Consider the following 115,343-nt stretch of genomic DNA (forward strand, 5'->3'; position numbering starts at 1 on the left):
ATCTAGCAGTCTTTGGGGACACTTCCCTGTGGAGGGCTCCTTTTTGCGCTGTGAATAGGTCTGCGTTCTCTACAATAGCTCATTTCACCTTGCGCAAAGTAAATGTACTCGCGTTGCTCGCTGTCATTGTACTTTGCACTTAATTCATCAATGAATATCATCGACATTCGTACCTCCTTGTACATCAAAGCCCGATTCGAAAGAGTCGGGCTTTTTTGCGTTTTGGGTAGTTTAAAAAAGCTGTAGATAGAATAGTATCGCCTATTCATCCATGAAGCTGGGTTGGATCGTAAAACTTGTACTGAACAACCTTTGGACACACTTCCTGGTGGAGGGCTCCTTTTGGCGCTGTGAATAGGTCTGCGTTCTCTACAATAGCTCATTTCACCTTGCGCAAAGGCCGCGCTAAAGCACGACTTTGCACGATAGCTGCGAAGCGGTGCTGCGGGTTTTTTGCTTTGTGCGATTTAAAAAAGTTGTATAACTTCCCGATCATAAAGCCCGCACCACCGTCATCCCACACTTGATGCGGGAACTGCCAACAGGCCACACCGTTAGCATGAGACCTGACAAGCATTATCAGACTCCAAACAAGAAAAGCCCAACTCGAAAGAGGTGGGCTTTTTTGTTTTGTTATTAGCTTAGCTCTTTAATTGCTTCACTGAGTCCATCTAAGGTCAATGGAAACATACGGCCAGCCATCAGTTCATCGATAAGGCCAATTGAATGGTAGTAAGGCCAATGAGTCTTTGGTTGTGGGTTAAGCCAGGCGACTTTATCGAAATGCTGAGTGAGCCTTTGTAACCACACTGAGCCGGCTTCCTGGTTCCAGTGTTCGACACTGCCGCCGGGGTAGGTGATCTCATAGGGACCCATAGTAGCATCACCGACGAAGATCAGCCGATAATCCCGGCCAAAGCGGTTGATAAGCTGATGGGTATCGAGCAAAGTACTATCCAGCCGGTCGTTGTCCTGCCAGACATGTTCGTATACACAGTTATGGAAGTAGAAAAACTCAAGGTGTTTAAACTCGCTGTGTGCGGCGCTGAACAGCTGTTCACAGATCTGAATATGATCATCCATAGATCCGCCGATATCAAACAGCATGATGACGTTAACGGCATTGTGCCGCTCAGGCGCCATTTTCACATCCAGCATACCGCCTTGTTTGGCTGTAGCACGGATAGTTTCATTCAGATCAAGTTGATCGCTGGCGCCACTGCGGGCAAATTTGCGTAATTGTTTGAGTGCCAGCTTGATAGTACGATTACTGATGTCACTGTCTGCATCTAAGTTACGATACTGACGTTTATCCCACACCTTAACGGCACGGCGGTGACGATTGCCGTCCTGCCCAATCCGGACACCTTCCGGGTTATAACCGTATGCTCCAAAGGGGGAAGTACCGCCAGTACCTACCCATTTGTTGCCACCGGCATGACGCTTTTGCTGCTCGGCGAGCCTTTGTTTCAGGGTATCCAGCAGCTTGTCGAGTCCACCGAGCGCCTTAAGCTTGGCTTTTTCTTCTTCACTCAGGTGCTTTTCAAACTCTTTGCGCAGCCAGTCTTGTGGCAGGGCGCTTTGCTGTAACTGGCTGAACAGATCCAATGATTCGACGCCCTCAAAATAATCGGCAAAGGCGCGGTCAAACTTATCGAACTGAGTTTCATCTTTGACAAATATGGTTTTGGCCAGATGATAAAACCCGTCGATGTCGGCGAAGCACACACCTTTATCCAGCGCATTGATACAGTCCAGTAGCTCCCGAAGGCTGGCTTTCACACCATAGCGTCTGAGCGTGAATAAGAAGTCGATCAACATGATCAGCGTTTACCTAAAAAAGCCAGTTTCTCAAGCAAAGTGACGTCTTGCTCATTTTTTAGCAACGCGCCAAACATGGGCATCAATCCGCCTTTGTGGCTGCGATCCTGAAGTGTCTCAGGATCTATGTCTTCTGCCAATAATAGCTTGAGCCAGTCGAGCAGTTCACTGGTACTGGGTTTCTTTTTCAATCCAGCGACACTGCGTAATTCAAAAAACACTTCCAGCGCTTGCTTTACTAAGCGCGGCTTAATAGCAGGGAAGTGTACATCAATGATCGCCTGCATCTCATCTTTATCAGGGAAGTCTATATAGTGGAAGAAGCAACGACGTAAAAATGCATCGGGCAGTTCTTTTTCGTTGTTAGACGTGATGATCACTATAGGACGAACCTGAGCTTTGATCTGCTCACCGGTTTCGTACACGTGAAACTCCATGCGATCTAACTCAAGCAGGAGATCGTTGGGGAACTCAATATCGGCTTTATCGATTTCATCGATCAGCAGCACCGGGCGCTTTGCCTGAGTAAAGGCCTGCCACAGTTTGCCCTTAATGATGTAGTTGCCAATATCGTGCACGCGTGCGTCGCCCAGCTGACTGTCGCGCAGGCGCGATACCGCATCGTATTCATACAGGCCTTGCTGCGCCTTAGTAGTCGATTTGATGTGCCACTGAATGAGCTCTGTATCCAGACTTTTGGCCAGCTCCTCAGCCAGCAGGGTTTTTCCTGTGCCGGGCTCCCCTTTGATCAGCAGTGGCTTTTCCAGGATCACTGCCGCGTTTACCGCTTGTTGTAATGCCGTGCTGGCAATATAAGATTCGGTACCTTTAAACATAAACGTGTTAACTCTGGTCTGATGAGTAATAGAGGTTCAGTGTGCCACAGCCAAGATGGGCAGCGCAAATACACCTCACTGTGCCGGCCCCAGGTAGTTAAAGCGTGGGATTTGTTCGCCCTCGATCTCGACGGTTTCGCTGAACATACTAAGTGGTCGCACCCAATGATCATAGTCGCCGTACAGTGTCTGGTAGACCACCATAGCTTCTTCAGTTTCGCTATGGGTGGCGACAAACAGCACTTGATATTTTGGCCCTTTATAATGCTGGTAAATGCCGGGTTTGAGTTCTTTGTTCACGGTTGTTGCTCCAATTAGGTATAATGTCTGGGTTTTAATAAATAGGTATCAGACATGAATTATATTGCGCTCGATGCGTTCAAGAAAGCCTGGGTGTTTCGTCATCAGGACTTGCCCATTGATGAGGCCGATCTGGCACGGATCAAGCCGATGACTGAGCAACGTGCGGCTGTGTTGTGGACCACTATGGTGAGTCGTGAGCAGGATCACCCTGACTTTTTTACGCCTCATGACTGGCCAGGTAAAGAAGAAAACTGGCACGAAAGTTTGGACTGGGAAGGACCGTGGGAAGCCGGTGAAGCCACCCTGCCTGACATCATTTGTGATTTCCTTAACTGGGAAGACAACACCACAGTGTACTTTTGTATGTCGCGTGAGCTGATCATTGAAACCCAGTTTGATGTGTTTAAACGTACCTGGCAGAATTTTATGTTTTTGGCTGATGGCAGTTTATTAATTGGCAAAAAGCGTGATACCGCGGTGATGTTCAGTGAGTCAGGGGAAGCCAGGCTCGGTAAGCGGCCTAAAACCCCTTAATTGTGCTGATTGCCTGTTGTCGGTTGCTTTCATACGAGTGCGCTATATTTAACCGTGTGGTCGTGATATAACCTCTGTGTAAAGGAGGCATTTTGAACAGTCAAGATCACACGAAGCAACAAAGCACAATATGGCAGGACGAGGCAACCCGGTTGGCGTATGCTGAGCTGGCCAATGTCTTTTATGCGCGTGAAATCCCCAGCCTGTCGGCAGAGCCTGACATTGACCGGCTACAAAGGCGTTTGAACAGCTTGCCTTATTACGTAGAGCGTGCTGCAACACACATTGTGCTCGGCGAGGTGCCGCTTGAGCTTGATAGTCATAACGGCTGCTGGTTGGCTAAACAACGCAAATGCCCAGAGTGGCATGCAGAAGAAGCACAAGCTTATTTTACTGCACAGGCCACCATTGGATTGGTTGTACCTGTGCTGGTTGTGGACCTTGGCATTACCAGTCTGTATTTAGATACACTGGATCAAAAGCGCGACGGGCGATGGCATTGCAACCAGTTTGGCTGGTTTGACTGTTCGGGTAAAGCACTCAGCAACAATGAGCAAACAAATTTGCCAACAACCCGATTTTTACTCAAACCCAATAAAGCGTTAATGACTGCCGCCTGTTGTGGTCACCGCTGGCAATATCATAAAATACTGCCACCCAGAACGCTGGGCTTACGCGAAATGTTACTGGCCAGCAGTGTAAACTGGGCAAACGTGAGAAAAAAACAACAACGCAAGTAGTGCACATTGCCAGGTGCAATGCATGATCCTGTAAAGCAATTAAGGTAGCCCGAATGCGATATTTCCAACTTGCATTGTTATGCCTGTGTGCCTATACCCAATATAACTTGTGGTTTGGGCACAATGGTCTTGAAGACTTCAGGCGTATCAAAACGGCGGTAGACAAACATCAGGCTGCCAATGCCGATCTGGCCAAACGCAATAAATTACTCAGAGCGGATATCGAAGATCTTAAGCTTGGACTTGAAGGGGTTGAGGAGCGAGCGCGCCATGAGCTCGGCATGATCAAACCTAACGAAACCTTTATCCGCGTACTGTCAAAGAAGCACGATGAATAAACCAACTACAATCGCAGCGGTTGTTCCTGCTGCTGGCGTGGGTGCCAGAATGGGACTGAACCACCCCAAGCAATATCTGAAAATTGGCGACAAAACGGTGCTTGAGCACACACTTGGTAAATTGGCTCAAGTACCACAGTTGAATAAACTGTATGTGGCTGTGAGTGAAACGGATGGCTACTTTGATGAATTGGACTTGAGTGGCCTTACTGTCAGCCGGGTAACCGGTGGGCAGGAGCGATCCGACTCGGTGCTCAATGCCTTATTAGCCATGCAAAATTCTCCGCCAGATTGGGTGCTTGTGCATGATGCTGCTCGGCCACTGGTGGAAGTCAGCGATATCTCCAACTTGATTGAGCAGTGCCTGACGCATCAGGAAGGTGGCATTTTGGCGAGTAAGGTCAAAGACACCATTAAACGTGGTACCAGCCACAGCGAAGAGACAGTGCCACGAGCAACATTATGGCAGGCGCTGACACCGCAGTTTTTCCCTTATCATCAATTGCTCAATGCGTTGCAACAGGCGCAGCAAAATAACGCACAGATCACCGATGAGGCCTCGGCCATTGAGCTGGCCGGGCAACCTGTTCGGTTAGTTAGTGGTCGCTCAGATAACATTAAAATTACCACACCAGAAGACTATGCACTGGCCAGTTTTCTGATGTCACAACAAAGCAAAGCGAGGTCATTATGATACGCATAGGTCACGGGTTTGATGTTCATAAGTTCGGTGGTGAAGGCCCGCTAACCATTTGTGGTGAGAAGATCCCCTACACGCAAGGGTTTATCGCACACTCCGACGGTGATGTGGCCATTCATGCTGTGTGTGATGCTTTGCTTGGCGCGCTGGCGCTTGGCGACATTGGTAAACACTTTCCCGATACGGCTGCTGAGTTTGAAGACATCGACAGCCGTATTTTGCTGCGCAGAGTGATGGAGCAGGTCAGCGAACTGGGCTATCAGCTTGGTAATCTGGATGTCACTATCGTCGCACAGGCACCAAAAATGCGCCCACACATTGATGCGATGCGCGCTAACCTAGCGGCAGATTGCCAGGCCGATATTGGCCAGATCAATGTGAAAGCCACCACCACGGAAAAACTGGGCTTTGAAGGGCGTAAAGAAGGGATCTCCAGCCATGCCGTTGTATTACTGACTAAGGTGGCTTAGCGTGAAAACCTGTGTATCCGCGCTCAACTACCTGTACGGGGAGCCGTTAGCGCGTGCTGAGTTTAAGTCTCAGCCTGAAGACTTTATAGTGGATGAAATCCTCGATATTGAATTTACCGGAGAAGGGGAGCATGTTTGTCTGCAGGTGGTCAAAAAAGGGGAGAACACAGCCTTTATTGCCCGCAAGCTGGCCGAATTTGCAGGCGTTGCGCCAAGAGATGTTAGCTATGGCGGACTCAAAGACCGTCACGGTGTATGTACTCAGTGGTTCAGTGTCCCTGTGCCAATCAAACACTCTTTGGATTTCAGTGAGCTGAACAGCGACAGCCTGTTTGTGGTGAAACAAGTGCGCCATAATCGAAAATTGCGCACTGGGTGCCATAAGGGTAATCGTTTTACCATCACGTTACGTAATGTCAGTGAACCGTTAGATTTGTTGTCACGGATAAACGCCGTACGCCAGGGGGTGCCGAACTATTTTGGTGAACAGCGTTTTGGTCATGATGGCTACAACCTGGAAATGGCACAAAGGCTATTTGAGGGAGAGCGGATCCGTGATAAAAAATTACGTGGTTTGGTTATCTCTGCCGCGCGCTCACATATTTTTAATCAGCTGGTTTCAAAACGGGTGGCTGAGCATGGCCTGGCAAAGACCTGGCACCGTGAAGTTTTCATGCTCAGTGGCAGTAATGCGTTTTTTGAAGAAGACATCAGTGATGCGCTAATTGTCCGGCTACTTGAAGCCGATATTGTGTTGTCAGCGCCTTTGCTGGGTAAAGGCGAAAAAGGCTTGACTGCACTTGAAATAGAATGGCTCAAACCCTTTGCCGACTGGTGGCAGGGACTGGGCACTTTGGGACTTAAAAATGAGCGCCGTGCGTTAAAGGTAATCCCACAAAACCTGACGGTGAAAACACTCGACACCACGACCATTCAGCTTAGTTTTGATTTACCGAAAGGGTGTTATGCCACCGCAATACTGCGAGAGCTGGTGCATCATGAGGATGTCAGTCATCGCAATTATGATAAAAAAGGAAGCAACCAAGATGAAGATCCTGCTCAGTAATGATGACGGAGTACATGCAAAAGGAATCGAAGTACTGTACCACGCTTTGTGCGAAATTGCCGAGGTGGTGGTCATTGCGCCAGACCGCAACTGCAGCGGTGCGAGTAACTCTTTGACACTGATGAATCCACTGCGGGCAACCACGCTTGAAAATGGCTTTGTGAGTGTCAATGGGACACCCACAGATTGTGTTCATCTGGGGGTTAATCAGTTGCTCGAAGAAGCACCTGATCTGGTGGTTGCTGGTATCAACAATGGGGCGAATTTGGGTGACGATACGCTTTACTCAGGTACGGTTGCTGCCGCGACAGAAGGTCGCCATTTGGGGTTACCTGCGATTGCTGTGTCTTTGTGTTCAAAGCGCGAAGCGCATTATGAAACCGCCGCAGCTGTTACGGTTAAACTCATTAAAGCGCTGAAAAGTCATCCATTGCCGAAAGATCAGATCATCAATATCAATGTGCCGGATATTCCTCTGTCTGAGCTCAAAGGCATGCAAGTGACTCGCCTGGGCGCACGACACAAAGCTGAAACCATGACCCGGCAGTTGGATCCCTGGAACCGTGACGTGTACTGGTATGGTTCACTGGGCCAGGAGCTGGATGCGGGCGAAGGCACCGACTTTTATGCAATTAAGCAGGGATATGCCGCCATTACCCCACTGAAAGTAGACATGACAGCGCATGAGAGTCTGGACCCTTTATCAAGCTGGATCGCTGAGCAGGAGTAAGCACATTGCTCAAAAACTACAAACGCAGCGCCGAGGCGCTGGTTACTACTCTGAGTCGTAATGGGATAAGTGACCCTGAGGTATTGAATTGTCTGGAGATCACGCCTCGCCACTTATTTGTCGATGCCGTATTGCAGCATAAGTCTTATGAAAATACGGCGTTGCCTATCGGTCAGGGCCAGACCATTTCTCAGCCGCTGGTGGTTGCCAGAATGACAGAGCTGTTGCGCCAGGCCGGGGTGCGCAAAAAAGTGTTGGAGGTTGGCACCGGGTCCGGTTATCAAACCGCGGTGCTGGCCCAGTTGTTTGATGAGGTGTACAGCATTGAACGGATCAAGGCACTGCAATGGCAGGCTAAGCGCCGCTTACATATGCTGGATTTATACAATGTTGCTATGAAGCATGGCGATGGCTGGCAGGGCTGGGCGTCGAAAGGCCCCTATGATGGTATCATTGTCACCGCTGCGGCAGCTCAAGTCCCACAGGCGTTGTTGGAGCAGCTTTCGGAAGGCGGTGTGATGGTGATCCCTGTGGGCGAGCAGTACCAGGTGCTCACTGTGTACCAAAGAAAAGGCCAGCAGTTCATCGAAAACAAACTGGCTGAGGTGCGTTTTGTGCCACTGGTGCCAGGTGCGCTTAGCTAGAAGTCACAAAAAAGGCGAGAAAATCCATACGAGTATGCTAAAGTGGATGGTCGAATTAACAAGCGGAAAGTAATCAAGGCATGAATCGGGCGCGCATCAATACTCTATTGCTATTGTGCTATTTTCTGGCCGCATGTACGACGCCACATTCTCCAGCTCCGGTTGTGAATCTCTCTAAAGGTAAGACCAGTTATAAACAAAAAATTCAAATAAAAAATAATCAATATAAGGTTAAAAAAGGTGATACCTTATTTGCTATTGCTTTTAGTGCAAATAAGGATGTTAGAACTGTTGCCAAAATCAATAAAATTAAGCCTCCCTACACCATTTTCCCCGGTCAACTCATCTTATTAGAATATCCGAAAAAGAAGTATAAAGCGCCTAAAAAGCAGCCAGCAAAAACCGTAAAATTAACCGATAAAAAACAAAAAAATAACATTTCACCGAAAAAAGAGCTTGATCGACCTAAGCAACGAGAGTATGTTCAAAAGCAAGCCAGCGAAAAATCCAGTCATACCAAGCAGTTGTCAAATAATAAGGTACGATGGCGCTGGCCCGCAGTTGGTAAGGTGACCCGACGTTTTTCTGTCAAAGAAAACGGCTATAAGGGAATTCAGATTACAAATAAAAAGGGAACATCTGTTAAGGCTGCGGCAAATGGCGTTGTTGTATACGCAGGGAGTGCATTACGGGGATACGGCAATCTGATCATTCTGAAACACACAGATGATTACCTTAGCGCGTACGCCCACAATTCCAAATTGCTAGTAAGAGAGCAGCAGCAAGTTAAAGCCGGGCAAAAAATTGCCGAAATGGGAGATACAGACGCATCATCTGTTGCGTTGCGGTTTGAGATCCGTTACCGGGGACAAGCCGTAAATCCTAGTAGGTACTTGCCTAAATAATAGCCTATCGACGTAATGATGGAAGACTGTCACTTATTCGCTTGGGGGGATGCTTATGGCTCAAACAGCAAAATTGAATAGTAAAGTAAATCCAGAGTTGGACGAGAAGTTTGAAGATGTCTCAGTAGAGGAGCCCAAATCGGAGCTGCTGGAAGATATTGAGAATGATGAAGACCTTTTCGCCAAGGACGACAGCGTTAAGAATTTAGATGCAACTCAGTTGTATCTGGGAGAGATTGGCTTTTCGCCACTGCTCAGTGCAGAAGAGGAAGTTTACTTCGCACGTAAAGCCTTGAAAGGCTGCGAGGCGTCGCGCAAACGCATGATAGAAAGTAACCTGCGCCTGGTGGTTAAAATTGCGCGCCGTTACAATAATCGGGGCCTGGCACTGCTTGACCTGATTGAAGAAGGAAACTTAGGCCTTATCCGGGCTGTTGAGAAGTTCGATCCGGAGCGTGGTTTCCGCTTTTCTACCTACGCCACCTGGTGGATCCGTCAGACCATTGAACGGGCCATCATGAACCAGACTCGCACCATACGTTTACCTATCCACGTAGTCAAAGAGCTCAATGTGTACCTTCGTACAGCACGTGAGCTGACGCAAAAACTGGACCACGAGCCGACCGCTGAGGAAATCGCAGAGTCACTCGACAGACCGGTTGAAGATGTCAGTAAGATGTTGCGTTTGAACGAGAAAATCACCTCTGTGGATACACCCATTGGCGGTGATAATGACAAGGCTTTGCTGGACATTATTGCAGACGAGCGTGGTTACGAGCCTGAAAGTGAAGTGCAGAACAAAGACATCAATCGTCATATTGTCGACTGGTTAGGTGAATTGAACCCGAAACAAAGAGAAGTGTTAGCACGTCGCTTTGGGTTACTGGGTTACGAGCCGTCGACACTGGAAGATGTAGGACGTGAGATTGGTTTAACACGTGAACGCGTACGTCAAATTCAGGTAGAAGCACTGCGTCGCTTAAAAGACATTTTACAACACGAGGGGCTAAGCACCGACAGCTTGTTTGAACAAATGTAAGCACACTCGCAGCGCAGTTTTTATTGCCTTATTCCTGTGGCGCTGTGGAGCACACATCGTAGAGTCATTCCGTTGTTCGAATGACTCACGCATTTCCAAATTCCTTTGCTTTTTTCTACTTTTATTTTAATAACCCATTGATTATTATGGTTAAGAAGGGCTGCGTATTGATGGTTTTTTGATATCTGTAGTCTGTTGCATAAGCGACTAATTCATACTCAAAAATCTTATCTGGCGCCCCTAACTCATGCTGAATACCATAGCTACAGGTTTCAGTAACGGCACCCTACACACCTGTCTGAGCATCGACTTCATGACCTGGACTGTCACCCTTTACTCGGTACGAACGTCATCCCTTACTCGGTACGAACGTCACCCCGTACTTGCTACGAACGTCACCCTGTACTTGATACGAACGTCATCCTGCACTTGATACGAACGTCATTTCGTACTTGATACGAACGTCATCCCGTACTTGATATGAACGTCATCCCTTGCTCGGTACGAACGTCATCCCTTACTCGGTACGAACGTCATCCCTTACTCGGTACGAACGTCATTCCATACTTGCTACGCACGTCATCCTGTACTTGATACGGGACCCACTAACAGGCAATACAGCTGCTGGTCTTGCACGTCAACCTCATCCCCCACACTGTCACTCGGTAGGGCAATCATCAACATACCAGAGTAAACAGCTCAGAATTCTCCAATCACAGGGCATAAAAAAAGGGCTAAACCCTAAGGTTTAGCCCTCATTATAAAGCCTGGGGAATGTTGCTTATTGAGCCTGTGCGTTCAATGTAACGCCAGAGAAGGTTCTGTAAGCGTTAAGACCGAAGTACCAGGTACCCGCTTGTGGGTTAGTGAAAGTACAGGTCTCTGCATTACCACCTTTATAAGGACGGCAGTCATAGCTAGAGCTGGTAGGTGCACTACCTTGCTTAACGAACAGGTCAGCGTCGCCTGTACCACCAGAGATGGTTACAGTTAGGCTGCTCATGCCCGCAGGTACGTCTAGTGACTTCTGAACCCAGCCACCTGTGCTTGCAGACAAGTTAGACTCAGTCAAAGAAACCGGACCAGTAGAGCCACCTGCTGTTTCAGCTTTCAGGCTAACACCGCTGTATGCAGAGTAACCGCGCATCATTACGTGGTAAGTACCAGTAGATGGGTTATCAATTGTACATACTTCGTTGTTACCACCTTCGTATGGACGACAGTCGTAAGTTGTTTGAGTCGGCTTAGCGTTTGCACGTACGTACAAGTCAGCATCACCGGTACCGCCACTCATAGTGAAGGTAACTTTGCTTACACCACTGGTGACGTCAAAAGTGTAGAATGTTTCGCTGCTTGCGCCGCCAGACAGGCCAGTTTTAGCTACGCCGTCTTCCAGCTCGTTGCCACCAGTACCATTGTCGTTGCCAAGTGCTGCATCTACCGCCGCTGACGCATCGATGATACCAGTACCACAGCTAGTACAGGTTGCAGGGAAGCTGCGAGTTGTGCTTTTAAGGATGCTTTCAACTTCATCCGGCGTTGCAGATGGTTTAGCTTGTTTGATAAGCGCCGCTACACCCGCTACGTGAGGTGCCGCCATTGAGGTACCTTGTGAATACGCATAGCTGTCGCTTGAAGGCGTGTTGCTACCTGAGTTGTAAGTAGACAGAACACCTTCTGGATCATTAGCAAAGCTTTGTGCGCCACCTGGTGCTGCAACATCAATGTTTGAACCGTAGTTTGAGTAGTAAGCGCGACCACCGTTACGACCAACAGACGCAACATTGATAACTCCAGAACAGTTACCTGGGTTGTAGTTTGCAGAGTTGTCGTTGTCGTTACCTGCTGCAATAACAATTGTGGTGCCGTTTGCACGCGCTGTATTGATTGCATTTTGAGTGGTAGAGCTACATGAACCGCTGCCACCTAAACTCATGTTAATTACGTCAGCAGGGTTAGCGTTTGCAGGTACGCCAGATACTGAACCACCTGATGCCCAGATGATAGCGTCAGCGATATCTGAAGTCAGACCACCACATTTACCAAGTACACGAACTGGTACGACTTTCGCGTCGTAAGCAACACCGGCAATACCTTCACCATTGTTAGATACCGCAGCCACAGTACCTGCTACGTGTGTTCCGTGCCAGCTTGAATCACGTGCACTGTGCGTATAACCACATTCGTTACGTGTAACCGCATCACCCGGGTCACGTGCATCGCTATCACGACCGCCACCATCGTTAGCAACAGACACATCTGAGATCATGTCATAACCTTGTAGCAGGTTAGCGCTTAGATCCGCGTGCGGACGGTAACCTGTATCCAGTACAGCAACAACTACGCCGCTACCAGTTGCTTTGTCCCAAGCGGCAGGTGCGTTGATACCACCGTTTGCTTCAAAGTAGTGCCACTGATCAGAGTAACGTGGATCGTTAGGCGTTGCGAAAGGCTGTAGCATTTGGTCAATTTCGATGTATTCGATGTTGCCAGTTGCTGCCATTTCCTGCATCAGGCTTTGTGCTTCAGCTGCAGTTAGTTTCTTGTCAACACGCATTACGTGGTGGTTGCTCAATGCCATTTTACGAACGTACTTGGTTTGTAGTGAAGATTTTTTCTTACTTTTGAAGTTCTTCACGAAACTTTGAGCGCGCGAGTTCATCATTGCTGGTGACATATCTGCACCGGCAATAGACATAAGCTGGCTGCTGTTATCTTTATATTTGATGATGAACTGAGTACCGGCTGTGTTCTGGCTTTCCATCTTCTGGCTCAACTGCGCCATGCTAACGCTGTTGTTGAGTGCTTCAAAGTTGTTTGCCATTGCATTAGTCGCGGCAAACATGCCAGTCATTGCCAGCGCAACTGCGCCGATTTTTTGGTTACGTGTTGTCATTCTTAGAATTCCCTAGTTTCTTACTTGTTGTTGTTGTTCTGTTTGCGTGTGCAAGCAGATGGTTATCGAAGGTAAAGAAGTGGTTAAAGTATTTAAAGTGCTGTTTTGTTATTTACACTATTGTTTTTGTTATAAGTGGATGGCTAGATAGTTCGTTTATTGCAATAGTTCATTGTTTTTATTGCATAATTATTCTTTGTTACAGGATGAGGTATGATTTAGTTAGTATTGTAAATGATTGTAAATGGTTAATATTTTATTACTAGTTGTGATAAAATTATGTGCCTTTGTTTGCTAAATAACCGCATTACTCCACCTCTTGGGTATAAGTTGATACAATACCTGCATAACTTTTTCAGGACACAATATACAATGTTGAACTTTGATGTGGTGATCATCGGCGCGGGCGCGGCTGGCCTGATGTGCGCGGCACAAGCTGGGTATCGGGGCCGCAGTGTGGCGGTGGTTGATATGGGCAAAAAAGCCGGTCGAAAAATACTCATTAGCGGCGGTGGTCGTTGCAATTTTACTAATGAGGGTGCCACACCACAGAACTATTTATGCGCCAATCCCCATTTTGTGAAATCCTGCCTGAGCCGCTACACCCAGCATGATTTCATCGAGCTGGTGGACAGACACGGCCTGGCCTATCACCATAAAACGCTCGGTCAGCTTTTTTGTGATAACAGTGCTCAGGACATAGTCGATATTTTGTTAACAGAGTGCGACTGGGCCGGGGTTGAAGTATTCCTGCGCAATGAGGTGATCAAGGTCGAACGCACTGACACGGGTGGATATATTGTAACGACCTCTGAGCAAGCATTTAGCTGTCAGTCTCTGGTGGTCGCTGCTGGCGGTCTGACTATGCCTAAACTTGGTGCCACGCCGATTGGTTACAAAATTGCTGAGCAGTTTGGCCTTAAGGTTCTGCCGACCATGGCGGCACTGGTACCGTTTACTCTGCATGACCATGACAAAGCCCGTTTTGATGGGCTGGCAGGCGTCAGCCTCCCTTGCACTGCGCAAAGTGAAGATGGTACCAGTTTCAAAGAAAACCTACTGTTTACCCATCGAGGCCTGTCCGGCCCGGCGATTTTGCAAATCTCCTCGTTCTGGCGTGCCGGGCAGGGCGTGATTGTAAACCTGCTACCAGAGGTTGATATGCAGGCACAATTGCACGACTGGCGTCAGGAGCAAGGCAGTAAGTCTCTGAAAAACTTACTTAGTACCGTACTGCCTAAGCGTTTTGTCGAGGTCTTGATCAGCGAGCAAACCGTCCCGGATAAAAATGCCAACCAGCTCAGCCACAGCGAAATCGACACATTAGCTCACGCTCTGCACCACTGGCACATCAAACCCAACGGCACAGAAGGCTATCGCACCGCCGAAGTCACCCTAGGCGGCGTCGACACTGATGAGCTCAGCTCTAAAACCTTTGAAGCCAAAAAAGCCCCGGGCCTGTACTTTATCGGCGAAGTCACCGACGTCACCGGCTGGCTCGGCGGCTACAACTTCCAGTACGCCTGGAGCTGCGGCTGGGCGTGTGGGCAGGCTTGTTAGATTGGGTGGAGTTACATGGCCTGGTACTCTTCAAATGCTCCGTTATGTTTACTGGGTTTAGTTAAGTATCGAGGAAGAAAATTAGAATTACTGGCAGACTTTGAGCGATTTGCAACACCACTTGCTATTAACTTCATATTTTTCACCCATAAATAAGCCGCAAATTTGCGGCTTATTAACTATTCCACAGTACTATCAGGCAACCCGGCTGCTACATCTTTAAATGCGGCTAAGGCAGCTTCTAAATGGTCGATGATTTCTTGCTGTAAAACATCAGGCGGTGGCAAGTTATCAAGGTTATCTAAGCTGTCATCTTTTAGCCAGAATATATCCAAGCTCGCTTTGTCTCGATTAATTAGCTCATCATAACTGAAGTATTTGAACCTCTCAGTTTCTTCACGTTCATGACGGTTTTCAGGGTTGTAACACTTAATGAAGTCTTTCAAGTCATTCAGTGTCATTGGTCGTTGTTTTAACGTGAAATGTTTATTGGTTCTTAGATCGTAAAACCAAATACCTTTGGTATGAACTTTTTCATCACGGGCGGCATTATCAAAAAACACAACATTCGCTTTCACACCATTAGCGTAAAAGATACCTGTCGGTAATCTTAAAATGGTATGTACATCGCAGTTATTTAACCATTTTCTACGAATACGCTCACCTGCGCCACCTTCAAACAATACGTTATCAGGTAATACAACAGCGGCTTTACCTGTGTCTTTTAAGCTTGAAACAATATGCTGTAAAAAGTTCAACTGTTTGTTGGTAGTGGTTGCCCAAAAATCTTGGCGCTCATAAGTTAGTGCATCTTTATCTTCACCGCCTTCAGCATTGGTTATGGTTACGCTGCTCTTCTTTCCGAAGGGGGGATTGGCGAGAACATAATCTACCTTATTTTCACCTGTTATTGGTGTTAATAATGCATCTGCTCTTTCAACTTCAGGTTGCCCATCAATGCTACCAATATTGTGTAAAAATAAGTTCATCAAACACATGCGTCTTGTTGAAGGGACAATCTCATTACCTCTAAATGTTTTGTCTCTTAACGATTGTGCTTGTGCCTTATTTAACTTCGACTTTGGAACAATGGTTTCATCATGCTTCGATGGATTCCAGTGATTCATTTCTTTTTGAATCCACTGAGGATCGCCATAGGCAATCCAATCACTAGCACTTAAAAAGAAGCCACCTGTACCACAAGCTGGATCTGCAATGGTTTTCTCTGGTTCAGGCTGAACACACGCTAATATGGCATCAATCAATGGTCTAGGCGTAAAGTATTGACCTGCACCGCTTTTTGTATCTTCCGCATTTTTTTGCAGAAGCCCTTCATATAAGTCACCTTTGGCATCGGCATCTAAGCTTATCCAATTTTCGTTATCAATCATGGTAACAATACGAGATAGCTTTGCAGGGTCAGGGATTTTATTTTCGGCTTTATAGAAGATAGCGCCTAACATGCCGCCAGCTTTTGCGAGGTTTTTTAAAACCTTTCGGTATTGCTCTTCAAGTTTTTCACCTGTTAACCCACTTAGAGATTCCCAGTTATACTCTGTCGGAACCTTAGTATCTCTGTCGTAAGGCGACTGCGCATACTCATGTGCCATTTTTAAAAATAGCAGATAGGTTAACTGCTCTAAGTAGTCGCCATAACCTACACCATCATCACGCAATGTATGACAGTAATTCCAAACTTTTTGTACTAATGCGGGGGCATTCATTTGTTTCTATCCAAACCTGATTGACTGCTCTCAGGATCACTACCGTCTAAAAGGGTAGGATTATACCGATTTTTGGCAGAATTAATTGCATCTTGCAAGCGCTGATGCAATATTTCTCGTTTTGGCAATACCGCTAAGTATTCAGCTACGTGAATGCCTGCTTCATCCATTTCTAGCAATTCTATTTGTTCTTGATTTTTTTGTGCGCATAAAATAATCCCGAGAGGAGCTTGCTCATCCGCTTGGCGCTCATGTTTATCTAACCAGCGAAGGTAAAGCTCCATTTGCCCCTTGTAGTGAGGTTTGAACTTGCCCAGCTTTAAATCAATCGCCACTAAGCGTTTGAGTTGGCGGTTATAAAACAATAAATCGATATAAAAATCATCACCATCAAGCTGAATGCGTTTTTGCCGAGCAATAAACGAAAAGCCAGCACCTAGCTCAAGCAAAAACTGCTCAAGTTCGCGCAAAATGGCATCTTCTAAATCTTTTTCTAGATAATGATCATTTAGTCCTAAAAAATCTAACACGTACGGGTCTTTAAGCAGCAAAGGGGCTGAAACTGATTGCTGTGTTGCTAATTTTTGCAACTCCAACTTTATCAGCTCTTGAGGTTTTTTAGACAATGCCGTGCGTTCAAATAACATACTGTTAATTCGATCATCTAAGGTACGCACACTCCAACCTTCTAGCGCACACATTTGAGCGTAAAACTCACGGTGGAGAGGATCTTTTAAATGAATTAATTGCTTGAAATGTGTCCAGCTTAATTTTGCACGCAGTGCGTGCACAATCTGCTGCTCAGGGAATGTTTCGTAAAACTGCACCATATATTGCAAATTACGCTTGCCCCAGCCTTTGCCTAAATTATGGGTAAGTTGCTCGGATAAATTTGCAATCACCTGCTTACCGTACTCTGCACGCTCACCCTTTAATACTGCTTGATGAATGCGTTGACCAATTTGCCAATACAACATAGTTAATGATGCATTAACAGCAACCGCCGCTTGCTGCTTTGCTTGTGTGATTAAAGAGTGGATATCAGCAAACAGTTCAGGATCAATAGTGAGTTTTGACATTAGGCGCACTCCAGCAAAACTTCTATCCAGTACCTATCTTGATAACCTTTAACCATTTTCTTCGCAAAGACTGAAAAGGGGGCATCGGCTGCAATAACTTTGGCAATGTTACTAACATAGCCTTTAAATGCTTTTTCAATTTTGGGATCTCCCTGATCATTTGGATCATAAATAGCATCAGCACTTTCTACCCAATCGCGAATATCTAAGGCTAATTGTCGTCTAGACTCTACCAAATCAGGATGATCTAAATGGTAGTATTTAATGGAGTCTATCGCTCGCCGATTACGATTTATTTGGTGTGGGAATTTTGCTCTCGGTAAGCCATCCTCAGTAAAATCAAGTAAGCCAACATCAGCAGGTTCACAGGGGTCAATTAATATGTAATCTTCCGTATTACGCTGTGCTCTATTATTCGCTTTACTCCCAGACAATAGGGGAAAATGATCACCTTTACCTTCACTTTCACCTGTTTTAGGGTTTTTTCTAATGCTATTGCAAAAAGTACAAGCGAAGCGAAAGTTCTCATAGTCAAGTGCAAACCAAGGATAGAGACTTTTGGGTCGAAAATGATCGACTGCGTTGTCCGATCTATCCTCTCTAGATTCACAATACCAACATTTATTTTGAGACAAATCCTTTAGTTGAGGCTTCAACTCTGACCACATTGCCGAAGCTGTTTTAGCGTCGATAATGCCATTATCAATGTCAGCTTGTTTGCTTAGTGCGCGAGCACGCCAATCAGGAGAAGGATTCAGTTTACGTAAATCAATTCTTCTCATCTTGACCTCCACCTTCTTGTTTCAGTTTCGCAAGCACTTCTAAGATTAACTTTTTACTCGCCACACGTTTTTTATCTGATGGCAGTTGATCGATTTTTTGCTTGCTGTTAGCACTGGCATCAAATTCATAGCGAGCACGCAGGTACTCTTCAAATACTCTATCGCGGTGTGAGAATCTAAAACCGAGATTATCCAGTTTTGCGTTTATAGCGTGCAGTTCGACCTTTTCATCTGATGATAAAGTGCCATCTTTAGCTGTTATTTGCCTTTTTTTCTCCAGCAAATCCTCTGTGTAGCTATCAAGCGATGTTGCTAATCCAAACATATCACTGGTGATAATACCCGCATAGCCCATGCCTCTGGGGTCAAAGTTAGGTTTATGTGACGCTATGGTGCGGGTCTCATCGTCGCGGTTTAATATTTGTACTTGATCACGGGTTAATTCAGCAATCGCAATTGGGTTATGTGTAGTGAGAACTATATGACTATTATTTTCACCTTCAGAACCAGAGGACACGAATTTATTCAGGTAATCAATGTAGTCAACACTCCACTTAGGGTTTAAGTGAGTGTCTGGTTCATCAAGTAAAAATAAACTTTCTTCTTCAGTAGTAAACCTTAATAGACCTAACACCGTTAGCAATTGTTGCTCGCCTTCACTTAACTCTCTGAACGTAACGCTGCCATCATTCTTTTTAAGCTTAACTCTAATACGAACTTCGCTAATTAACTCTGAAACGTAGGTACTTTCAAGATCACGGAAAAACTCTCTTGGCTCTTGCTCTCCAACCAGTTCATCGAGCTTGTAAATATCTTTGATAAACATATAAAGATATTCCCGCTCTTTTTTATTCCATAACGTTGCTTCATCTTTGCGCTTAATTTTTATAGGTGCAGTAGAAACCTCATGGACACGATCTAAAAAATCACGCACAACACCTTCTGCTCCCCAAAAGATATCGGGTTTTTCTTTGCAAGCGCCATATTTACCTTTTGGATCTTTACTTTTATTTAAGTTCCATGAAGGCTCATTTAGCTCTAGCAGCACAGAATCAATACTTTCCGCATTTTCATCCGTTTCTAGACCTAATTGGGTGTCTAGAAAATGCCTAACTAAGTCATCTTGTCTTAATACAAAGGCAAGTAACACAAATTGGCTATGTACAGGTAACGCATAAAATAAACGCCTTAAACCCGGATCTTCAGATTTTGCATTGCGAAGCTTTTTATCATATTGCTGAAGGTACGGTCTAAAAACTGACTGCATCCTATCGCTATGGCCTGAGTAGTAACCAAAAACATATTTTGGCAAGAAGTCGTCTTGCTGCTTTTTGAACTTACTAAATGCAATTTCAGCTAGCTCTTTCTTTCCTTTCAGCTCGCTCAATAAATCTGCTTGAGATGACTCCTCTGACTTATTTTCACCTAAATCTCTGTAACTGATTTTATAGGCCTCTTTAACACGATCAGGGTCAGCATCTATCTCGATCTCTTTTTCATGGCAAAAATAACGAAGGACGTAAGAAAACGTTGGTTTATCTTTTTCTCCTCTCTCATTTTTACCCATAATAAGGTCACGAAATAAAACAGCTAATGCCTCAAGTACGTTTGACTTACCTGTGCCATTCCAGCCAATGACTAAGGTGATCCACTCTTGTTCTTCAAAGTCGATGGTGACATTTTTAAGGTTTTTAAATCGCTGGCGCTCACCTTCGCGATCTGATCCGATTGTAAATGAGGCTAGGCGCATTAGTCTTCCTTAATGTCTTGCGTAGTTAATTTTAATTGGTCGAAGTCACCTTGGCGCTGAATTTTGATTCTGCCTGTTTTTTCTAGTTTGCGCAGTTCGGTATAAATTTCTTCGATACGATCGGTTGAAGTGCCGTCAACAATGCCACATTTTTGAAAGGCATTTTGGGCATCAATCCAGTCATTTTCAGCGGTTAACACTTCGAGTAAGGTATCCATCAGCTCAACTCTTTTTCTAGGTTTACTCTGTTTTCGAGGTTTTGATATTTTTGCTAAAGCTACACGTTCTTGCTTAATTTTCTCAAGCAATACTGAAGCGGGTTCGTCATCAGGGTTTTGTGACACTAGTTGGCCAGAAAATGCTGACTTTAAGATGTTTTTACGCTGGGCTTCGGATTGGTTTAAACCAAGTTTTATAGATGCTTGCTGCCATTTAATGCTTTCTAGCTCATTATTAAGATTTTCTACAATAGTTAATTGCTCTTTAATAGGGGGAAGTGGAATAACTTCTTTAGAAAGAATTTCTAGGTTTATATTTTTTTGTGCAGTAGCTGGGGCTTCATCATTGAGCTTACTTTTTAAAACCCTAAAGTAGTATTCAACATACTCAACTGGCATCTCAGCTATGACGCAATTAAACCCAACGATACTATCTGGAAAGCATGCTTCTATATCTAATATCGCTGTTTCGCCAATGTTTGCAGCAATAGTTATACACATAGTTCCTTTTGACCAAAGTTTACTTTGGGCTAATCCATCTTCACTGTATGTTTTATCTGTTTCTCGAATATATTGCTCAGCCGCCCTTATTTCGCCAGTTTGAACAAAAGGATATTTTCCGCCATACAAGTGTGCAGCGTTTCTAGGCCTATGTTTTGATCTGCCTCGATCAAGCCAGCCTATTTGCGAAATACTTGCCCAAACCCAACCTTCAGGTAGTTCAGGTAAATCAGTTGTATCCGGCTGGACTGGCTCAGGATATTTGTCTTGCCAGTTTTTAGGTGGATTTTTGCCTTTCTTTTTAAACTCTTCGAGTTTATTCTGTTCCCAGCGTTGCTTCCGTTCAATTAGGATACGATTTAAAAGTTCTTTGCCTGTTTCTTCAATTTTATCTTTATTGTCATCTCGCCATTTTTTGGTAAGCGCACCTTCAATTGCATTTTTGAGTAAGGACTGGCGATAGTGTTTGAGTTTAATTTGCGCTGCTTCAAGCTCTTTAACTCCAGCATCTAACTCAGAAAATAGCTCATCAATTTTATCAGTAATTCTATTTTGCTCATTAAATGGACATAATGTGAAAGGCATTTTTGTTAAAGCTGTTTTTGTTAGCTTGAGGCGAGTGGAGCCCGAGACATGCTCTTGATAGTCAACATAATTCATTTGATGAAGGATAAATTTATTTGAAACATACCCCTGTAATCCACGCAAAATATGTGCATGGTTGTTCACCCAGAACTTACCTTTAACTAAATATGCTTTATTTTTAATGGGATCTAGAAAAGGAGCTGCGTCCTCACCCACTAATACTGACTCTTCATTAGATAAAAAGTCATCAATCCACCCCACTTGTCCAGTAGCACCGTAGTATGGAAATAATTCATTTAATGCTTTATTCTCAATGCGACTATTCCGCTCTGAGTTGTTAATAGGTTTTCTCTCATTGTCGTGAATTTCAACAACTTCACCTAATTCACATTTTATCCAATTTTTAGGTAGTTCAGTATTTTCGCTCACGCAATTAATTCCTGATTCATTTCAGCCATTAGGCTATCTAATTCGTTTTTAGTTTCGGTGTTAAGCAAGCCCCAAGCTTTTTTGTAAGCCACCGCGATCGGAAAGAGGGCTACAGTCAAAGTCATCGCGTTCAATGGAGCAACTTGCTGCAATATGGTCTTTTTTCAACCTTAGCCACGTGGTTTGTTCTTCGGTAAATGCTGTTTTTCTTTGGGCATTATGGCGGAAGATCCATTTTTTAAATTTAGCGTCTAAGCGTCTACTTGCTCAGCAAAAGGCTTATGCTCTGCCTCTAAACCGATAGCATATTTTACTAGCGAGATTGTATCGGCTAGTAAATCGCCCCGAGTTCATCAGAGACTAGTTGGCTTAGGTCAGGCTACTTTACCCGACTCACTTAAATTATCATAGAAGTTAGCTTAATATTGAGCTGGTGAAATATAGCCAATTGAAGAAGGGTGAGAGCATACTTCGTTAACGAGCATTAATCAAAGATAAGCTCTGCCCTGAATTCATCGTCAAAACTGGCCCGAACGCGCTTGCCACGTATCGAATCTTTAAGGCCTGTGTACTGTTTTACCAGATTGCGAACGACCCGTCTGAACAGTGCCATGTTTTCCGCCGAAATCGGCTCACTGATCTGGCAAGCATCTTCCTTAAACACGACATCCAATACCCAATGCTGCTGGTTTTCTATGTGCCAATGATGGCGGATGGAAGTATGTGAATAATGTAGCTGAAGGCTTTGTAGAAGCTCTTGGTGTGTTTCAGTCTTATACGCATTTAAACTGCTATTTTCAGGCTCATTTGTTACTTCCTCTTCTGCTGCCTGTTTTGCTGTATCTGTTTGCTCCGGTTTCCATGTACGTGATCATGTTGCTTGTTTGTGCCTGAGGTGCCTTTGTTTGCATTTGGCATATTCGAAGAGTTGTCTTGTGGTTTGATTTTATTCATCAGTCTTTTCCTGTTAGTTTTATTGGTTCATGGCTATTGTGGTTCAGAACAACCAACGGAAAAGGGACATTTGACTGAAATATGTTTGGAAATGCGATTAACCATGGGCTGCTGTTCAATCACTTGCCCGAATTGATTCTTCATGCATCTAAAGATATTGACTCTTATGAAGATTTATTCGTTAGACTTTCAAGAGTAATAAAAGAAGATCAGAACATCACTTGCGATCACCAGGTTTTTCGGAAGGCGAGAGCAGGCACACTAAATTATGAGGAGTTTGAGAGCTACTTAAATGTTCGTGCCTTTGACATAGACATTAATGAAATCACTCCAGCCGAATTAAGAAATCAGGGCGCTTGGTGCTTTTTGAAAGGTGCAATTGCAGGAAGCAGGGCGCAATTGGAAAAAGAAGAAGACTACAGCTTTCATTCTTACTGGGATTTCCTGAGTGCTCATTGTGATTTGGAGCATGACATTATCAAAAAGCTTCGGGAAACTAAGGAAACAAGAGTGGCCCATCGCTTTATCAGTCAATGGCTATTAATTGACAAACCTAACCTAATAAGTCCAACGCCCGAAGAGTCATCTGTGTACTTGATTAGAATGGTGATGTACTGGGCCGCTTTGTTTGAATTGTATGAAGAGATTGATTATGGCGCACCAGATTTCTCTATATTGGAAAAGGTAATTCCGCAAGCCACAGGGAAGAAATCGAGCGGAGGTCTGAGTCTTTCTAGTGAGTGCATGCTGGAGGCATTTAAAGCCCGCAGGGGCAAAGATAATGTCAAGCGTAAAGTGAAGTGGGTAGATTTATATCGTGATATCGTTCGTAAGCGGCTTAAGGATCCTGATATTGATGGGCCGTCTGTTAAGGCAGGTTCAGCAGTGTTAGTGGACCCTGATACATGTGCAATAAAAAAGCGCTTTGAGCGTTGGCGAAAAGGTAAGCAGCTTTTTTCGATGGAGGATGTCAGGAAGGACCTATTAATTTTACGCTATCGCTATGCTGAAACCGAAAAGCACCCCTTTATCCGCCCATTTTTGTTTGTTAACTTGTTCACCCTTACTCAGGTTGAGCTTAAAAATCATGGTGTAGCGGCAGATACAATCGTTGAAGAATTTAGTCACTACCAGAGTTATAAACAGTTGGTCAAAAAGCGGTTTGCCTATTTTCAACAAACCCATCAGCTCAAATACTGATTGCCTCATTCCGTTATGTATAGCCGGTATTTTCAGGTATGCGATTCAGATTTGAGTAATTACTCTGAAAACTGGGTAAGTTAAACCTAAAAGACACAGTATTACTATTGTGAAATGCTTTACGGCAAGTCTTGGTTTTATTTTTCAACCTCTTACCGCGCCTTCAACTTATGTAAAATAGTGCACTGGTCTACCTGCTCGGCGCTGCAGGAGGCGAGGGTTTGCAGGGACTGTTCAAGCAGTGCCAGTTCGCGCTGGGTGCGTTGTACCTGGGCGAGTTGCTCGGCGATGATTTTATCGACCACGGCGCAGGAGGCGTTGGGATCGGCCTGTACTTCGACCAGGCGTTTGATGTCGTCCAGCGGGATGTTGAGCTCGCGGCAGCGGCGGATAAAGATCAGGGTGTCTACGTCAGCCGTTTGGTAGTGGCGGTAGCCGTTGCTGGCGCGTTGTGGTGCGCTGATTAAACCAACTTGTTCATAATAGCGGATGGTTTTCGCATTTATCTGGGATTTCGTCGCAAGTTCGCTGATTTTCATATTGACCTTCCAGTCGCTGTAACCTTTAGCATCGGCAGTATCATTTATTCCTGTCCTGAGGGTCAAGTAAATAGTTATGTCTGATACGTTTCGTTCTGCCGGTTTGGTTTTGTCATTAAGTTGTTTATCTCTGGGGATGTCGGTGAGTGTGGCGGCACCGCTGAGTCCGCTGGCTACTGCTGTGAGTGCTGCGCTGGTTGCGCCAGGGCCTGAGCACCATGAACATGAGTCCCATGCTGAAGAACAGCATGAAGACGAGGGCCAGGATGCGCACGCTGACGGTGAGCATCACGATGAACACGGCCATGGTCATGAGATGGAAAAAATCGTCATCCAGGCAACGCGCTCTGGCCGGATTGCTGATGAGCAGCCGGTGCGGGTGGAGCTGATCAATCGCGAAGAAATCGAAGAAAAGGCGGCGATGCGCCCGGGTAATATCTCCATGCTGGTGGCAGAAACCGGTGGGGTTCGGATGCAGACTACCTCGCCTGCATTGGGCAGTGCCAATATTCGATTGCAGGGTTTGTATGGTCGTTACACTCAGCTGCTGGCTGATGGTCTGCCGCTGTATGGTAATCAGGCTGCGTCGATTGGCCTGTTACAAATTCCGCCAACAGATCTGGGCCGGGTTGAGATCATCAAAGGCTCGGCGTCGTCCTTATATGGTGGCTCGGCGCTGGGTGGGGTGATCAACCTTATTTCCCGCAAGCCGGGCGACGAGTTCAAGGGCGAGGTGCTGCTGAACCTGACTACACGCGATGGTCAGGATCTGACGTCTTACATCGAAACCCCGCTGACTGATGACCTGAAAGGCTCACTGACACTGGGCGCACACCATCAGAAATCCGAAGACATAGACAACGATGGCTGGTTCGATTTGGCCGGGTATGAGCGCTACACTGCACGGCCGCGTTTGTTCTGGGAAGGCGAGCAGGGTGAAACTCTGTATGTTACGGCCGGAGCCATGACCGAGCAGCGCAATGGTGGTACTAAAGCTGGGTTTACCCTGGCAGATGGCAATCCGTATGTACAAACGCAGGAATCAGAACGTCTGGACGGTGGGTTTGTGTATAGCCAGCCGATGTCCGACACGCTTACGCTACATGCGCGCTCATCGGCCATGGTGCAAAACCATGAGCACGGCTTTGGTCTGGTGCTGGAAGAGGACAAGCACGAAAGCTATTTGTTTGAAACCAGTGTCAGTGGGTACAACGACACCACTGACTGGTTACTGGGTGTGGCTTATCAGTCGGATGTGTTTGAGTCTGAGACGTTTCCAACCCTTGATTACAGCTATGAGGTGCCGGGCCTGTTCGCACAGCTGGATCACACGCTGAGCGATACGCTGACCGCCTCAGTGAGTGCGCGGGTGGATGATCACAATGAATATGGTACTCAGTTCAGTCCGCGAGTGACCTTGTTGTATCGTCCGGGTGAGCTGACGGTACGCGGCTCCTATGCGCAGGGCTATTTTGCGCCAACGCCTTTTGTGGAAGACATTGAAGCGGCGGGGTTATCGCGCTTAGCACCCATCGGTGATTTACAAGCAGAGGAAGCCGAAACGGCCTCACTGGATTTCACTTATACCTTTGATTCGGTTGAAACCAGTCTGACCCTGTTTGGCTCAAATGTGGATAACGTCACTGAGCTGGAGGTCGTGCCGACAACAGATGGCACCCAGCCCACTCGGGTGCGCCTGATCAATGCGCTGGGCGAGAGCCAGATCCGTGGTTCAGAAGTACTGCTGCGTTATTACTGGCGCGACGTAAAACTGACTGCCAGTTATTTATATCTGGATGCAACCCAAAGCGTGGATGGCCAGACGCGCACAGAGATTGCCCTGACGCCTAAACACTCGGCCGGATTTGTTGCCATGTGGGAGCAGCACGGTAACTTCCGCGCCGGGTTTGAAGCCTATTACACCGGGCCGCAGCGCCTCAATGCTAACCCGTATGTCACTGAGTCTGATCCATACTGGCATCTAGGCCTGATGGGGGAGATCACCACCGGGCGTTACAGCTGGTTTATCAACTTCGAGAACCTGCTGGATGTAAAGCAAACCGACGAGCATCCATTGTTGTTGCTGCAGCAGGCGGTGAGTGGCCAATGGACAACGGATATCTGGTCGCGCAATGATGGTTTTATTGTGAATGCGGGTGTACGCATTAAGTTTGGCCATTAACCCTCAGGTGCAGCTGTTCGGGGCGGTGTCTCTCACTGATAAACTAAGTGGGCTTTTTAGTAGATCCCGTGTCAAGCACGGGATGACACAGAAGGGAGCTGTTGCTTTTAGTTAATCAACACCAGCTCCTGATCGATACCGATAAACTGCTCCAGTAGCAGTTGCTTCCCTTGCACATCGCTGATCTTCCAGGCGGTAGGTTTCAGGGAACGCAGCGTATTGAGCAAGTTTCCGTCTAAGTTGTACCGGTTCAGCGTCAGGTTTGTCTGGTCGACGCTGTAGATATGCTCGCCTTTTATGACCATAGCACGCCCGTTCAGGGATGGGAGCGTTATGGCGTCAGCGGGATTTTCACCCGGCATAAAGCGCTTTACCCTGCTCTGAGCATCACTGTAGTACACCTGCTCATCCACCTGCCATGCGCGCTGTACGCCGTTAATCCCCAGTTTAGTCAGCCGGTTACTTGTTAAGTCATAACGATATAAACCACCGGGCATGGGGTCGTTTATCAGCACCAAGAGTTGCTCTTGTTTATGCCAGGCTTGTACAGAATGAATGGGCAATTTTGTGCTCAGGCTGTGCTGCTGGCCAGATAATCCTGAGCGGTACAGTTTTCCGCCCTGCGCCCAGAGCAACTGAGTTGAATCGGGCGACCAGACAAACCCATGGACAGGATGGGGGAAGCTGGCATCGCTGAGTGCAATGACCTGGTCATTCTGCCAAACCCAGAGCTGATCCACTCCGTTGCGATTGGATATGAATGCAATATGCTGACCGTCCGGTGAATACTGCGGCTGCCGCTCCTGGGCCTGGGTGCGTGACAAGCTCGGGTAGGGCAGAGAGCGGGTGTTTAGATCGGGGGCTTGTGTGGTCACAGCCAGATCACCGTGATTGAGCGCCAGCTTTACGATATCAATGTCTTTTCTGCCAATCACCGCCACCAGAGTATGACTGTCCGGGTGCTGATCTGCGGATACCAGATTAGTGGCCGGAGTCGGTAGCAGGTTCAATTCACCGTTTAGTTCCAGGCTATATAACTGACCATGACTGATAACCAACAGGGTATGACCGTCGGCAGAAAAATGGCCGGCGAGCAGGGCATTGGGGTCCATATTGGGAAGCAGGGTTATCGGGCTGTTGTGAAGTATTTGCGCGTTTTTATCCAGGAGCGTCAATCTGTGGTTGCGCTGCTTATCCCGGCTAAACAACGCAAAACGCTGGCTGGGCGCGTGATAATCAAAGTGATACAGGTAGTCATCTGTGGCGGAATATAAGGGGATGACAGCCTTAGTTAAGTCATCGTATTGAACCAGCCGGGTTTGGTCAGGGCTGTGTTGTAAGAAGGCATAAGCATGATTGGGCAGGGCTTTAGGTGTGTGGGGCTGGCCTGAGCTGCACAGGTAACGAGGTTCAATGGCTTGGGGTTTAGCCAGTGCCAGGGCGAAATCTAACGTGGCCAATGCCCAGCATGTGTGCATTTTGTCGGTGACAATGTCTTGATCACAGTCGGCTTTGGCTGCAAACACCAGCTCTCTGCCATCCGGGGTAAAACTGGGTGCGCCAAATTGGCCGGGTGTATTATTGAGCTGAAACTCTTTGCCACTATCGAGGTGTCTTGCCCACAAATGGCTGCTACAGCTGCCCGCATAGCGGTTAAAGATCACATGCTGGCCATCCGGGCTGAATAGGGCATGAGATTCATGAGCATCGGTGTGGGTCACCGGGGTGAGGCGAGTGTATTTGGGCAGTGGCTCAGTGGGCCAGTTGAGGTATACCAAGGTGCCCAGTAAGAGTGTGCTTACTAATGTTATAACTAGCTTCAAATAAGGTTTTCGGGTTTTAGTTTCTGCAGGTTTTGATTTCGCTTCTGGCCAGCGTACCGGGACCAGCAGGCGGTACCCTATCTTTGGGTGGGTAGCGATAATGGTGGGGTTTTTGGCATCGTCTCCCAGTACTTTACGCAAAATGGCAATACAGCGTTGCAGGGCATTGGGCACGACTTCAACGCCCTGCCAGACGTGCGTCATAATCTCCTGATGGGTAACAACTTGCTCGCCGTGTTCGCGCTGGCGCTGTGCCAGCAATAGCAGAACCTGCAACACCTTTGGCTCTACATGGGTGTGCTGCTCATTGAGGATCACGACACTGCGGGAGAGGTCGATTTCATATGCGTTAATAAAGAATCTTGTCTGTGTCATTGTAATCCGCTACTGCCTGAATCCGGCATTGAGTGTACGGCGCAATGTGATGTCTGTCGAGGTGTGCAACAGCGGATGCAGATCTGTTACTTGAGACATTGTTTTGCTGCAGGCAGGGATATGAGGTTTTGTTGCCTGAGTGAAATCACTTTGCTGAATCACTCCCGACCAGCTCTCTCCCTTGTCATCCTGCCCAGCGAGCCGGGAACCATCTAAAAACACAGCTCAGTTGTTGCGGACGGTAACAGTAATGTGAGGGTGTAAGTGTCTGAGTAAAGCCGCCGTGCTGAGTCGCTGGTGAATAGATCCCAGCTCGGAGGCCGGGATGACGGAAAAAAAGAACGGATGATGACGAATATAAGACTTATCTATTTTATTCAGTTGGTTAGCTGTTTTTATTCGAGGTTAAGTCGAACCATTGCAGTCCCTCAGCAATTCATCAGCTTTTCATTAGGGTGGCTTTGTGGTGTTGTGCTGCGCCATGGCATCCAATGGCGCTCAGACAATAATAAAAGAGCGCTAATCCTATGTATTTTGATAATAACAAACGCTTTATCTGTTCTTCCGGGCACGGTTTCAAACATGTTTCTCAGTGGCTAAGTACTCTGTTTACCGGGATGTTGCTGATACTAAGGCGCCCCTCCATGTTGGTGTTGTGTTGTGCGCTGGCCACTCTGGGCGTTTGTCCGCTTTCTCATGCACAAACGAGCGAGGTACAGATCATTGAACGTACGGTTGAGGCTTACGGAGGTGAACGCTTACTGACTATGCCGGGCTTGTCGGTCAATGAATCTTTGTACCATTATTCTCAGTGGCTGAGCGGCCATGCCTTGCAGGGCCCGATGGTGACTTATATGAGCGAATTACAAAGCGAATATCACATTGATTTTGCCTCGCAACGTAAGGTGTTTAAGCAGGCTAACACTCGCAGGGTGGGCAGTCATGGCAGTGATACACCTGAAGTGACTCATCGCTTGTTTAGCGCGGGTAAGGGTACCAGCATTGATCATGCTTTGCAGCGATATCAACCGAGCCCGCGTATCTCCTTTGAGAATGCTACGCTGGGCTTTGACGCCATGCTGGATACCCTGATCGTGCGTAAACTGGCAGGGCTCAAACAAACCAGCCAGTGGCTGGATAAGGCTTATATCGCAGGTATCCCCCATGATGTGATGGCTGTGCCACTGGATGATGATCCGCAGACCACGCATATACTTTATCTGAACCAGGACAGTGGCGCACTGAGCCGGGTGATGACTGAGCTGCAAGGTAAAAAACGGTTTTATGACTTTATAAATCACCGCAAAACACAGGGGATTCTGTGGGCGTCTCAGGTGCTGGTCAGCACCGCAGCCGGTCCGCTTTATCACAGCCGGGCGCGCACGCTTAAAGTTGGGCAGCCCGGCGAAGCGTTATTTCAAATTCCTGCGGCTTATCAGCGCGCGCCAAAGGTAAAGCCTTTTGATGTTGCCGGGCTGACAATACGTGAGCTGGCAGCAGGCGTGTATTTTGTTGGTCAGGATTGGGGTTATACCTTATTTGTTGATGCCGGTGATTATCTGATCTCGGCAGGTACCTGGCAGATAAACGAGCAGGCCGGCGCATGGGCGAAAGCACTGAGCAAATTAAGAGACAGTACCTCACTTGATAAGCCTGTGAAGTATCACATTGTGACACACCATCATACCGATCATCTGAGAGGCTTAGCAGATACTCAGGCTGAGAACACCACCTTGCTCGTCCATCCGGCCGACCAAGCGGCGGTTGAGGCTGAGCTGGGTTCTCGCGTTAACATCGCACCTATCCCTGCCTCCTACACGCTGGCTGCTGGTAAAATCCGTCTGTTGGATGTGCCCAACAGCCATGCTGCACATAACCTGATTGTCTACCTGCCTGACTCACAGATTTTACTGACAGAGGACATGTTTGGCAGCAGTTTCGAACAGGCGCTGCACTCACCAGCTCGCTGGCCAGACTTAGATACTTACCATAGATTGGATACGCTGGTGGGCACGCTCAACAAGCAGGGGATTGACGTTTCGCAGTATGTCTCTTCACATCATGGCAGGGTGCTGACTCAGGCAGATATCGACCGGGCCATGGCGATACCGCGCACTGAGCGCGCAGTGCTGTTACAGCGCTTATTTGGGGGTAAATAAAAAAAGCGGCACACAGCAGTAGGTTTATGTGCCGCCTGGTCGTGGCTAACGGTGGCTGTTATTCATAACGTAGTATCAGCGAAGGACGGGTGCTAGCCGCTTTAAAGGCCAGACAGGCAACGGTCAGCCAGGTGATGACCAGCACACCCAGTGTGGCGGCGGCATACACCCAGGCTGCCTGCTCAATGCGTTCGTTAAAGTTATTCAGCCAGGCACTCATCACCCAGTAGCTCAGGGGTATGGCCAGTAACCCCCCTATGCCGACTATGGTGATGAACTCCTTAGATAAAATGGTCACTATACTGAGCCGTGATGCCCCCAGCACTTTGCGCACAGCCACTTCTTTTTGGCGGCGAATAGTCGCAAACGACGCCAGCCCCAAAATCCCCATGCAGGTCAGCACTATAGACAGAGTACTGAACAGCAGCACCAGTTGCTGCATCCTGAACTCGTTGATGTGGGCACGCTGATAGTCGTCTTCAATCAGGCTGATTTCGACCTCAGGTATCGCCAGCTCATCGCGAATCAGCTGCTCGGCCTGGCGTATCACCTGCGCTTTGTTTGCATCGGGTTGAAGCTTGAGCACCAGAGTACCAATTGCGACATTAATGTCTCCCGCGGTCAGTAACACCGGGAGTTGCTGCTGACGTGCTGAGCCAATTTTAATGTCTTTGATAATGCCAACCACCGTCGCGCGGGCTGTGCCTGCATGTGAGCTGAGGGTTTGGCCCAGCAGCACGCTGGGGTCATCGTAGCCAGCTTGTTTTGCCAGACTCTGTGAGAGCAGCACAGAGAACGATCGGATATTGTCGTCGCTGGTTTGGATCCAGTCGCTGGCAAACTGAGGCAAGAAATCCCGACCTGCTACCAGCTCCAGGCCCAGTGTTTCAACGGCATGGAAGCCGGTGGCGACAGTCGGTTGTGTGCCTTCCAGGCGCTCACCGTTTGGAAACACCAAAAACAATTCTGAGGTCATATCATTGGTCAGCAGGGTATCTGACTGAGTGACTTGGGCGACGCCTTGCAGCGCTTTGAGAGTTCTCAATATGCGAGGCTCGGCTTCCTGATACAACGCTTCTGCGGGCAGGTTTTTGATGATCAGACGATCGTGCTTTGCATAGCCAACCGGCAGGTCGTTGATCAGTGCCATTTGTTTGTAGACCACAGCTGCGGCAACAATCAGTGCCACCGATAGTGCCCCTTGTAGTCCCAGGGTCAGCTTGCGTACCCAGATGGCCGTTTTGCCACGTTGCAGGTCGCCACTGAGCACCCGCTTGGCACTGAATGAGGCGATAAACAGCGCGGGGTAGAGGCCAGAGATCACCCCAATCAGCACCACGACCCCCATCACCGCGACCAAAAATAAGGGCGAGAAGCTCAATGACAGGCTGCGTTCAAGCAGCTGATTGGCATAAGGGATCATCATTTCAACTAGCGCCAGGGCAACCAGCGCGGCCACCATCACAATAAACAAAGATTCCGTTAAAAACTGAGTGATCAGTTGTGGCTTGCTGGCCCCCAGTGCTTTGCGCACACCCACTTCTTTGGCACGTTTTGCGGCACCGGCAATGTTCAGGTTGATGAAGTTCACACTGGCAATCACCAGCAACAAAATGGTTAACGCAATACAGACCTGCATGACCAGACGAGAGCCGCCTTGTTTCATCTCAAACGGGCCACTGCTGTGAAAGTGCAACTCTGACAGACGGCTTAGTTCTATGGCCCTGAGCTTGCGGCGGCCGGTCGACTGCTCGCGCATGGCCTCTGTCATCTGCTTGGCGATAAGCCCAGCATCTGTGCCTTCCGCCAGGCGTATATAGACATAGCCAATGAAGGGCATTTTGGTGGCCTTGGGCAGCGCCGTTAAGGTTTCAAATACAAAATGGGTGTTGTCCGGCAGATCGTCAAATACCGCGGCCACTTCATACTGACCCTGTGTATATGACAGGGTTTTGCCCACGGCATTCACGCTGCCAAACAAACGCAGCGCTTGTGCCCGGCTGATGGCCAGCAAACCCGGGCGGCTCAGGGCACTGTTCAGGTCGCCATGCAGCACCGTCATATTGATAAACTCCGGCAAATTGGCCGAGGCCAAATAGACCTTGCTCAGGCGTACCTGCTCGCCCGCCACAGTGACGTCCAGCGCCATCGGCTCGGCTGAGTAGGCCAGGTTGTCGGTGGACACCAGCATCATGATGTCTTCAACCTGTGCATGGTTTTGCATATTCAGGGCCTGTTGTGAGTCTGAGGCTGCGATCAGTTGCAGGCCCCAAGCACGGTAATCGGTATGCACCCGGTAAACACGCTCAGCATGGGGGTGTTGTTTGTCAAAAGACAGCTCATAAGCCGCAAACAACGCCACCATAATGGCGGCTGCCAGACCAATACTAAAACCGGTCAGGTTAAGGGCAAAGTGGCGGGTGTCTTTTTTAATCGCCCTGAGTGTGGTTTTGAAATAATTCACAATCATAACAGATACGCCCTTTTTAATTCCGGTGCGTTAAGCGGCAGGGGAAACGCTGTTGGCTTTGTCCAGCATGACCTGGCCGTCGAGCAGCCGCACCAGGCGATCGGCATAAGCCCCTTCTTTTTCCGAGTGGGTAACCACAATCACAGTGGTGCCTTCGCGGTTGAGTTCGCGCAGCATGGCCATCACTTCTTCGCCATTTCTGGAATCCAGGTTACCGGTGGGCTCATCCGCCAGGATCAGCTTAGGGTTGATCACGAGCGCTCGGGCAACGGCTACCCGTTGCTGCTGACCGCCCGACAATTGCTGCGGCAGGTGGTCGGCGCGGTGGTCAATGGCCACGCGCTTTAAAATGGCTTCAACTCGCTGTTTGCGCTGTGCTTTGGAAATGTTCTGATATTGCAGGGGCAACTCAACGTTTTCGAATACGGTCAGCTCATCAATCAGATTAAAGCTCTGAAAGACGAAGCCAATGGACGCTTTACGCAGTTCAGCCAGGCGTTTTTCGCTGTATCCGGCAATGTCGGTGCCAGCGAATTCAAACGCGCCTGAGGTGGGCGAGTCGAGCATGCCTAGAATAGACAGCAGGGTTGATTTACCGCAGCCCGAGGGGCCCATAATGGCCAGAAACTCGCCTTCATTAACCTGTAGGTCAATCTCGTTCAGCGCGATGGTTTCGACGTCTTCAGTGCGAAACACCCGGCTTAGGTTGGTCAGTTTAATCATCTTCAATTCCTTCAGGCTGTTGTTATTCTGGTTTTAGTTCAGTTGTAATGTCTGTGCTTTATCAAACTGGCTGTAGCTGGAGGTGATCACCAGATCGCCCGGTGCCAGTCCGTCTAATACTTCAAAGTAGTCACGGTTTTTCTTGCCCAGCACGATGTTTTTACGGATCGCGGTGTCGCCCGCTACCACGTAAACCCAGTTGCCACCGCTGCTGGTATAAAACGCCCCGCGCTTGACCAGCAGGGCATTGTTTTTGCTGTCACCCAGCATCAGGGCCACATCCAGGTTCTGGCCGCGTTTTATGCCGTCCAGCCCGGCTGGCAGCGCTACTTCTACCTGAAATTGCGCATTAGTGACTCGGCTGTCGATTTTGCTGACGTGCGCAGTGACTTGCTCGGTGCCTAATGAGACGTGTACTGCTATGCCGCTGTGTACCTGGTTAAGATAAAACTCATCCAGCCGGACCGTGAGCTTGTATTCATTCGGTATGTCTATTTGACCCAGGCGTGCGCCACGCTCTTTGGACTCGCCAATTTCAACGTCCAGCTCGCTCAGATAGCCAGACACTGGTGCTTTGATCAGCAGGTTATCGAGGTTGTGACGGGCAAATTGCAGGTTCTTTTGCAGCATCTCAGCACTGTCTTCGAGCTGTTCAACCTGGACTTCACGGATGGTGTTTTCCTGTTTTTGGCGATCCAGGGTCAGTTCCTTACGGGCTTTGTAGTAGGCCAAATCATCTTTGATTTCATCCAGCTTGTCCTGGGCCAGCAAGCCTTTTTTAGCCAGTCGCGCCGACTGTGTGTAGCGCCTTTGCAGGTGGTTGATCTGCAGTTCAATCTCCAGCAGGTCGCGGCGCAGGTTCAGGCGGCTGGTTTCCATGTTCATTTGCGTGTTACGCAGAAAGTTAAGTTGCTCGGTGACTTGCGCTTCACGGCTCATGACATCCAGTTGAAGATTCGTATTGCTCAGGCGCACCAGTGGCTGACCTTGTTCAACATACTCACCTTGTTCAACCAGACGCTCTTCAACCCGGCCGCCAGCGACGGTGTCGAGGTAAATGGTGGTTTTTGGCACCACCTGACCACGCAGACTCAGGGCATTAACAAACTGGCCCTGCTTTACGGTACTGATGGTCAGGCTGTTTAGTGGTACATTTTGGCTGCGTCCGGTGCTGCTCGATTGTGTAAAGGCGTAGGCAAGGGCGGTTGCTAGTATTAAGCTAACCGCGACGCCCGTCTTAAGGTGCTTGTTAAGTCCTGAGCGTTCTATCTTTTTATCCATAGTGCAGCTCCTGCTGTCTGATGCGGTTCGGGTGTATGAACTAAAGTAATCAAACCGCGTGCCAACCTTGAAAGTATAATAAATACAAAGGACTACCGTTTTATTTGGCTTGTTGCTCTGGCGCAGGTGTCCGCTAATAGAACAGTCGGTATCACGCAAGTGCCCATAAATGGACACATACTCGTGCAATACGCTAAGCTAGTAAGCCAATAAAAATAAGTTAGGGACAAATCGTGAGCGCAAAACAGCCCGGGGCCATTTTGGTAGTGGACGACAACCCGGATATTCTGATCGCGGCGAGGTTGCTGCTCAAACAACACTATCAGGTGGTCAAAACCACCGACAATCCGTTTGATATTGAACAGCTGGTTAAAGCCCACAACATTGAAGTGATCCTGCTGGATATGAATTTTAATCGTGATGCCATCAGTGGTCAGGAAGGCTTTTACTGGCTGAAGAAAATCATTACGCAGGACCCAAGTATCGTGGTCTTGCTGATGACGGCCTACGGTGACATTCAGCTGGCGGTGGATGCCATTAAGGCCGGCGCGGCAGATTTTATTGCTAAGCCCTGGCAAAACGAGCAGTTACTGGGGGCGGTGGCGGCGGCGTTTGCCCACGCCAAAGACAAGCAGCAGGTGGGTAAGCTGACTCGTCAGACACAAGGACTGAATCAGGCGCTCAGTGAGTCATCAACGGGCCCGGCCTTTGACTTTCTGGGCCAAAGTGCGGTTATGCAACAGGTGTTTGCGACCATAGACAAAGCGGCTCAGTCTGATGCCAATATTCTGATCACCGGTGAAAGCGGCACAGGCAAAGAGCTGGCCGCTCACGCCATTCATCGCGCCAGTCTGCGTGCTGCACAGCCCATGATCAGCCTGGATATGGGCGCCATTTCTGATGCGCTGTTTGAAAGCGAACTGTTTGGCCACAAAAAAGGCGCTTTTACTGATGCCAAAACCGATAAAATAGGCCGGTTTGAGCTGGCCAGTGGCGGGTCGTTGTTCCTTGATGAGCTGGGGAATTTGCCCTTAAATCATCAGGCCACCTTGCTGGCGGCGCTACAGAATCGTTGCATCACCCCAGTGGGTGGCACTAAACCACTTGATGTGAATATCCGCCTGATCTGTGCGACGAACGACAACCTGCAACAGGCGGTCAATGAAGGACGCTTTAGGCAGGATCTTTTGTACCGCATCAATACGGTCGAAATCCGTCTGCCTCCGCTGAGGGAGCGTAGCGAGGATATTCCTTTGCTGGTGAATTACTACCTGACGCACTTTGCACACAGGTACAAACGCGCATTGCAGATCACTGAGCAAGATATGGCCGCGCTGTGCGGATATGGCTGGCCCGGTAACGTTCGCGAGCTTGCCCATGCGATTGAGCGGGCTGTGATTTTATCGGATGGCGATACGCTGGATGTGACGTCTGTGATTGGCGCGACCGCGACCTCATTGGAGGCTGTACAAGACAGTTGTGGGAGTTACGACACGTTCGATCTGGAGGTGCTGGAACAGCGGGCCATCCGTGCTGCACTTAAGCATTATCAGGGTAATGTGAGTCACGCTGCCAAAGCGCTGGGGTTGACGCGCGGTGCTATGTATCGGCGACTGGAAAAATATGGGCTGTAGGGAGTAACCATGTTCTATCTGAAACGTCATCCCCGCTGGTTACTGGGGTTACAGCTGGGCCTTTTGTGTGTGCTGATAAGCTTGGCAACCGGACAATATCTGCACAGTGGGCTCAGTGCCACCTGGCTGCTTGTATTGTTGCTGATCGCGGTGTGCTGTGGTGCGATATTCACCTTGTTTGCCCGGCAGCAAAGACAAAGCACGGCGGTGATCCGGGCGCTGGTAAATGGCGACAGTTCTTTGCGACTCAGTCCCAGTCATCCGCTGCACCAGGAATATGACGAGATCCGTCATACTATGCAGGCAGCGCGGTTCAAAGCTGAGCAACAGGCTCAGTTTTTTCAGGCTTTGTTGCTGCACATTGAGCTGGCAGTGCTGGTGTGTGACAGTGAAGGCAAGGTGATTGAGTCCAACCCGGCGGTGGCACGTCTGCTGGGTAAGTCGGTCAGCAGCGTGACTGAGTTGGATCAGATTGGCGCGTTAATTCAAAGTTGTGATACCCAGTTAAAAACCAGTGCCCCCTGGCAGCGTGGTGAGCAGCAGGATACTTTGTCAGTACAGATCAGCGTCGCACAAATTCAGGGTCAGATCCGTAAGGTGATCACCCTGACCTCTATTCATACTGCCCTGAACAGCAAAGAGCAACAGGCCTATAAGTGTCTGACCCGGGTGTTGACCCATGAAGTGGCGAACTCCATCACGCCTTTGTCCTCGATTGCTCAGTCTTGCCGGGGACTGTTGCCCGATGCACTGTGTTTTGATGATGAAGACGACAAAGACGATTTGATCCTGGCATTGAATACATTGGCTGCGCGTACTGAGCATCTGGGAGCGTTTATTACCCGCTTCAGGGCGATCAGCAGTTTACCACGCCCGAGTCTGAGTCCCACCTCCCTGGCGCCTTTGCTGGAGCGGTTAGTGGCCTTACACAAAAACCAACTCAGTGCGGCAGGGATCCAGTGTGAGCTGAGCGTGTTAACCAAGCTGCTGGTGATGCTGGATCCCGGACAGATCGAACAGGTGTTGATAAACTTGTTCACCAATGCGGTTCAGGCCATTGAGCAGGTGCAGCAAGGGGGCACTCAGCAAATCGACAACCCGGTAATTCAGCTGACGCTGGCCCAAAATGAGGCACAGCAGGTGTATGTGGAGATCCGCGATAACGGGCCGGGCGTTGAAGCCCATGTCGTTGAGATGATGTTTGTGCCTTTCTTCACGACTAAACAGCAGGGATCGGGCATTGGCCTGAGTCTGTCGCGGCAGATCATGGTTAGTCATGGCGGCGATCTGGTCTATTTGCAAAAACCACAGGGGGCCTGCTTTCGCTGTGTATTTGGCTAAAGGAAAAAAGCCAGGCTAGCTGGCTTTTGCTTGAAGGCCATGGCAGGCAACCATGGCCGGGGTCATAATCTCAGGTACCGCAGGGTGCTGAGAAGACACCGTACCGGGCAAGGTACCTCTGATTCATCGTGTCGCAGCATGATGGCTGAGCGCAAGTCAGGCCAAGTATTCACACCCAGAGTAGGCGTATAGGGTGAAAGTCGCAGGACTATGCCACTTGACGATGCGTGCAAACGCTGACCGTTTCAATCATTAGTCACCCGGGCAATTGTTATTGCGGATACACTCTTTATCCATGTCATCAACCCAGACATCCTTAAGGTAACAGCCTGCCGGGTCGTCGACCCAAATCACTTCAGGGTAACTGAGATCAACGATTTTTGAGAGGTAAAGGTAGCCTGCGTAGACCTTGCCGTTCTCATAGTGGTGGTTGATAGGCCTTTGCTGTCTACAGGTCGTGTCTTCGACGATTTCCTGGTAGCTTGTATTAAGATAATCTACATTGTTGCCTGTACTGTACAGCGTACCGCTGTGGGTGCAGTGATACTTGACTTTAGTGGTCGTCACCTTCTTTTTGGGGCAGACCAAAATTTGCGTCCAGTAGGCGCTGGCGGGGGCCGAGTAAGCCATTACACTGGCAAGTACAATGCTGATTGCTTTGAGTGATTTCATGTTGTTTTCCTTTTGCTTATTGCTATTCGAGTAATACCAATTTGCTTAATGAAGTGTTCTGTTAACTCCTTAAAATTGAACAGGTAATAAGTGAAATTGGTATAATATCCACAGCCGATTTTGATTGTGGTTTAGTTCGGCAGCGACAGTGTCATCTTAGCAATGGCGTGTGGTGCAGACGCCTCCCCGACCGGGGGCGGATGATAGATAGAATGGCGGTTGTTGCGGTTTAGAAATTAATATGCAGGCTGAGTTCAATGGTTCTCGGAGCGGCAATGGCTGCCTGCGTCGGGTAAAAAATGTCTGCCCAGGGGACATACACTTCATTGAGCAGGTTGCGCACATTGAGATTCAACCGGGCATGTTCAAATTGATAGGCTGCAAACAAAGTGACCGTCTCATAGCGAGTAAAGGTGACTGAATTTTGGAAGTTACCATAGCGATCGCTGACATGGCGTATACCGGCGCCTATTTCCAGTGGCCATCCGCCAATTTTATCCCAGCTGAACCAGGCATTGGCCACAATCTCAGGCACATTGGGTGGGGTATGACCGCTGGCATTGACACCAAAGTCTGGGTCGACAAAGGACTGGTAGCTGGCGTTGGTGTAGGCGATATTGCCACCCAGGCGAATATGCTTGGCTGGCTGACTGGTGATCGCCAGCTCCAGCCCATGTGCAACATGGGTGCCCGAATTACCGACTGTATCATGTGATGTCAGCAGCAGAATATTACGCCGCGTAATATCGTACCAGGCCAGAGTGAGCTCACTTTGCCAGGTATTGAGTAAGGTTTTGATGCCAACTTCGTATTGGCTAATGTCGGTGAAATCAAAGTTTTCGTTGGCATTGACCAGATAAATATTCGAGCCCACCGGATCATGTCCGGTGCTCCAGTGGGCGTATACACTGAGTGCGTCGCTAAACTGATAGGTTGAGCCTAACTGATAGGCAAGTGGGGTGAAGGTGCGTGCAAAGCTCTCATCGGCAAGAAAGTTGCCTGAGACATCGTAGTTGTCCCGGACCAGCCGAATGTGGTCGCGACGCAGCCCGCCAAACAGACGCCAGTACTCAGTGACTGACAAGGTATTGTTAAGGTACAGGGCCCATTGCCTGATATCGGTCGGACTGCTGTGTTTGTCCAAAACGCCGAACTGACCGGCCATTGGCGTGAGTAACGGCACACTGTCTCCGTCGGGAAATCCTCTTTCGCGGCTAAAGTCGGTGACTTTAAACTCTGCACCAAAGGCCAGCTGATGTGCCATAGTACCAAGCTGGTAGCGGTATACGCCTGCGAATTGATTGCCATAAAAGGTGTGATCGTGAAACACAAAAAAACGGTCCCGCTCAATCAATTCTGTGGCCGGGTTGAAGACATAGCTTTCTGCATTTTGCCAGGCGCGATCGGCCTTAAAGTGAAACAGCGTATTGCTCAGTGACAGTGTATCACTGGGCTGCCAGTCTGTGCGCAGGCGAGACCATAGGTGTTCTGAATCCGAGCGGCTATCTGCGACATTATAGTTGAGGTAACGGGTCCGGTTATCCAGCACCTGGTCATTGGCGGTGGTGACTATGCCCGCAATAGGGTCTAAGGCAGCATGCGCTGGTACCAAAGGCGTGCCCCAGTATGCGGGGAGATCATCTTCGAGGTAATCAAAACTCAGCAGCCAGCTTAGCTTTGGGCTGGCCTGCCACAGTATGGATGAAGTTGCATTCAGAGAATGCGACGGGGTGTTGTCGACCCAGCCGTCTGACTGTGCTTTATTCACATCCAGCCGGGCGGCGCTGTTTGAGCTGACCGGCAGATGAAGGCCGACGCCCCATTCTCGCGTATCAAACCTAGATTGAGAGACAAAAACTTCTGTACTAACAGGGGCATCAAGCTGAGGTTTACGGGTGATCATGTTGATCACACCTGACGCGGTGCCCTGGCCAAATTGCAGTGCGGCAGGCCCTTTGATAACTTCTATTTGTTGCAGGTTAAAGGTGTTGTGTGGCCGCATCGTCATGGACGCCGGGCCCAGTTTAATCCCATCCCGTACCACAGAGACGGAATCGCGAATAAAGCCTCGCATAGCGAAGCTGGAAGGCTCCGCGGGTGACTCGCCCGAGATAACGCCCACCAAATTTTCGACTGCACTGGTAACTGAAGTCAGACCGCGTGCGCGCATGGTTTTGCGCTCAATCACATCTATGCTGAACGGCAGCTCAAGTGCATTCAGGTTAAATGGATTAGCGCTGATGGGGGTAGTTTGCAGGTTCAGATCGCGTACCGCAGAGCCACTGAGCGTCACGTTGAGCAGCTCATCCAGGCTCATTTCAAATAACTCAGTCTCTTCAGCAGCCCGTATGCTGGCAGTGAACAGCCATATGCACAGTAATAAAAGCCTGTGGTAAACCTTCTGTGGATAGGTTGTTCGCATTTAGAATCATAATATTAAACGTGTATTTAGTCAGTTTAGCTCAGGATGTCAGGTTCGCCCGTGAAGCATTAGCAGAAGAGATAATTTGATGGAGGGTGAACACCGCAGATAAGTATGCGACATGGTTAATATTGCATGTCAGTCATTGTAGTTAAACGATAGAAGTTGCAAGCCAGGCTACCGGCTTGCAACTTATCATTGGCACAGAGTGCGAATTAGTTTTGATATCTATCTAGCCATTCACGGATCTTTCTGGCTTTTGTATAAGTTAATGTCATATGTGCTTCGTTATTACTTGGATAAGCAGCGACCTCATCCCAGTAATTTGCACTGCCTGCCAGCGCTGAGCGAGTTGAAACAAATGAATGCTTCTGGCCGATCGTCACATAAGGTGTGATTGGGTGTGACTGGCTGGCGATCAGGTTAGAAAAGACCTGATAGAAATCGGCGTAACCACCTGCAACGTTATCAACACTTGGTTTGGTGTAGACTTTAAAGTACTTGCTTCCACCATTGTACCATTTACGGTGCAATTTAAAGTGTGACGTCATAATAGCAGCAGGTGCACCCTGAGTGCGGCTTTGTGCTCCGTTGGTGATAGCCAGGGTTGGTACTGTTTGTACGTGGCCTAAACTTGCTAGCTTTGACAGTAAAGCACTGCGGTCTGATGACCCTGAAGGGGTGTCCATGATCAGTTCTTTAAAGGTTTTTGTGTTCAGCTTAGCGGTAATAGCTTCCAACTGACGACGTGCTTCACGGCAGTCACCGCTTAAACCACAAAGACTTGAATCGACTTTATCAAGTAGACGATTAGTGTTGTCCAGGATCGAGCGTGGGAAATTAGCGCCCAAGTGTGGTGCATCGAAGGAGATAAATGACGCGACATTATTGAGTGAACCGGTTTTTTCAATTTCACGCAATGCAAAGCGTGTTACAACGCCACCCATCGACAAGCCAACAAAAGAAGTCGAAGACACACCTGACTTGCTGTTGATGACTTCTAGCAAACGTTTAACACCATCGGCGTTATACTCGATACCTTTGTCCTGATATCTGTAACGATAAAGAATGACATCGTAACCTGCACTTCTGAGGCTGCTCATCAGGCCACCACTGTTTACATCATTGTAAAAAGCCTGCTTAGTGTAGCTAGAGCCCGAAATATCTACGTGGTATGGCTGAACAACAACAACAGGTTTATTGAGTCGGTTGTCATTACCCATATATACATCGGCATAGCCATAGGAGTATCTTGGGTATTCAGTCCAAAGACGGCAGGTACGCTGTGGTGTAATCGCAAATTCCTGAGTGTCTGACTCAAGCGAAGCGCCTGCGGTGGGCTCTGGTTCGATACCCAGAGGGAGCTCTCCATCCCACCACTCACAAAATCTGTCCATCTCGGTCGAGTTTATATACCAAGTGCTGCTTGTGCTGCTGGTCGTCGACATGCGCTGGGCGGAAAGGGATTTAAACGGCGTCGTCAGACGTTCTGTCGTGGCGTTTTGAGTTTCTTTGCTGAACATGGAAATGGTATGTGATGAGTCAATTTTCAGACCATATTCATCCACTTCCTGGTTTTGTGCGAGTGCAGAGTTTGCAGAGATGGCTAGGAGTGCCATCGTGATTGTTTTTATTCTCATGTGTATTTCCTGTTTTTTCTAATAGTCCTGTATTAGGAATAGGTAATGTAATTATTTGTTATCACAAGATCAATACTTTGGTTTTTTGTGGTTTATTCATTGTTTTATTTTGTTAAATAGTGTGTTTGTGCATATGCATGGTTTTATAAACAGAGCATGGTTATATCCGATGAGCGCAAACGTTCCGTCACCTGGTCAATCGATGCAGAAGAAAGTTTGCTATTTACTGATAACTGAGTGAATATTTTTAAGTCAATCTGTGATGTGGAAATAAAAAATGATGCACCCGGCAGAAGTGTGCAAATGAGGTTGCTATGTTTTTATTTAACTTTATGTAACCAATGGATTTTAATGAAAGTAAATGATGCAAAAAAGTCATTGAAAAAAATGAGAGTAATTCTTTTTGATGAGTTGAAATGGTGTGTGGACCTTGATGAAACAAGGTCCGGCAGGACGAAAAATTAAAAGCGGTAACCTAAGTGGAGGCCAATTAATGCTTTGGACTCTACTTTTTCGGTGCCAAAGATATCGAGTATGTCAGTTCGATATTCCCGCTCATCGGTGCGGCGAACCCCGACACTGGCACCAAATGTCCAACCCTCCTGAAGCGCGCCCTGTGAATAGTAGTGGTAATTAAGTGCGACAAACCCGTTTTCACTTGTTAAGGCCTCGCTGCCGGCAATGATGCCCAGCGTGTGTTTATTATCTTTGTCCAGGATGTATTCATAGCTTATGGCTGCGCCAATTAAGCCTGCGGAAATCGACAGGAGATGATCGTCATTGACTGCGTTGGTGTACTGAATGCCAGTCAAACCACCATAAGGGTATCCAGCACCAACACTGAGTTTGGCATGTGCAACGTTGATAAAGTTCACGGCTAAGAGTCCCAGTGTTAAATGGATTATTTTTTTCATTTTATTTTTATCCTTAGTTATGTAGTGGAGATGGGTTATGAATACTTGCTCGCTGTTTGTTTAGCGGTCTACCCATATCGAGAGTTTGAATGGTGTAAGCGCATTACGCATGAGAACGTTTGTTTTAATTTGGGCCTGTTGGTGTCTCACGTGACGCCCAATCTGGCAATTAAACACACGCTCGAAGTGTATCAAGAAATAATTAATGTGGTGTATCAAAATGTAGCTATTTTGTTTTGTTTTGAGCGCATATGTCTGGATTGAGCTTCTTTCAGTGTTAAGCTCAAGGTTTCTTAAGATTAATATTTTACGCTCAATATCAGGCGTGTGAGTAATGCTGAACGATTGTCGCTGCTTGTGCTGTTATACCGGAAGTTTCAAAGTAAAACAGGCACCGCCCAGACGCGTTGAATCACTGACCTCGAGCTGGCCCTGGTGCCAATCGGCAATCCGCTGAGCAAGTGCCAGGCCCAGGCCAAATCCACGGTGAGTATGGTCGTCAGCATGCGCCCGGACAAAAGGCTTAAAAATATGTGCCTGCTGTGTACTAGGTACGCCCGAGCCATCATCATGCACTGCCAATGTGCAGAACCCTGGGCTGTGATTAAGTGTGACCACAATCTGGCCGTTTCCGTATTTGCTGGCGTTTTCCAGCAGGTTACTCAACAAGGTAGTCAGGTAAAATGGATCACCGATAACCTGTATGGCGTGTTCAGGTAAAGCCAGCTTGAGCGTTATATCCATGTCGTGCCAGGTGCGTGATACCTGTTTGACCAGTTGGCCAAGATCCAGCGGACGACGCTGTAGCTCTGCGATGCTTTGATCCATCCTTGCGTAGCTTAAGAGCTGATCGATCAGCGCGGACATGGTATCCAGATCGCGGTTGATCCTGGCTTCATAGTGACGCCGTTTGTCAGGGTCGGTGCTTTCCTCCAGGGTATCCATGCCGAGGCGGATCCGCGCCAGCGGTGTACGTAGTTCGTGTGACATGGCACCGCTGAGTAGTTTGACGTCCTGTACCAGGTATTCTATGCGTTCAGCCATGTGGTTAAAGTCCCGTTCCAGATCACGCAAATACATCACAGATCCAACCTGTAAGCGTTGTGACAGGTCGCCGGCACCGAAACGCTGGGCCGCCCGGCGTAGTTTGAGCAGCCGCAGTAGAAAGGGCAGCAGCCAGATCAGGATCAGCGTCATCATCGCGGTATAAAACAGCCCTGTCAGCCACCAGGCCAGATCACTGCGCGACGTGACTTGATCGCTGCGGATGACCAACAAGTCTGTTGAGTTTGGCAAACGTTGCAGAAACAGTCTTTGTTGATCGGTTTCCAGCTGGATCTGTTCATTGGCTTGTAATTTGGTTTGCAGCGCAGCCGGAAGCGGGAACGCTGATGTCGGGACAATTTGAGGTTGCAGGAGCGACTGAGCAGGCCAGTTTGATAGCAAGGCATGAGGTGAATCTGTGGCAGCAACCAACGCATGTATGTCCCGGGCCAGCTGCGCCAGTTGCGTCTGAGGCGTGTGTTGCTGCTGAGCAGGTGTGAACGTCTGATAGAGATGGTCAAACAGCCAGCTAGTGGCGATGGAAATAGCCACAACGGCCAGCAGGAGTGAGAGGGCAAAATGACGCATCACCAGGCTTCCCGAACCAACTGATAGCCCTGTCCCCAGACCGTTTTGATGCGAAAGGGCGCAACCGGGTTATCACCGAGTTTTTTGCGCAACCGCGAGATGCGCAGATCGATGGAGCGATCAAATCCATCGTATTCAAAACCACGCAGAGACTGGGTAAGGAAATCCCGGGTAACCAGCTCGCCGGCTGATTTTGCCAGCAGCCAGAGTAAATCAAACTCTTTGGACGACACATCAATGGCCTCGCCCTGTAAGGTGACGGTGCGTGCGCTTCTGTCCACTAACAGGCCTTGAATCTCGATACGCTCTGTATTGCCAGCGGGATCTTGTGCAACATTGGTTGGACTATGGCGGCGCAGTAATGCACGGATCCGCGCGAGCAATACCCGTGCTCGCACCGGTTTGGTGAGGTAGTCATCTGCGCCCATTTCCAGTCCCAGTACTTCGTCCATATCCTCATCCCGTGCGGTCAGCATCAGGATAGGCCCGGGGTACTGGGGTCTGACTTGTTTACAGACGTCCAGCCCATCCAGCCCGGGCAGCATGCCATCGAGGATCACCAGATCTGGGTTCAAACTCAGGATCTGCTGCGGGGCCTCATCGCCGCGATGGCACAGGCTGACGGAAAAGGATTTTTCCGCCAGGTAGTCACAGATCCAGTGTGCCAGTTCATGGTCATCTTCAATGAGTAACAGGTGTGTATTTGGTATTGTCGTCATCAGAACATTCGCCATCTTACGCGTGTATTTTTACTTTTGTTATAAACCCAGGCATAGGTTAACTGAGCACTGGCCAGTGTTTTTTGCTGCGTATCTTGCAGGAAGAAATGCACATTTTGATTGAATTGAAGGTCCATCGTCATTGTGCCTTTCGCAGTGGTCTGCCAACATTTTAGTGGCTGTTCACGGTTGGAATGTGTCACACAGTAGTTGCCCGGCGAGTTAGCCTGCCAGTGGATGGTCAGCTCGCTATGACAGTATTCACCCTGGTGCAAAGCGACACATTGTTGCGGACTGAGTGTCAGTGTTACGAGAGCGTTGGCAACAGCCTGGTTGTGGAAAAGTGTTATGCCGGTAAGGGCTAAGGTAGAGATAAATTTACGCATGCTCGGCCCCTTAAAACACATAGCTGACAGACAGGCCCAATCCCAGCGCATTGCGGCTGCGATTGTCACCCCGTGCGAGATTGCTCTGTATGAGGGGGCTATCGGCAATGGCACTGGGAGTGTGGTAGTAACGTAAAGAGGCATCAAAAAGCCAGTTTTCGGTGAGTGGGTAGGTGGCGCCGAGGTGCAAGCTGTGGGATAAGCCGCTACTGGCTATGTACTCAGGTAATCCTTCGACCCGGTTATTATTGTTATTCTCTGTGTTGTTGACGCCATAATAGTAGTTCAGCATATCACCCGGCAGATAATTCACCCGATAAGCACTGAACAGGTGCCAGTTTTTTATCGTCCAGTGTTTGCTTATCTGTGAACTCACATAAGCGCCCCGGTCGTCACTCAGCTCAGGGGCGACAATTAACTGAAATCGCAGCCCTGACCAGATCCCACGAAAGCGAACACCCAGATAATTGGTCTGGTTTTTTGTAAAGCGCAGCTCGGAGCCGTCTTGTTGAATGTACTTGGTATCGGCATCTGAGCGTGCAGATGAAGCCAGAAAATCCACATCCCAATGCGTGTTGCGATATAAGTTGTAGCCTACGCTGGTGTTGCCGAGAATATTATTGGGGCCGCCCGGGACTTCTACAAACAGCCCGTTATCCCATTCATAGGCGCCATTCACAAAATATCCCAGGCCCGCACTGGCATCGCCAAATGGACTTTGTCCGGCAAAAGCACCAACACCAAGTGCGAGAAAGCCTTTGCTGTCCGGGTGTTGTTCCTTGGGGGATTCAGCTGCCAGTAGCGTTTGACTGTTCAGCCCGACAAGTAGCAAGCAGCTTGTCAGGGTACGTATCATTACCTTGTTCATTGTTATTATTCCTGAGGTCACATTTGATACCAACAGCTTAACGAGTGGCTGAGGGCTAAGCCGTAACAGTCACCACCAAAATGTATCAAAGTGTAGCGCAGGTTATATAGAATTTAGGGACACACGTCCAGCCCTCTACATTATCATTCTGGATTTTAATGCACACAGCGTGCTGATACTTGCATCTTCAGCCTGAGTGTATCGCTGCCAGACAAACTCTATGCCTGGGCCACCTATTCAGGCATCACCTTGTTAAAATGTCGGGTCTGTAAGGTCAATCTTAACGCGAGCCCCGGCGTCATTTGGTGGGCTGTTATCTGACCTTGTTGTGCTTTGACTAACTGAGCGACCAGGGCCAGACCAATCCCTGTTCCCTGTGTTGTGCGGGTCAGCTCATCTCCACCGCGATAAAACAGCTCAAACAGTTTATCGCATTGCTGTTGCGACACGCCCGGGCCGTAATCACGGATCTCCAGGAGCAGCTTGTCGTGACTTTGCTCTGCGTGTCGAAAGGTAATATCGAGTTGTCTGCGCGCGGGATCACAGATGCCTTCGGCGGTAAAAAACTTGACGGTGTTTTCAACAATGTTTATCACCACCTGGGCAAAGGCATCCTGATCCACTAAAACGTCAACTTCCTCTGATAGCGGCGCTTCAATCACCATATTTAGATGGAAGTCCTGTTTTTCCAGGAGGGTAGAGGTTTTGGAGCGAATAATATCGGCCAGCATGGCAACCGGGGCATAGTCCGGTTTAACCTGAGGCAGGCCATGGTGATCTTCCTGATTCAGCCGTGTAAGCAACAGTATGTTGTCAATCAGGCGGCTCAGGCGCTCGCTCTCACCGTGAATAAAGCCATAATAATCCTGCTGAGCATCTGTGGAAACCACAGCTCCAGTACGCAGCATTTCGGCATACATGCGGATGGCGGTGAGCGGTGTTTTGAGCTCATGACTGACCGAAGACACAAAGTTCATTCTTTGTTCTGCCAGCGCAAGCTGTCTGACACTCAGCCGGTAAAATCCGTAACAGGCGCTCAAAATGATAAGTATGAGTAACAGAGAGAATAGTGCGCTGTAAAACAGGGTCGGACTCATGGGTAAGGCATGGGTGGTAAAGTGCAGTGTATAGTTGTTAAATGGCCAGCGCAGGGCACTGCTATATAAGGGCTGTGCTCGCAGCTCTGCGGGAATGTCGGCCTCTGCCAGCCTGCGTACATTTGACTGGTCATGAGGCAGTAAGAAGTGCAGCTGCTCTGGCTGCGCGGTCATAGCGTTATACAATTTGTTGGAGCTGTTTGACCTATCTGCAACCAGCGTGAGTAGGATTGGGGTATCAAACTGACTTTGGCTCAGATATTCGCCAACAAGACTGAGTAAATAGGGGTCACGCCTGACCAGGTAACCTTGTAACTTACGCTCTGTACCGACTTTAGGCAGTCGATAGAAGATAAAGTAGCCGGGCACATCAAACCAGATCTGATACAAGCCATTTTCCTTGCTCAGCCCTGTCGCCAGCTTAGTTTGTAGCGCTGTTGATTTGGCCAGCGTCTGGTAAATGAACTTTGCCCGGTCGTAGCGTTGTTGTAGCTCGACAGAGCTTTGCTGTTGTTCTGATGTGGGATTCGAGAGGTCTTCGCCTGACAGCGGCTCCGGCCAGATTGGGCTATTGAACTGGCCTTGCGCATTAAACTGAAAATAACCGACCAGTCCCTGAATAGGGCGGGTCGCCGTTGGTCTGGCCGGACCCAGATGTGACAAAACAGAAGGTATTTGCAGCGTTTCTTCGGTGAGTGGGTTATAGACTGGCTGATAATAATCAAATGCCTCGACAGGCAGTGAACTGGACAGTAAGCGGCGTTTAAACATCTGGCGGTCAATTTGGGTTATCAGGCTACGGGCCTGTTCCTGATACTCGCTCAACTGATTCTGTTTAAGTTGTGCAAAGCCGAAGTAGAGCAAAATACTAAGCGGTATTAACAGGCACAATAAGAAGGCACAGGCCTGCCAACGCAGCTGCTGCTTGCGTTGTGCATAGGTCATAAGGTGTTTGTCTTTAAACCACATGGTGATGCCGTTATTGGATATACAGTTGATAACCTTCACCGCGATGGGTGACCAGGTGGCGCGGAGATTTCGGGTCTTGCTCTATTTTTTTTCGCAGTTTGGCGATGTGAATATCCACAGTACGCGTATCTATGTCCCCCACGGTTTTGTAGCCCCAGACCTGGTGTAATAGCTCATCACGGCTGACAGGCTTATTCTGGCGCAGCAGATAACTCAGTAAGCTGACCTCACGACGCGTGTATTTAACGTCCTGTTGGTATGATGTGCCGGTCAGGGATTGTGGGTTGATGCTGACGTCTTTGCTCAGAACCAGCTCTCCGTCATGCTGGTTCCAGCCCGAGCGACGTACCAGTGCGTTTACACGCAATACCAGTTCCGAGGTTGAAAAGGGTTTGGCTACATAATCATCGGCCCCCAGGCTCAGACCATTGATAATGTCCTGCTCGGTGCTTTTTGCGGTGAGCATTATGATGGGCTGAGTCGGTGCGGTTTTTCTGAGTGCTTCACAGACTGCAAAGCCGTTCATTGATGGCAGCATGACGTCTAATAAAATGCAGGCATAATCGCCCTGTTGGGCACGCTTAAGGCCTTGCGCCCCGTCTATTTCACTGTCAACTTCATAGCCATGAAAAACAAACAGGTCGGTCAGGCCACGTAAGATGGCCGGCTCATCTTCTACGATCAGTAGGGTAGGTTTCATCTTGTTATTATTTCCCTGTTTTGTGCTGGCCAGTTTAGCGTAAAGCTAGCGGGCCCGCCGCGAAAGTGCACGTAAACTTTTGTAAAACCTGCGCTGTTTTCTTTTACATAGTCAGCCTGTTTGGACGCCCTCCCGCACTCTAAAGTAGAGCTCATAGCCCTGTTTGAGGAAGCATCATGGACATAGTGAGAACCAATAAAAGCCCCCTGTGGAGTCGCAAAGCCAAAGTTATGAGCGTGATGGGATTGATTGTCGTGAGCAGTCTTACCCTGTTTTTTAACCACCATACTAGCGCGTCCAATCTGGTAGATAAAGCCCCCTTGCTGATCGATACGGTGCGCCGGGGCGAGTTAAAAGTGACGGTGCGTGGCAGTGGCGTACTGGTGCCGGCGCAGATCCGTTGGATCACGACGCCGGTCGATGGTCGAGTCGAGCAAGTGTTTAAAAAAGCCGGCGCTGAAGTAAAACAGGGCGATGTGTTACTGCAGCTGAGCAATCCGGAACTGGAAGAAGCGCTGGCACAGGCACGCTGGGAGCTGCAGGCATTAGAAGCACAAACTCATGCCGAACAGGTTGCACTGGAGTCGACTTTACTGGACCAGGAAATTGCCGTTGTAGACGAAAAACTCAGTCTGGAGCGCGCTCAGCTGACTTTAGCGGCTCAAGAAAAGCTGCTGGCACAGGGGATAGTGGCGGTCTCTAAGATTGATTTTGAAGAGGTCAAGATCAATGTTGCTCAGTACCGCCAGCGTTTTGCGCTGGAACAGCAAAGGCTGCAAAAACGACGTGTAAATCTGGCGGCACAACTGCGCGCCGGTGATGCGAGGCTCAATAGCCTGCGCAAACGGGTCGCGCGGATTGAGCAGCAGGTCACTGGCCTGACTGTGGTTGCGACAATGGACAGCATAGTGCAGGCCATGCCGCTGGAGCCGGGGCAGCAGATTGGGGCGGGCAGTAATCTGGCTATGTTGGCCAGAAATGATCAGTTCTTTGCCGAGTTACGCATTCCTGAAAGCCAGATCAAAGACGTGCAGCTCGGCCAGACGGTGACTCTGGATACCCGTGCCAGTCAGATCACAGGCACGGTGCAGCGTATTGATCCTGTGGTCAGTGACAGTGCGGTGTTGGTGGAGGTATCGCTCAGCGGGGAGCTGCCGAAAGAGGTACGCCCGGCGCTGAGTGTCGACGGGGTGATTGAGATCGCCACGATTGAGGACACCCTGTTTGTGAAGCGGCCGGTTATGGCCAGTGGCTTTAGTCAGGCCAGCCTCTACTTGTTGGAGAGCTCTGGTGAACAGGCCCTTCGTCGACCACTGACATTTGGTCACATGTCCAGTCAGTACATTGAAATTGAACATGGCGCCGCTGAGGGCGAGCGGGTGATCCTCTCTGATACCTCACACTGGCAACACGCCGAAGTACGTTTCAAGCAGTCATTTGCTTCTTTGCAGTAATCACACTTTTAACGGAGTACACAGTATGTCACATCAACAACACAGCAGCGACCGTCTGGTGGAGCTGAGTCAGTTAAACAAAGTATTTGTCAGTGATGATGTCGAAACCTGGGCACTGAACAACATTAATCTTACTATCTCAAAAGGGGAATACCTGGCTATTACTGGTCCATCTGGTTGTGGTAAATCGACCTTACTCGCCCAGCTGGGCCTGTTGGATACGCCGAGCAATGGCACATACTGGCTGGCCGGGCACAATACCGCCCAAATCGATAAATATGAGCGAGCTCGGATCCGTAATAAGGAAATCGGCTTTATTTTTCAGGCGTTTAATTTAATCAGTGAGCTGAGTGTGGCTGACAATGTCGCCCTGCCGCTGAGTTATCGAGCGGATCTCAGTCGCGCAGAGCAGCATGAACGGGTCGCTGCGGCGCTGGAGCAGGTTGAAATGAGCCATCGAGCCAGCCATTACCCTGCTCAGCTGTCTGGGGGACAACAGCAGCGTGTCGCCATTGCCCGCGCTATTGCCGGCCAACCAGCCATTATTCTGGCTGATGAACCCACAGGTAACCTGGACTCTAGCAATGCCCGGATAGTGATGACGCTGCTTGACACGCTCAATCACAATGGCGCAACCATTTGCATGGTGACGCATGATATGTCGTCGGCTTTGCGTACCGGGCGGATCATTGAAATGAAGGATGGTACCATCGTGTCTGACAGTCCGGCTAAAGCGTCCACAGCCATTGCGGTTTGAATTGCACTTGTTGAGAGGAATGCCTTATGTCTGCCTGGATAGATATTCGATATGCAGCCCGGCTGCTGCTTAAAAAGCCTTTATTCACCCTGACCACCACGGCGATTGTGACCGTGGGCCTGGCCCTAACTTTATATACCTTTACCCTGATGCAGCAATTGGTCTTTAAGCCACTGACACTAGACCAGGATATGCCCCTGATTGCCATTGCCGGTGAGTTTAAAGCCGCTCATGGGACGCGTCAGCGGGTTGATCCCTATCATCTTAATCAGGTCCAGGCCGACAGCATGTTGTTACAGAATATGAGTCTGTATGAGTCGGCTGTGCGCACTGTGGGCAGGCAGGGCAACGAAGCCATCTCCCATAAAGTACACCTCACTTATGCGCAATGGGATCTGTTTGAAGTCGCTGGCGTGCAGCCTCTGCTCGGTCGTAGCTTTAGCCCTTCAGATCAGCAAGATGGCGCGCAATCTGTGGTGGTGCTGAGTCATGATATCTGGCAGCGGGTGTTTGACGGTGATGAAACTATCATAGGCCGGATGATCCAGGTAGAAGCAATCCCCAAACAGGTGATCGGGGTGATGCCACCCGGGTTTGCCTTTCCAGCTCGGGCACAGGTGTGGCAAATCATGACGCAGACTCGCCTTGAGCCAGCTAATCCATCAAATCGGGGTGCTTTGCAGGCGGTTGCTCGGTTGAAACCCGGTGTGACTTTGACGCAGTTCCAGCACGAACTGGCCACGCTGTTACAGCGTCAACTACAGGCTTTACCGCAGGAATTTGCCTGGCGTGCGGATGTGGCAGGGGGATATCTGCAGGCGATCCCGTTCAAACTAAGCGTTGATGTGTTGTATCAACATTACGCGATTTTAGTGGCGATGATCCTGGTGGTACTGCTGATCTTAATGCTGACCTGTATCAATGTGGGTAACCTGTTACTGGCCCGGGTGAATGAACAGATCCGGGATGTGGCAATTCGGGTTGCGCTTGGCGTGCCACAGCATCGCCTGGTGTTACAAATGATGTGGGAAAGTACTCTGATTTGCTGTCTGGGTGGGTTGCTGGCGTTGGGGCTGGCACACTGGGGAATTGCCCTGACCAATCTAGCCTTTGAAGAGATATTTGCCATGAGTGGCGCACGGCCTTTCTGGTGGACGCTTAGTATCTCATCCGACGAGGTCTGGATGCTGATACTCGCTGTGGTGATGATGATAGTGATCACCGGGTTGATCCCGGCGTGGCGTGCTTTGCAAGGCGATATTAATGGTATTTTACGTGATGGTACGCGGGGTGCGGTGAGTAAACGAGCCGGGCGGGTCAATCAGGCACTGGTTGTCGCTGAGATTGCTTTATCTTGTCTGGTGTTGGCCATTGCAGCCATGTTATTGGGCAGCAGTCTGGCGGCACAGCAGGCCGATTATGGTGTGCAAACTGAGCAGCGTTTAACGGCATCGGTGCGCCTGGCCTGGGGCAGCTATCGCTGGAACGGTGGTGCACCTGAGGCAAGGAAAAAGCGCAATGATTTTTACTATGGGCTCAAAGCAAAGTTAGAGCAACATCCTCAGATCAACAGCGTGGCGTATTTTAGCAGTCTGCCGGGTACCGGAGGCGGGACCTCTCACTTTGAAATTCAGGGACGGGCGGAACCTGTGTTCAGTGACAATCCAATGTGGAATTTTGAGTTGGTTAGTCGGGATGCCTGGCGTACCGTGGGTATGCAGTTGCTTGAAGGTCGAGATTTTAATCTGAGCGACCTGGCTGTAGATAGCCGCGAGCTGCGTGAACAGGGCTCTGTGGTGATCATTAACGCTGCCATGGCACGCGAGTTGTTTCCTGAGGGGAATGCACTGGGTCAGCGTGTGAGAACACTCAATGGTGAAGGCTGGCACACCGAATGGCGCACCATTGTGGGGGTGGTGTCTGACAGTGTTCACGGTCCGACAACGGATGCAACCAGTGCCCGGCATACCGGCTATGGGCTGATGGAACTAAGGCCCTGGCGAATGAACCTGGTGATGCACTACCGTGGCGAGCAATCACAGGCTATTGCCGCATTGCGTCAGGCCATTATTGATTTAGATGCCGATGCAACGGTACATGATATTCAAAGTTATCAAAGCCTTATTAAGCAGCCGCTATTGCTGATGGCAGCACTCAATCAGATATTTTTGGTTGGCGGGCTGGTGGCGTTGTTTTTAGCGGCTAGTGGTATTTATGCGATGGCAGCCAATAGTATTGCTTTACGCAGTCAGGAGATTGCCACGCGCCGTGCGCTCGGCGTACCGGAAGGGCAAGTCGTGCTTTTGTTTGTCAGGCAGGCACTGTGGCAGTTGGCAGTGGGCTTAACACTGGGGATAGGCGCGGCATTGTGGCTAAGCGCGCAGCTTGCCGGGGCCATGAACATCGACCCGAACAGTTATGTTTGGGCGCTGCTCGGGATACCCGCGTTTATTGTGATGCTGGTGTTACTGGCAACTTTGCTGCCAGTTTCCCGGCAGCTCCAGGCGCCCCCCGCTGAGGCACTCAGGCAGAGTTAGAGAGGCACACAGGTGGACATGCCTGACTGGATACGGCACAGTACAGCTTTACTTTTTTCGTAATAAAAACGTATGCTTGCTAATTACATTCAGCGTGTTCACCATGTCGCGATTATTTGCTCAGATTATGCCGTATCAAAAGCGTTTTATACTGATGTGATAGGGTGTCGGGTCATTGCAGAGAATTATCAACCCGGGCGTGAGAGCTATAAGCTGGATTTGGCACTGCCTGATGGCACCCAGATTGAGCTGTTTCACTTTGCCTCTGCACCAGCACGGCCGAGTTACCCTGAAGCACAAGGGTTGCGCCATCTTGCTTTGTCCGTCACTAACATAGAATCTGCGCGTCATGCTCTCGTCGAGCAAGGGGTGAATTGTGAGCCCATTCGCCTTGACCCGTATACCCAACAACGCTTTTGCTTTTTTGCTGACCCGGATGGGTTACCATTGGAGTTGTATGAGGTGTCGGACGCCGCAGATACCCTTGAGTGATATGTCCTTGTTCTGATTTGTTCCTTTTATTAATCCATGTGATACCATCTGAGTCTCGTCATATCAGGAAGTAATAATATGAAAAAGCAAAGGTTATTCATTGGGTTATGTTTAGTCACATTGGCTGGTTGCCAGGTATCCCAGCCTGCGCCCTATGAGCAAGACAAAGCGCCCGAGGAGCGGCAGGAATACAATGGGGCTGAGGGGGTGGCTCAGGCACAGCGGGATCAGGTTTATCTGATGGATAAAGAGCTCAGAGATAAGTGTAATAACGCTAAGGTCGATCTGGCGGTGGCCAAAGGCGAAAAAAACGGTCCTGAAATTGCCAGACAAACTGACATCATTAAACAAACTTGCCGGCAGTAACAGACATAAAAAGGCCGCAGTTTACTGCGGCCCTTGTCGTTACCAAATCTGGATTTGATTAAGCAAACCAGATTACTGGAAACTCACACTCACTTCGTTTGAGCAGATATCACTTGACTGACAGATTTTGTAAGTGAAGCCGCTGACCGCCGGATCACGACCGAAATCTCGGAACTGACCTGAGTTATTTACTGTGCGTAATAGAGCACCATCGCGGTAGACATCAACCTGCTCAGCGCTACTGCCAGACCAGGAGAGTGATACCCGATAGAAGCCCAGGCGTGACTTATTAGTACGCACGACTTCCAGCGCAATATCATCTGAGCTGACGGTGACTTCCTGCGTGGTACTGTTGCTGTTACCTTCACTGTCAGTGACTGTGAGGGTCGCTGAGTAAGTGCCTGATGCTGTGTAGATATGAGTTGGGTTTGCATCTGCGCTGCTATTGCCATCACCGAAGTCCCACTGCCAGCTGACGATGTCATTGTTGGCATCGGTGCTGCTGTCAGTAAAGGCGACGCTCAGGCCATTTTTCTCAAAGCTGAAACCTGCCACAGGTGGCTGTGCAGACACCTCACCCAGACCGGTCAGTGTCAGCGTCCAGCTGTTCAGTGTGCCGGTATCTACACCGGCGTTATCCGATACATTCAGTGTCCAGTCACCACGTGCAGCTTCACCGTTGAAGGCCGCAGAATTGAAGGTCTCAACCAGGTTATCAGCGCTACCACCGGCACGGTTGTGTAATGTCACTGAAGTACCCGCTGGAGAAGTCAGGGTCACCAGCAGATCGCCGATATAAGTGTGAGTGATATCCACCAGGGTGTTGCTGTCGAAAATGGTGATGTCGTCAGCAACCGTGATGACTGAGCTGATGCCTGTGGCGTCGTTGTCAGGAATATCAACTGCGGTTGTATTGTCATAGCTGAAGTCGCTCAGGCCTTGCGGCAATACAGACAGGTTAACAGATTTGCTGTCTGACAAATCGCCAGAGGTAGCGTTAACGGTGAAGCTGTAGTTGCCCCATTGAGTATCTGCAGTGGTAGGCACTGTTAGTGTCACTGTGTTACCCGGAGTGACAGTGCTTTGTGATAACACGGCGCCAGGTAGCGGGCTATCCAGGGTCAATGCAATGTCGCCCTGCCAGTCGGCCACTGAAGTGAAGCTGAATTCATAGCTGGCAGTTTCACCTGCGGTGATCTCCTGGGCACCTGGCGTGACGCCCATTCTGAAGCCGGGTGCCGGATCTGCATCGATCAGGGCCTGATGTGCGTTCAGACGCGTACCGGCTACTGTTTTGCCATCCAGTGCTGCATTGGCATCACCGCTTTGCATCAGCAGGTTTTTCAGAGAAATTGCATCCAGTGTCGGGTCAATCGATAGAACTAACGCGGCAACGCCGGCAACATGGGGGGTCGCCATTGACGTACCAGAGAAGCTGCTGTAGCCGCCGCCTGGTACAGTTGACAGAATAGCGCTACCAGGTGCACCCATGTCTACAGAAGCCAGGCCCCACTGTGAGAACGATGACATTGTGTCGTTGTCCGTGGTTGAAGCAATTGAGAAAACACTGTCATGCTCATAGCTTGATGGGTAGTGTGGATTGCTGTCGTTGTCAACTGCACCGTTACCAGCTGCTGCGACAAACAGGATATCGGCATTTTCACTGGCGGTAATGGCATCTGCTAATGTCTGACTGAAACCGCCACCACCCCAGCTGTTATTCAGAACGCGGACGTTATGACCTGCTTGCTTCAGTGATACCATGTAATCAATACATTCGATCGCATCTGAGGTTGACCCACTGCCCGAAGAGTTGAGGAACTTACAGCCAACGATTGAGACTTCCTGGTTTACCCCGACGACGCCGGTGGCATCGTTACCTGTTGCGCCTATGGTACCTGACACGTGTGTACCATGGCCCTGATCATCCATTGGATCGCCAGAACCTGTAATGGCATTCACACCGTAAATGTCATCAATATAGCCATTGTTGTCGTTATCGATGCCGTCTCCCGGAATTTCTCCCGGGTTTTGCCACATGTTCGCCACCAGATCCGGGTGCGTATAGTCAACGCCTGTGTCGATAACCCCAACGATCACGTCACGTGAACCAATGCTGATATCCCAGGCTTCAGGGGCATCGATGTCGGCATCTTCAACACCGCCAGTTTGACCTGTGTTATGCAGGCCCCAAAGCTCGTCAAAGCGTGCATCATCCGGAATGCCCAGTGCTTTCACCTGATAATCAGGCTCAACGTATTCTACTGCTGGGTGCTTCGCCAGCTTAGCAATGGCTTCTTTGCTACTGATCCCATCCAGTTTGAAGTTCGCCAGGCGGCCCGCCAAAACGTGCTTGTAACGATCATCGACTTCATCGGCGTTGTTGTCTGAGATACGGGCTTTTACCAGGTTACGGGCTTGTGCTCTTAATGCGCTGGACGCATCCTGTTTGAAGACCACCATCACGCTGTTGTCATTGGTTTTTTCTGTTGCTGTGATTTGTACTGCAGCTTGTGCTGCGCCACTGAAAACTGGCAGTAATGCCATTGTTAAGGCAGAAAGTTTTAATTTCATCATTTGTCCTAGATATTTAGTTGAGTTATTGACCATGAGGCCATGGTGTGTGCTCGACTAAGTGGCATGATGTGTGATCCGCCAAGCCTTCAGGCTGGCGGTCGATAACTCGGTTTGGCAACTCAGGTCACGCTAAAACAGCCTGAATTAGGGATGCAATTTTAAAATGAGTTTACGTCGTTAAAATCCAACTTTTTTATAGGTAGGATGGGTTTTGCTCAGAATTAACCATACTTTTTTGTGATATTCTTGGCCTGTGGTTAACGATTCTGTAACTCATACTATTTTGTGAGATTACCGAGTATTAATATCGGTAAATCAATGTTTTTGTCTTTAACTTTATGAATTTTATAAAGTTATAAGATTCCAAATTATTTCTAATTTCCCTGATCGATACGAGACTCTAGAGTGACTACACGAGTCCGAAAAAATAACGTGCAAAACTGTCCAGACAGAAGCAGGACTGCGGACTCAGGCTTTGATGGCTAAGCGAGTATGAACGTGACCCTGATTGATGACAGCGGCCCCATTGGGCTTTGGTTATAACAAGGGAAGCGGAAGATAACCCGGTTTAAACACAGTACCGCGTCTGCGTATAGGTCAGGAGTTGGCAACCTCCACTAAGGCGATACGCATATATAAAGACAATCACGCGGTGCGAGTTGAAGGAAATCATTGCGAAAACGATTAATAACTCTAAGGAGAACCAGGTGAAATTTTCAAAATCACTGACCTGCTGTGCAATTGCACTGGCTTTATCTGGTGCCAGCGTGGCACAGGCAGCTGACGCAGAAGCAAAAGCGGCTTCAACGTCTGAGTTGTCACAGTTAGTCCAAATTGACAACACGGGAAACACACTTACGGTAACTCAGCGCTCTAATAGCGGCGCGGGTAATGTACTAACCAGTTCACAGCAAGGCGAGTCCAATGTCAGTGACTTGTCAGTTGCCGGAGATAGCAATACCACCACAGTTGCACAGGCGGGCACAGGTAATCTGACCAAAGCAACCGTCGTGGGCGATGGCAATACGCAGGAATATAGTCAGGATGGCGAGAGCAATGGCGCACTGACGGAGCTCAACGGTAATGACAATAACTTAAACATCACTCAGCGCGGTTTAGGTTACCTTGGTATCAACAATGAAGTGACGAATACCATTAATGGTGATGGCAACCACATTCATGTTGAGCAAAGCAGTGGTGGTCATTGGTTCTACAATACTGACATGGAGGGTAACAATAACCAGGTTGTTGCTTCTCAGCTGGGCTCCTGGGGTGAAGTGAATATTGACCGCGTACAGGGCGATCAGAATAGCATTGAGGTCGATCAAAATGGTGTCTATAACGAGCTGAATCTGACTCTGCTTCAGGGTAATGACAATGACCTGGCACTCTCTCAGGAAGGGAACTACAACAAGTTTACTATTGATGTGCTGACAGGCAACGATAACGAGCTGCGAGTTGAGCAAAGCGCGGGCAATAGTAATCGGGTTGATATGGCTGAACTGCAGGGTGAAAGCAATCGGGTTGACCTGGAGCAGGAAGGCAATGATAACCGCATGACGTCCACTCTGTTCAGCGGTGACAGCAACTATGTCACTGTGGCACAGCTGGGAGATAACAATCAGACTACGTTCGACGTAGTTGGCAATGACAACGACTTCGATGCGCAGCAGCGTGGTAACGACAACCAGGCTTATTTGGGTGCCGTGGGTGATGACAATGAGTACAGCACTTTGCAGCTGGGTGATAATAATGAACTACACATTGCGAAATTTAACAGCAATGGGAGTGAAGTCGGCGTTATCCAAAATGGTGATAATAACGAGGTTGTGCTGCAGTCATCGCATCCAGATAACACTCTGAGTAGTAACAATAACATGCTGAATGTTGCGCAAACAGGCGACAGTAACGGTGTATCCGTGACACTGGCCTCTGTGGCGGAAAGTGGGCTGAATCAGCTCGATTTGGTACAAAGTGGTGAGCTGAATGCCATCGACCTGATGCTTGAAGGCAGTGGCAATGACATCGCCATTGAACAAACCGGTGGTGCGAACTTCGTTGCTGGTGTTGGCTCAGGGGCGTTCGTGGTTAATGGCAGTGACAACAACATCCAGATTAATCAGGACGGCTTTGGCAACCTGGTTGAGGGCGGTGTGAGTGGTAATGGCCAGACTGTGAATATTACTCAGGTCGGTGACTATAACGTCGCGACTGTGACTCAGCAGTAATCAAAGTGGCCGCAAAGCCAGGTGGTTTTGTGGCCAACGTTGTCGTTATGAAACATACACTATTTATTTTCGGTATTTTGCTTTTGAGCGTGATACCACATAGTCAAGGCGCCGATGAGGAGGTCGAGCTGGGAGGACTGGTTATTGACCAGAGTATCAGCCGTTTTGGCTATCAGTTTTATTTTGATTTTTCGCAGTTGTGGCGTGACGTACCCGCAACAGCAGGTGTAAATATCACCATTAAAGAAACCGTATTGCCGCGCGCAGGTACGCGGTTACAGGTATTTATGAACAACCAGCTGGTCTATGCCACAGCGATGGGACGTCGCGGCGGGCCGTTAAAAGAGCGCGTCGAGGCAGCGTTATTTGCCATTATGGATGCCATGGCCAGCGCACAGCACCAACAACACTCTCCAGATTTAGCAACAAGCGGGTGGTAACAATGAAAACAACAATACTAGGTTGCTTGGGGGCACTATGCAGTTTGTCGCTGCATGCGACTGAATTGGTTTATAAGCCCATTAATCCGTCGTTTGGCGGCAACCCTCTCAATGCCAACATGCTATTAAATAAGGCACAGGCACAAAATAAACACCGTGCGCCAGTGATTGAAAAGTCTTACGGCGACCGGTTTCAGGAGTCGCTGGAGCGAACTTACCTGAATCGCATGGTCAGGGAAATTACTTCCACGGCTTTTGGTGATGAAGTTGAAGACAGTATTTTCGATAAAGACTCAACGTTTATGAGTGGGGATTATGAAATTCAGGTGATCACCAGTACACCGGATTCCATCACAGTACAGATCACCAACACACTGACGGGTGACATTACAACACTGGAAGTGCCGAGGTTTGGTTGATGAAGTACCTGAGTATTACCTGTTTTGTGCTACTGCTGAGTGCCTGTAGCAGTATCCCTGTATTGCCACCGCCTATGGCGAAAGCACAGCCGCTGGCTGCCACCGAGGTCTTCAGCGAGTTAAAAGCATTGCCAACGCCACGCGGCCCAATCCCGGTTTCTGTGTATTCATTTAGAGACCAGACCGGACAATATAAACCCCAGGAAAACGTCAGCTCATTTTCGACAGCAGTGACCCAGGGGGCCAACTCAATTCTGATGCAGGCGCTGCACGAAACGGATTGGTTCATTCCCATTGAACGTGAGGGACTGCAAAACCTGCTGACCGAGCGTAAGATCACCCGGGCGGCAATGCAGGACCAGGAAAATGCAAACAGCCTGCCACCACTGACGCATGCCAAGCTGATCTTTGAGGGGGGGATTATTAGTTATGATGCCAATATCAAAACCGGCGGCATGGGGATGGAGTACTTTGGGATTGGCGCATCTGAGCTATATCGCGAAGACACCATTAGCATTTACCTGCGCGCGGTGGATGTGCGTACGGGCCAGGTTTTGTTGTCGGTTGCGACCAGCAAAAAAGTGCTGTCAAAGGAAATGCGAGCAGGATTCTTTCGTTATGTCAGCTATAAACGTCTGGCCGAAGCGGAAGCTGGATACAGTGAAAATGAGCCCATGCATATTTGTGTGACTCAGGCGATTGAAAAAGCCCTGACGTTGTTAGTGCATCAGGGCCTCGAAAAAGGTGTGTGGGCTGCTAAACCTGAGCAGCAGGCGGGTTAATTGGCCAGTCCACCGAAGGGGATGTGCTGCTGTGCCCAGTTGGCCAGCTCAATCCTATTGCGCGAGTTGGTCTTTTTAAACGCGCTGTAAATATGGGTTTTGACGGTATGACTACTGATATTCAGAGAATCAGCAATATCGTCGTTTTTGGCCCCATCAGCGAGTAATCTGATCACCGACTTTTCGCGTTTAGTGAGTGAGGCCAGCGTGATGTCTCTTTGCTCGTCTGATAGCCCCGGCAGTGCCTGCGGCAGGCGTTGCATCAGCGCGCTGAAGGCCAGCGAAATGGCCCCTCTGCCAAACCATAACTCGCCGCCCAGTACACGCTGAATGCCTTTGAACTGGCTTTCCGGCGAAGCGCCCTGATAGAGCACACCTTTGACATTGGCAAGCAGTGCGGTTTGTTCATCCAGGGTATCCGGGCAGGCATTAAATAATAAGACGCTGTGATGTTGTGCTAAAGCCCTGAGCTGCGCGCTGAGTAAATCGCGGCATTCGCGATTGCTGACATCGACCAGAAACAGCTGGTAGTGCGCTCTGTGCTCAGTGATTGGCAGGCGGGTATCGACCTTGATATTGTTACCGCAAGCCTCAAGCATTTTGACAAACATGAGGAAATCCTGACTTAGCGTGTTGGTCTTTTGGTCTGTCAGGACGAACAGAGCACCACGCGTTTGATTGTCTGAATACATCATTATATCGATTGTCCTTTTGTTGTTCCGTTAACCTAAATATACATATTTTTTACAAGATGTTTAGTACTTATTTTCAATTTTTGGAACTGACCGGATCTGTATGTCGTATTGGAACATTCCATTTGTCACAGTCACAGCAACGAGTGTGTGAGCGACTCTTATCTAAAGATGAAAGAAGCCATATTGAGTGTGTATTTGGTCGGGATGGCATGATGGGCAGGTGATCAGGCGACTATCCTGACCACCTTTCGAGGCGCAGGTTTATCGGTAGAGTGCACGCCAGGCACAGGTACGATAGCCATTACGCTCAAAGTAAAAACGGTTGCAATTGTCGTCGTAATTGTAGTTGCCAACATCGACCCGATAACCACTGATATAGGCGTTATGCAAAGAAATGAAGCGCCCGTTATATAACAGGGAAAAGTGTAAATGGGGTCCGCTGGACTGACCGCCCTGACACAGTGCTGTGTTGTAGTCATTGGCATATCGACCTAGCCAGGCTCCGGCATTGATCACATCACCGGTTTGATACTGAAGCGCATCCATGTGGTAATACTGTGTGGCATAGCCACTGGGGTGCGTAATCCGGATGTTACAGCGTGAATAACGTGTCACAGTACCCCCATGCGCTGCCTGAACCCAGGGAGTATTTGACCCCCAGCCACCAGAGTCATTGTTGAAATCCAGCGATGAGTAGGGGTAGCCCGAGCCGGTATTGGAATGAGCACCGCCACTGTACCAGGCATAGCCTGATGGCCAGGGGAAATTAAGGTAAAAATTATTACTGATGGTGGCGGATGCAACATCCGGCGTTGCTAAGCGAGCTGCGGGATTGAGTAACGCATCGCCAAAGTAGGATTGGTACCGTCCGGCCACCTGAGCAAGGGCTTTAGCATCATCCAGCACCGCACTCAATGCAAAGGTGGCGGGTGTGACTGTGAGCGCCTGACTGTGGACTTGGTCAGACACTGTATGCTGCACTCGATTGCGTTGCTGACCTTGCCACTGTTCGTAAGCATAGAAGTGCTGTGACAGTGTATGGGTGAGTGCTTCCAGTTGTGCTGAAAATCCGGATTGCGTCACCAACATACCGAAGGGTCTTTCAAATGCTTCAGGTGTCGGTGCGGAGAGCAGCTGACTGTGCTGTTCCATCAACGCGAGCAATAGCTTGGGGTTGATACTGGCATGACCCGCCCAGTGCAACAGGGTTTCCAGTTGGTCCTGTAAATGTGGTGCATGGGTTGCCAGCGTGCTTTCCCAGTCTGTTTGCTGGAGTGTATTGCTGAACAGGAATTGCTGCGTGTCTATGTTGAGCAGGGGCGTGAGCGCATGTTTCATCAGTGGGTTTCCGCTGATCTGAAAGGCTGTTTCGTCATGATGCTGACCTTGCGCATGCACAGATATGTGGGCCAGTCCGACCGCTAGTACCGCGTATTGTAGTGTTTTCATGTTGTATCCTTATTAAGGTGAGTGCACAGTCAGGTATATCCTTTTGTTTAATAAATGTACAATTTGAGTTTTTGCTCTGTAATTCGCTTTTGTTTCTTATTGTTTACATTTTTATTTCATTTATAGGGAGGTGGACTGGTTGCTGATAAGTATCATTGTCGTTGTGGTAATAGAACACCAGATGTTGACCCACTACATGAGTGGTTATTAGCTTTGTAGCAGAGTTCAGGCAGGCAAGTGTTGAGCAAGTAAAAAATAGCAACCGAGGCTTGGCGTGATAAATGGTTTTATCCGCCCAATTTAATAAACTCAGCACCCTTGTTTAATACCGTGACATAGGTCTCCTGAGGCTGTGTGGCCAACAGAAGTGTATGTCAGTTTGATCACCTTGTGCTAAAACGATCTCCATTATTCCTCTGGCTGTTTAAGTGTTATCAATAAATGTGTACCGCCCTGTGCGTTGTCGATACACGTAATTTGCCCGTTGTGCAGATTGATTATCTTTTTACACAGAGACAGACTAACCCCGCTGCCATTAAGGCTGTCGCCATTATGACTGTTGCCGTTGAGGCTGTGGTTGGAAGTAAAGGTTTGTTGACTGAGCTGCTGCGGTATGCCGATGCCATTGTCCTGATAGTGTAGGATGATAGATTCACCTTCGTGCTCAGCACTGATCCGCACGCTGGGGGTGTGATTGTCATCACAAAACTGAATGCTGTTGGCAATTAAATTTTGCCAGACCTGAATAAACAAAGTGTCATCGACTTGCAGCTCGCAATCCGGTGTGTCACACATGATTTGTGCGTGACTTGCCGCAATATTATTACTCAGCTGGTCGCAGGCTTTTGCGATCAGGCTGTTGAGGGAAACCCGAGTAAGTGTTAACTGATGTTCATGCAGTCGGGATAGTGTGAGTAATTCCGGTATCACGGTACGCATGCGCTCGGTTGTATCTAGGATCTGGCCTACTTCTAAAGCGGCCTTGTCGTTTGTTTTCAGAGTCTGTGCCAAATGCTGGGATAAACTGTCACAAAGCACAGCAATTTTACTCAGTGGTTCGTGCACATCGCGCGAAACAATAGATGCAAAATATGCCAGGTCAGCTTGAGACTCTTGTAATTCACTCTGTAAATTGGTTTGCTCCGTGATATCTACAAAAGTACCCAGCATGAGCTCAGGTTCACCCTGTTCATCGCGGGTGACTATGGTGTCTAGTGAATAGCACCAAACCCAGTGACCTTGTTTGTGCTTAAAGCGATAGGTGAGCGGGATTAAGTCTCCATTCTGGCTGGCGCTGACTTCTTTCATGTGCGCATCTAGCAGCGCATGTTCTTGCGGATGAAACAGGTTCATGAAGTGACAATTTTCCAGCTCCTGCAAGGTATAGCCAAGCAGATGTGTGTATCTGCGATTAATTTTCACATTGGCCTGCTGCTTCAAATCATACAAGTATAAACCGCATACGGCGGAGTCTATGATGCGCTGCAAAAATTGCTGGCTTTCCTGCAGCTCGGTTTCGGCGTATTTGCGTGCTGTGATGTCAATGGCGGTGCCAACCAGCTTAGTTACTTTTCCCTCGCTGTTGAGCAGCGGGTAAAGTGTTGTCTGATACCAGAGTTCCTGGTCATGGGTAGGTAACATCTCAATATATTCCAATGGCTTTTTGAGCTCGCAACAGGTCTGATAGTTATCCTGAATGTGATCAAGGATCTGATCGTCAAACATTTTACCGCGCAGTTCTGACAGACGCTTGAACTGAATGTCTTCAAGCAAAATGGAAGCTCGCTGACAGGCGGTCGGGTTAAACTCTAAAAAGGTAAAGTCGCCATCCGATTCGACCTGTAACAGCCAAATGGCCTGGCTGGCACCATTATAAATGGCGTTTAAAATGTTGGTTTTTTCACTGATCTGGCGTTCCAGTATTTTGCTGGACTCGATGTTGCGTAGTGCACCAGACATCAACAGGGGTTTGCCTTGCTCATCAAACTGGCTGTTGCCCACGGCCAAAAACCAGCTATATTCACCATGTTCGTTGCGGCCCTGATATTCCACCTGATATTGTTCTTTGCTTTGGAAATGCTGTTCAATGGCCTGCTCCACACGCACACGGTACTCCGGGTGAATATGCTCAAACCAGTCTTCATAGCTTGGGTGTTCGATATCTGCTTTGCCTATCATCGCCATCAGTCGGGGCGAATAACTGACCTCGCCAGTCACCACATTCCATTCCCAGATACCATCGGCGGTGGCATTGACGGCCCGGCGCATTTTTTTGTCCGATTCTTTTAGTGCCCGTTCGGTATTTTTCAGGGTACTCAGGTTATTAAACAGCGCCAGCACCACACTTTGTTTTTCAAACTGTGCTTTCACGAGTTTCATTTCCATCGGAATAGCGGGTTTGTTTTCCACTTTGATGTGGCATAAAGTCGCCAGCTCAGCCGTGTCAGCATTGTTTAATTTATGGGTCAGTGTATCTATGGTGGTAAAAGGGTCGCTGAACTCGATTAACTCACTCAGAGACTGCCCGTTTGGCTGATTGTCTTTGAGGCCTAAGGTCTTGAGAAAGTGAGGATTACACTGAGTGATCCTAAATGTGTCATCGAGTACCACGATACTTGCGGGCAGGGTATTGAGAATAAAGTGGGTCAACTCGTGCTCAGCCAGCTTGGAGTCCAGCTGATATTTTTCCTGAGTGACCTTATCGAGCTTACGGGACACGCCCTGAAATTGATTCGGGGTCGGAATGGCTATTGCACTGGGGATCAGTCGAAACATGTACACTGCGGTGGTGATAGAGACCAGCGCAGTGGCCATTTTGGCGAGGGCATGCATGCCATATGCGCCTTGCCAGACGGTATAAATGCCTATCAGGTGGGTCAGTCCACACAGCAGGATAAAGCTTGAAAACAACACAAACAGCCAGTGCCCGCCAACATCCGGCCGCTTTTTGGCAAAAATCATGATTGCGATGGGGATAGAGAAGTAAGCGGTGGCAATCAGTAAATCTGAGATGACATTACCCCATAACAAATGAGGTTGCCATAAGTAGCAATGCCCGTGTGGCATGTAGGCATCATGAAAAAAAGATTCAAAGCTGTTGGTTTCCATGTGAGTAATCCTTACCTGGAGCGTATTACGGCGATGTGGGAAAGCTCGGTTGGGGCAAAGTGGCAATCACTGGCTTGGCAAATAAATAACCTTGCATCAGGTAAACGCCTAAATCGCACAGGCACCTATAATCGTCTTCGGTTTCAACGCCTTCTACCACTAAATCGATATTCAACCGGCGCGCCATCAGGCACACACCGTCTACAATGGCCTGCTTAACCGGGTCCTGTGCTATCCCATTGATCAGCGCAATATCGAGTTTGATGATATCGGGTTGAAAACGATGCAGTACTTCAATGCCGGCGTAACCGGCACCAAAATCGTCCAGCGCAACTTTAAAGCCGTTTTTGTTGTAGGTGTTGGCAATGTCGATGAGTTTGTCAGGATCGGTAAGATGCTCCTGCTCCGAGACTTCGAAAATAATGCGTTCTTTTGCCAGATTGAATTGGTCGGCGGCTTCAAGCGTTTTACGCAAGCAGGTTTGGGGGTCGTAAATGGCGTTGGGTAAAAAGTTGATAGACAGTTTAGCGGTGTCGCTGAGTTTGGCCATCATTTCAATGGCGGTTGTGCGACACAATTGATCGAAATAATATTTGCTATCCTCTGTTACCTGGGACAACACTTGCCCGGCTGATTGCCCCTGTGTCCCTCTGACCAGAGCTTCATAGGCATAAACTTGTCGGTTGCGCAGGTCCACAATTGGTTGCATCGCCATGGTAATGTCCATGCGATAATCGGTATGGCAACGACATGTTTTGCAGCCAGCCATAAAAGCTCCCTGTTTAAGAGTCAGATATCTAAGCAAGTCTGGCACAGCCCTTTGGTTTTGCAATCAAACTGTACTCGATTAATCACACTGTAATACGGTGGACATTGCTGTATGAGTTTACTTTCTGCGACTAATAACTGGGGATTGGTAAAAGAAAAAGCGCCGTCAGGCGCTTTTCTGGGATCAACTCTGGCCGGTCAGTTTGAGGTACTTTTCGGCCAGGGTGTCGAGGTTTTCGCGATGTGCAGGGTCGGGCTTAATACAATCTATCGGGCAGACACTCACACAGGTTGGCTGGTCGTAGTGTCCGACACATTCGGTACATTTTTCCGGGTCTATCTGGTAGATTTTTTCACCCATATAAATGGCCTGGTTAGGACATTCCGGGTCACACATATCGCAGTTAATACATTTACTGTTGATCAGTAACGCCATTGTTCACACTCCGTTTTGGCTAGCTTAGGCTTTTTTAAACGGGTTACGGGTGTCTTCCTGAGCACCCAGGTTACGCATCAAAATGGCATGATTAAGGTCAATGTCTTCAGGCAGCGGAATTTTAACTATGTGGCCAGAACCTTTGGCATCGCTGATCAGCTCACCTTTTTTGTTTTCCATGTGCTCCAGAGTAAAGCTGATATTGCCCTGGGGTGTCATCAGCTCCAGGCTGTGACCGGTACAGAACTTGTTTTTGACGTCAATTTCCACCAGACCGTTGTCGTGACGGCCCAAAATCTCACCAACAAACTGCTGTTGATCCGACACGGAGTGGCCATAGTCGTAGTTTTGGTATTCCTGGTGCGCATGGCGTTTCAGGAAGCCTTCGGTATAACCCCGGTGTGCCAGATTTTCCAGCGTACGCATTAGTGAAGGATCGAAAGGTTTGCCAGCGACGGCATCGTCAATGGCACGACGATACACCTGCGCGGTTCTGGCAACATAGTAAAAAGATTTAGTACGGCCCTCTATTTTCAGACTGTGCACCCCCATCTTGGTCAGCTGGTCAACATATTGTACGGCACGTAGATCCTTGGAGTTCATGATATAAGTGCCATGCTCATCTTCAAATGCTGGCATATATTCTCCCGGACGACCTTGCTCTTCGAGCATAAACACCTGATCAGTGGGCTGTCCGTCTCCCAGGGTTGGGATCACCTGATGAGGGTCAATTTTATGCACTACATCGCCCGTTGCCGTTTCTTGTCCAGGCTTAACATCGTAACTCCAGCGACAGGCATTGGTACAGGTGCCCTGGTTTGGGTCGCGTTTATTGATGTAGCCTGACAGCAGACAGCGCCCGGAGTAAGCCATGCACAGTGCACCATGTACGAACACTTCTAATTCGGTATTCGGGCACAAAGTGCGGATTTCGGCAATTTCTTCCAGTGACAGTTCCCGTGACAGGATCACGCGCTCGATCCCTTGTTTTGCCCAGAATTGTACGGCGGCATAGTTAACAGCGTTGGCCTGAACGGACAAATGGATGGGCATGTCAGGCCATTTTTCACGTACCAGCATAATGAGTCCCGGATCTGACATGATCAGTGCATCCGGTTGCATGGCAATGACGGGCTCAATATCACGCAGGTAGGTTTTCACCTTGCCGTTATGCGGGGCAATGTTAGACACCACATACAGCTTTTTATTTTGCTGGTGAGCTTCGTTGATGCCAATTTCGAGATTAGCCAGATCGAATTCATTGTTACGCACGCGCAGGCTATAGCGTGGCTGGCCGGCATAAACGGCATCGGCACCATACGCAAAAGCGTAACGCATATTCTTTAAACTACCTGCGGGTGAAAGGAGCTCAGGTACAAACATCTCAAACCTCATACATTGAACTGATTACGGGTCAGCTGTTGGGGTAAATCAATCGCCAGTTTTGCCTGTACTTCAAGTAGTACAAGTACTTGGACAATTGGGTTAAATCAAAAAGCGGCGCAGTATAGGGCAAGGTTTGTCAGAATGATTTGACCTGGATCAGGTTTTCCCGGATCTGCGGGATAGCTGAATCAGATGCTGTAATGGCAGGTTGCGTTTCACACAAAATCAAAGCGGGACGGAAATAGTAGGTTTTTACATCTAAAACGCGTATAATTCGCGCCCGTATAAATTCATTAATTTCATTTTGGAGCAAAAAAGATGGCTTTAGAGCGTACTTTTTCAATCGTTAAGCCTGATGCGGTAGCTAAAAACCACATCGGTGCAATCTACAACCGTTTCGAGTCTGCTGGTCTGAAGATCGTTGCAGCTAAAATGATCCACCTTTCTCAAGAGAAAGCGGAAGGTTTCTACGCTGAGCACAAAGAGCGTCCTTTCTTCGGTGCTTTGGTTGAGTTCATGACATCTGGTCCTGTAATGGTTCAGGTACTTGAAGGTGAAGATGCAATCCGTAAAAACCGCGAAATCATGGGTGCTACTAACCCAGCTGAAGCGCTAGCGGGTACGCTACGTGCTGATTACGCTGACAGCATCGACGAAAATGCGGTACACGGTTCAGACGCTCCAGAGTCTGCTGCACGTGAAATCGCTTACTTCTTCACTGAAGAAGAGCTGTGCGCACGTACTCGTTAATTCGGGCACTGTGACATGAAAGAAGGGCCTTAGCGCCCTTTTTTCGTCCCTGATGTATTTTACTAAGCCTGAATGCAACATGCAGCGGGCTTAGCAAAGTATTCAGATTTGAAAGCGTTGGTTGAATTTTGTACAATTTGGCGCTTTATTAAATTTGCACTGGCCGTCATCTGATCTGGGGTTGTTTCATGACTACGACTGAGAAAAAAATTAACTTACTTGATTTAAATCGCGAGGGGATGCGCGAATTGTTTGCATCATACGGTGAAAAACCGTTTCGCGCCGATCAGGTCATGAAATGGATTTACCACTTCGGCATCGATAACTTCGATGACATGAGCAACATTAACAAAAAGCTGCGCGCCAAATTGCAGGCAGAATGTGAGATCCGTGCACCTGAGATCTCGGTACGCCAGCAAGCCAGCGATGGCACCATTAAGTACGCGCTTGTACTGGATGGCGGACAGGAAGTGGAGACTGTGTGGATCCCGGAAAAAGACCGTGCCACTTTGTGTGTGTCGTCTCAGGTTGGCTGTGCATTAGAGTGTACCTTCTGCTCAACGGCACAGCAGGGTTTTAACCGTAACCTCAAGGTCAGTGAGATCATTGGTCAGGTGTGGCGGGTGGCCAAAGACATCGGTTTGCACGATGGCGACAGTACTAAGCGTCCGATCACCAATGTAGTGATGATGGGCATGGGTGAACCGTTGCTCAACATCAACAACGTAGTGCCTGCCATGGAACTGATGATGGATGACTGGGCATTTGGTTTGTCTAAGCGTCGTGTCACTTTGAGTACATCGGGTGTGGTACCAGCGCTGGATATTCTGAAAGAAAAAATTGATGTGGCGTTGGCGATTTCTCTGCATGCGCCAAATAACCCGCTGCGCGATGAGTTGGTGCCGATCAATAAAAAGTACCCAATTGAAGAGTTTCTGGCGGCCTGTCGTCGTTACATTGATGGTTCGAAAGCCAATAAAGACGTTACCATTGAGTACGTTATGTTGCAGGGCGTGAACGACAGCACAGATCATGCCCATGAATTAGTTCAGGTGTTAAAAGGCACTCCATCTAAAATTAACCTGATCCCATTCAATCCGTTCCCGGGCAATGAGTATGGGCGTTCTAGTAACAGCCGAATCGACCGTTTCTCTAAGGTACTTCAGGCAGCCGGCTTAACCTGTATTGTCCGCCGCACCCGTGGTGATGATATCGATGCCGCTTGTGGTCAGCTGGTTGGTGATGTGGTCGACAGAACCAAGCGTCTTGCGAAGAAAAAGCAGCTGGAAGACAACGCCATAGCTGTGAAGGTTGGCTAAAAAAAGGGTGAAACTCGAACGCATTCGGGTAATATATGGGCATAGATCAACAGCGCTCTGGTGAGCTATGCCTGCGGCCTTGCGCCAATTGTGACTTGTCAATGCGCGCTTTTAACTAAAGTGTTTAGTTCAGCTATGTTTTCATTGGTAAAAAGCTTCTCCTTTGAGGTCTCAAAGCGTGCTCAGATTGCCCGTACCGGGTTGCTGTTGATACTGGGCATGACACTCAGTGGTTGTGTGACCGAAACGCGTTATGCCAACAGCGATAAGCCGGTTGTGCAGAGTAAGGCGAGCCGTGAAGATGCTGCTAAAACGCGTATCTCACTGGCGCTACAATATCTGGCGAATGGCAATAATACCCAGGCTAAGTTTAATCTCGAACGGGCGCTGACATTGGCACCGCAATTGCCCGAAGCACACTACTCACTGGCCTATTATTACGAGCAGGTAGGGGAGAATGCGCGCGCCGAGCAAGCCTATCAGAAAGCCCTGATACTTGCCCCCAAAGACCCAAACACGCTCAATAATTACGGTACTTTCCTGTGTCGTATCGGCAAATATGATGCAGCGACTGAGCAGCTGCTCAAAGCCATTGACATACCGAGCTATATCCGTGTTGCGCAAAGTTACGAAAACCTCGCGATGTGTGCATTGCGTCAGGATAATTTCGAGCTGGCACTGGAGTATCTGAGCAGTGCTGAAAAACACAATGGGCAGCGTCCGTCGACTTTGCTATTGATGGCCGGCTTACACTATGCGAAAAGTGAGCTGCATCGCGCAGAGGAAATACTGAAAGTGTATGGCGATCGTGGGTTTGTCTCTGCGCGTGGGTTATTGCTGTCTCACTTACTGGAAGTTCGCAAAGGCCATTTGCAACAAGCAGAAGAAACCGCCACCTTGCTGTTACAAACTTATCCGGATTCTCCTCAGGCAGCACTGGTGCTCCAGCAACGCCTTAAAGACAGCGAGTTTGAGCGCCTGAAAGAGCAATATCGTCAGGCTCAGTTGACAAAAATTACCCATAAGTCGCCAACGCATTTGGTGGCTGAATCCAAAATCAAGGTGCGTCGTAAAGTAGAACCGGCCAGCCCTCGGCCTCAGCAACTTGCGCTTGCGTCAGTTGTCCCTGAACCGACTCAGCAACTGGCTCCGACACCAGCCCGTTCGTTGCGTACACAGCAGTTCACTCAGAATTCACCCGCGCGGGATACAGTAACGGCTCAGAGGGTACCTGATAAGGCTGCAGACACAGTTAATTTAGTGGCATCAGATACAAGAGGGCAGGTGGTATTTTATGAGCCTGATCCGACTGATATTGCCTTTTCAGCGCCTTCTGCACGCTCCAGGGACTCGGCCGTATTAAACGATAAGCCCGCAGATAGCTGGCTTGCGCAACTTCCCGCAGAGCCTGTGACAGAGAATCTACAAGGCCGTGCTGTTGGTGGTCTGCTGAATACTGATCTGATGCTCCCTAGCATTCCTCAGCACATCATCAGATTGGGGGAGAATCTCTTTAGTGTCTCAGTGAAGTATAACCTGAAGTTAGAAAAGCTGATGGCGTGGAATAATTTACGTGAGTCGGACCAGCTGTCGATTGGTCAGGTGGTGTATTTGAACGATCCGAAGATCGTACACACCATAGGCCAGGGGCAGTCATTGTTCGACATTGCAATAGAATATAATCTCCAGATTGACGACCTGATGCGGTGGAATAAATTGACCCCGGATATTGTCTTACAACCAGGACGGCATCTCTTAATCGTGGATCCAGACAACTATACCTTATGAACGAAGCAGAATTAGATACAGAAAATAGCAGCGATTTACTGTCGCTTGGACAAACGTTGGCCAAAGCCAGACATGACAGGGGTGTCAGCTATGAAGAGATCACCACACGGCTGAAGCTCAGTGAAACTCAGATCAACAAATTAGAGCAGGATGACTATCAGAATTTGGGCCCGGAAACTTTTGTACGGGGCTACATCAAAAGTTACTGTCATTTACTGGGCCTGGATGCGCAGGAAACACTGAAGTTGTACCAGTCTCCCGTTGTACCTGAGCAAAAAGGCAAAATGAAGAGCTTCTCTCGCCGCACGGAGAAAGAAGCGCATGACAACCGTCTGATGTGGTTCAGTTATGCGGTCTTAATTCTGGTCGTGGGCAGCTCAGCGATTTGGTTCTGGCAAAACAGCAGTTCACAGAGCGAAATCACACCGGGCGATGCGCGTGACATACCTCAGGCCAATGTTGTTTCAGGTGATGGGCAAAATAACGAGCAAAGTGCAGGGCAAACCGTGGCAGATGAGCCTGACACAGTGGGCCCTGATAACCAGCTCGAAATAACCATTGAGGCCGAAAAACCGACCCAGGATATGACCTCTGAACCTGCGTCAGAGTCACCTGAGATGGCTACGCAATCAGAGTCAGAAGCGAGCCCAATTGCACAAAACAATGAAGTTGCTGAGGTGCAAGCTGCGCCCGCAACCAATCCTCAGCCAGAGCTTGCTCAGAACACCATTGTGATGGTGTTTAAAGAAGACAGCTGGGTAGAGATCTTCGATGCCAGTCAGGAGCGAGTTGCCTTTGGTGTTAAGAAAGCCGGGTATACCATGACCGTCAGTGGACAGGCCCCGTTTTCCGTCGTTCTGGGCAAACACCAGGCCGTGAGCATCACGCTTGATGGCGCTGCGGTGGATATTTCCGGCCTGCCGCGTAATCGTTTAGCCAAATTTAATTTACCGTTAGCAGAGTAATCGTCATGTTTTCAGAATCACCGATCAAACGTAGAAAATCTACGCGTATTAATGTGGGAAATGTGCCCATCGGGGACGGCGCACCTATCGCCGTACAGTCGATGACCAACACCAATACCCTGGACGTGGATGCCACTGTGGCTCAGATCCGGGCGATTGCTGATGCCGGCGCGGACATCGTGCGGGTGTCTGTTCCAACCATGGAAGCCGCAGAAGCGTTTAAGAGCATCAAAGAACAGTCCGAGATACCGCTGGTAGCCGACATTCATTTTGATTATCGTATCGCCCTGAAAGTGGCTGAATATGGTGTAGATTGCTTGCGTATCAACCCAGGCAACATCGGCAATGAAGAGCGTATTCGTGCGGTAGTCGATGCTGCACGTGAAAAGAACATCCCGATCCGTATCGGAGTGAATGGGGGCTCGCTGGAGCGTGATCTGCAGGAGAAATATGGCGAACCTACGCCAGAAGCCCTGCTTGAGTCAGCGATGCGTCATGTTGAGATCTTACAGAGACTCGATTTTGATCAGTTTAAAGTCTCGGTGAAAGCGTCGGACGTTTTCTTAGCGGTTGGGGCATATCGCCTGTTAGCCAAAGAAATTGATCAACCACTGCACCTGGGGATCACCGAAGCCGGAGGGATGCGTGCCGGTTCGGTTAAATCAGCCGTTGGCTTGGGTATGCTACTGGCAGAGGGCATTGGTGATACGCTGCGGGTATCCCTGGCTGCCGATCCTGTTCAGGAAGTCAAAGTGGGCTTTGATATTCTTAAGTCGCTGCGTATTCGTTCGCGCGGGATTAACTTTATCGCCTGTCCAAGCTGCTCTCGTCAGGAATTTGATGTGGTCAACACAATGAATCAACTGGAAGAGCGCCTGGAAGACATCACAACCCCAATTTCGGTTTCTGTGATTGGTTGTGTGGTAAATGGTCCAGGTGAAGCTTTGGTGAGCGATCTGGGTCTGGCTGGGGCAAACCGCCGTTCGGGCTTATACATCAATGGTGAGCGTCAAAAATTGCGTATCGACAACGATCACATCGTTGAACAGCTGGAAGAGCAGGTACGCAGCTATGTTGAAAAACAACAAAGTGAACCCAAAATCGACGTCAAGATAGTCGAGTAAGCGTGGCAGACCCGGTAAACTAAGCGTTTACGTTTTAGCCGAGCTGGGTATAATAGCGGGTTTATCAGATCTGGCTAAGTCATTGGGCTTGGCCAGCCGTTTCGTGTAAAAAATTAGATTACTAGGATTTTCAGTGGCAAAACAAATTCAGGCAATTCGAGGTATGAACGATTGTCTGCCGGGTGATACGCAAGTCTGGCAGAAGGTAGAATCTATCTTACGTGACACAGTGGCATCTTTTGGATACCAGGAGATCCGCTTTCCTATCGTGGAATCCACCGAGTTATTCAAGCGCTCAATTGGTGAAGTCACCGACATCGTTGAAAAAGAAATGTATACCTTCGAAGATCGTAATGGCGATCTCCTGACCTTGCGTCCTGAAGGCACCGCGGTTTGTGTGCGGGCCGGTAACCAGAATGGCTTACTGTATAACCAGGAGCAGCGTTTGTGGTACATGGGACCTATGTTTCGTCACGAGCGTCCGCAAAAGGGCCGTTACCGCCAGTTCCATCAGTTTGGGGTAGAAACCTTTGGTGTGGCAAGTGCCGACATGGACGCCGAAGTGATCCTGATGACTGCGCGCCTGTGGCAGCAGTTTGGTATCAGTGAATTTGTTCGCCTGGAACTCAACTCTCTGGGCTCAAATGAAGCACGCGCAACCTATCGTGATGCCTTGATTGCGTTTCTTGAACAGCACGAAGCGGATCTGGATGAAGATTCAAAGCGCCGCATGCATAGCAATCCGTTACGTGTGTTGGACAGCAAAAACCCAGACGTGCAGGCCATTTTGGTTAACGCGCCAAAACTGTCTGAATATCTGGACGAAGAGTCGCGTGAACATTTTGCAAATTTATGTGAACGTTTAGACGCTGCTGGCGTCGAATACCAGGTTAATGAAAAACTGGTACGCGGCCTGGATTATTATAACCGCACCGTATTCGAATGGGTAACGGACAGCTTAGGCGCTCAAGGTACTGTGTGTGCCGGTGGGCGTTATGATGGGTTGGTAGAGCAGGTTGGTGGTAAAGCGACGCCGGCTGTAGGCTTTGCTATGGGCATGGAGCGTCTTGTACTGATGTTACAAGAGCTCGAGCGTATTGGCACATTACGCCGTAATGCCGATGTGTTTGTTGCAGCGATGGGCGAACAAGCTGGCATTCAGGCGCCGGTCATTGCGCAACAACTACGCAGTGAAATCCCGGGCTTGCGCGTACTGGTCAATGCCGGTGGCGGCAACTTCAAAAAACAACTGAAACGTGCGGATAAGAGCGATGCACAAGTTGCCCTGATTTTTGGCGAAGATGAATTGGCCGAAGGTAAGGTGACAGTTAAGTATCTCCGTGAACACAAAGAACAAGTTACCCTGACACTGGCAGAGGCAAAAAGCCTGTTGTCGGCGTTAGTGGATTAAGCGCCCTAGCGCAGTAAAGTCAGGCCAGTTATCTGAAAAGGGGCTGGCTTTACGCTATTAATAAAGAGGTCAGAATGGAAATTTATTCAACAGAAGAACAACAAGCCGAAGCAATAAAACGATTTTTCCGTGAAAATGGAACATCTTTGATCATTGGCGCAGTGCTGGGCCTGGGTGGTCTGTATGGTTGGAAAGCATATAACCAGCATCAAATTGACACCGCAGAAGCAGGTTCTGAAGCCTATAACCAGTTGGTTGATAGTGGTGACGTTCTGACCAAAAGCGATGACTTTTTAGCAACGAATGGTGAGTCGAGCTATGCGGTACTGGCTGCGTTTGTGGCGGCAAAAGAAGCCGTTGAACAAGGCAAACTGGAGGTTGCACAAGAGAAGCTGAGCTTCGCTGCAAACACAGTTAAATCACCAGAATTAAAAGCGACCGCTTATCTGCGTCTGGCTCGAGTACAGGCTGCTCGTGAAGATTATAGTGCGGCGCTGGCAACGCTTGGCAACCCGATGCCAGAGAGCTTTGCTGCTCAGGTAGCCGAGGTGAAAGGTGATGTACTGCTAGCGCAAGGTAAGAAAGAGGCTGCGCGTGATGAGTATCAAAAAGCAGTGACTGCCGGTGGCAGTGATAATAACCCACTGCTACAAATCAAACTGGACGATCTGGCTAGCACAGCAGCACTGTAAGGAGTCGCCATGAAGAAGTTGACTATGGCCTCATTGGCGCTATGTATGGCGTCATTGCTGGGATGCTCCTCAAGTGATGATGAAGAGGAACTGGTGTTACCTGAAATTGTAAACCAGTTTGAAACCGACGTTGTCTGGCAGGAATCTATTGGCGATGGCGTTGAGCATTATTTCTCGCGTCTGACACCCACCTTTTATCAAAGTACGGTTTACGTAGCAGAACGAAATGGTCTGGTTGCAGCGCTAGATAGCAGCAGCGGCGATACGCTGTGGGAAGTTGATACGCGTGAAAACCCGGCTTTTTGGCCGTGGGAAGACGATGACACAGCTAAGCTTTCAGGTGGTATTTTGCAGGCCTACGGTAAGCTGTATATTGGCTCTGAGCATGGTGAAGTGATTGCTTTGGACCGTGAAACCGGTGAAGTCGTTTGGCGTAAGGCGGTGCCGGGAGAGGCGCTTTCTACCCCAGCTGCCGGAGATGGTTTGGTTTACGTTAACCTTGGCTCAGGAAAACTTCTGGCGTTACACCCGGACACTGGTGAGGAGCGCTGGCAGTTTGAACAAGAAGTGCCGGCTCTGACATTACGTGGTCTGAGTTCACCTACGTCAGCAAATGGTGGCGTGTTGGTTGGTGAAGAAAGCGGCAAGTTATCGGTGCTGATTGCTGAGAATGGCTTCATGGCCTGGAGTACGGACATTGCTCTGGCAAAAGGTGCTTCTGAGTTTGAGCGCCTGGTTGACGTGGACACTAAGCCTGTGGTCGTTGGTAGTACCGTGTATACCATCGCCTACAATGGTAAACTGGCCGCATTGGACGTGCGTAACGGCAATGTGCTTTGGGATCGTGAGTACAGCAGTTACCGTGACCTCAGTATTGAGCTGAATACCATTTATTTGGTAGATAGCGAAGGCGTACTCTATGCTCTAGATAGAGAGTCGGGCATTGAGCGTTGGAGCCAGTCAGCGTTACGTGGTTGGTATCTGACGACGCCAGCAGTGGCTGGTAATTATCTGGTGGTGGGTGATCAGGAAGGTAATCTGCATTGGCTGGATAAACAAACAGGTCAACTGGTTTCTCGTGAAGAGTTTGATAGTTCAGGTTTTTTTGTCGAGCCTATTGTGGTAGATGATACCTTGATCTTGTACACCCGCGATGGTGAAGTCAGTGCGGTAAAAATTCCGTAACCACCATATGCTGAATGAATAGAAGTAAGGCTTCGCGGTGCGAAGCCTTTTGTTGTTTTTAAAAGAGGTAGTCTATGCTTCCTGTGATCGCTCTCGTCGGGCGACCCAATGTGGGGAAATCCACTTTATTTAACCGTCTGACCCGCACGCGTGATGCGTTAGTGGCGGACTTTCCGGGCCTGACACGTGACCGTAAATATGGCCAGGCAAATTATGATGGCTATGAGTTTATCGTGGTCGATACCGGCGGTATTGATGGCAGTGAAGAAGGCATCGAAACGGAAATGGCAGAGCAGTCTTTGCTGGCTATTGAAGAGGCTGATGTGGTGCTGTTTCTGGTCGACGCCCGTGCAGGTATGACTGCTGCGGACCAGGCCATCGCACAACATTTGCGTAAGCAACAGAAGAAAAGCTTTGTCGTGGCCAATAAAACAGACGGCATCGACGCAGACTCTAACTGTGCTGAGTTTTACCAGTTAGCGCTGGGTGAGGTGTATCACATTGCTGCTGCACACGGCCGTGGTGTTACACAGCTACTCGAAGCGACTTTGGGTCCGGTGATTGCAGAGCTGGCCTCAGAGGAAGATGAAATTGAGCAGGACGATGAGCTGCTGACTGAGCTTTACCTGGAAGGGGAAGAAGCGCCGGAAGAGGGTAAAACGGGTTTTGAAGACAAACCCATAAAACTGGCGATCATCGGCCGCCCCAATGTGGGTAAGTCAACACTAACTAATCGTATCCTCGGTGAGGAGCGTGTAATTGTGTACGATATGCCGGGCACGACGCGTGACTCAATCTATATCCCGATGACCCGCAATGAGCGTGACTATGTGCTGATAGATACCGCAGGTGTCCGTAAGCGCAAGAAAGTGAGCGATGTGGTCGAAAAGTTTTCAGTGATTAAAACGCTAAAAGCCATTGAAGATGCCAATGTCATTCTGTTAGTGATCGACGCACGAGATGGTATCTCAGATCAGGACCTCAGTCTGCTGGGCTTTGCCCTGAATGCGGGTCGTTCTTTGGTGATCGCAGTGAATAAATGGGATGGTCTGGATGACTACGTGAAAGAGCGTATTAAGTCTGAACTGGATCGTCGCCTTGGCTTTATTGATTTTGCCCGTCTGCACTTCATTTCGGCGCTGCATGGCACCGGGGTTGGCCACCTGTTTGAATCTGTTGAAGAAGCCTATGAATCGGCAACCAAGCGTGTTAGTACAGCTATGCTGAGACGTATCATGGATATGGCGCAGGCCGATCACCAGCCTCCTTTGGTACGCGGTCGCCGGGTTAAGCTGAAATATGCCCATGCCGGTGGTTATAACCCGCCGCGTATTGTGATCCATGGTAACCAGGTGCATGACTTACCTGACAGTTATAAGCGCTATCTGATGAATTACTATCGTAAGGCGCTAAATATCATGGGAACGCCGATTAAAATCGAGTTCCGTGAAGGGGATAACCCGTACTCTGGCCGCACCAACAAAATGACCCTGTCGCAGAAGCGAAAACTCAGGGCATTTACGAAAGAACAAAAGAATAAGCAGTAATTGCTTGATAAGAGGGCGCCTACGGCGCCTTTTTTATTGCTCGTCTCAACTCTGCCCGGATCCTAAATCGGTTTACGCTGAACGAAAAATATGCTTTATTTATATTTATTTAGCTTGAAATTTAGCCATGCAGTTTCTGAAAACCGTGATCTACGTCGACAGTGTTGAAGAGGTACTGGACTTTTACTATCAGGCCTTTGGGCTCAGTGCCTGTGGTCTCAGCGAGGACGGAGACTATGGAGAACTGGACACCGGACAGGTGTTACTTGCTTTTGCTACGCACCCGGTTGCACAGGCGCAATTTAAACAAAGCTACATTCGTAGCCAACCTAAGCAGCCTGCGCTGGGCTTTGAGTTAACTTTGGGGTGTGAGAATGTTGCAAAGAGCTATGACAAAGCCGTGGCAGCGGGCGCAGAGCCGTTGTCGCCGCCGACTTTAAAGGGGGAGCACACACAGGCGTATGTGCGCTCAATTGAAGGCACCTTAGTGGCGCTGATCAGCGTAGCATAAAGTGCTTATTCTGACAGAGCACGGGCCAGACCAACCGGCTCGATCTCTGTACACACGTTGTCATCATTCCAGTTAAGACCCAGCAGGGCGTTATCGTCGCGTAAATCTTCAATCCATTCGTCAAGCAACTCATCCAGCGCGATGGCAATGGGTTTAAAGTCTGCCCACTCGTCACGGCACTGTGCCTGAGCGTTCTCTTCATTATCCCATAGTAGCAATACGTCCGACTCTTCAAACTGATTTGAGTCAACCACAACCAGGCCGCCGTCATCTGAGCCTAGTGCCCAAACTTGCTCTTGCTCTTTCGCTGTCACGACAAAATTGACTACTTCCGATTCTAATTCGATGTCACTCATGGTGTATTTCCATAGTTATCGAGCTTATACCAATTTCACTTAATATCTGTTCAATTTAAAGGAGCAAATACGACGCTAACGGCGTTAAAAATTTCTCATTAGAACCTTGACCTAAGGTACGAGTTCGCAAATTTTTGCCTTGTTATCGACCCTATTTTCTCGCTTCAAAATAGAACCCTTAATTAAGCAAATTGGTATTATGCTCTGGGATCTGTAAGACGTGCCTCATCTTGAGGCTGCCATTGGTCATAAAACTGCTCCAGAGCGGTGTACGGCGTTAAGTCGAACAAGTTTCTGAAGCGGATCCAATCCAGCAGGCAGTATAAACTGATCTGAAGATACTCGCAGTTTAAAAATACAGTTTCATGACAGCTTTGATCCAGTACGCGCAAGGTTTCAGCTATTCGCCCGCGCTGCAGGTTAAAAAACAGCTTGTCATCCTGAATATCAAATTCTGAACGCTGGCAAAGCAATAGCTCTACCAGTGAATCGTTACAGGCATTGATGATAGTGAGCAGGTTTTCCTGTGCCCAATTGAGATGAGGCAAAGAAAACTTTTGTTGCAGGTAACGGGCAATGACGTTGGAATCCAGGACCGCCTGATCATCAGCAAGCAGAAACGGCAGTTTACGTGCCGGATTGTGCTGGTGAAGGATAGCCCTACCTTCCTCACTAAAGATGTCCAGTTTGCGATAGTCCAGGGTAATGTCGTGGCGAAGACAATAAATGCGGATGCGCCTGACATACGGAGATGTATCCGAGCCATATAAGATCATCACTCAATCCTTATGTTGTGGTTAGATGCGCAATGACTATAGCATTACTTAAAGCAATCCACATTAATACATAACCACTTGGAGAGATTATACCAATTTCACTTAATACCTGGTCTATTTGAAGGAGCAAATAGGACGCTAACAGCGTTAAAAATTTCTCATTTAGAACCTTATACCTAAGACATAGGTTCACAAATTTTTGCCTCGCCTACATGGATGTAGGTGCCTCAGCGATAGCAGGACGCGAGAGCGGTGTTATCGACCCTATTTTCTCGCCTCAAAATAGATCACTTAATTAAGCAAATTGGTATTAAATCTGCTGATAACAGTGTTAAATATTCCTCATTTAGAACAATTAAATAGCGAAATTTTTACCTCGTTATCGCCGAGATTTACTCGTCTCAAGAATGATGTGGATTGGTATTAAAAATAGGTAGGAACGGGGCTGGATAGATCCGAGAGGGCATAGGCAAAGCTACCGACAGAGACATACTGCCAGTAGCAAACGTGGTTTAATCGACCCGGCTGGTGACTTCAAGCAGGTGATAACCAAACTGCGTCTGAACCGGTCCCTGCACCTCATTGAGTGGTGCCGAAAATACCACTTTGTCGAACTCAGGTACCATCATGCCAGGTCCGAACTCACCCAGCTCACCCCCATCCTGTCCAGACGGGCAACTGGAATATTGTTTTGCGATCTCGGCAAAGTCTTCACCTGCTGCAATACGTTGCTTAAGTTCAAGGCATTGAGCTTCGTTATCGACTAATATGTGTCTTGCGCTGGCTAGTGTCATTATCTCTCCATGGATGGGTTAATTATTGCTCATACATTATTCTAATATACTTAGATTTAAAGCGCATTATTTAAGATCAAGTTCTTTTTCGATGGCCGCTATCATAGGCTCTGACATCGGTTTGGTGCGGCTATTGAACTGCTGGATTGTTTTGCGATCAGCCGAGATTAGATATTTGTAGAAATTCCACATGGGCGCACCGCTTTGTTCGCCTAAGTGTTGAAACACCGGGTTGGCATCGTCGCCGCGCACGGCACCTGTTGCCATCATAGTAAAGGTGACGCCGTAGTTGATAAAGCAAACCTCAGCCGTATCTTTTTCGTCGTTTTCTTCCTGAAAGAAGTCGTCAGACGGAAACCCAAGTACCACCAGACCTTTGTCGGCATAAGCTTTGTGCAGTTTTTCCAGGCCATCGAACTGACCTGTAAACCCACAGTTACTGGCGGTATTGACGACTAATAATGGTTTCCCCGCAAAAGCGCATAAGTCGACGGTGTCTTTTGATCTGAGTTTTCTGAATTCATAGCCGGTAAAATCATCACAGGCCTTACTTTTGGTGAAATCTGGTGTCTCGCTGGCATACGCGCCGTTGCTGGCAAGCAGTGCCATGGATATCAGTAGTGGTTTTATCATCGGGGGCTCCCTGAAACGGTTTTAAACTCAATGCCTGAGTATACGTGGCACGAACGTGGTCAGTTCACAGTGTAACCGCTGCGCGTTGCGATTCAACCTGCGTGCATTTCGGATTAGCGATTTTTGACTAAACTGAATGCTAGCGGTTACAACAAGTAACGCCGTAAATTGGTTTACCACAGCAGGATTTAGTTATGGAAAACAACAAGGTATTAATTATCGATAGCAGCAGTGTGCTGGCTATGAGACTGAAGGTATTATTTGAATTATTGGGCTGTGAGGTGGTGCATTTACATTTTCAGATGCTGCACAAAGTTCAGGATTTCTTTGCGTATCATGTTGTCGCCATTGCCCATGGACTGCCGGATAGCACCTTTGATGCTTTGTCTGCGTTAAAAGATCACGACCGTCTAATCTTGCTCGCGCCCAAGCCAGAAAACTCTGAGCATGTTGATGCATTCAGCCGCTTAAATCGAATGCTGTGCAATGCCATCGTGATCTACCCATTTTTTGGCAATAAAGAAATCACGGGTTTGCTTGAACGGGTGCTTGAAACGGGTGATCATGACCGACTTGAACTGCCGAAAATCCTACTGGTGGATCATCGAGAAGACCGTCTGAGGCGTTTGACGGCCAGCCTGCGTGGCGCGCAACTGACAGTCGTAACTGCACACTGCATTACTGAGGCAATGCAACAGGCAACCACCCATGATATTGACTTATTGATTTGTGATTTCAACCTGGCGCAGGGGAGTGGTCTGGATGTCTTCAAGAAGGTACGACAGATCCACCGTGATGCACGCTGCTTGTTGATGACCTCGCGGCAAAATCAGGTGGATATGATGGAAGCCATCCGTCAGGGCGTTGAAGATGTATTAACTAAACCCATTGATGAGGGGGCGTTGTTGCAGTCGCTGCACAAACTCTGGCAAAGCGAGTTGTTACGTCGCCATAACCAAGAGTTGGTTGAACGGTTGCAGGATACGGTCGACGCCCTCATTGAGCGAGATAGTTTATTACGGGTGATTTATAAGCACACACCCGATCCCATCATGTTGTTTAATCTCGATGGTTTTGTGATTGAGGCCAATGATGGTTGCACTTCTTTACTGCGACTACCGGGAGATCAGCTTCAACAACATTCCATTTTTGACCTGTTTGAACCTGCCTCTGTCACCGCATTAAAAGAAGCCATCAATAATGGTGGTGTATTGCGGCATTTTAATTGTGAGCTGGTGTTACCGCAAAAAGATGGGCCAAGTATTCCCTTGATGGGGACATTTATTGAGATTGACCATCACGGTGAAATTGCCTTGGCCGCGATTTTTAAGAACGTTGCCCAATTGAAACGCAAACAGCAACTACTTGAGGAGGCCAAAGAAGTACTGGAGGTAGAGGTTCAGGCGCGCACGGCACAACTCCAGGCGGCTAAAGAAGCCGCGGAAGCGGCGAATATCAGCAAATCTGAGTTTCTTGCTAATATGTCTCACGAACTCCGAACCCCCATGCACTCCATTTTGAGTTTCGCGCGCTTTGGGATTGATAAGTTGGCATGTGGTGAGGTACCGGTGAACAAGTTGGAGAAATACCTGTCACGGATCGAGACCAGTGGCGAACGCCTGTTGTTACTGCTGAACAATCTGCTCGACTTGTCTAAATTGGATGCTGGTCGTTTTCCCTTTAACCCTGCACCGCACAATCTGCTCACTTTAATACACACCGCAAAAGAAGATGTGTCGGGTCTGGCGATGGCGCGGCATATTCACATCGAGCTTCAAGTACAAGAAGATAACATTGTGCTGTGTTGTGATGCTGAGCAGCTGACCCAGGTGATGAGAAACTTGTTGGGTAACGCGTTGAAGTTCAGTCCTGAGCATAGCGAAGTGACCGTCACGGTTACGCTTAACGCGGGATATGTCCATATTTTGGTGCGGGACAAGGGCGTTGGCATACCTGAAGATGAACTGGAGCATATATTCGATAAGTTTGCCCAAAGCAGTAAAACTAACAGTGGGGCTGGCGGAACCGGGTTGGGGTTGGCCATTTGCAAAGAATTTGTATTGCTGCATAAAGGCTGTATTTATGCCGAAAACAACCCGGAACAGGGCGCTTGTATTCATATTGAGCTGCCAATTTAGCGGGATCACTAGCGCCATGGGTGATCCCTGTCTATAACTAAATTAAAGCTGTCATTGCGGGGACATTTCTCACGTTTGAAGGTGTGTTTGCAGATGATGGTGCTTTGGCAACGGAAAAGGAACTGAGAAATGGCATTGCAACGAATCCTGGCGGTGGATGACGAACCTTTCAACCTCGAAATCATCGAAGAAATACTTGAAGACCTCGACTTTGAATTACTGACTGTAACCAGTGGGCAGGAATGCCTGGATGTTATTGAGGATTTTGCGCCTCAGGTTGTATTGCTGGATGTCAGCATGCCGCAGATGAATGGGTATGAGGTATGTAAGAAGATCAAAGCCAATCTGGAAACGCAGAACATCATTGTGATGTTTGTGTCGGCACGAGGATCGGTTGAAGAGCGCATGGAAGGCTACGCAGTTGGTGCGGAGGATTACATCGTTAAGCCGTTTGGCCACAGTGAATTAAAAGCCAAGTTGCTTAATTTAGGGCAGATGTTGCTGGAGCGTGATATCCTGGAGCAGCAGGTCGAAGACGCAACTTCCACGGCGTTCAATGCCATGGCGACCAGCAGTGAAATGGGATTTATCGTCAGTTACATTGAACAGATCGGTGTCATTGATGACATTCAGGCGTTAGCAAAGGCTCTGATCCAGTGTCTCAGTAATTTAGGGTTAAGCTGCAATATTGAGTTTCGGGTCGATGAGCAGCGTCATCATTTTGCCACTGCGGGACTGTGTTCCCCAATTGTGCTGGAGTTGTTTGAAATATTGCGTTCGAAGGGCCGTTTGCATGAGTTTACCAGCCGGATCCTGGTGAACTACAATCTGGTGAGTGTGCTGATCCTGAACATGCCCTCAGAAGACGCGGACAAACACGGTCGGCTCAGAGATCATATTTGTTTTATCGCCAGTGTGACTGAGCAGCAGTTGCTGGCGATTCTGACCCGTAAACAGTTGCTGTCTCAGCAAGCTGAGCTCAATGATGCTATTTCTATGATCCACAGTAAGTTCACCGGATTGTTGGCTTTGCTCAACAACAACCGCTCTCAGAATGAATCCATCTTTCGCCGTCTTCAGGAGGTGTTTGAGCAGCGGATCCCAACCATGGGGTTGGATGAGGATCAGGAAGTATTCATTTATCAGCATGTCGACGAAGCCATTCAGGGTTCAATTGCCAGGGAAGAAGCGATTATGCAGGTGCGCGAAGCGTTTACTGAAATTGAAAGCGATTTGTCATTACTCAGCTCTGCAGGAAAGCATGCTGAATAGCTGAATAGCTGAATAGCTGAATAGCTGAATAGCTGAATACGTGTTGTCACCGCAATCTTTGAGGTGTAATCGCGGTTAAAAACACAGCAGGAGGCCAATGTTGATTCACATGATTAAGCGTCCCGAGGCAGGCCTTTTTCGATGATCCGGATCAGCCGGGCGTTTTTACGCTGTTGCTCGGTGCGTTTGGTGCGCTGTTGTGCCAGGGCCCAAGTTATATGCTCTTTGACAAGATCTGAGGCCGACTCCAGGCGTGCTTCAAGTACCTGGATTATCTGTTCGTCAGGCTCTGCATTGCCTAATCCAACGGCTAAGTTCCGTAGCCAGCGTTCATGGCCAATACGGCGAATGGGGCTGCCTTCAGTGTTTTTTAGAAAAGTTGCTTCGTCCCACTGAAAAAGTGTCAGCAGCTCCTGATCTTTGAGTTGCTGACGGGGATGAAAATCCTGCTCATCGGTAAGCTGGCCGTAGCGGTTCCACGGACACACCAGCTGACAGTCGTCACAGCCGTATACCCGGTTGCCCAACAGTGGGCGGTATTGTTCGGGGATCGGACCCAGTAATTCTATTGTCAGGTAAGAAATACATTTGCGGGCATCTACTACATAAGGTTCTACAATGGCTCCGGTCGGGCAAAGTGTGATACAGGCGTTGCACTTGCCACAGCCTTCTTCCTGAGGATTGTTATCAACTGGCAGGGGCAAATCCACAAACAGCTCACCAAGAAAAAACCACGAGCCGGCTTGTTTGTGGATCAGCAAGCTGTTTTTGCCACGCCAGCCGAGTCCGGCTTTTTCTGCCAACTGTCGCTCCAGCACTGGCGCTGAATCGACAAAGGGACGAAAGCCAAACTGACCGACGTCCTGTTCAATGCGCTGGCCGAGTTTCTTTAATCGGTTGCGGATCACTTTGTGATAGTCCCGGCCCAGTGCATAACGACTGATGTAGGCGGTTTGTTTATTGTTGAGCGCGCGGGCGAAACTGGCATCGGGTGGCAGGTAGTTCATTTTCACCGAGATCACTCTTTGAGTGCCTGGCACAAGCTCTGCAGGGCGGGCACGCTTCATACCATGTGCTGCCATGTATTCCATCTCGCCATGATAGCCATTATCAAGCCAACGCTGTAGCTGCGCTTCATGCTCGCTGAGGTCTATGTCGGTAATGCCGACTTCAGCAAAGCCAAGTTCTTTGCCCCAAAGCTTAATTTTTTGCGCAAGTTCAGTATAGTTAATATCAACAGAAGAATGAGTAGTGGTTGTCACGGAATGTCTATATCACAAGCAAAATACCTGACTAATTTACCACAAGTTGCCTATACGGCCCAAGCGGTACAAATGAATGAAGCCGAAGCCGCGCGTCTTGCGGGCACCACATTAAGTGCCTTGATGCAGCGCGCGGGGGCTGCCTTATTTGATTACGTCAGTAGCCTGGCACCGAGTGGCCCAATATTAGTTCTCACGGGCAAGGGCAATAACGGGGGCGATGGTTATGTTCTTGCGCGTTTGTGTCATCAGGCCGGTATGAGGGTTGAAGTACTGGCCTTGTTCGATCCGCAGCAACTTCAGGGGGATGCGCATGAGGCGTACCGGGATTATCTGAGCAGTGGCGGTGTCGTGCTGGATAGCATGCAACCAGACAGTGCGCCGGGTTTAATCGTCGATGCTGTCTTTGGCAGTGGCTTTCGTGGCCAGTTGCCCGAGAACGTTGCTGCGGTATTTCGACGCTTTGCTCAGAGCTCGGTACACCGGCTTGCCGTTGATATCCCCAGCGGTGTCAATGGCTCAACCAGCGAAGTTGCCTGTGATGCCTTTATTGCTGATGCCACGATGACTTTCATTGCGCTAAAGCAAGGGCTATTAAGTGGTTCAGCCAAGCGCCATACCGGCAGTGTGTATCTGGCACCGTTAGGGGTCGGTCAAGAGTTTGCTCAATTGGTATGTCCCTCAAGCCATTACTTTAGTGCAGAAACGTTACTGGCAAAGCGCCCTGTGCGGCCCATTGATACGTATAAAAACCGCTGTGGTCACGTTTTATTGATTGGCGGCGGTCCGGGGATGGCTGGCGCGATACGTTTGGCTGCCGAAGCCTGTTTACGCGCTGGCGCAGGCCTGGTGAGTGTGGCAACACACCCGGACAATCAGGCCATGGTCCTGCAAGGCCGTTATGAACTTATGGTGCATGGTGTTGCAAACGCCCAAGAGTTGACGCCTTTACTGGACAAGGCCGATACGCTGGTGATTGGCCCAGGGTTAGGCCAGTCAGAATGGGCACAGGCGCTATTCGAGGCTGTACGCTCGTGTGAGCAACATGTTGTTGTCGACGCTGATGGGCTGAATTTACTGGCGAGCCAGCCTATGCAGTGGCAAAATGCGATTTTGACCCCGCATTGGGGAGAGGCGATGAGACTCAGCTCTGCCGTTACAACAGACGCTAAAACCCTTGGTCGCTTCGATATGAGTAATGCACTTGCTCAGCATTATCTTGCCTGTGTGGTACTCAAAGGGCCTGGGACTTTGGTTCAGCAGGCAAAGCGAATAAATATCAATCGCTCGGGATGTGCAGCCATGGCCAGTGCTGGGATGGGCGATGTATTATCTGGTATAATTGCGGCTTTGTTAGCGCAGGGCCTGAGTAAATTTGATGCGGCTATGTTAGCGGTGTATATTCATGGTCTTGCGGCTGAAAAAGCGGCACATGACGGCGCGCATGGGTTGCTGGCAAGCGATTTATTTGTCCATATTAGAGGTATTATCGGATGAGTGTCGATATGACATTAGAAATTGATCTGGCTGATGAAGCCGCAACCATTGCCCTGGGAAGCCAGCTGGCCACATTGATTGATTCGGGGGCGGTATTCTATTTGCATGGTGATTTGGGCGCCGGCAAAACAACACTGACACGTGGTATTGTGCAGGGGTTGGGCCATCAGGGAAATGTAAAAAGCCCGACCTATACCTTAGTTGAACCGTATGAGTTGGGTGAGATCAGTATTTATCACTTTGACTTGTATCGTTTGGGGGACCCTGAAGAGCTTGAGTTTATGGGGATCCGGGATTATTTTGCACCGCACGCTGTGTGCATTGTCGAGTGGCCTGAAAAAGGCGCAGGCGTGATCCCAACAGCAGATATGGACATTGATTTGGCCTATCATGGTGCAGGGCGCCGTGCGGTATTAAGGCCACATACAGAACGAGGAAAGCAGCTTGCTGAAGCTATAAGTCGATATGCGTAGTGCGATAATAAGAATTAGCTTTACCCTGTTTGCGCTGAGCGTGTTATTACTCGCCAGTGCTGCGCAGGCAAAAAACAAAATCAACGGTGTGCGTGTCTGGCCTTCACCCGAAAGCACGCGCGTTGTGTTTGATTTGTCTGAAAAACCAGAATACAGCTACTTTATGCTGAAAAACCCGCTACGACTGGTGATCGATCTGGAAAATACCAGTAAGCTCAAGCAACTGCCTACCTTGCCTAAAGAACACAAGATTGTTCAAAAACTTCGCTACAGTCAGGCAAAGAGTCGCAACAGTACCCGAGTGGTGATGGAGTTAAGCCGGGCTGCCAAACCCGTCATTTTTGCGCTTGCGCCTACCGGACCGTATAAAGATCGTCTGGTGGTGGACCTGTATGGTCAGCAAAAGAGCCTTTATGCCAGTAAATCCACGCAAAGTAAGAAGCGTGAGCTGGCGAAAGACAGAGATATCATTATAGCCATTGATGCCGGGCATGGTGGGGAAGACCCCGGTTCCATTGGGCCTGCTGGCACCTATGAAAAAAACGTTACATTGCCAATCGCCAAACGACTTGCTCGCCTGATCGATAAGGAGCCGGGCATGCAGGCGCGTCTGACCCGCACGGGTGATTATTATATTAAGCTGAACACACGTACTGCACGGGCCAGAGAGCGTCAGGCAGACTTTTTTGTGTCTATTCACGCCGATGCGTTTTCACGTCCAGAGCCGAGAGGTGCGTCGGTATGGATCCTATCGTTACGCCGCGCCAATTCTGAAGTGGGTAAATGGCTGGAAGACAAAGAAAAGCACTCTCAGTTGTTAGGGGGAGCGGCGGATGTGATTAAAGACACTGCCAACGAAAAGTACCTGGCGAAAGCACTGCTAGATATGTCGATGGATCATTCGATGAAAACCGGTTTTAAGGTGGCCGAGGAGGTCGTTGGTGAGCTGAAGAAGGTTACTAAGTTACATAAAAAACGCCCTCAGGCGGCAAATTTTGGGGTGCTGAAGTCACCGGATATACCCTCAATTTTGGTCGAAACCGGATTTATTTCCAACCCACAGGAAGAAAAGCAGCTCAAAACCAGCTATCACCAGCAACGCCTTGCAAACGCGATATTTAAGTCAATTAAGCGTTACTATCAGCAAAATCCGCCGGACAACACCTTGTTTGCGAGCCTGAAAAACAATAAGCCGCTGCGCCATAAGGTACAACGGGGAGAATCACTGAGTGTGCTGGCCGCGCGTTATGGCACAACGGTGTCAGCGCTTAAAAAGGCAAATCGCTTGACTAAGAATACCTTGTATATAGGTCAGGTACTGACCATTCCGAAGGCGTAAACTGTGAGCATTGAAATTTTACCAGCCAGGCTGGCCAACCAGATAGCTGCAGGTGAGGTGGTTGAGCGTCCCGCGTCAGTGGTCAAAGAGCTGGTTGAAAACAGCATTGATGCCGGTGCGACACGCATTCAGATAGACATAGAGCGTGGCGGCCATAAACTGATCCGGATCCGGGATAATGGTGCTGGAATCGTCAAAGATGAATTGACTTTGGCGTTGTCCCGTCACGCAACCAGTAAGCTGAAAACTCTGGACGACCTGGAGTGTATTGCTTCACTGGGGTTTCGTGGTGAAGCCCTGGCTTCAATCAGCTCGGTATCGCGGCTAACTCTGAGCTCCAAGCCAGCAGAGCAGGAAACGGCTTGGCAGGCATTTGCCGAGGGTCGTGATATGACGGTTCAGATCCAACCAACAGCACACCCCAATGGCACCACTATTGAAGTGAAGGATCTGTTCTTTAATACGCCGGCGAGGCGTAAGTTTTTGCGTACTGAAAAAACTGAATTCAGCCATATTGATGAGCTGATCAAACGCATTGCATTGAGTCGCTTTGACCTGGCTTTGACGCTCACTCATAACCAGAAAGTGATCAGACAGTTTCGTGCCCGGCCTGATCCATACAGCGTAGAGCGAGTTGCTCAGGTTGCCGGTAAAATCTTTGCACAACAAGCAAGTTTTGTTGAGTCTGGCCATGATGGCCTGAAGTTGTATGGCTGGGTCCTGCCAGTGGGCAGCAGTAATCAAACTCAGTACACTTACGTGAATGGCCGCATGATGCGAGATAAGCTCATTTTGCATGCTATTCGACAAGCGTTTGAAGAAACCGCTGGGGCCGTTGATACACCCGGGTTTGTGATTTATCTGGAGTTGGATCCCACTCAGGTTGATGTCAATGTACATCCGGCTAAGCATGAAGTGCGCTTTCATCAGGCCCGGCTGATCCATGACTTTATCGTACAGGCTGTGAAACAGGTGGTGCTCAGTGAGTCCCCGGAATTACCTTTACCGGTGGCCGAGCCTCAGCTGGCGACCAACGTTATAAATGACGCTCAAGAACCCCTCAGCCCGCCGGTGTCTGAACAGTTTACTTTACAGGATACACGTCAACACCAGGCATATCGCTCGCCGTTACAGAGTGACTATGGATCGGTGCAAGATAGCGCTCTGGCTCCTGTTTCAGGAGCTGGCTCCGCAACGTTTACGGCCAACCCTGGTTATCGTAGTGGTGCGAAAAGCAGCAACAGTTCAGGCTCTGCTAAGTCCCGGCAAGTTAATGTAAACGAGCTATATCAGGGGATGGCTACGGTTGCTGATATGCCGCAGCTGGCACCTGTGGTAGACGAGCAGATAAAACCACAGCGCACAGAAGTAACCCGTTTTCTTGTCTTGGCTGAAGGAGCCGTGCTTTTTACTCAGGAAGGTGAGCTCAGGCTGGGGCACTGTCGAGATGGTCTGATTGAGGCCTGGCAGGCGCAAATTGAGCAAGATGGTACCTTACAGGGCAAAGCCTTGTTGTTGCCGGTGCGCGTTAACCTCAGTGCGGAGGAAATTGCGAGCGTGGTAGCGCAGGAATCCTGGCTGACATTATTGGGCTTTGCTATTCAGGCACATGAGCGTTATGTGATGATTAAAAAGCTGCCGCTAAGTTTATACAGCCTGGACGTGCCACAGTGCCTTGAAAAGGTACTGAGTGTTTGCGCAATGAAGGAGCAGACACTGGATGCCTGGTTAAACTGGCTACAAGTAACCACCCCCGCAGGATATTTTTATTCGCAACACTTTGCGGCAGTGGCAGAAAAAATCATAAAAAATGGCAGAAGCTGTGCTCAAATTGAGGCAAAAGCGGTTACAATAGATCAAAGCAAGTTATCAAGCTTGTCCCAACAAGAACAGTGAGTTCTTGTCCTGTCTGCAACCGCTGAACGGTTGCAGCACCAACAGCAGTAGAGAAACAGCGTGCAAGCAAAACCCGTTATTACCTTGATGGGGCCAACCGCCGCCGGTAAAACCGCGTTGGCCATTGAGCTCTGTCAACAATTAAACAGTGAGATTATCAGTGTGGACTCTGCACTGGTCTATAAAGGTATGGACATAGGTACTGCGAAGCCTGATGCTGCTGAGCAGGCCATGGCGCCGCATCACCTGATCGATATACTGGATCCGGCTGAGAGTTATTCTGTTGCAGATTTTCGACGTGATGCCATTGCCTGTATCGATCGTCTGCACCAGCAAGGTAAAGTGCCTGTGTTGGTTGGTGGTACTATGATGTACTTTAAAGGGCTGATCGAGGGGTTGTCACCCTTACCGGAAGCCTGTCCAAAAGTGCGCGAAACACTGGAACAAGAGGCAAACGCACAGGGCTGGCCTGCTTTACATGCGCAGCTGACGGAGATAGACCCACAAGCGGCGAGCAAAATCAGTGAAAACGACTCACAGCGGATTAATAGAGCGCTGGAAGTCTATCGTCTGACAGGCAAAACGATGACGGAATTGCAAAAAGCCAAACAAGCGCCTTTGCCTTATCAGTTTCACCAGTTTGCAATTGCTCCGAAGGATCGTAAGATACTGCACGAAAGGATAGAAAAAAGATTTAAAATAATGCTGGATCAGGGCTTTAAAAACGAAGTTTTGGCCTTATATCAGCGAGATGATTTGCATCCAGATTTGCCTTCCATTCGTTGTGTGGGGTATCGGCAGATGTGGGAGCATTTGGCTGGTGAGTGCGATTATGAAGAAATGCTCTTCAAAGGGATCGCAGCAACCAGGCAGTTAGCGAAGCGCCAATTAACTTGGTTACGTAGTTGGCCAGATGTCACCTGGCTTGAAACCGACGGGCAAGAAAACTTGCAACGTGTATTAAGTTCGCTAAGCTAATAGAGGTTGGGGCAATCTTTTTATTCAGATTACTTCAACTATCTCAACATAATAACACCTAGAACGAAGGATAAGAACATGGCAAAAGGCCAATCGTTACAAGACCCATTTTTGAATGTCTTACGTCGTGAGCGCATTCCCGTTTCCATCTTTTTAGTTAACGGTATCAAATTACAAGGCAAGATCCAGTCCTTTGATCAGTTCGTCATCTTGCTTGAAAACACTGTAAATCAAATGGTTTACAAACATGCCATTTCCACTGTGGTGCCTGCTCGTGCTGTAAATTTCCAGAACACTCAAGGTAATGACAGTGCAGATCATGGCGAAGATGGTAACTTTTAATCGTTTTTAGTCGATAGTAGGAGCGTAATGCTTGTTTGACCGTTATGAAGCCGGCGAACAGGCAGTCTTAGTACATATAGAGTTTCCGAATGAAGGAGATCGAGAAGATCTTCGCGAGTTGGAAATGCTAGTGTCTTCTGCTGGTGTTAGTTGTTTGACGGTTGTGCAAGGCAGCCGTCAGGCGCCTCACCCGAAATTATTTGTCGGGACGGGGAAAGCAGAAGAAATCGCTGAGATTGTCAGAACTCACAATGCAGATGTCATCATCTTTAATCATCAACTCAGTCCCTCTCAAGAGCGCAACTTAGAGCGTGTCTGCCGTTGTCGTGTATTAGATAGAACGACCTTAATTTTAGATATTTTTGCTCAACGTGCACGTACCCACGAAGGTAAATTGCAGGTTGAATTGGCGCAGCTACGGCATATTTCAACTCGCCTGATCCGCGGCTGGACTCACCTTGAAAGACAAAAAGGCGGGATAGGCTTGCGTGGGCCGGGTGAAACTCAGCTGGAAACTGACCGACGGTTACTCAGAGAGCGGATTAAAAGTATCCGTAAACGACTCGAAAAGGTAGCAACAGTGCGCGAGCAAGGGCGCCGTGCCCGCAGTCGTAATGAAATTCCGACGGTGTCGCTGGTTGGCTATACCAACGCGGGAAAGTCGACCTTATTTAACCATGTGACACATGCAGATGTGTATGCGGCTGATCAGCTCTTTGCGACTTTGGATCCAACACTAAGAAAGCTAGAGATAGCGGATGTTGGGCCGGTGATCTTTGCCGATACAGTTGGATTTATACGTCATTTACCTCACGACCTGGTTGCCGCATTTAAAGCTACTCTGACAGAAACACGAGAAGCAGATTTGCAGCTGCATGTCGTGGATGTGGCAGATCAGAGAAGAAAAGAAAATATAGAAGAGGTACAATCGGTCCTCAAAGAAATTGACGCCGATGAAATTCCTCAGCTGTTGGTTTACAACAAAATTGATCTGGTTGACGAGATCAACCCTAAAATAGACAGAGATGAGCAAGGTGTTCCGGTGCGCGTTTGGTTATCGGCTCACACTGGTGAAGGCAGTGAGTTGCTTGAACAGGCAATTTCAGAGTTGTTGGCGAAGAAGATTTTTGCTCATAAGCTCATTGTACCGCCGGCATTTGGCAAGTTACGTGGCGCTTTGTTCAACCTCAATGCGGTCAATGGCGAGTCTTATGATGAGGCCGGAAATTGGCTGTTGGATATCAGACTGCCGCAGGCTGACTGGGAAAGATTAAAGAAAGAGCAGGGGCAAGAAATAGAGCAATTTGTGGTTGGGGATTGAAAAAGCCGCATATCGCACGCATTTCTCTATTAGATCTCTGTGTTTTTTGTTAGATTTAGATTAATTCATTTTATAACAATGGAGTATAGCTATGGCCTGGAACGAACCGGGTAATAATGGCAATGATAACGACCCGTGGAAGAACCGCGGCGGTCGTGATCAGGGGCCACCTGACTTAGACGAGGTATTCCGCAAATTCAACAACAAGTTTGGCGGTATGTTTGGCGGTAAGCCAGGCAAAGGCGGTGGTATCGGCGGTGCCGGTACGGTATTTGTGCTGCTGATTGCTTTTGTTGTTTGGGCACTGAGCGGTATTTACACAGTGAAAGAAGCCGAACGTGGCATCGTGCTGCAATTCGGTGAATTTAACCGTATCGCCGAGCCGGGCCTGCGCTGGAAAATGACTTTCGTTGAGCGTGTTATCCCCATTGATATTGAAGCGGTTCGCTCACTGTCAGCATCCGGCTTTATGCTGACCGAAGACGAAAACGTGGTAAGTGTCGAGTTTGAAGTACAGTATCGAGTGGTTGATCCGACTTTGTATCGCTTCAGCGTAACCGATGCTGATCACAGCTTGCAGCAAGCACTTGATAGTGCATTGCGTTATGTTGTCGGTCACTCTCGCATGGACCAGGTCTTAACCACAGGTCGTGAGTTAGTGCGTCAGCGCACCTGGGATGAGCTAACCAAAATCATCGAACCTTATAATCTGGGCATTATCGTTACCGATGTGAACTTTAAAGACTCACGTCCACCTGCAGAAGTTAAAGATGCGTTCGATGACGCCATCGCAGCACAGGAAGATGAAGAACGTTTCATTCGTGAAGCAGAAGCCTATGCAAGAGAAATTGAGCCTCGTGCTCGTGGTCAGGTAACGCGTATGACTCAGGAGGCTGAAGGTTACAAAGAGCGTATCACACTGGAAGCACAGGGTGAGGTTGAGCGCTTTGAAAAACTGCTGCCGGAGTATCAGGCTGCCAAGCAGGTTACGCGTGAGCGTCTGTACATCGAAACCATGGAACAAGTGCTGGGTAACAGCTCTAAAGTACTGGTTGATGTAAAAGGCGGTAATAACATGATGTATCTGCCGTTAGATAAAATTATGCAGCAAGGTAAGCCGGGCTCTCAGGTCACCTTACCGAGCCAGAATGACATCAATCAGCTACGTCAGTCACTAGGTCAGTCACGCAACAGCACAGTTAACAGCAGTGATGATCGTTTTTCACGTGACCGTTTTAACAATGGTGGGAGGTAACTGATATGAAAAACATGACTGTCGTAGGATTGATCATTGCCGCATTTTTGGCTTTCTCATCGGTGTTTGTTGTCACAGAAGGGCAGCGCGCCATTGTTTTACTGTTCAGTAAAGTACAAAAAGACAGCCAGGATAACGCTGTGGTTTATGAGCCGGGTCTGCACCTGAAGGTGCCATTCTTCAGTCAGGTACGTCGTATTGATGCACGTATTCAGACGCTCGATGGTGCACCAGACCGGTTCGTGACCAGCGAGAAAAAAGACCTGATCGTTGATTCATTCGTGAAGTGGCGTGTGAACGATTTCTCCGCTTACTATCTGCGTGCCAGAGGTGATAAACAGTACGCTGAAACTCTGTTGAAGCAGAAAGTGAACAATGGTCTGAGAACCAACTTCGGTTCGCGTACCATTAAGGAAATCGTTTCGGGTGAGCGTAGTGAGCTGATGGAAGAAGCACTGGTACAGGCATCTGAAAGTGCCCAGGAACTGGGTATTGAAGTACTGGACGTGCGCGTGAAGCAAATTAACCTGCCGAATGAAGTTAGTAACTCTATTTTCCAGCGGATGCGTGCTGAACGTACAGCTGTTGCCAAAGAGCACCGCTCAGAAGGTCAGGAAAAGGCTGAAATCATTCGTGCTGAAGTTGACCGCCGAGTAACGGTTATGCTGGCAGATGCGGAACGTAATGCACGTGCCGTACGTGGTCAGGGTGATGCGCAGGCTGCGAAAATTTATGCTGACGCCTACAACAAAGACCCGGAGTTCTTCGGCTTTGTTCGCTCGCTGGAAGCATATAAAAATACCTTCACCAGCAAAGGTGATGTCATGGTATTGTCACCAGACAGTGAGTTCTTTGATTACATGAAGAACAAAAAAGGTGAATAAGCCCATCTTCGGTTGACATCACTAACCTGGTGTCAGTTGGTATAAAAAACCTCGCAGTAGCGGGGTTTTTTACATTTTAGTGATTTCTATTTCCCGTTGCTGGTGACATCACTCTGATCAGATGAGATAAAGAAAACCGTCTAAATTCATCAGGATCCCGGCGAGTGCGGAAAAAATAGCCGTAATGGGGTGTTTTGAACGGGCTTTTCTGATAAAATCTGCGCCTAATTTTTTCTAAGTGATTTTGCAATGGGTAAAAACGTCGTTGTATTGGGCACCCAGTGGGGTGACGAAGGTAAAGGTAAGGTTGTAGACCTGCTGACAGATAAGGCTTCTTTGGTTGTTCGCTATCAGGGCGGACATAATGCGGGCCACACACTGGTGATCAACGGTGAAAAAACCGTTCTGCACCTTATCCCGTCAGGCATTTTGCGTGATAACGTAAAATGTATTATCGGTAACGGTGTGGTATTGGCACCAGACGCGCTAATGAAAGAAGTACGCATGCTGGAAGAGCGTGGCGTACCAGTTCGTGAACGTTTGTTGATCAGTGAAGCTTGTCCGTTGATCTTGCCTTACCATGTTGCTTTGGATCAGGCGCGTGAATTGGCACGTGGTAACAAAGCAATCGGTACAACTGGACGTGGTATCGGCCCTGCTTATGAAGACAAAGTAGCGCGTCGTGGCCTGCGTGTTGGCGATTTGTTCAACCCTGAACAGTTTGCAGCTAAGCTCAAAGAAGTGCTTGAGTACCATAACTTCAGCCTGGTTAACTACTACAAAGTAGATCCAGTTGACTTCCAGAAGACCTATGATGAAGCAATGGAAATTGCTCAAATCCTGAAGTCTATGGTTGTCGACGTAACCGAGCTGTTGGATCAAACGCGTCTGAAGGGCGACAACATCCTGTTTGAAGGCGCTCAAGGCACCCTGCTTGATATCGACCATGGTACATACCCTTATGTCACCTCGTCTAATACCACAGCCGGTGGTGTTGCGACTGGTGCTGGTTTTGGTCCTTTGCACCTGGACTATGTACTGGGTATCGTAAAAGCTTACACCACGCGTGTTGGTTCAGGCCCGTTCCCGACAGAGCTTTACGACGGTCAGGACAAGCAAGATCCAGTTGGTAAACACCTTGGTGAGAAAGGCCATGAGTTTGGTGCTACCACAGGTCGTTTGCGTCGTACTGGTTGGTTTGATGCCGTGGCAATGCGTCGTGCAATCCAAATCAACAGCATTTCAGGTTTCTGTCTGACTAAACTGGATGTACTGGATGGTCTTGAGACTATCAAGATCTGTACTGGTTACCAGTTGGAAGATGGCACGGTAACGAACGTGACACCTCTGGCTGCTGAAGGCTACGAGAAAGTCACGCCAGTCTACGAAGAGATGCCTGGCTGGTCAGAAAACACCTTTGGTGCAACGACGGTTGAAGCGCTGCCAGAAGCCGCTGTTAACTACATCAAGCGTCTTGAAGAACTGACTGGTGTGCCAATCGACATCATTTCAACCGGCCCGGACCGCGTTGAAACTATGATTGTTCGCAACCCATTCGGCGAATAAGCATTGAAAATAAAAAAAGCTGCTACGGCAGCTTTTTTTATGTCTGCAACACCGCGTCATATCTTCCAAGCCTGCGCTGTGGCACATTTATTGTATAATTAATCTCAGTGTGTCATTGGTACGTATCGAATATGAACAAGCATCTAAGTATGATATCTGCGCTAATTGTAAGTACTTGCTTACTTTTTAGCCCTTGCTCTCAAAGTGAAGAGGCGATAGAGGCTGTCCCCTTATACAGTCAGGCAGAGTTACTGGAATTGATCAGCCGTAATGCGCATCTGAAGCGCGTGAAAGACGACGAATGTCAGCTGGTTCAGGATATTGAAGCCCGCGCCGAAATAATGGCGCTGCCCTCCTATCAGTTTCTGTATGGCGATATGCTGGCCTACGCGGTATGCGTAGAGCGCAATGTGGAACTTGGCTTATATTATATGCGTAAGGCTGCTGAGCAGGGGTTAGCGCCGGCGCTGGAACAACTTGGTCGCTATTATGACCTGGGTAAACTGGTGCAGATGGATAAGCGTATGGCGATCACTTATTTGCGTGAGGCTTCCGTGTTGGGTAATTTAAAAGCTCAATTACGTCTGGTCGACCTGTTTAATAAAGGCTATGGCAGCCCCCGGGATTATGAGGATGCCTATCGTTGGCTATTCCATGCGGCCGTTGCTGATAAAAAGTTGCATAAGCGCATCGAAACCGCGCTCGCATTGCTGGCGCAGAAAATGCCGGACAGCGTCGTAAAGCGTGCCCGGCTACCTATGTAAAGCTAAAGCGCTTTAGTCGCCGAGCTTTTCTCCTATAGGCGCTTCTTTTTGCGCCGGATCTCTGAGTACCGACAGCTTGGGAGGTTGCAGTGCCAGTACGCGCTCCCCACTGCTTGGCGCATTTTTCATATCCGGCGTAAATGGGCGCACGGGCAAACCATCATCGTTTTTACCGGCTTCTCCAATGATAAACAGTGGAATGGCTTCTTTATTTACTTCCTGATATTGCGACCAGGTGAATTCCTCTGACAGCCTGGTTGCGCTAACTTTGCCACCCTTGGCCATCATGCTGCTTAGTTTGGCATAGTTACCTTCATCGCCAAACAGCAACTGACGAGATAAGAAAGTGGCACTGTCTTTATTTGCTTTGGCATGGTTGGTTGAGGATTTGAGAGAAAAGACATTCTGTTCGCCCAGCAGATGCGAAAAGTACTGCACACCAAGCGCATTATGATGACGGTTGGGAGACAGTGCCATGACTGATTTCAGGCTGGTCAGGGGCAGGTAACGCTCCGCGTGCTCGGATTGCGGGTTACCATAGTAACAGGGCAGTCCGTCCATCCGTGCCATTTTACAGTTTTCCCACGCTGGATCAGACAGATAAACATCGACATTTTGTTCTGTAAGTCCTTTGGCGATGGCGCGTGATACATGGTTCGCCCCTATGAGTAATAAGGTGTTGGGCGCGGGCTGGCGAACTTTGAGCAGGCGTGCCAGGGGGGTTGCTGTCAGGCTTTGTAAGATGACGGTGACGATGATTACCATAAAGATCAGCGGCACCATTTTGTTGGCGTCGGGATAACCTGATTGCATCATACTCAATGCGAATACGGAGCCGACTGCCGCTGCCACTATGCCGCGCGGCGCGATCCAGGCAAGTATCAGCCGGGAGCGCAGTGGTAGATCACTACCAAAAGTGGATACTGCGATACTCAGGGGCCGGGCCACAAACAACACAATGGCCAGAAAGATGAACACGTCGCTATCCAGTAGCATGAGGTCTTCCAGTTGCAGTCGTGCAGCGAGCAGAATGAACAGACTGGAGATCAGGATCATAGATAAATCTTCTTTGAACTCAAGTACCGAATCAATTTCCAGGTCGTCCTGATTGGCAAGCCAGATGCCAAAAATGGTTACGGCCAGCAGGCCAGATTCGTGGCTCAGATGGTTCGCCAGAGTAAAGCTGAACAGCACCAATGCCAGGATACCAAACTTATGCAGCTCATAGGGGAGCCACTCGCGCCGAATGATAGTCGTCGTGAGCCAGCCTGCGACAATGCCCACTGAGGTGCCTACACCCAACGTTGAAAACAATGCAAGCATGGTATGACTAAATACGGCGGCCTCACCCACCTGATTGACGGCTTCAAATACCAGGACGGCAAAGAGTGCACCTATGGGGTCAATGACAATCCCTTCCCAGCGCAGGATCCGATCAATGTCTTTTTGTGGCCGCATGGCATTGAGCATGGGGGCTATCACAGTGGGGCCTGTAACCACCAGTACTGCGCCCAATACCGCTGCCACTCGCCAGTCCAGTTCTAACAGCCAAATAGCGCTGGCGGTGAGAATAGTAAATGTGGTGAGCATACCTATGGAGCATAAGTTTCTGACGACTTTCCCTATCCCTTTAAGCTCATGAAAGTGTAACGTCAACGCCCCCTCAAATAAGATAATGGCAACAGACAGGGAGACGACAGGAAACAGCAGATCGCCAAGCAGTTGATCCGGTTGTAGTTGACCAGAAATAGGGCCAAGCAACAGACCCGTAAGCAGTAAAAACAAAATAGCCGGTACCCGGCAAACCCAGGCAAGCCATTGGGCTAAAACAGAAAATAATGCAATCCCGGCAATATAAATAGCTGACATAGCTGCTCCCACAAGTTGGGGTAAATGTAATTATAGTGTTTGCTTGGTTATAGCACAGTCAAACAACAAATAAAGTGTTAGTTCTGCTCGAAATAGCAACAAGCATGACTTTTTTTACAGTGTGTCCATCCAATAAGTGACGCTGATTTTTGGTCATAATATGGTGATATTTATAGACTATCAATTACACTTATGGCGACCATAAAGCACCTATATCTGCAAGGGTTGCAATGCCCCTGTCATCTGCGTTAAGGTAATAAGCGTTTATTCGAGCGGGCTACGCGCCCATCATCAATCTACTCATGTGCGCAATTATTCATTGCGATCAGGCCTTTTTTGCCACACCAAACCATGGTGAGCCTGCAAAAAACGGCTCGACCAGCAGAGCAAGGCTCTTTGGTCACAATCAATCTTTCTTAGTTTTCGCAGCCACAGTTGCTTGCCAGTTCTGAATTATTCAGTACATGCTTGTTAGGGGTCTGGTTGTATGTCGTTTCGAAATACGTGTTGTATTCGTGTGAGCGGGTATTTCGAAGCCGTTGTTATCTTATCTTTTGTGGTCGCGTAAGCTGACTAAGGCGTGTTGTAGTATCAACCAAGGTGCTGCGCGCATGAGGATAAAAGGTAAAACGGAAAAAACATGTCAATCGAAACATCTCAACGCATCGTGATAAAAATCGGCAGTGCGTTAATTGCGCCAGAGCAGGATGGCTGTCGCTCTCGCTACCTGCTGAACATTGCTCAGTTCATTGTACAGTGCCGTGCCAAAGGCAAAGAGGTGCTACTGGTGTCATCCGGCGCCGTGGCGGCAGGGTCGCACTTGTTTAAGAACAAAGATAAAAGTTCGGTAGCGGTAAAAAAGGCCATGGCAGCGGCAGGGCAGACCGAAATGATCTCGACCTGGGAGCGTTTTTTTGACTTTCCTTCAGCTCAGTTATTGCTAACCCATGGTGATTTACGAGACCGCGATCGATATAACAGTATTCGTGAAACATTGTTCACTTTACTGGAGCAAGGGATCCTGCCTATTATCAACGAGAATGATGCGGTGACAACGGATGAGCTAAAGGTTGGTGATAACGACAACTTGTCAGCGATGGTTGCGGCAGCAGCGGACGCAGATTGCCTGATCATCTGTTCAGATGTGAATGGCTTGTATGACAAAGACCCGAATAAAAACGCGGATGCCAGGCTGTTAGATACGGTGGGTGAACTCACCCCAGAGATTTATGCAATGACGGGCGGCCCGACCAGCAGTGTTGGCACCGGAGGCATGAAAACTAAGTTACAAGCGGCGGAAAAAGCCACCTCTCATGGTATTGTGACTTATATCGTAAACGGGTTTAACGAAGATACCTTCACTGAATTGCTTAACGGTGCTAACCCAGGAACACGTTTTCTGCCTTATGACACACCTATGCATGAAGCGCTGCACTGGATGACACACACCGCGTCAGAGCAGGGGGAGTTGATTGTTGAAGCTGGCCAGTTTGACGCATTAAGCTGTGATGACATCGTTGCCGTCAATGGTGATTTTTCAGCAGGTGAAACCGTACTGGTCAGGAGCGAAGATGGACAGAAACTGGCAAAAGCAAACTGTAATTATAGTAGCTGTTTGCTTAATTTTATTGCCCAGCAGGATAAAGATATAGTGACCGAACAGGTTCAAAATAGTATCGGGCCTGTTATCTCACAAAATGATATTGCCGTATTTGAGGAAAGAAATTCATGAGCTTAATTACAGACATTGCACATAATGCCGCACAGGCGGCAAAAACTCTGGCGCTTTTATCCAGCACCCAAAAAGACGCGGTATTGCGTGGTATGGCAGGCGCGCTCAGAGCCAATATGGATGCAATCATTGATGCTAACCAACAGGATCTGGCGGCGGCACGTGATAATCAGTTGCCCGCTGCGATGGTTGATCGCCTGACACTCACGCCAGAGCGCATTGAAGATATGGCACAGGGAATTGAAACCATTATCGAATTACCCGATCCGGTTGGTACAGTGCGTGATCTAGGCTCACGACCCAATGGCATTGAGATCCGAAAAATGCGGGTGCCTCTGGGGGTCGTCTGTATGATTTATGAAGCTCGCCCAAATGTGACAGCAGATGCCGGTGCTTTGTGTTTTAAATCGGGCAATGGGGTGATCCTGCGCGGCGGTAAAGAGGCACTGCAAAGCTCGCTTGCCATTGCTTCTGTGCTACATACCGTGCTGGAAGCCCATGATCTGCCTAAGGCTTTGATTAGCGTGATCCCCGATCCGGACCGTAGCCTGATGATGGAGCTAATGCAGCAAAAAGACTACATTGATCTGATCATCCCACGCGGTGGTGAAGGCCTGATCCAGTTTGTGACCCAAAATAGTACCGTGCCGGTGATCCAGCATTTTAAAGGGGTATGTCATCTGTATGTCGATAAGGATGCGGATCTTGATAAGGCGCTGCAGTTGCTACTTAACGGTAAAACCCAACGCACAGGCGTATGTAACGCACTTGAAGGGCTGATTGTCCATCAGGACATTGCTGAGCAGTTTTTACCACAAGCCGCAGAGGCTTTGCAGCAGCGCGGTGTTAAGATCAATGCCGATCAGGCGAGTGCCGGCTACTTCGACAATGCTACAGTGTTAGCGGATGATGAGTTTGGTGAAGAGTACCTGAGCCTGGAGATTGCCATTAAACAAGTGGCTGATTTCAGGGCGGCTGTGGCACACATTGATCGTTTTGGCAGTCATCACACCGAAGTGATCTGTACGCAGGATATGCAGACTGCGGACTTGTTTCAGCGCAGCGTTGATGCTTCGGTAGTCATGGTGAATGCTTCATCACGGTTCAGTGATGGTGGTCAGCTTGGGTTGGGCGCAGAAATTGGTATCGCAACAACCAAGTTGCATGCTTACGGTCCGATGGGGCTGGAATCTTTGACGACTGAAAAATACCTGGTGAATGGCGACGGCCAGATCAGAAGTTGATTTTTATGGGGGCAAGGATGATCCACCACATAGTTTAATGCGCTGATAACAACCAGATTAAGGATAAAGAGATATAAAAGAAAGGCGGAAAGTGGTGGAGCTAAGCAGGATCGAACTGCTGACCTCCTGCGTGCAAGGCAGGCGCTCTCCCAGCTGAGCTATAGCCCCACTTCCGGTGTCGATTTGACGGTGAGAATTTAAAACATTTCGCTACTCAGCGTCAAGTCTTGGTCATAAAAAACTTGCCAAATAACTGCGTTGCTTTGATACACTGGGCAAAAAATACAGAGAAATTTATGATACGTGCGAGTCTACTGCTTGGTGCCGTATTGCTGCTCAGTGCTTGTAGCAGTAAACCGGAGGTGCCACTTCTGGAAGTCGAAAGTCAACAACTACATCAACGCGTTAATGCGAAAGGGCAGGACGAGTTTGCGTTTGTCGTCACGGTTAAAGCCACTCCACAAATGAATTTGGATACCAGTAAGCCGGTATCCCGGCGCGACTTAAAACGCTTTGCGGATCAGCAAAGGGTCGAAGACTCGTCTGAGATGAAACTCAAATTGGAAGACGAAGCCGTTGTCAGGCTTAAAAAAGCACTCAGTGATGCCCATTACTGTGAGTCCGGCTACAAGATAGAGCAGGTGTTTTGGCGCGACCGCAGCGTGCAGTTACGTGGTATTTGTCAATGAGTACGCTGACAGTCTCTCAATTGGCGGCGTTGCTTCATAAGTTGGACATCATTTATCAGGCTTATCAGCATCCCCCTTTGGCAACCTGTCAGGATGCTGACAAGTTGGCACTTGAACGCACCGGCACACGCCTTAAAAACCTCTTTTTACGCGACAATTATGGCCGACAACATATTTTGTTGATCACCACAGCAGATAAACAAATTGACCTCAAGGCTTTGTCCAAACAACAAGATTTATCCCGGCTTGGCTTTGCTTCTGATAGTCGGCTGCAGCAGTATTTAGGGATAAAACCAGGCTGTGTCTCTGCGCTGGCGGTTGCCAATGACCCAGAGCAACACGTCCAGTTATGGCTGGATGAGGCACTGAGCGACGCGGTACTGTGGCAATGCCACCCTTTCGAAAATGACAAGACCTGGGTGCTGTCTTTAGTAGATCTAACGCGCTTCTGGCAGCATACTGGTCATCAACCTGTGTGGCTGACCGTACCAGAACGGGTCGTGACAGTGTGACCCTGGCTACGACGATTTGTGTGCCAGGCCCACTTTATTCGGCTGTGTTCGGCTATAATTCCGCCACACCAGCAGCAAACCACCGCTACACACAAACAGCAGCGTTAGCAGGAAATAAACCAGCCCCCAGCGCTGATAAATGATGCCTGGCAGATAAGAGCCCAGCGCGCCGCCACAATAGTAAAAAGACACGTAGGCGCCATTGGTTACAGTGGCTTCGGCTTTACTGAGTTGATTGGCCAGGGGGGCTGCACTGGCATGGATCATAAACATGCAGGCGCAAAACACAGTAAACAGCACTAGAAATAGCCAAAAGTGATGCCAGAGCATGCCCAAAATGGTCAGGCAGTATAAAGCAAACAGGCCACTGAGGATCTGCCACATACAGGTCGATAACTTACTCAGTAGTGGGGTCGACAGAGACAAACACGCGCCGATCAGATATCCCGTATAAACCCACCCAATCAGGCGAGGGTCGTTTACCTGATAGTCATTGCTGAGAATGAAAGGCAGGTAGTTGAGCAGCGCCGCAAAGCAAAAAAACATGCAAAATACCGCGCCATAGAGGCTCAACAGATTTGCCTGCTTTAAGGGCTTGAGATAAGCCAGTGGATGATTTGCCTGACTACTGACCGCATGAGCACGCGCCGGTTTTATCCACCATGCCAACAACACAAGCGTCACAGCATTAAGCAGATAAAAACTTTGCCAATTGAACCATACGGCAAAGTTGGCAGCCAGTGTACGACCCAGATAGCCGCCAACTATGGTGCTGCCAATGTACCAGCTCATCGTGCGTTTGAGTTGGGTGTGCTGATAGGTGCGCCCCAGGTATCCCGTCATGGCGGTCAGCGCTGCCGGGAGTAGCAACCCTTCAACAAAGCGTATTGCAAGCATCCACTGAAAGTGCCCGCTGAGCGCAAACCCGACGCAGCACAGTGCCAGCAGTAGCATCACCACTTTAATGATCTTCAGTGGATTACGTTTCGTAAATAATAATCCGTAGCAGATGGGGGCAATCGCCAGTGGCAGCATAGTTACTGACATGAGCATGCCAGATTTTGCTGGTGTTATCTGATACTGGTGTGCAAACACCGACAACAACGGTTGGGGTGCGTATAAAACGCAAAAAATGGCGATGGAGCACAACAATAAGTGCGGCAGAGACATATCGCATCCACAATGACCAAATAGCGCTCAAATTATGCCTGTCAGACAATGGAATTGCGAAGCCAATTAGAGAAAACTTGCGGTAAATCATATTTTTTAGTTCAGACTCTGCTAGATTTTTGGCTAATAAAATTTTTCTTCCGTATCGGCCAGCAGCAGTGGTCAAATTCGTCTACTGCGTTAAAATAGCGTCAGTCTAGATTTATGGAGTGGCATTATGGGATCTCTACAAGATCAACTTTTGAAAGCGGGCCTGACCACCGAGCACAAAGCGAAAATTGCGAAGAGTGAAAAGCGCAAATCTCAGAAGAAAAAGAAAAAGAAAGGTGCAACCAGCGACGTCAGTGATCTGCAAAAACACATTGAGCAAACCAAACAGGCACAACAGCAAAAAGCCGAAGAGCTGAATAAGGCTAAACAGGCTGAGCTAAAAGAGCGTGAACAGGTAGCCCGGGTTAAGCAAATTTTGGAACACCATAACCAGGAAGAGATTCGCGGCAATGTGACTTTCAACTTTACTTACGAAAGCAAAGTGAAAGAGCTGGACGTGAATGCTCAGACGCAGCAAGCCTTGGCGAAAGGCCGACTGGCGATTTGCGTACTTGAAGGCCAGTTTTACGTGCTACAGGATGAACCTGCTCGTAAGATTGCGGAAGTCGATGAAAAGTACATTGTCTTCCACGTGGAAGATGATCAGAGTGATAAGGACGAAGACGATCCTTATGCAGACTTCGAAGTGCCTGATGATCTGATTTGGTAGGTACCCTGGCTGCACCCATATGCTCACCGTCATTGGCGTATGGATAACAGTGCGGCATAGACTACACTTGAATTGATCCGTTATATTAGAAGAGAAAAGATATGAGCAAGATGAAACAATTAATGTTAGCCAGTGGTCTGGCCGTTGCTGCCCTTTCTGCCGGTACAGCCAGTGCTGCCGATGGTAAGGCTTTATACACGGCGAAGATGTGTCAGACGTGTCATGGCGCAGAAGGTAAAGCACCTATCATGCCTTTATATCCTAAACTGGCTGGCCAGAATAAAGAATATTTGCTGGCTCAGATGAAAGACATCAAATCTGGCGCGCGCAGCAATGGCATGTCAGCAGCCATGAAAGCCATGACTGCAAACGTGTCTGACGCAGAGCTGGAAGCCATTGCCGATTACCTGTCTAAACTATAGTAGGCTGGCAACATTAAAAAAAACCACCGCTTGCCGGTGGTTTTTTGATCCACATCGACGATTATGCTTTCTCCCGGATTGAATCATTGCATCCCGGAGATGAGTGTTTTAGACTTCTATACATCCAAATTATATTGGGCTTTATAACAAAAGGAACAGCCATGTTTGAATTGCCGAAACTCAATCTTAAAGACAAAGTCAGTGAGCAAGAGTGGCGACTGCGTGTTGATTTGGCGGCGTGCTATCGTCTTGTTGAGCATTTTCGCTGGGGCGACCTGATCTATACACACATGTCTGCCCGTTTACCAGGCACAGATCACTATCTGGTGAATGCATTTGGACTGAGTTTTGATGAGGTTACCGCTTCTAACTTGGTGAAAGTCGACCTGCAAGGCAACATTCTGGACGACACGCCTTTTGAAATAAACCCGGCCGGTTTTACCATTCACAGTGCCATTCATGAAGTACGAGAAGATGCCCATTGTGTGATCCATCTGCATACCAAAGAAACCATTGCCGTTGCGAGCCTGGAAGGGGGCCTGTTGCCGCTTAGTCAGCACAGCATGTTTTCGCTGCCTTCGTTGTCTTATCACGAATATGAAGGCCTGGCCGTGAATGAGGCTGAAAAAGCGCGCTTACAGAATGATCTGGGTACTACCAACCACATGCTCTTGGTTAACCATGGGGGTTTAACGGTGGGGCCGACGGTCGGCGATGCCTTTATGCGTTTCTATGATCTGCAACGTGCCTGTGAGATCCAGGTTGCGATCCAGGCGACCGGTCGTTCGGCGATTGAAGTGCCGCAGCCCATTCAGGACAATATTTATAATCAGGCAAAAGTGGTGCACAGTGGTAGCACCGGTGGCCAATTAGCCTGGCCCGCCATGTTGAGAAAGGCATACCGCCTGGATCCTGGCTTTGCCGAATAGGAGTCAAAATGAAAGTTAATCGCGTCGAAGTGTTTGATATTCACTGTCCGGACAGACCTGCCTGGACCCCGGTTTTTGTTCGCATCCACACCGATGAAGGTATTTCAGGTGTGGGTGAAGCGGGCCTGGCCTACGACCTGGGACACAGTGCCGCTGCAGCCATGATCAAAGAAATGGCAGAAGCGTTTTTAATTGGCCATGACCCATTTCAGACCGAAATGTTGTGGGCTCGCATGTTACGTGAGAGCTTCTGGGGCTTAGGTGGTGGACCTGTAGTATATGCTGCCATGAGTGCCATTGATACTGCCTTGTGGGACATCAAAGGTAAGGCATTGAACCTACCGGTATATCAGTTGCTGGGCGGTAAAGTGAATGATGAGCTGCGTACTTACGCATCGCAATTGCAGTTTGACTGGGACAGTGAATTCAAAGCGTTGGTACAGCCTCACGAATATGCTGAGGCAGCACACAAAGCGCTGGCAGAAGGGTATGATGCAGTCAAAGTCGACCCTATCATGTACGACAAAGACGGCAATACATACTACGACCGCACTAAATTGATCTCGCGCGGCGAAATGAAGCTGTATCGGGCACGTATGCAGGCGATCCGCGAGGCCGTGGGCGATGAAGTGGATATCATTTTCGAATGCCACAGTTTGCCAGGTGCCACGTCTGCAATTCAAATTGCAGAAATTGCAGAAGAATTTGACTGTATGTATTACGAAGAGCCGGTCAATTATCTGAACCACTCACTGCATGCTAAAGTCGCCAACAAAACCGCGGTGCCGATAGCCGGTGGTGAGCGTTTGTATAATCGCTGGGATGTTCGTCCTTATTTTGAAGATCAGAGTATTGATGTATTACAGCCGGATATTGGTTTATGTGGTGGCTTTACCGAGACCAAAAAGGTCTGTGATTACGCCGATATTTTTGATATTCGCATTCAGGCGCACGTGTGTGGCGGACCTGTTGCAACGGCTGCCTCACTGCATCTGGAAACGGCCATTCCTAACTTCCTTATCCATGAGCACCATACTTATGCGATTAAGAAGTGGAACCGTGAGTTGTGTCTTCAGGATCCTCAGCCAGAAAAAGGCGTGTTTAAGGTGTCTGAAGCGCCAGGGATCGGCATTGAGCTGAATGATGAAGTGGTGATGCGCTCAGCCCGCGTTGAAATTAAGTAACTCAGGTTTAATGTCAGATATAAAAAAACCCAAACACTGTTTGGGTTTTTTAATACCAATTTGCTTAATTAAGTGTTCTATTTTGAGGCGAGAAAATATGTTCGATAACTAGGCAAAAATTTTGCTATTTAGTTGTTCTAAATGAGAAATTTTTAACACAGTTAGCGTCATATTTGCTCCGTCAAATTGAACAGGTATTAAGTGAAATTAGTTTAGGGGCACCACACACAATGTTACCACTGTTGTTGTAGTTGGCACCGCCAGCGAAGTCCATCAGCATGCCACCGGCTTCTTTAATCAGTAGTTCACCCGCTGCTGTATCCCAAGGCTTAAGACCGATCTCGTAGAAACCGTCGATACGACCCGCAGCAACATAGGCCATGTCCAACGCCGCAGAACCGGCGCGACGGATATCAGTGGTTTGAATAAACAGCGCTTTAAAGGTTTCAGTGTAAGCGTCCAGGTGATGCTTTTGTTTGAACGGAAAGCCTGTTGCCAGGACAGAACCTGCTAGTTCAGTACTCTTAGTAACGCGAATACGTTTGCTGTTCAATTGTGCACCCTGACCGCGAGACGCTGTAAACAGCTCATCACGGATTGGATCGTATACAACAGCTTGTTCGACGCGGCCTTTTACTTTCAGCGCGATAGAAATAGCAAAGTGTGGAATGCCCTTGATGAAGTTAGTGGTGCCATCAAGCGGGTCAATAACCCAAAGGTAATCGGCTTGCTTGCCATCTGTGTGGCCAAGCTCTTCACCGACAATTGCATGCTCCGGGTAGGCTTTCAAAATTGTGTCGCGGATAACCAGTTCCGCTTCTTTATCTACGTTTGTTACGAAGTCGTTTGAACCTTTTTGTGAAGTCTCAACCTGAGACATGTTTTCACAAGCACGTAGAATCACCTTACCCGCGTTACGCGCAGCGCGTACCGCAATGTTTAACATTGGATGCATAGCATTACCTTTGAATTGTAAAAGAACTAAAAATTTCGAGCCGGCGTATTCTAGCGATTTTTGCTGCAAAGTAAATAACCCTTAGTCAAAAAAGATGTGCTTTTTTTAACCAAATTGAGAAAGTGATTTAAATTCAGCCAGTTTATGTGAGGTAGGTGGTGTGCCGAGGTTTTCACTTGAGCTGGCTCTTTACTATTCAGGTGCGTCTGGTCCGGATTTTACTATCTGGCGAATTCGCGTTTGTGCTAAACTCCGCCATTATTTTTTCCTGAGGCATAAGACATGGCATTAGAAGACATTCGCATTGTATTGGTAAATACCTCCCATTCAGGCAATATCGGCTCGGTTGCACGCGCAATGAAAACCATGGGGTTATCGAAACTCTATTTGGTGGATCCTGCGTGCGAGGTAGACAGCCATGCCAGCGCGCTGGCGGCCGGTGCAACTGATGTGCTGGGCAATGCGGTTCAGGTAGAGAAACTCGAAGACGCCATTGCTGACTGTGCCTTAACCATAGGCACCAGTGCGCGTTCTCGTACTTTATCCTGGCCTATGGTTGGTCCGCGTGAGTGTGCTCAAAAGCTGGTAGATGGTGCTGAGCAAACCCCGGTTGCATTGGTGTTTGGTCGTGAAAACAGCGGTCTTACCAACGAAGAGTTGCAACTGTGTAATTACCACGTGTGTATTCCAGCAAATCCAGAGTACAGCTCACTGAATCTGGCTATGGCGGTGCAAACACTGGCTTATGAAACCCGCATGACTTATCTGGATCGCCAGGAGCAACCTGTTGAGCTGGACGACGTACAGTATCCCACTTCTCAGCAAATGGAACTGTTCTATGAGCATTTAGAGTCTACTCTGAACGACACCGGTTTTATCATTAAGCAGCACCCAGGCATGGTCATGACCAAGCTAAAACGCCTGTTTAACCGCGCTCGTCCCGAAGATCAGGAGCTCAACATCCTACGCGGTATTTTAAGCTCAATAAATAAATCAATAAAATGATGGGGTTAGCGTTTTGGTATGAGATATACCAAAGCGCTGCAATAATCTCATGCGTAAATACTTGACTAAAATACTCAGGTAATTACAATGTCCATAATACCTGAGGAAATTAGTCAGGTATTATGATAAGCGCAGATTGAACACACTAGGTAAGTACCTACCTACGTGTTATCCGCATAGCACAGGGCGATTGGTTGTTGGTTAATACTTGACTATCTTAGTCAGGTAATTACAATTTGCGCCTTGATAACTTTTCTGGGGGCACGCATGAAACTGACTTCAAAAGGCAGATATGCAGTGACAGCGATGCTGGACGTCGCACTACACGCAAATATTGGGCCCGTGCCTCTGGCGGATATTTCCGAACGTCAGGAAATATCTCTGTCATACCTGGAACAATTATTTGCCCGTTTGCGTAAACATGGCTTAGTGAGCTCTGTTCGCGGACCGGGTGGCGGCTATTTGCTGGGCCGCGACGCGCATACTATTTCTGTTGGCGATGTGATCGCCGCGGTCGATGAATCCGTAGATGCGACTCGATGTCATGGAGAAGGTGGCGGCTGCCAGAGCGGCATGCGCTGCCTTACTCATACATTGTGGTCAGACTTAAGTATGCGTATTGAAGAGTTTTTAAACAGTATTTCCCTCGCCGAGTTAGTCGCTAATTCCGACGTGCAGTCTGTTGCAACGCGTCAGGATAATGGGGTTAACAGTGCAATGAAGCAATTAGAGAATATTCAAGTGAGTTGCCAGCTGTAAACTGGCGTCTAGCGGAGAAAGAAATGAAATTACCGATATATTTAGATTATGCAGCGACCACTCCGGTTGATCAGCGTGTTGCAGACGAGATGATGCAGTGCCTGACTATGGATGGTAATTTTGGTAATCCAGCCTCACGTTCGCACCGTTTTGGGTGGCAGGCAGAAGAGCTGATTGACCAGGCGCGTAACGATATCGCTGATTTAATCAACGCTGATCCGCGTGAAATTGTTTTCACTTCAGGGGCCACCGAATCAAACAACCTGGCAATTAAAGGTGCGGCTAACTTCTATCAAAAGAAAGGTAAGCACGTAATTACCGTGAAAACCGAGCACAAAGCAGTGCTGGACACTTGTCGTGAATTAGAGCGTCAGGGCTTCGAAGTCACGTATATGGAAGTCGAAGAAAATGGTTTACTGGATCTGAAAAAGCTGGAAGCCGCAATTCGCGAAGACACCATTCTGATCAGCATTATGCATGTTAACAACGAGCTGGGTGTGATTCAGGATATCGCCACCATCGGTGAGATGTGCCGCGAGCGCAAAATTATGTTCCATGTTGATGCCGCGCAAAGTGCCGGTAAAGTACAGATCGACCTGCAACAGCTGAAAGTCGACTTTATGTCTTTCTCTGGCCACAAAGTGTATGGCCCTAAAGGGATTGGCGCACTGTATGTACGTCGTAAACCGCGTGCACGTTTAGAAGCGCAAATGCACGGTGGTGGTCATGAGCGTGGTATGCGCTCAGGTACACTGGCAACCCACCAAATCGTGGGCATGGGCTCGGCTTTCCGTGTTGCCAAAGAAGATTTCGAAAAAGATCATGCCCACATCAGTACGCTGCGTAAGCGTTTGCTGGACGGCGTGATGGATATGGAAGAAGTGTATTTCAATGGTGCTATTGACCAATCAGTGCCAGGTATTGTCAACCTGAGCTTCAACTTTGTTGAAGGTGAGTCATTGCTGATGGCGGTTAAAGACATTGCTGTATCATCGGGTTCTGCATGTACATCAGCGAGCCTCGAGCCGTCT

Annotated in this window: 101 protein-coding genes, 1 tRNA gene and 1 pseudogene (1 of these 103 running past the window's edge); 59 read left to right on the forward strand and 44 right to left on the reverse strand. The window is 48.7% G+C overall.

What is annotated here, in order from left to right:
- Nucleotides 1–2: 2 nt before the first annotated feature.
- The 5 genes from MHN31_RS16010 to MHN31_RS16030 form a co-directional block, all read right to left on the reverse strand.
- Nucleotides 3–167, reverse strand: a complete 165-nt coding sequence (locus tag MHN31_RS16010; RefSeq protein ID WP_194868977.1) for a hypothetical protein — start codon at nt 165–167, stop codon at nt 3–5.
- Nucleotides 168–379: 212 nt separating this feature from the next.
- Complete coding sequence (locus MHN31_RS16015) at nt 380–577, reverse strand: hypothetical protein (protein WP_239444756.1); 198 nt, start codon at nt 575–577, stop codon at nt 380–382.
- Between the two features lie 59 nt (nt 578–636).
- Nucleotides 637–1,821, reverse strand: a complete 1,185-nt coding sequence (locus tag MHN31_RS16020) for a VWA domain-containing protein (RefSeq protein WP_194867604.1) — start codon at nt 1,819–1,821, stop codon at nt 637–639.
- A 2-nt stretch (nt 1,822–1,823) separates the two neighbouring features.
- Complete coding sequence (locus MHN31_RS16025) at nt 1,824–2,657, reverse strand: MoxR family ATPase (protein WP_239444757.1); 834 nt, start codon at nt 2,655–2,657, stop codon at nt 1,824–1,826.
- 75 nt (nt 2,658–2,732) lie between these two features.
- Complete coding sequence (locus MHN31_RS16030) at nt 2,733–2,957, reverse strand: DUF1653 domain-containing protein (RefSeq protein WP_138538683.1); 225 nt, start codon at nt 2,955–2,957, stop codon at nt 2,733–2,735.
- Nucleotides 2,958–3,011: 54 nt separating this feature from the next.
- Between MHN31_RS16030 and MHN31_RS16035 the strand changes: the two genes are divergently transcribed.
- The 10 genes from MHN31_RS16035 to rpoS all read left to right on the forward strand — a co-directional run bounded on the left by MHN31_RS16035 (nt 3,012) and on the right by rpoS (nt 10,126).
- Nucleotides 3,012–3,494, forward strand: coding sequence for a DUF2947 domain-containing protein (locus MHN31_RS16035; RefSeq protein ID WP_239444758.1), 483 nt, complete (start codon nt 3,012–3,014; stop codon nt 3,492–3,494).
- A 92-nt stretch (nt 3,495–3,586) separates the two neighbouring features.
- A complete protein-coding gene (locus MHN31_RS16040) occupies nt 3,587–4,234 on the forward strand; it encodes a hypothetical protein (protein WP_239444759.1) in 648 nt (215 codons plus the stop codon).
- Nucleotides 4,235–4,287: 53 nt separating this feature from the next.
- Nucleotides 4,288–4,572 carry a cell division protein FtsB gene (gene ftsB / locus MHN31_RS16045; protein ID WP_010383879.1) on the forward strand — a complete coding sequence of 95 codons (285 nt, stop codon included), beginning with the start codon at nt 4,288–4,290 and terminating at the stop codon, nt 4,570–4,572.
- On the forward strand, nt 4,565–5,266 hold the full coding sequence (ispD, locus tag MHN31_RS16050; protein ID WP_125560894.1) for a 2-C-methyl-D-erythritol 4-phosphate cytidylyltransferase: 702 nt from the start codon (nt 4,565–4,567) through the stop codon (nt 5,264–5,266). Before ftsB ends, ispD begins: the two co-directional genes overlap by 8 nt.
- Nucleotides 5,263–5,742, forward strand: a complete 480-nt coding sequence (gene ispF, locus MHN31_RS16055) for a 2-C-methyl-D-erythritol 2,4-cyclodiphosphate synthase (protein WP_125560892.1) — start codon at nt 5,263–5,265, stop codon at nt 5,740–5,742. The genes ispD and ispF overlap by 4 nt, the downstream gene beginning before the upstream one ends.
- 1 nt (nt 5,743) lies before the next feature.
- Nucleotides 5,744–6,808 (forward strand): tRNA pseudouridine(13) synthase TruD, encoded by a 1,065-nt coding sequence (locus tag MHN31_RS16060; protein WP_125560890.1) that lies wholly within the window; start codon nt 5,744–5,746, stop codon nt 6,806–6,808.
- Nucleotides 6,789–7,538 (forward strand): 5'/3'-nucleotidase SurE, encoded by a 750-nt coding sequence (gene surE, locus MHN31_RS16065; RefSeq protein WP_125560888.1) that lies wholly within the window; start codon nt 6,789–6,791, stop codon nt 7,536–7,538. Before MHN31_RS16060 ends, surE begins: the two co-directional genes overlap by 20 nt.
- 5 nt (nt 7,539–7,543) lie before the next feature.
- Nucleotides 7,544–8,182, forward strand: a complete 639-nt coding sequence (locus MHN31_RS16070; RefSeq protein ID WP_239444760.1) for a protein-L-isoaspartate(D-aspartate) O-methyltransferase — start codon at nt 7,544–7,546, stop codon at nt 8,180–8,182.
- A gap of 80 nt (nt 8,183–8,262) precedes the next feature.
- The gene (locus tag MHN31_RS16075; RefSeq protein WP_239444761.1) at nt 8,263–9,087 is read left to right on the forward strand and encodes a peptidoglycan DD-metalloendopeptidase family protein; all 825 of its coding nucleotides are present in this window, start codon (nt 8,263–8,265) and stop codon (nt 9,085–9,087) included.
- A 55-nt stretch (nt 9,088–9,142) separates the two neighbouring features.
- Nucleotides 9,143–10,126, forward strand: coding sequence for an RNA polymerase sigma factor RpoS (gene rpoS / locus MHN31_RS16080; protein ID WP_058797954.1), 984 nt, complete (start codon nt 9,143–9,145; stop codon nt 10,124–10,126).
- A gap of 781 nt (nt 10,127–10,907) precedes the next feature.
- Here rpoS and MHN31_RS16085 read toward each other — a convergent pair.
- Complete coding sequence (locus tag MHN31_RS16085; RefSeq protein WP_239444762.1) at nt 10,908–13,022, reverse strand: S8 family peptidase; 2,115 nt, start codon at nt 13,020–13,022, stop codon at nt 10,908–10,910.
- 372 nt (nt 13,023–13,394) lie between these two features.
- Between MHN31_RS16085 and MHN31_RS16090 the strand changes: the two genes are divergently transcribed.
- Entirely contained in the window at nt 13,395–14,582 is a 1,188-nt protein-coding gene (locus tag MHN31_RS16090; RefSeq protein ID WP_239444763.1) for an NAD(P)/FAD-dependent oxidoreductase, read from the forward strand.
- Nucleotides 14,583–14,761: 179 nt separating this feature from the next.
- Here the strand turns inward: MHN31_RS16090 and MHN31_RS16095 are convergent, their stop codons facing one another.
- The 7 genes and pseudogenes from MHN31_RS16095 to MHN31_RS16125 all read right to left on the reverse strand — a co-directional run.
- Entirely contained in the window at nt 14,762–16,306 is a 1,545-nt protein-coding gene (locus tag MHN31_RS16095) for an N-6 DNA methylase (protein ID WP_239444764.1), read from the reverse strand.
- A complete protein-coding gene (locus MHN31_RS16100; protein WP_239444765.1) occupies nt 16,303–17,385 on the reverse strand; it encodes a PDDEXK nuclease domain-containing protein in 1,083 nt (360 codons plus the stop codon). Before MHN31_RS16100 ends, MHN31_RS16095 begins: the two co-directional genes overlap by 4 nt.
- The gene (locus MHN31_RS16105; RefSeq protein WP_239444766.1) at nt 17,385–18,167 is read right to left on the reverse strand and encodes an HNH endonuclease; all 783 of its coding nucleotides are present in this window, start codon (nt 18,165–18,167) and stop codon (nt 17,385–17,387) included. The genes MHN31_RS16100 and MHN31_RS16105 overlap by 1 nt, the downstream gene beginning before the upstream one ends.
- Nucleotides 18,154–19,917, reverse strand: coding sequence for an AAA family ATPase (locus tag MHN31_RS16110; protein WP_239444767.1), 1,764 nt, complete (start codon nt 19,915–19,917; stop codon nt 18,154–18,156). The genes MHN31_RS16105 and MHN31_RS16110 overlap by 14 nt, the downstream gene beginning before the upstream one ends.
- Nucleotides 19,917–21,650, reverse strand: coding sequence for a restriction endonuclease subunit S (locus MHN31_RS16115; RefSeq protein ID WP_239444768.1), 1,734 nt, complete (start codon nt 21,648–21,650; stop codon nt 19,917–19,919). The genes MHN31_RS16110 and MHN31_RS16115 overlap by 1 nt, the downstream gene beginning before the upstream one ends.
- 60 nt (nt 21,651–21,710) lie before the next feature.
- The gene (locus MHN31_RS16120) at nt 21,711–21,881 is read right to left on the reverse strand and encodes a type I restriction-modification enzyme R subunit C-terminal domain-containing protein (protein ID WP_239444831.1); all 171 of its coding nucleotides are present in this window, start codon (nt 21,879–21,881) and stop codon (nt 21,711–21,713) included.
- Between the two features lie 253 nt (nt 21,882–22,134).
- Nucleotides 22,135–22,368, reverse strand: a pseudogene (locus MHN31_RS16125) (ISAs1 family transposase); the annotation flags it as partial.
- 317 nt (nt 22,369–22,685) lie between these two features.
- Here MHN31_RS16125 and MHN31_RS16130 point away from each other — a divergent pair.
- Entirely contained in the window at nt 22,686–23,804 is a 1,119-nt protein-coding gene (locus MHN31_RS16130; protein WP_239444769.1) for a hypothetical protein, read from the forward strand.
- 152 nt (nt 23,805–23,956) lie between these two features.
- On the opposite strand, the gene MHN31_RS16135 is transcribed toward MHN31_RS16130, so the two are convergent.
- Complete coding sequence (locus MHN31_RS16135; RefSeq protein WP_239444770.1) at nt 23,957–24,343, reverse strand: MerR family transcriptional regulator; 387 nt, start codon at nt 24,341–24,343, stop codon at nt 23,957–23,959.
- A 76-nt stretch (nt 24,344–24,419) separates the two neighbouring features.
- Here MHN31_RS16135 and MHN31_RS16140 point away from each other — a divergent pair, with 76 nt between their 5' ends.
- Entirely contained in the window at nt 24,420–26,525 is a 2,106-nt protein-coding gene (locus tag MHN31_RS16140; RefSeq protein ID WP_239444771.1) for a TonB-dependent receptor, read from the forward strand.
- 107 nt (nt 26,526–26,632) lie between these two features.
- On the opposite strand, the gene MHN31_RS16145 is transcribed toward MHN31_RS16140, so the two are convergent.
- Nucleotides 26,633–28,723 carry a winged helix-turn-helix domain-containing protein gene (locus tag MHN31_RS16145; RefSeq protein WP_239444772.1) on the reverse strand — a complete coding sequence of 697 codons (2,091 nt, stop codon included), beginning with the start codon at nt 28,721–28,723 and terminating at the stop codon, nt 26,633–26,635.
- 527 nt (nt 28,724–29,250) lie between these two features.
- Between MHN31_RS16145 and MHN31_RS16150 the strand changes: the two genes are divergently transcribed.
- The gene (locus tag MHN31_RS16150; RefSeq protein ID WP_239444773.1) at nt 29,251–30,882 is read left to right on the forward strand and encodes a hypothetical protein; all 1,632 of its coding nucleotides are present in this window, start codon (nt 29,251–29,253) and stop codon (nt 30,880–30,882) included.
- A gap of 58 nt (nt 30,883–30,940) precedes the next feature.
- On the opposite strand, the gene MHN31_RS16155 is transcribed toward MHN31_RS16150, so the two are convergent.
- Genes MHN31_RS16155 through MHN31_RS16165 form a run of 3 tightly spaced genes read right to left on the reverse strand, consistent with a single transcriptional unit; the run spans nt 30,941 to nt 35,356 of the window.
- Complete coding sequence (locus tag MHN31_RS16155; protein WP_239444774.1) at nt 30,941–33,352, reverse strand: ABC transporter permease; 2,412 nt, start codon at nt 33,350–33,352, stop codon at nt 30,941–30,943.
- 30 nt (nt 33,353–33,382) lie between these two features.
- Complete coding sequence (locus MHN31_RS16160) at nt 33,383–34,075, reverse strand: ABC transporter ATP-binding protein (protein WP_010383901.1); 693 nt, start codon at nt 34,073–34,075, stop codon at nt 33,383–33,385.
- Nucleotides 34,076–34,108: 33 nt separating this feature from the next.
- Nucleotides 34,109–35,356: an HlyD family efflux transporter periplasmic adaptor subunit gene (locus MHN31_RS16165; RefSeq protein ID WP_239444775.1), complete on the reverse strand. Its 1,248-nt coding sequence runs from the start codon at nt 35,354–35,356 to the stop codon at nt 34,109–34,111.
- A gap of 233 nt (nt 35,357–35,589) precedes the next feature.
- Between MHN31_RS16165 and MHN31_RS16170 the strand changes: the two genes are divergently transcribed.
- Together MHN31_RS16170 and MHN31_RS16175 are read left to right on the forward strand one after the other, a co-directional pair.
- A complete protein-coding gene (locus tag MHN31_RS16170) occupies nt 35,590–36,990 on the forward strand; it encodes a sigma-54 dependent transcriptional regulator (RefSeq protein ID WP_239444776.1) in 1,401 nt (466 codons plus the stop codon).
- Nucleotides 36,991–36,999: 9 nt separating this feature from the next.
- Nucleotides 37,000–38,331: an ATP-binding protein gene (locus MHN31_RS16175; protein WP_239444777.1), complete on the forward strand. Its 1,332-nt coding sequence runs from the start codon at nt 37,000–37,002 to the stop codon at nt 38,329–38,331.
- Between the two features lie 252 nt (nt 38,332–38,583).
- Here MHN31_RS16175 and MHN31_RS16180 read toward each other — a convergent pair whose 3' ends face one another.
- The 10 genes from MHN31_RS16180 to MHN31_RS16225 all read right to left on the reverse strand — a co-directional run bounded on the left by MHN31_RS16180 (nt 38,584) and on the right by MHN31_RS16225 (nt 50,350).
- A complete protein-coding gene (locus MHN31_RS16180) occupies nt 38,584–39,003 on the reverse strand; it encodes a hypothetical protein (RefSeq protein ID WP_194867583.1) in 420 nt (139 codons plus the stop codon).
- A 229-nt stretch (nt 39,004–39,232) separates the two neighbouring features.
- Nucleotides 39,233–41,425, reverse strand: coding sequence for a TonB-dependent receptor (locus MHN31_RS16185; protein ID WP_239444778.1), 2,193 nt, complete (start codon nt 41,423–41,425; stop codon nt 39,233–39,235).
- 215 nt (nt 41,426–41,640) lie between these two features.
- Nucleotides 41,641–43,065 (reverse strand): hypothetical protein, encoded by a 1,425-nt coding sequence (locus MHN31_RS16190; protein ID WP_138538702.1) that lies wholly within the window; start codon nt 43,063–43,065, stop codon nt 41,641–41,643.
- Between the two features lie 461 nt (nt 43,066–43,526).
- Nucleotides 43,527–43,979, reverse strand: a complete 453-nt coding sequence (locus tag MHN31_RS16195) for a hypothetical protein (protein ID WP_239444779.1) — start codon at nt 43,977–43,979, stop codon at nt 43,527–43,529.
- Nucleotides 43,980–44,342: 363 nt separating this feature from the next.
- Nucleotides 44,343–45,611, reverse strand: coding sequence for an ATP-binding protein (locus MHN31_RS16200; protein ID WP_239444780.1), 1,269 nt, complete (start codon nt 45,609–45,611; stop codon nt 44,343–44,345).
- Nucleotides 45,611–46,330, reverse strand: coding sequence for a winged helix-turn-helix domain-containing protein (locus MHN31_RS16205; protein WP_239444781.1), 720 nt, complete (start codon nt 46,328–46,330; stop codon nt 45,611–45,613). The genes MHN31_RS16200 and MHN31_RS16205 overlap by 1 nt, the downstream gene beginning before the upstream one ends.
- Entirely contained in the window at nt 46,330–46,716 is a 387-nt protein-coding gene (locus MHN31_RS16210; RefSeq protein ID WP_239444782.1) for a DUF3019 domain-containing protein, read from the reverse strand. The genes MHN31_RS16205 and MHN31_RS16210 overlap by 1 nt, the downstream gene beginning before the upstream one ends.
- 10 nt (nt 46,717–46,726) lie before the next feature.
- Nucleotides 46,727–47,584, reverse strand: a complete 858-nt coding sequence (locus MHN31_RS16215) for a MipA/OmpV family protein (RefSeq protein WP_239444783.1) — start codon at nt 47,582–47,584, stop codon at nt 46,727–46,729.
- Nucleotides 47,585–47,817: 233 nt separating this feature from the next.
- Entirely contained in the window at nt 47,818–49,650 is a 1,833-nt protein-coding gene (locus MHN31_RS16220; protein ID WP_239444784.1) for a HAMP domain-containing sensor histidine kinase, read from the reverse strand.
- A 10-nt stretch (nt 49,651–49,660) separates the two neighbouring features.
- Nucleotides 49,661–50,350: a response regulator transcription factor gene (locus MHN31_RS16225; protein ID WP_125560828.1), complete on the reverse strand. Its 690-nt coding sequence runs from the start codon at nt 50,348–50,350 to the stop codon at nt 49,661–49,663.
- A gap of 176 nt (nt 50,351–50,526) precedes the next feature.
- Here MHN31_RS16225 and MHN31_RS16230 point away from each other — a divergent pair, with 176 nt between their 5' ends.
- The 5 genes from MHN31_RS16230 (at nt 50,527) to MHN31_RS16250 (ending at nt 55,956) form a co-directional block, all read left to right on the forward strand.
- Complete coding sequence (locus tag MHN31_RS16230; protein ID WP_239444785.1) at nt 50,527–51,804, forward strand: HlyD family efflux transporter periplasmic adaptor subunit; 1,278 nt, start codon at nt 50,527–50,529, stop codon at nt 51,802–51,804.
- Nucleotides 51,805–51,829: 25 nt separating this feature from the next.
- Nucleotides 51,830–52,561: an ABC transporter ATP-binding protein gene (locus MHN31_RS16235; RefSeq protein WP_239444786.1), complete on the forward strand. Its 732-nt coding sequence runs from the start codon at nt 51,830–51,832 to the stop codon at nt 52,559–52,561.
- A gap of 26 nt (nt 52,562–52,587) precedes the next feature.
- Complete coding sequence (locus MHN31_RS16240) at nt 52,588–55,098, forward strand: ABC transporter permease (RefSeq protein WP_239444787.1); 2,511 nt, start codon at nt 52,588–52,590, stop codon at nt 55,096–55,098.
- A 72-nt stretch (nt 55,099–55,170) separates the two neighbouring features.
- On the forward strand, nt 55,171–55,590 hold the full coding sequence (locus MHN31_RS16245; protein WP_239444788.1) for a VOC family protein: 420 nt from the start codon (nt 55,171–55,173) through the stop codon (nt 55,588–55,590).
- Nucleotides 55,591–55,668: 78 nt separating this feature from the next.
- Nucleotides 55,669–55,956 (forward strand): hypothetical protein, encoded by a 288-nt coding sequence (locus MHN31_RS16250; RefSeq protein ID WP_239444789.1) that lies wholly within the window; start codon nt 55,669–55,671, stop codon nt 55,954–55,956.
- 72 nt (nt 55,957–56,028) lie between these two features.
- Here the strand turns inward: MHN31_RS16250 and MHN31_RS16255 are convergent, their stop codons facing one another.
- Nucleotides 56,029–58,530: a S8 family serine peptidase gene (locus tag MHN31_RS16255; RefSeq protein ID WP_125560816.1), complete on the reverse strand. Its 2,502-nt coding sequence runs from the start codon at nt 58,528–58,530 to the stop codon at nt 56,029–56,031.
- Nucleotides 58,531–59,240: 710 nt separating this feature from the next.
- On the opposite strand from MHN31_RS16255, the gene MHN31_RS16260 reads away from it, so the two are divergent.
- The 4 genes from MHN31_RS16260 to MHN31_RS16275 are packed head-to-tail and all read left to right on the forward strand — an operon-like array spanning nt 59,241 to nt 62,402.
- Complete coding sequence (locus MHN31_RS16260) at nt 59,241–60,761, forward strand: curlin (RefSeq protein ID WP_239444790.1); 1,521 nt, start codon at nt 59,241–59,243, stop codon at nt 60,759–60,761.
- A 47-nt stretch (nt 60,762–60,808) separates the two neighbouring features.
- Nucleotides 60,809–61,201, forward strand: coding sequence for a curli production assembly/transport protein CsgE (locus tag MHN31_RS16265; RefSeq protein ID WP_228553281.1), 393 nt, complete (start codon nt 60,809–60,811; stop codon nt 61,199–61,201).
- Between the two features lie 2 nt (nt 61,202–61,203).
- Complete coding sequence (locus tag MHN31_RS16270) at nt 61,204–61,620, forward strand: curli assembly protein CsgF (RefSeq protein ID WP_010383926.1); 417 nt, start codon at nt 61,204–61,206, stop codon at nt 61,618–61,620.
- Nucleotides 61,620–62,402 carry a CsgG/HfaB family protein gene (locus tag MHN31_RS16275; RefSeq protein WP_125560812.1) on the forward strand — a complete coding sequence of 261 codons (783 nt, stop codon included), beginning with the start codon at nt 61,620–61,622 and terminating at the stop codon, nt 62,400–62,402. Before MHN31_RS16270 ends, MHN31_RS16275 begins: the two co-directional genes overlap by 1 nt.
- Here the strand turns inward: MHN31_RS16275 and MHN31_RS16280 are convergent.
- From MHN31_RS16280 to yegQ, 6 genes are all read right to left on the reverse strand, one after another.
- A complete protein-coding gene (locus MHN31_RS16280; protein ID WP_239444791.1) occupies nt 62,399–63,097 on the reverse strand; it encodes a response regulator transcription factor in 699 nt (232 codons plus the stop codon). The genes MHN31_RS16275 and MHN31_RS16280 overlap by 4 nt on opposite strands.
- Before the next feature lie 261 nt (nt 63,098–63,358).
- Complete coding sequence (locus MHN31_RS16285; RefSeq protein ID WP_239444792.1) at nt 63,359–64,546, reverse strand: M23 family metallopeptidase; 1,188 nt, start codon at nt 64,544–64,546, stop codon at nt 63,359–63,361.
- A 408-nt stretch (nt 64,547–64,954) separates the two neighbouring features.
- Nucleotides 64,955–67,654 (reverse strand): PAS domain-containing protein, encoded by a 2,700-nt coding sequence (locus tag MHN31_RS16290; protein WP_239444793.1) that lies wholly within the window; start codon nt 67,652–67,654, stop codon nt 64,955–64,957.
- A gap of 25 nt (nt 67,655–67,679) precedes the next feature.
- On the reverse strand, nt 67,680–68,423 hold the full coding sequence (locus tag MHN31_RS16295) for an EAL domain-containing protein (protein ID WP_239444794.1): 744 nt from the start codon (nt 68,421–68,423) through the stop codon (nt 67,680–67,682).
- A 183-nt stretch (nt 68,424–68,606) separates the two neighbouring features.
- Nucleotides 68,607–68,858, reverse strand: coding sequence for a YfhL family 4Fe-4S dicluster ferredoxin (locus tag MHN31_RS16300; RefSeq protein WP_239444795.1), 252 nt, complete (start codon nt 68,856–68,858; stop codon nt 68,607–68,609).
- 24 nt (nt 68,859–68,882) lie between these two features.
- Nucleotides 68,883–70,241, reverse strand: a complete 1,359-nt coding sequence (gene yegQ, locus MHN31_RS16305; protein ID WP_194867569.1) for a tRNA 5-hydroxyuridine modification protein YegQ — start codon at nt 70,239–70,241, stop codon at nt 68,883–68,885.
- 321 nt (nt 70,242–70,562) lie between these two features.
- Here yegQ and ndk point away from each other — a divergent pair, with 321 nt between their 5' ends.
- The 10 genes from ndk (at nt 70,563) to MHN31_RS16355 (ending at nt 81,536) form a co-directional block, all read left to right on the forward strand.
- Nucleotides 70,563–70,994 (forward strand): nucleoside-diphosphate kinase, encoded by a 432-nt coding sequence (ndk, locus tag MHN31_RS16310; RefSeq protein ID WP_010383936.1) that lies wholly within the window; start codon nt 70,563–70,565, stop codon nt 70,992–70,994.
- A gap of 188 nt (nt 70,995–71,182) precedes the next feature.
- On the forward strand, nt 71,183–72,313 hold the full coding sequence (locus MHN31_RS16315) for a bifunctional tRNA (adenosine(37)-C2)-methyltransferase TrmG/ribosomal RNA large subunit methyltransferase RlmN (RefSeq protein WP_010383939.1): 1,131 nt from the start codon (nt 71,183–71,185) through the stop codon (nt 72,311–72,313).
- Nucleotides 72,314–72,448: 135 nt separating this feature from the next.
- A complete protein-coding gene (pilW, locus tag MHN31_RS16320; protein ID WP_239444796.1) occupies nt 72,449–74,101 on the forward strand; it encodes a type IV pilus biogenesis/stability protein PilW in 1,653 nt (550 codons plus the stop codon).
- The gene (locus tag MHN31_RS16325) at nt 74,098–75,066 is read left to right on the forward strand and encodes a RodZ domain-containing protein (RefSeq protein WP_239444797.1); all 969 of its coding nucleotides are present in this window, start codon (nt 74,098–74,100) and stop codon (nt 75,064–75,066) included. The genes pilW and MHN31_RS16325 overlap by 4 nt, the downstream gene beginning before the upstream one ends.
- A 5-nt stretch (nt 75,067–75,071) precedes the next feature.
- Complete coding sequence (ispG, locus tag MHN31_RS16330; RefSeq protein WP_125560794.1) at nt 75,072–76,190, forward strand: flavodoxin-dependent (E)-4-hydroxy-3-methylbut-2-enyl-diphosphate synthase; 1,119 nt, start codon at nt 75,072–75,074, stop codon at nt 76,188–76,190.
- Nucleotides 76,191–76,323: 133 nt separating this feature from the next.
- Nucleotides 76,324–77,601 (forward strand): histidine--tRNA ligase, encoded by a 1,278-nt coding sequence (gene hisS, locus MHN31_RS16335; RefSeq protein WP_125560792.1) that lies wholly within the window; start codon nt 76,324–76,326, stop codon nt 77,599–77,601.
- A gap of 74 nt (nt 77,602–77,675) precedes the next feature.
- The gene (locus tag MHN31_RS16340; RefSeq protein ID WP_125560790.1) at nt 77,676–78,293 is read left to right on the forward strand and encodes a tetratricopeptide repeat protein; all 618 of its coding nucleotides are present in this window, start codon (nt 77,676–77,678) and stop codon (nt 78,291–78,293) included.
- 9 nt (nt 78,294–78,302) lie between these two features.
- On the forward strand, nt 78,303–79,478 hold the full coding sequence (gene bamB / locus MHN31_RS16345; RefSeq protein ID WP_125560788.1) for an outer membrane protein assembly factor BamB: 1,176 nt from the start codon (nt 78,303–78,305) through the stop codon (nt 79,476–79,478).
- Between the two features lie 74 nt (nt 79,479–79,552).
- Nucleotides 79,553–81,025 carry a ribosome biogenesis GTPase Der gene (gene der, locus MHN31_RS16350; RefSeq protein ID WP_010383954.1) on the forward strand — a complete coding sequence of 491 codons (1,473 nt, stop codon included), beginning with the start codon at nt 79,553–79,555 and terminating at the stop codon, nt 81,023–81,025.
- A 127-nt stretch (nt 81,026–81,152) separates the two neighbouring features.
- Complete coding sequence (locus tag MHN31_RS16355) at nt 81,153–81,536, forward strand: VOC family protein (protein ID WP_125560784.1); 384 nt, start codon at nt 81,153–81,155, stop codon at nt 81,534–81,536.
- Between the two features lie 5 nt (nt 81,537–81,541).
- Here the strand turns inward: MHN31_RS16355 and MHN31_RS16360 are convergent, their stop codons facing one another.
- The 4 genes from MHN31_RS16360 to MHN31_RS16375 all read right to left on the reverse strand — a co-directional run bounded on the left by MHN31_RS16360 (nt 81,542) and on the right by MHN31_RS16375 (nt 84,095).
- A complete protein-coding gene (locus MHN31_RS16360) occupies nt 81,542–81,892 on the reverse strand; it encodes a DUF2750 domain-containing protein (protein WP_010383956.1) in 351 nt (116 codons plus the stop codon).
- 197 nt (nt 81,893–82,089) lie between these two features.
- Nucleotides 82,090–82,668, reverse strand: coding sequence for a glutathione S-transferase family protein (locus MHN31_RS16365; protein ID WP_239444798.1), 579 nt, complete (start codon nt 82,666–82,668; stop codon nt 82,090–82,092).
- A 512-nt stretch (nt 82,669–83,180) separates the two neighbouring features.
- Nucleotides 83,181–83,462, reverse strand: a complete 282-nt coding sequence (locus MHN31_RS16370; RefSeq protein ID WP_125560779.1) for a peptidylprolyl isomerase — start codon at nt 83,460–83,462, stop codon at nt 83,181–83,183.
- A gap of 66 nt (nt 83,463–83,528) precedes the next feature.
- Nucleotides 83,529–84,095 carry a glutathione peroxidase gene (locus MHN31_RS16375; RefSeq protein ID WP_239444799.1) on the reverse strand — a complete coding sequence of 189 codons (567 nt, stop codon included), beginning with the start codon at nt 84,093–84,095 and terminating at the stop codon, nt 83,529–83,531.
- A 194-nt stretch (nt 84,096–84,289) separates the two neighbouring features.
- Between MHN31_RS16375 and MHN31_RS16380 the strand changes: the two genes are divergently transcribed.
- Nucleotides 84,290–86,233 carry an ATP-binding protein gene (locus MHN31_RS16380; protein WP_138538722.1) on the forward strand — a complete coding sequence of 648 codons (1,944 nt, stop codon included), beginning with the start codon at nt 84,290–84,292 and terminating at the stop codon, nt 86,231–86,233.
- Between the two features lie 129 nt (nt 86,234–86,362).
- Nucleotides 86,363–87,505 carry a response regulator gene (locus tag MHN31_RS16385; protein WP_125560775.1) on the forward strand — a complete coding sequence of 381 codons (1,143 nt, stop codon included), beginning with the start codon at nt 86,363–86,365 and terminating at the stop codon, nt 87,503–87,505.
- A 113-nt stretch (nt 87,506–87,618) separates the two neighbouring features.
- On the opposite strand, the gene queG is transcribed toward MHN31_RS16385, so the two are convergent.
- On the reverse strand, nt 87,619–88,767 hold the full coding sequence (queG, locus tag MHN31_RS16390) for a tRNA epoxyqueuosine(34) reductase QueG (protein ID WP_239444800.1): 1,149 nt from the start codon (nt 88,765–88,767) through the stop codon (nt 87,619–87,621).
- Nucleotides 88,768–88,770: 3 nt separating this feature from the next.
- On the opposite strand from queG, the gene MHN31_RS16395 reads away from it, so the two are divergent.
- The 11 genes from MHN31_RS16395 to MHN31_RS16445 all read left to right on the forward strand — a co-directional run bounded on the left by MHN31_RS16395 (nt 88,771) and on the right by MHN31_RS16445 (nt 101,082).
- Entirely contained in the window at nt 88,771–90,264 is a 1,494-nt protein-coding gene (locus MHN31_RS16395) for an NAD(P)H-hydrate dehydratase (RefSeq protein WP_239444801.1), read from the forward strand.
- A gap of 8 nt (nt 90,265–90,272) precedes the next feature.
- Nucleotides 90,273–90,737 carry a tRNA (adenosine(37)-N6)-threonylcarbamoyltransferase complex ATPase subunit type 1 TsaE gene (gene tsaE / locus MHN31_RS16400; RefSeq protein WP_125560769.1) on the forward strand — a complete coding sequence of 155 codons (465 nt, stop codon included), beginning with the start codon at nt 90,273–90,275 and terminating at the stop codon, nt 90,735–90,737.
- On the forward strand, nt 90,730–92,076 hold the full coding sequence (locus tag MHN31_RS16405) for an N-acetylmuramoyl-L-alanine amidase (protein WP_125560767.1): 1,347 nt from the start codon (nt 90,730–90,732) through the stop codon (nt 92,074–92,076). Before tsaE ends, MHN31_RS16405 begins: the two co-directional genes overlap by 8 nt.
- Before the next feature lie 3 nt (nt 92,077–92,079).
- Nucleotides 92,080–93,972: a DNA mismatch repair endonuclease MutL gene (gene mutL / locus MHN31_RS16410; RefSeq protein ID WP_239444802.1), complete on the forward strand. Its 1,893-nt coding sequence runs from the start codon at nt 92,080–92,082 to the stop codon at nt 93,970–93,972.
- Between the two features lie 60 nt (nt 93,973–94,032).
- Complete coding sequence (miaA, locus tag MHN31_RS16415; RefSeq protein ID WP_125560763.1) at nt 94,033–94,950, forward strand: tRNA (adenosine(37)-N6)-dimethylallyltransferase MiaA; 918 nt, start codon at nt 94,033–94,035, stop codon at nt 94,948–94,950.
- Between the two features lie 78 nt (nt 94,951–95,028).
- The gene (gene hfq / locus MHN31_RS16420) at nt 95,029–95,292 is read left to right on the forward strand and encodes an RNA chaperone Hfq (RefSeq protein WP_125560761.1); all 264 of its coding nucleotides are present in this window, start codon (nt 95,029–95,031) and stop codon (nt 95,290–95,292) included.
- A 31-nt stretch (nt 95,293–95,323) separates the two neighbouring features.
- Nucleotides 95,324–96,613, forward strand: coding sequence for a ribosome rescue GTPase HflX (gene hflX / locus MHN31_RS16425; protein ID WP_125560759.1), 1,290 nt, complete (start codon nt 95,324–95,326; stop codon nt 96,611–96,613).
- A 91-nt stretch (nt 96,614–96,704) separates the two neighbouring features.
- Nucleotides 96,705–97,868 carry an FtsH protease activity modulator HflK gene (gene hflK / locus MHN31_RS16430; RefSeq protein WP_239444803.1) on the forward strand — a complete coding sequence of 388 codons (1,164 nt, stop codon included), beginning with the start codon at nt 96,705–96,707 and terminating at the stop codon, nt 97,866–97,868.
- 5 nt (nt 97,869–97,873) lie between these two features.
- Nucleotides 97,874–98,752, forward strand: coding sequence for a protease modulator HflC (gene hflC / locus MHN31_RS16435; protein WP_010383983.1), 879 nt, complete (start codon nt 97,874–97,876; stop codon nt 98,750–98,752).
- Between the two features lie 249 nt (nt 98,753–99,001).
- Complete coding sequence (locus tag MHN31_RS16440; RefSeq protein ID WP_010383986.1) at nt 99,002–100,318, forward strand: adenylosuccinate synthase; 1,317 nt, start codon at nt 99,002–99,004, stop codon at nt 100,316–100,318.
- Between the two features lie 149 nt (nt 100,319–100,467).
- Complete coding sequence (locus MHN31_RS16445; RefSeq protein WP_194867560.1) at nt 100,468–101,082, forward strand: tetratricopeptide repeat protein; 615 nt, start codon at nt 100,468–100,470, stop codon at nt 101,080–101,082.
- A gap of 12 nt (nt 101,083–101,094) precedes the next feature.
- On the opposite strand, the gene MHN31_RS16450 is transcribed toward MHN31_RS16445, so the two are convergent.
- Entirely contained in the window at nt 101,095–102,951 is a 1,857-nt protein-coding gene (locus MHN31_RS16450) for a sodium:proton antiporter (RefSeq protein ID WP_125560753.1), read from the reverse strand.
- Nucleotides 102,952–103,591: 640 nt separating this feature from the next.
- Here MHN31_RS16450 and proB point away from each other — a divergent pair.
- Nucleotides 103,592–104,683, forward strand: coding sequence for a glutamate 5-kinase (gene proB, locus MHN31_RS16455; RefSeq protein ID WP_125560751.1), 1,092 nt, complete (start codon nt 103,592–103,594; stop codon nt 104,681–104,683).
- The gene (locus tag MHN31_RS16460) at nt 104,680–105,927 is read left to right on the forward strand and encodes a glutamate-5-semialdehyde dehydrogenase (RefSeq protein WP_239444804.1); all 1,248 of its coding nucleotides are present in this window, start codon (nt 104,680–104,682) and stop codon (nt 105,925–105,927) included. Before proB ends, MHN31_RS16460 begins: the two co-directional genes overlap by 4 nt.
- Before the next feature lie 92 nt (nt 105,928–106,019).
- Here the strand turns inward: MHN31_RS16460 and MHN31_RS16465 are convergent.
- Nucleotides 106,020–106,095 (reverse strand) — tRNA-Ala (locus MHN31_RS16465).
- A 128-nt stretch (nt 106,096–106,223) separates the two neighbouring features.
- On the opposite strand from MHN31_RS16465, the gene MHN31_RS16470 reads away from it, so the two are divergent.
- On the forward strand, nt 106,224–106,616 hold the full coding sequence (locus MHN31_RS16470; protein WP_125560747.1) for a hypothetical protein: 393 nt from the start codon (nt 106,224–106,226) through the stop codon (nt 106,614–106,616).
- Entirely contained in the window at nt 106,613–107,128 is a 516-nt protein-coding gene (locus tag MHN31_RS16475) for a prolyl-tRNA synthetase associated domain-containing protein (protein WP_239444805.1), read from the forward strand. The genes MHN31_RS16470 and MHN31_RS16475 overlap by 4 nt, the downstream gene beginning before the upstream one ends.
- A 6-nt stretch (nt 107,129–107,134) precedes the next feature.
- Here the strand turns inward: MHN31_RS16475 and MHN31_RS16480 are convergent, their stop codons facing one another.
- Nucleotides 107,135–108,298, reverse strand: a complete 1,164-nt coding sequence (locus MHN31_RS16480) for an MFS transporter (protein ID WP_239444806.1) — start codon at nt 108,296–108,298, stop codon at nt 107,135–107,137.
- A gap of 217 nt (nt 108,299–108,515) precedes the next feature.
- Here MHN31_RS16480 and MHN31_RS16485 point away from each other — a divergent pair, with 217 nt between their 5' ends.
- The 4 genes from MHN31_RS16485 to MHN31_RS16500 all read left to right on the forward strand — a co-directional run bounded on the left by MHN31_RS16485 (nt 108,516) and on the right by MHN31_RS16500 (nt 111,593).
- On the forward strand, nt 108,516–109,058 hold the full coding sequence (locus tag MHN31_RS16485) for a DUF2058 domain-containing protein (protein WP_125560743.1): 543 nt from the start codon (nt 108,516–108,518) through the stop codon (nt 109,056–109,058).
- A 101-nt stretch (nt 109,059–109,159) separates the two neighbouring features.
- Entirely contained in the window at nt 109,160–109,480 is a 321-nt protein-coding gene (locus MHN31_RS16490) for a c-type cytochrome (protein ID WP_010384005.1), read from the forward strand.
- A gap of 161 nt (nt 109,481–109,641) precedes the next feature.
- Entirely contained in the window at nt 109,642–110,409 is a 768-nt protein-coding gene (locus tag MHN31_RS16495; RefSeq protein WP_125560739.1) for a class II aldolase/adducin family protein, read from the forward strand.
- A gap of 8 nt (nt 110,410–110,417) precedes the next feature.
- A complete protein-coding gene (locus MHN31_RS16500) occupies nt 110,418–111,593 on the forward strand; it encodes a mandelate racemase/muconate lactonizing enzyme family protein (protein ID WP_010384009.1) in 1,176 nt (391 codons plus the stop codon).
- A 181-nt stretch (nt 111,594–111,774) separates the two neighbouring features.
- On the opposite strand, the gene suhB is transcribed toward MHN31_RS16500, so the two are convergent.
- Entirely contained in the window at nt 111,775–112,548 is a 774-nt protein-coding gene (gene suhB, locus MHN31_RS16505; RefSeq protein WP_239444807.1) for an inositol-1-monophosphatase, read from the reverse strand.
- A gap of 282 nt (nt 112,549–112,830) precedes the next feature.
- Between suhB and trmJ the strand changes: the two genes are divergently transcribed.
- The 3 genes from trmJ to MHN31_RS16520 all read left to right on the forward strand — a co-directional run.
- Nucleotides 112,831–113,553 carry a tRNA (cytosine(32)/uridine(32)-2'-O)-methyltransferase TrmJ gene (gene trmJ / locus MHN31_RS16510; RefSeq protein WP_058796290.1) on the forward strand — a complete coding sequence of 241 codons (723 nt, stop codon included), beginning with the start codon at nt 112,831–112,833 and terminating at the stop codon, nt 113,551–113,553.
- A 267-nt stretch (nt 113,554–113,820) separates the two neighbouring features.
- The gene (gene iscR, locus MHN31_RS16515) at nt 113,821–114,312 is read left to right on the forward strand and encodes a Fe-S cluster assembly transcriptional regulator IscR (protein WP_010384014.1); all 492 of its coding nucleotides are present in this window, start codon (nt 113,821–113,823) and stop codon (nt 114,310–114,312) included.
- A 23-nt stretch (nt 114,313–114,335) separates the two neighbouring features.
- A protein-coding gene (locus tag MHN31_RS16520; protein WP_010384016.1) for an IscS subfamily cysteine desulfurase crosses the window boundary here: on the forward strand, nt 114,336–115,343 show its 5' portion. Its footprint extends 207 nt past the window's final position; the window shows 1,008 of its 1,215 coding nt (coding positions 1–1,008); it begins with the start codon at nt 114,336–114,338; the stop codon falls past the right edge of the window.

This window comes from Pseudoalteromonas sp. McH1-42 (assembly GCF_022347845.1).
Taxonomy (GTDB): Bacteria; Pseudomonadota; Gammaproteobacteria; order Enterobacterales; family Alteromonadaceae; genus Pseudoalteromonas; species Pseudoalteromonas rubra_D.

What these genes read in the sequence shown, in the direction of transcription:
- MHN31_RS16010 (WP_194868977.1), bottom strand. Translation starts at nt 167, where the DNA reads ATGTCGATGATATTCATTGATGAATTAAGTGCAAAGTACAATGACAGC.
- hflC (WP_010383983.1), top strand. Translation starts at nt 97,874, where the DNA reads ATGAAAAACATGACTGTCGTAGGATTGATCATTGCCGCATTTTTGGCT.
- ispF (WP_125560892.1), top strand. Translation starts at nt 5,263, where the DNA reads ATGATACGCATAGGTCACGGGTTTGATGTTCATAAGTTCGGTGGTGAA.
- MHN31_RS16075 (WP_239444761.1), top strand. Translation starts at nt 8,263, where the DNA reads ATGAATCGGGCGCGCATCAATACTCTATTGCTATTGTGCTATTTTCTG.
- MHN31_RS16105 (WP_239444766.1), bottom strand. Translation starts at nt 18,167, where the DNA reads ATGAGAAGAATTGATTTACGTAAACTGAATCCTTCTCCTGATTGGCGT.
- MHN31_RS16230 (WP_239444785.1), top strand. Translation starts at nt 50,527, where the DNA reads ATGGACATAGTGAGAACCAATAAAAGCCCCCTGTGGAGTCGCAAAGCC.
- MHN31_RS16460 (WP_239444804.1), top strand. Translation starts at nt 104,680, where the DNA reads ATGAGCTTAATTACAGACATTGCACATAATGCCGCACAGGCGGCAAAA.
- MHN31_RS16100 (WP_239444765.1), bottom strand. Translation starts at nt 17,385, where the DNA reads ATGTCAAAACTCACTATTGATCCTGAACTGTTTGCTGATATCCACTCT.
- MHN31_RS16145 (WP_239444772.1), bottom strand. Translation starts at nt 28,723, where the DNA reads ATGACACAGACAAGATTCTTTATTAACGCATATGAAATCGACCTCTCC.
- hflK (WP_239444803.1), top strand. Translation starts at nt 96,705, where the DNA reads ATGGCCTGGAACGAACCGGGTAATAATGGCAATGATAACGACCCGTGG.
- MHN31_RS16090 (WP_239444763.1), top strand. Translation starts at nt 13,395, where the DNA reads ATGTTGAACTTTGATGTGGTGATCATCGGCGCGGGCGCGGCTGGCCTG.
- MHN31_RS16495 (WP_125560739.1), top strand. Translation starts at nt 109,642, where the DNA reads ATGTTTGAATTGCCGAAACTCAATCTTAAAGACAAAGTCAGTGAGCAA.
- MHN31_RS16215 (WP_239444783.1), bottom strand. Translation starts at nt 47,584, where the DNA reads ATGAACAAGGTAATGATACGTACCCTGACAAGCTGCTTGCTACTTGTC.
- bamB (WP_125560788.1), top strand. Translation starts at nt 78,303, where the DNA reads ATGAAGAAGTTGACTATGGCCTCATTGGCGCTATGTATGGCGTCATTG.
- MHN31_RS16300 (WP_239444795.1), bottom strand. Translation starts at nt 68,858, where the DNA reads ATGGCGTTACTGATCAACAGTAAATGTATTAACTGCGATATGTGTGAC.
- ispG (WP_125560794.1), top strand. Translation starts at nt 75,072, where the DNA reads ATGTTTTCAGAATCACCGATCAAACGTAGAAAATCTACGCGTATTAAT.
- MHN31_RS16240 (WP_239444787.1), top strand. Translation starts at nt 52,588, where the DNA reads ATGTCTGCCTGGATAGATATTCGATATGCAGCCCGGCTGCTGCTTAAA.
- MHN31_RS16210 (WP_239444782.1), bottom strand. Translation starts at nt 46,716, where the DNA reads ATGCGTAAATTTATCTCTACCTTAGCCCTTACCGGCATAACACTTTTC.
- MHN31_RS16280 (WP_239444791.1), bottom strand. Translation starts at nt 63,097, where the DNA reads ATGATGTATTCAGACAATCAAACGCGTGGTGCTCTGTTCGTCCTGACA.
- MHN31_RS16355 (WP_125560784.1), top strand. Translation starts at nt 81,153, where the DNA reads ATGCAGTTTCTGAAAACCGTGATCTACGTCGACAGTGTTGAAGAGGTA.
- MHN31_RS16475 (WP_239444805.1), top strand. Translation starts at nt 106,613, where the DNA reads ATGAGTACGCTGACAGTCTCTCAATTGGCGGCGTTGCTTCATAAGTTG.
- MHN31_RS16150 (WP_239444773.1), top strand. Translation starts at nt 29,251, where the DNA reads ATGTATTTTGATAATAACAAACGCTTTATCTGTTCTTCCGGGCACGGT.
- MHN31_RS16175 (WP_239444777.1), top strand. Translation starts at nt 37,000, where the DNA reads ATGTTCTATCTGAAACGTCATCCCCGCTGGTTACTGGGGTTACAGCTG.
- MHN31_RS16500 (WP_010384009.1), top strand. Translation starts at nt 110,418, where the DNA reads ATGAAAGTTAATCGCGTCGAAGTGTTTGATATTCACTGTCCGGACAGA.
- pilW (WP_239444796.1), top strand. Translation starts at nt 72,449, where the DNA reads ATGTTTTCATTGGTAAAAAGCTTCTCCTTTGAGGTCTCAAAGCGTGCT.
- iscR (WP_010384014.1), top strand. Translation starts at nt 113,821, where the DNA reads ATGAAACTGACTTCAAAAGGCAGATATGCAGTGACAGCGATGCTGGAC.
- MHN31_RS16440 (WP_010383986.1), top strand. Translation starts at nt 99,002, where the DNA reads ATGGGTAAAAACGTCGTTGTATTGGGCACCCAGTGGGGTGACGAAGGT.
- MHN31_RS16155 (WP_239444774.1), bottom strand. Translation starts at nt 33,352, where the DNA reads ATGATTGTGAATTATTTCAAAACCACACTCAGGGCGATTAAAAAAGAC.
- MHN31_RS16035 (WP_239444758.1), top strand. Translation starts at nt 3,012, where the DNA reads ATGAATTATATTGCGCTCGATGCGTTCAAGAAAGCCTGGGTGTTTCGT.
- MHN31_RS16485 (WP_125560743.1), top strand. Translation starts at nt 108,516, where the DNA reads ATGGGATCTCTACAAGATCAACTTTTGAAAGCGGGCCTGACCACCGAG.
- MHN31_RS16445 (WP_194867560.1), top strand. Translation starts at nt 100,468, where the DNA reads ATGATATCTGCGCTAATTGTAAGTACTTGCTTACTTTTTAGCCCTTGC.
- ispD (WP_125560894.1), top strand. Translation starts at nt 4,565, where the DNA reads ATGAATAAACCAACTACAATCGCAGCGGTTGTTCCTGCTGCTGGCGTG.
- MHN31_RS16135 (WP_239444770.1), bottom strand. Translation starts at nt 24,343, where the DNA reads ATGAAAATCAGCGAACTTGCGACGAAATCCCAGATAAATGCGAAAACC.
- MHN31_RS16370 (WP_125560779.1), bottom strand. Translation starts at nt 83,462, where the DNA reads ATGACACTAGCCAGCGCAAGACACATATTAGTCGATAACGAAGCTCAA.
- MHN31_RS16395 (WP_239444801.1), top strand. Translation starts at nt 88,771, where the DNA reads ATGTCTATATCACAAGCAAAATACCTGACTAATTTACCACAAGTTGCC.
- trmJ (WP_058796290.1), top strand. Translation starts at nt 112,831, where the DNA reads ATGGCATTAGAAGACATTCGCATTGTATTGGTAAATACCTCCCATTCA.
- MHN31_RS16480 (WP_239444806.1), bottom strand. Translation starts at nt 108,298, where the DNA reads ATGTCTCTGCCGCACTTATTGTTGTGCTCCATCGCCATTTTTTGCGTT.
- MHN31_RS16290 (WP_239444793.1), bottom strand. Translation starts at nt 67,654, where the DNA reads ATGGAAACCAACAGCTTTGAATCTTTTTTTCATGATGCCTACATGCCA.
- tsaE (WP_125560769.1), top strand. Translation starts at nt 90,273, where the DNA reads ATGACATTAGAAATTGATCTGGCTGATGAAGCCGCAACCATTGCCCTG.
- MHN31_RS16195 (WP_239444779.1), bottom strand. Translation starts at nt 43,979, where the DNA reads ATGAAAAAAATAATCCATTTAACACTGGGACTCTTAGCCGTGAACTTT.
- MHN31_RS16245 (WP_239444788.1), top strand. Translation starts at nt 55,171, where the DNA reads ATGCTTGCTAATTACATTCAGCGTGTTCACCATGTCGCGATTATTTGC.
- MHN31_RS16270 (WP_010383926.1), top strand. Translation starts at nt 61,204, where the DNA reads ATGAAAACAACAATACTAGGTTGCTTGGGGGCACTATGCAGTTTGTCG.
- MHN31_RS16200 (WP_239444780.1), bottom strand. Translation starts at nt 45,611, where the DNA reads ATGCGTCATTTTGCCCTCTCACTCCTGCTGGCCGTTGTGGCTATTTCC.
- suhB (WP_239444807.1), bottom strand. Translation starts at nt 112,548, where the DNA reads ATGCATCCAATGTTAAACATTGCGGTACGCGCTGCGCGTAACGCGGGT.
- MHN31_RS16405 (WP_125560767.1), top strand. Translation starts at nt 90,730, where the DNA reads ATGCGTAGTGCGATAATAAGAATTAGCTTTACCCTGTTTGCGCTGAGC.
- MHN31_RS16205 (WP_239444781.1), bottom strand. Translation starts at nt 46,330, where the DNA reads ATGACGACAATACCAAATACACACCTGTTACTCATTGAAGATGACCAT.
- MHN31_RS16220 (WP_239444784.1), bottom strand. Translation starts at nt 49,650, where the DNA reads ATGTGGTTTAAAGACAAACACCTTATGACCTATGCACAACGCAAGCAG.
- MHN31_RS16225 (WP_125560828.1), bottom strand. Translation starts at nt 50,350, where the DNA reads ATGAAACCTACCCTACTGATCGTAGAAGATGAGCCGGCCATCTTACGT.
- ftsB (WP_010383879.1), top strand. Translation starts at nt 4,288, where the DNA reads ATGCGATATTTCCAACTTGCATTGTTATGCCTGTGTGCCTATACCCAA.
- MHN31_RS16325 (WP_239444797.1), top strand. Translation starts at nt 74,098, where the DNA reads ATGAACGAAGCAGAATTAGATACAGAAAATAGCAGCGATTTACTGTCG.
- rpoS (WP_058797954.1), top strand. Translation starts at nt 9,143, where the DNA reads ATGGCTCAAACAGCAAAATTGAATAGTAAAGTAAATCCAGAGTTGGAC.
- MHN31_RS16130 (WP_239444769.1), top strand. Translation starts at nt 22,686, where the DNA reads ATGTTTGGAAATGCGATTAACCATGGGCTGCTGTTCAATCACTTGCCC.
- MHN31_RS16375 (WP_239444799.1), bottom strand. Translation starts at nt 84,095, where the DNA reads ATGATAAAACCACTACTGATATCCATGGCACTGCTTGCCAGCAACGGC.
- MHN31_RS16295 (WP_239444794.1), bottom strand. Translation starts at nt 68,423, where the DNA reads ATGGCTGGCTGCAAAACATGTCGTTGCCATACCGATTATCGCATGGAC.
- MHN31_RS16315 (WP_010383939.1), top strand. Translation starts at nt 71,183, where the DNA reads ATGACTACGACTGAGAAAAAAATTAACTTACTTGATTTAAATCGCGAG.
- MHN31_RS16185 (WP_239444778.1), bottom strand. Translation starts at nt 41,425, where the DNA reads ATGCGAACAACCTATCCACAGAAGGTTTACCACAGGCTTTTATTACTG.
- MHN31_RS16275 (WP_125560812.1), top strand. Translation starts at nt 61,620, where the DNA reads ATGAAGTACCTGAGTATTACCTGTTTTGTGCTACTGCTGAGTGCCTGT.
- MHN31_RS16180 (WP_194867583.1), bottom strand. Translation starts at nt 39,003, where the DNA reads ATGAAATCACTCAAAGCAATCAGCATTGTACTTGCCAGTGTAATGGCT.
- MHN31_RS16255 (WP_125560816.1), bottom strand. Translation starts at nt 58,530, where the DNA reads ATGAAATTAAAACTTTCTGCCTTAACAATGGCATTACTGCCAGTTTTC.
- der (WP_010383954.1), top strand. Translation starts at nt 79,553, where the DNA reads ATGCTTCCTGTGATCGCTCTCGTCGGGCGACCCAATGTGGGGAAATCC.
- MHN31_RS16490 (WP_010384005.1), top strand. Translation starts at nt 109,160, where the DNA reads ATGAGCAAGATGAAACAATTAATGTTAGCCAGTGGTCTGGCCGTTGCT.
- surE (WP_125560888.1), top strand. Translation starts at nt 6,789, where the DNA reads ATGAAGATCCTGCTCAGTAATGATGACGGAGTACATGCAAAAGGAATC.
- MHN31_RS16340 (WP_125560790.1), top strand. Translation starts at nt 77,676, where the DNA reads ATGGAAATTTATTCAACAGAAGAACAACAAGCCGAAGCAATAAAACGA.
- MHN31_RS16110 (WP_239444767.1), bottom strand. Translation starts at nt 19,917, where the DNA reads ATGCGCCTAGCCTCATTTACAATCGGATCAGATCGCGAAGGTGAGCGC.
- MHN31_RS16025 (WP_239444757.1), bottom strand. Translation starts at nt 2,657, where the DNA reads ATGTTTAAAGGTACCGAATCTTATATTGCCAGCACGGCATTACAACAA.
- MHN31_RS16470 (WP_125560747.1), top strand. Translation starts at nt 106,224, where the DNA reads ATGATACGTGCGAGTCTACTGCTTGGTGCCGTATTGCTGCTCAGTGCT.
- MHN31_RS16190 (WP_138538702.1), bottom strand. Translation starts at nt 43,065, where the DNA reads ATGAGAATAAAAACAATCACGATGGCACTCCTAGCCATCTCTGCAAAC.
- MHN31_RS16380 (WP_138538722.1), top strand. Translation starts at nt 84,290, where the DNA reads ATGGAAAACAACAAGGTATTAATTATCGATAGCAGCAGTGTGCTGGCT.
- MHN31_RS16140 (WP_239444771.1), top strand. Translation starts at nt 24,420, where the DNA reads ATGTCTGATACGTTTCGTTCTGCCGGTTTGGTTTTGTCATTAAGTTGT.
- ndk (WP_010383936.1), top strand. Translation starts at nt 70,563, where the DNA reads ATGGCTTTAGAGCGTACTTTTTCAATCGTTAAGCCTGATGCGGTAGCT.
- hfq (WP_125560761.1), top strand. Translation starts at nt 95,029, where the DNA reads ATGGCAAAAGGCCAATCGTTACAAGACCCATTTTTGAATGTCTTACGT.
- MHN31_RS16365 (WP_239444798.1), bottom strand. Translation starts at nt 82,668, where the DNA reads ATGATCTTATATGGCTCGGATACATCTCCGTATGTCAGGCGCATCCGC.
- MHN31_RS16160 (WP_010383901.1), bottom strand. Translation starts at nt 34,075, where the DNA reads ATGATTAAACTGACCAACCTAAGCCGGGTGTTTCGCACTGAAGACGTC.
- MHN31_RS16285 (WP_239444792.1), bottom strand. Translation starts at nt 64,546, where the DNA reads ATGAAAACACTACAATACGCGGTACTAGCGGTCGGACTGGCCCACATA.
- MHN31_RS16020 (WP_194867604.1), bottom strand. Translation starts at nt 1,821, where the DNA reads ATGTTGATCGACTTCTTATTCACGCTCAGACGCTATGGTGTGAAAGCC.
- MHN31_RS16095 (WP_239444764.1), bottom strand. Translation starts at nt 16,306, where the DNA reads ATGAATGCCCCCGCATTAGTACAAAAAGTTTGGAATTACTGTCATACA.
- MHN31_RS16265 (WP_228553281.1), top strand. Translation starts at nt 60,809, where the DNA reads ATGAAACATACACTATTTATTTTCGGTATTTTGCTTTTGAGCGTGATA.
- MHN31_RS16165 (WP_239444775.1), bottom strand. Translation starts at nt 35,356, where the DNA reads ATGGATAAAAAGATAGAACGCTCAGGACTTAACAAGCACCTTAAGACG.
- MHN31_RS16085 (WP_239444762.1), bottom strand. Translation starts at nt 13,022, where the DNA reads ATGACAACACGTAACCAAAAAATCGGCGCAGTTGCGCTGGCAATGACT.
- MHN31_RS16385 (WP_125560775.1), top strand. Translation starts at nt 86,363, where the DNA reads ATGGCATTGCAACGAATCCTGGCGGTGGATGACGAACCTTTCAACCTC.
- MHN31_RS16250 (WP_239444789.1), top strand. Translation starts at nt 55,669, where the DNA reads ATGAAAAAGCAAAGGTTATTCATTGGGTTATGTTTAGTCACATTGGCT.
- yegQ (WP_194867569.1), bottom strand. Translation starts at nt 70,241, where the DNA reads ATGTTTGTACCTGAGCTCCTTTCACCCGCAGGTAGTTTAAAGAATATG.
- MHN31_RS16015 (WP_239444756.1), bottom strand. Translation starts at nt 577, where the DNA reads ATGCTTGTCAGGTCTCATGCTAACGGTGTGGCCTGTTGGCAGTTCCCG.
- MHN31_RS16450 (WP_125560753.1), bottom strand. Translation starts at nt 102,951, where the DNA reads ATGTCAGCTATTTATATTGCCGGGATTGCATTATTTTCTGTTTTAGCC.
- proB (WP_125560751.1), top strand. Translation starts at nt 103,592, where the DNA reads ATGTCAATCGAAACATCTCAACGCATCGTGATAAAAATCGGCAGTGCG.
- MHN31_RS16360 (WP_010383956.1), bottom strand. Translation starts at nt 81,892, where the DNA reads ATGAGTGACATCGAATTAGAATCGGAAGTAGTCAATTTTGTCGTGACA.
- MHN31_RS16235 (WP_239444786.1), top strand. Translation starts at nt 51,830, where the DNA reads ATGTCACATCAACAACACAGCAGCGACCGTCTGGTGGAGCTGAGTCAG.